This window comes from Streptomyces sp. CHD11 (genome assembly GCF_018638295.1).
Classification (GTDB): domain Bacteria; phylum Actinomycetota; class Actinomycetes; order Streptomycetales; family Streptomycetaceae; genus Streptomyces.
Window position 1 is genome coordinate 1 of the sequence record NZ_JABTTS010000008.1, and the last position, 114765, is coordinate 114765.

A 114765-nucleotide genomic window follows, 5' to 3' on the forward strand; every position below is an offset into this window, starting at 1 on the left:
CCCCCCCCCGCCGCCCTTCCCCTCCCCCCCCCGGGGGCCCCCCCCCGCACCCCGCTCCTCGAACGCCGGAGGGGCTGAGATCAGCCCCTCCGGCGTTCGAGGAGCGGTCCGGGGGCAGCGCCCCGGGGGGGGCGAAAGCAAACAAGTGGCCATATGCGCCCTACCGCGCCGCCCCCGGCGGTGGCAGTCTGCCGCCCATGAGCGCGACGAAATGGTTCCCGCGCACGGCGCGCAGCCGCCGCCGGCGAGCACTGGCCGTCACCTTCGCCGTGACCGCCATCGCAGGAGTCACAGCATGCGAGGGCGGCGGAATCGGCTCCGCGGCCGTCGCCTTCACGACCGACGAGGCCGTGACCGACGAGCTCAACCGCCGGAAGGCCGACGTCCGGTGGCTCAGCTGCAACGCGTCGTTCGGCGACAAGGGCGGAGCCACGCCGGCCCAGGACACCGTCGCCGCCGTCGACTGCCAGGGCGAGACCCAGGACGGCAAGGAGATCACCGTCACCGGACGGATCACCCACGCCGTCAACGGCGCCTGCGTACGCGGCAACATCACCGCGAAGGTGGACGGGAAGCAGGTGTTCCGCGTCGACGGGCTCGGTGACTGCGACGACAAGAGCCCGCCCCGCGTCGGCGAGCCCACACAGCGCGGCCCGGACCCCACCGTCACCGTGACCGTCACGACGACCGTGTGGTGCGAGGAGTACCCGTCGTGTCGCCCCGTCGAGGGCAAGTGATTCGGAACCCCTGTCCAGGAACGCCCGCGCCTGCATAGGGTGATCGGGTGACACAGCCCGCATCGGTCGCATCCGCCGCTTATCTCCGGTTCCCGCATCTGCACGGTGAGTTGGTCGCCTTCACCGCCGAGGACGACGTGTGGCTCGCCCCGCTCGACGGCGGCCGCGCCTGGCGGGTCAGTGCCGACAACGTGCCGGTGAACCATCCCCGCATCTCGCCCGACGGCACCACCGTCGCCTGGACCTCCAGCCGCGACGGCGCCCCCGAGGCGCACATCGCGCCGGTGGACGGCGGGCCCACCCGCCGGCTCACCCACTGGGGCAGCCTCAGGACGCAGGTGCGCGGCTGGACCGCCGACGGCCGGGTCCTCGCCATCAGCACCCACGGCCAGGCCAGCCTGCGCCGCACCTGGGCCCGTGCCGTCCCCCTCGACGGCGGCCCCGCCGACACCCTGCCGTACGGGCCCGTCGGCGACGTCGCCCGGGGCCCGCACACCGTGCTGCTGTCCGCGCCGATGGGCCGTGAGGCCGCATGGTGGAAGCGCTACCGGGGCGGTACCGCGGGCAAGCTGTGGATCGACCGCGAGGGCGACGGCGAGTTCGTACGGCTGCACCAGGACCTCGACGGGAACATCGAGTACCCGCTGTGGGCGGGGGACCGTATCGCGTTCCTCTCCGACCACGAGGGCACCGGAGCGCTGTACTCCTCCCTCGCCGACGGCTCCGACCTGCGCCGGCACACGCCGCTCGAGGGCTTCTACGCCCGGCACGCCGCCACCGACGGCACCCGGGTCGTCTACTCCAGCGCCGGTGAGCTGTGGATCCTGGACGACCTCGACGGGGCCGAGCCGCGCCGGCTCGACATCCGGCTCGGCGGGCAGCGCGTGGACCTCCAGCCGTTCCCGGTGAACGCGGCCCGCTGGTTCGGCACCGCCTCGCCCGACCACACCGCGCGCGGCAGTGCCGTCTGCGTCCGCGGCACCGTCCACTGGGTCACCCACCGCTCCGGCCCCGCCCGTGCCCTCGCCGCGACGCCGGGCGTACGGGCGCGGCGCCCGCGCACGTTCCGCGCCGACGGCGAGGAGTGGGTGGTGTGGGTGACCGACGCCGAGGGGGACGACGCCCTGGAGTTCGCCCCCGCCACCGGTCTCGCTCCCGGCGCGACCCCGCGCCGGATCGCCGCCGGCCGGCTCGGCCGGGTCGTGGACCTGGCCATGGCGCCGGACGGCAGCCGCGCCGCGATCGCCTCGCACGACGGACGTCTCCTCCTCGTCGAGCGGGAGACCGGCGAGGTCCGTGAGGTCGACCGCAGCGAGGACGGTGACGTCTCCGGGCTGGCGTTCTCACCCGACTCGACCTGGCTCGCCTGGTCCCACCCCGGCCCGCGCCCGCTCAGCCAGCTCCGCCTCGCCCACACCACCGACCTGTCGGTCACCGAGGCGACCCCGCTGCGCTTCCAGGACTACGCGCCCGCCTTCACCCTCGACGGCAGGCATCTCGCGTTCCTGTCGACCCGTTCCTTCGACCCGGTCTACGACGAGCACGTGTTCGACCTGGCCTTCGTGGAGGGCGTACGCCCGTATCTGATCACCCTCGCGGCGACGACCCCGTCGCCGTTCGGACCGCAGCGGCACGGCCGCCCCTTCGAGACACCGGACCGGGAGGAGACGCCCGACAGCGAGGGCACGCCCACCACCCGGATCGACCTCGACGGCCTGGCCGACCGCATCGTGCCGTTCCCGGTCGAGGCCGCCCGCTACACCAACCTGCGCGCGGCCAAGGACGGGGTGCTCTGGCTGCGGCACCCGGTGCGGGGCGTGCTCGGCTCGTCCCGGGCCACTCCGGACGACCCCGATCCCAAGACCGACCTGGAGCGCTACGACCTCGCCCAGCAGCGTCTGGAGCATCTGGCCGTGGACGCCGACCACTTCGAGGTCAGCGGTGACGGCAAGCGGGTGCTGCTGTGGACCGACGGGCGGCTGAAGGTCGTACCCAGCGACCGGCGCGCCTCGAGTGACGACGACAGCGACACCAACGTCACCGTCGACCTCGGACGGGTCCGCCAGTTCGTCGACCCGGCCGCCGAGTGGCGGCAGATGTTCGACGAGAACGGCCGCATCATGCGGGACAACTTCTGGCGTCCCGACATGAGCGGGGTGGACTGGGACGGCGTCCTGGACCGGTACCGGCCCGTGCTCGACCGGCTGGCCACGCACGACGATCTGGTGGACCTGCTGTGGGAGGTCCAGGGAGAGCTCGGCACCTCGCACGCGTATGTCACCCCGCGCGGCGGGTACGGCGGCGGGGGTGCGCGGCAGGGGCTGCTGGGGGCGGACATCTCCCGTCACGAGGACGGCAGTTGGCGGGTCGACCGGATCCTGCCCGCGGAGACCTCCGATCCGGACGCCCGCTCGCCGCTCGCCGCCCCCGGGGTCGCCGTGCGGGCCGGGGACGCGATCGTCGCCGTCGCCGGGCAGCCGGTCGACACGGTGACCGGGCCCGCGCCGTTGCTGGTGGGGACGGCGGGGAAGCCGGTCGAACTGACGGTCTCGCCCGCGGGCGGCGGCGAGCTGCGGCACGCGGTCGTCGTGCCGCTCGCCGACGAGGAGCCGCTGCGGTACCACGCGTGGGTCGCCGACCGCCGTGCCTATGTGCTCGAGAAGTCCGGGGGACGGCTGGGGTACATCCATGTGCCGGACATGCAGGCGCCCGGGTGGGCGCAGATCCACCGCGATCTGCGGGTGGAGGTGCTGCGCGAGGGCCTGATCGTGGATGTGCGGGAGAACCGGGGCGGGCACACCTCGCAACTGGTGGTGGAGAAGCTGGCGCGGCGGATCGTGGGGTGGGACCTGCCGCGCGGGATGCGGGCGGAGAGCTACCCGCGGGACGCGCCCCGGGGGCCCGTGGTCGCCGTGGCCAACGAGTTCTCCGGGTCGGACGGCGACATCGTGAACGCGGCGATCCGGGCGCTGGGGATCGGGCCCGTGGTCGGCACGCGGACGTGGGGTGGCGTGATCGGGATCGACAGCCGGTACCGGCTCGTCGACGGCACCCTGGTCACCCAGCCCAAGTACGCCTTCTGGCTGGAGGGTTACGGGTGGGGGGTGGAGAACCACGGCGTCGATCCGGACGTCGAGGTGGTGCAGCGGCCGCAGGACCACGCGGCGGGGCGGGACGTGCAGGTGGACGAGGCGGTACGGCTGGCGCTGGCCGCGCTGGAGGACGCGCCGGCGAAGGTGCCGCCGGGACTGTCGTGAGCCGGGGCCCCCGCAGCCCGCGAAACCCCCGCCGCCCCGGGGGGTGTCTCCCGGGCCTTCGCGGTACCGAGGGGGAGGCAGGGAGTGCCCGTGGTGGCCGGAGCGTGGATACCATGCCTGTGTCGGTGATCGCCGGGTGGAGGAGTGCACATGGCTGGTGAGCCTCAGGACGACTGTCTGTTCTGCAAGATCGTCGAAGGGAGCATTCCGGCGACGATCGTGCGGGAGACGGAGACGACCGTCGCGTTCCGTGACATCAACCCCCAGGCGCCCACCCATGTCCTGGTGATCCCCAAGGCACACCACCAGGACGCAGCAGCCCTCGCCGCCGAGGCGCCCGAGGTCGCCGCCGACGTGCTGCGCGAGACGCAGGCCGTCGCGGACGACGAGAAACTGGAGAGCTACCGCACCGTCTTCAACACCGGCAGCGGCGCCGGTCAGACCGTCTGGCACGCGCACGCCCACGTCCTGGGCGGCCGCGGCCTCGAATGGCCCCCCGGATAGATCAGCCGTGTCCGTACGAGAACTGGTGGTGCTCGGCACCGCCAGCCAGGTCCCCACCCGGCACCGCAACCACAACGGTTACCTGCTGCGCTGGGACGGCGAGGGCATCCTGTTCGACCCCGGCGAGGGCACCCAGCGCCAGATGCTGCGCGCCGGGGTCGCCGCCCACGACCTGAACCGGATCTGCGTCACCCACTTCCACGGCGACCACTCCCTCGGCCTCGCCGGGGTGATCCAGCGCGTCAACCTCGACCAGGTGCCGCACGAGATCACCGCCCACTACCCGCGCTCCGGCCGGCGCTTCTTCGAGCGCCTGCGGTACGCGACCGCCTACCGCGAGACCGTCACCCTCACCGAGGCCCCGGTCGACACGGACGGCGTGCTCGCCCGCACCCCCGGCTACACGCTGGAGGCGCGGAAACTGTCCCATCCCGTCGAGGCGTACGGCTACCGGCTGGTCGAGCCCGACGGCCGGCGCATGCTGCCCGAGCGGCTCGCCGCCCACGGCATCGAAGGGCCGGACATCGGCCGCATCCAGCGCGAGGGCACGCTGGGCGGGGTGTCGCTGGCGGAGGTCAGCGAGGTGCGGCGCGGACAGCGGTTCGCGTTCGTCATGGACACCCGGCTCTGCGACGGGGTGTACGCGCTCGCCGACGGCTGCGACCTGCTGGTCATCGAGTCGACCTTCCTCGACGAGGACGAGGACCTCGCCGCCGAGGTCGGCCATCTGACGGCCGGTCAGGCCGCGCGGGTGGCGCGGGAGGCGGGCGTACGGCATCTCGTCCTCACCCACTTCAGCCAGCGCTACTCCGACCCGGAGGAGTTCGCCCGGCAGGCGCGGGCGGCCGGGTACGAGGGCGAGCTGACCGTGGCGCGCGATCTGCAGCGGGTGGGGCTCCCGAAGCGCCGGTGAGACGGTCCGTGTGCTCCCCCGCGGCTGCGGGCAGTGCGGGGGACTTTCACCGTCTCTGCGGCACGACTGCCCGCGGTGTGCGGGGGCCGCTTCAGGCGGAGCCCGGTGCTCGGGTCGCCGCTGCTGTGTCGTAGGTGTGCCGGGCCGGGGCGGGGGTGCCGTCCAGGAGGATCTCGACCACCGCCTGCTGCGGGGCGCCGACCTCGGGCACGGCACCCGTCGGCGTCACCGTGGACGCCGCGACCAGTGCCTCCGCCGGATGGCCCCCGCGGCGGCGCACCGCGCCCGGCAGCAGGGGACGTCCGCCGGTGTGCAGGGCGACCGCCGTCATCGGCACCGCGACCAGCAGCAGCCCGGCGCCGAGCACCGCGCCCATCACCGGGAACCCGGCCTGCGCGGACAGCGCGCTGCCGGTCAACGGCCCCGCCGCCGTACCGAGCGCGGAGGCCGAGCCGACCAGTGCGGCCCACCGCCCCCGGGGGTCCAGCGAGGCGGCCAGTCCGATCAGGTACGAGAGCACCACCGGGTAGATCGTGTTCCAGGCGATCTCGCCCGCGGCGAAGCTGCTCAGCTCCGTGGCCGAGGCGCTGAGCGCGATGCAGCCGGCGATGACGACCGTGCCGCCGCCGATGGGCAGTGCGCGTCCCAGCCGTGGGCCCAGCGCGCCCGCGCCGAGGATGCCCAGCAGCCCGGCGCCCAGCGCCACCGCGAAGACGACGCCCACGGTCGGCTCGGACAGGTGCGCCTGACTCACCCCGATGCGTCCGCTGACACCCCACAGGGCGTTCTGCGCCAGCGACCACAGCAGCATGGCGCCGGCCAGGACGAGTCCCGAACGCCGGTAGGGCAGGCGGCCGGTGAGGGCCGGATCCGGCACGGCGGGTCCGGGGCCCCGGGTGCCGGCGGGCAGCCGGGAGGTCAGCGGCCACACGGCCAGCGCGGTGAGGGCGATGGCGGCGAGGGTGAGCCCGTGCCCCGGGAGGTGCGGCACCGTGAGGTACACCACGCCCGCGAGCGCGGAGACGCTGAGCAGTCCGAGGGTGGAGGCCCGGTGCGGGTCCTGTTCGGCGGCGATCCGCGTCGCGGCGACGGTCGTGGCCGTACCGGAGCCGAAGCCGCCGATCACCGCACCGGCGACGACGGCGGGCAGGGCGCTGGTCAGGGCGGCCCCGCCGTAGCCGATGACGGCCAGGGCGAGTCCCAGCCGGGCCAGGGTCCGTGCTCCGGTCCGTTCCACCCGGGAGGCCAGCAGGAAACCGGCGGCGGCGGAGCTCAGCAGCAGCGCGCTGCCGATGGCTCCGGCCTGGGTGGGGGAGAGGCCGAGCCCGCGTTCCAGGCGGCCGACGGTGGTCGGCAGCAGGTAGGGGGCGAGGTACCCGGCCGTGAAAAGGGCGACGAGGGGCCAGGGAGTGGTGCGAGGGGCGAACACGGGCGTTCCCGGGGCATGCGAAGGGGAGGGTGCGAAACGCAAGGAAAAGCAAGGGAAAGGGGGAGCGGCGACCGTCGACCGACAGGAACGCGCGGGCAATTTGTATCAAGCCGGAGGACGGCAACGGGAGGGCGCCAGATGTGATCTATGTCACTCGTGCGTTTGATTCCCCCGGAGTCTGGGCAGCAGCATCCGCTACCGCCAGTGAACAGCCCCGCCACCTGCGGGAACAGCGGCTTCCACCTTCATCCGGATCTCCCGCATCACGGCGACGATCCGCTCCTCCCGCTCCGGCGTCAGCCGGGCCACCGGCACCGAGCAGCTGATGGCGTCCTGCGCGGGGGAGTCGTACCGCAGCGCGAAGCCGAAGCCGGCGATCCCGGGCACCCCCTCCTCGCGGTCGACCGAGTGGCCGCGCCCGCGCACCCCGGCCAGATCGGCCGCCAGCGACTCCCGGGACGTGTGGGTGCGGGGGGTCGCCGCCTCGTACGGCCCCTCGGTCAGTTCCGCGTCCGGCCGTTCGGCCAGCAGCGCCTTGCCGAGCGCGCCCATGTGCGCCGGGAGCCGCCGCCCCACCCGGCTGATGGTCCGCAGGTACTCGTGCGACTCGCGCGTCGCGAGGTACACCACGTCGCGCCCGTCCAGCCGGCCCAGGTGGACCGTCTCGCCCAGAGTCGTGGACGCCTCGTCGAGATACGGGCGCACGGCCCGCACCCGCGGGTCCGAGTCGAGGTAACTCGTGCCGGTGAGCAGGGCGTGGATGCCGATGCCGTACAGCGAGCCGGTGACGTCGGTGCGGACCCAGCCGCGGGCGACCAGGGTCTGCAGCAGCGCGTACATCGAACTGCGCGGCACCTCCAGCGCGTCCGCGAGTTCCTGGAGGCGGGCCGGCCGGTCACCGCGCGCGGCCAGCACTTCCAGCAGCTCCACCGTGCGCGCGGCGGACTTCACCTGGCGTACGCCCCCTGTCTCCGGCATGCGGCCGATCGTAGTCCGGGGCACGGTGCGGGTGCCTCGCCATTGACGGACCCTGTTCGCGTATCTAACCTGCATCTGTATACATGGATGTCATCTACATAGGGAGATGAGCGAGGGTGGACCTCGATACGGACACGCGTAACACGGCCGCCGTGGCGAGACGCCTCGAGGACGGGATGGCGAACGGGGTGCTGTCCTTCCCGCTCACCGCCTTCCACGCCGACGGGTCCCTCGACCCGGACGGATTCCGCGCCTACGTCGCGGACCGGATCGCCACCGCCCCCGGAGCCGTCTTCCCCGCCTGCGGCACCGGCGAGTTCTTCTCCCTGGACGAGGACGAGTACCGCCGGGTCGTCACCGTCACCGTCGAGGAGAGCGCCGGCCGGATCCCCGTCGTCGCCGGCATCGGCTACGGCTGGGCCCAGGCCACCCGGTTCGCGCGCATCGCCGAGGACGCCGGGGCCGACGCCCTCCTCGTCCTGCCGCACTACCTCGTCACCGCCCCGCAGGACGGACTCGTCGCCCAGCTGGAAGCCATCGCCGCCCGCACCCGGCTGCCCCTCGTCACCTACCAGCGCGGCCAGGTCACCTACACCGCCGACTCGCTCAGGCGGATCGCCGCCCTGCCCGGCGTCATCGGCCTCAAGGACGGCCACAGCGACCTCGACCGGCTGCAGCGACTGACCCTCGCCGCCCCCGGGGACTTCCTCTTCTTCAACGGCGCCGCCACCGCCGAGATCCAGGCCCGCGCCTACGCCACCGTCGGCGTCCCCGCCTACTCCTCCGCCGTCCACGCCTTCGCCCCCGAGATCGCGAACGCGTTCTTCACCGCCCTGCGCGCCGGCGACGAAGGCACGCTCGACACGCTGCTGCGCGGCTTCTACGTCCCCTTCGTCGAACTGCGCGACCGGGCGCCCGGATACGCGGTGTCGCTGGTCAAGGCCGCGGCCCGGCTGCGCGGACACTCCGTGGGCCCCGTACGCGCCCCGCTCACCGACCCCGCCGACCGCGACCTCGCCGACCTCAGGACCCTGCTCACCACCGGACTCGACCTCGTAGGAGCCGCCCTGTGACCACGCCGCCCGCGCCGACCACCCGTTCCCGCGACCTGACCGTGACGGAGGTCCGCCTCACGCCGATCCTGGTCGCCGACCCGCCGCTGCTGAACACGCAGGGCGTCCACCAGCCCTACACACCCCGCCTGATCGTCGAGGTGGTGACCGCCGACGGAACCACCGGACTGGGCGAGACCTACGGCGACGCCAAGTACCTGGAACTGGCCGAGCCCCTCGCCGGCCGGCTGGTCGGCCGCCGGGCCGACGACCTGAACCGGCTGTTCACCGAGGCCGACGACGTGGCCGTGGACGCCTCCCGGGTCTCCGGCCAGGTCGACGTGGGCGGACTGCGCGGCGTGCAGACCGCCGACAAACTGCGCCTGTCCGTGCTCTCCGCCCTCGAGGTCGCCTGCCTCGACGCCGTCGGCAAGAGCCTCGGACTGCCCGTGCACACACTGCTCGGCGGCAAGGTGCGCGACCGCGTCGACTTCAGCGCGTATCTCTTCTACAAGTGGGCCGACCACCCCGACGGCGTCACGGCGGAGAAGGACGACTGGGGCGCCGCCGTCGACCCGGCCGGTGTCGTCGAACAGGCCCGCCGGTTCACGGAGCGGTACGGATTCACCTCCTTCAAGCTCAAGGGCGGTGTCTTCGCGCCGGACGAGGAGATCGCGGCCGTCCGCGCCCTCGCCGCCGCGTTCCCCGGACACCCCCTGCGGCTCGACCCCAACGGCGCCTGGTCGGTGGAGACCTCCCTGAAGGTGGCCGCCGAACTCGGGGACGTCCTCGAGTATCTGGAGGACCCGACCCTCGGCACCCCCGGCATGGCCGAGGTCGCCGCCCGTACCGGCGTGCCGCTCGCCACCAACATGTGCGTGACGACGTTCGCCGAGATCAAGGAGGCGTTCACCCGCGACGCCGTGCAGGTGGTCCTCTCCGACCACCACTACTGGGGCGGACTGCGCAACACCCAGCAGCTCGCCGCCATCTGCCGCACCTTCGGCGTCGGCGTCTCCATGCACTCCAACACCCACCTGGGGATCAGCCTCGCCGCGATGACCCAGGTGGCGGCCACCGTGCCCAACCTGCACCACGCCTGCGACTCCCACTACCCCTGGCAGTCGGAGGACGTCCTCACCGAGCGGCTCACCTTCGAGGACGGCGCCGTGCGGGTCTCCGACGCTCCCGGTCTGGGCGTGGAGCTCGACCGCGACCGGCTGGCGTTCCTGCACCGGCGGTGGCTCGACGACGACGGATCGCTGCGGGACCGCGACGACGCGGCGGCCATGCGGATCGCCGACCCCGACTGGGTCACGCCCTCGGTGCCCCGCTGGTGACACCCCTCCCTGGGGACGACATGGAGTGACGGCCGTCACACTGTCGGCGGTGTGGTGCACACTGGCCTGATCCGCACCATGTCAGGGAGCGCACCGTGATGGCCGCCACCGGGAAGGCACGCACCGAGGGACCGGACCACCGCCCGGCCCCGCTCGACCCCCTCGCCCCCCTGCGCGCACCGGGCGACCCGCCCTGGGACGTGTACCTCACCGGCACGGTGTTCCTCGACATCGTCTTCACCGGGCTGGACTCCGCCCCGGTCCGCGGGACCGAGTCCTGGGCACGCGGGATGGGGTCCAGCCCCGGCGGTGTCGCCAACATGGCCACCGCCCTGGCCCGGCTCGGCCTGCGCACCTCCCTCGCGGCGGCCTTCGGCGACGACCACTACGGCGAGTACTGCTGGGACACGCTGGAGCAGGGCGAGGGCATCGACCTCTCGCTGTCCCGCACGGTGCCCGGCTGGCACTCGCCGGTCACCGTCTCCATGGCGTACGAGGGCGAGCGCACCATGGTCTCCCACGGCCACGAACCGCCGCCCGAGGAGCCGCCGGCCCACCCGTCGGCCACCACCACCCTCAAACGACGCCCTCCGGGCGCGGACCTGCCTCCGTGCCCGCCCCGTGCGCGTGCCGCCGTCGCCTCCCTCACACCCGGTCACGGTGCGCCCTGGATCGCGCAGGCCGCGCGGAAGGGGGCGAGGGTCTTCGGCGACGTCGGCTGGGACGACAGCGGGCGGTGGGATCTGGCCCGGCTGACCGACCTGCGGTACTGCGAGGCGTTCCTGCCGAACGCGGCGGAGGCGATGCGGTACACCCGCACGGACTGCCCGCGCGCCGCCGCGCACGCGCTGACCGAGCAGGTGCCGGTGGTGGTGGTCACCCTGGGCGCGGAGGGCGCGTACGCGGTGGACCGGCGTACGGGGGAGACGGCGTCGGTGCCGGCGATCGAGGTGGAGGCGATGGATCCGACGGGGGCGGGTGACGTCTTCGTCGCCGGGTTCGTCATGGGCAGCCTGGCGGGGTGGCCGCTGGCCGACCGGCTCGCCTTCGCGGGGCTGACGGCGGCGCTGTCCGTGCAGGAGTTCGGGGGGTCGCTGTCGGCGCCGGGGTGGACGGAGATCGGGGCGTGGTGGGACCGGGTCCAGTCCGCCGAGGGGCAGGACCCCTCGGCGCTGCGGCGGTACGAGTTCCTGGCGGGGCTGGTCTCGGGGGAGCTGGGGCGGCCGTGGCCGCTGCGGCGGGCGGTGCCCACGATCGGCTTCCGCCGGTCACCCTGAACCGGGGCCCGGGGAGGGGATCCGCCCCGGTCCCCCGCGAGGAGGCTTCCGCCCCCTGGACCCCGGCCTGCGCCCACCCCGTGCCCACCCCTCACCCGACTCGGTGGCTGGAGGGCGGGCCACGGGGGTGATGGCTCGGAGGCTGGAGAGCGGGCAACGGGGTGGCGGCTCAGTGGGCCGGAAAGGGGGATCGCGGTGTCCGTGCGTGCCGTGCTGACCTGGCTCGGTCGGCGGGGGAGACGAGGCGGGGTGAAAAGCCCTTCGGGCTTGTCACCCCTCCGTCGTACCCTGGAACCGTGAGGCCGCCCACAGTTGCGCGGCCGTGACGAGGAGGATCCGCAGGCCTTCAGAGCCGGCCCATGACTCAGACACCGACAGATCGCACCCCCGCGCAGGGACAGGCGAAAGTGCAGTTCACCGTCCCCGCCCAGCACCCCATGGTCACCGTGCTGGGGTCCGGGGACTCCCTCCTGCGCGTGATCGAGAAGGCCTTCCCGGGGGCCGACATACACGTCCGGGGCAATGAGATCAGCGCGGCCGGCGACGCGGCGGAGATCGCCCTCATTTCGCGCGTGTTCGACGAGATGATGCTGGTGCTCCGCACCGGGCAGCCGATGACGGAGGACGCAGTGGAACGCTCGATCGCCATGCTCAGGTCGAGCGGGGACGGGGAGAACCAAGGCCAGGAGACCCCGGCCCAGGTCCTCACGCAGAACATCCTGTCCTCGCGCGGCCGCACGATCCGTCCCAAGACGCTCAACCAGAAGCGCTACGTGGACGCGATCGACAAGCACACCGTCGTCTTCGGCATCGGCCCCGCGGGCACCGGCAAGACGTACCTGGCCATGGCCAAGGCGGTGCAGGCCCTGCAGTCCAAGCAGGTCAACCGCATCATCCTGACCCGGCCGGCCGTCGAGGCGGGCGAGCGGCTCGGATTCCTCCCGGGCACGCTCTACGAGAAGATCGACCCGTACCTGCGCCCGCTCTACGACGCCCTGCACGACATGCTCGACCCCGACTCGATTCCCCGCCTGATGGCGGCGGGCACGATCGAGGTCGCGCCGCTGGCCTACATGCGCGGCCGTACGCTCAACGACGCCTTCATCATTCTCGACGAGGCCCAGAACACCAGCCCCGAACAGATGAAGATGTTCCTCACCCGCCTCGGCTTCGACTCGAAGATCGTGATCACGGGTGACGTGACGCAGGTGGACCTGCCGAGCGGGACCAAGTCCGGGCTGCGGCAGGTGCAGGACATCCTGGAGGGCCTCGACGACGTCCACTTCTCCCGGCTGTCGTCAAGTGACGTCGTCCGGCACAAGCTGGTGGGCCGTATCGTCGACGCGTACGAGCAGTACGACAGCACGCACGGCACCGAGAACGGCACGCACAAGGGCGGCCGGGGCCGGTCCGGGCCCAAGGGGAAGTAGACCGAGCACCAGATGTCGATCGACGTCAACAACGAGTCCGGAACCGAGGTCGACGAGCAGGCGATCCTCGACATCGCCCGCTACGCGCTCGCGCGGATGCGCATCCACCCGCTCTCCGAGCTCTCGGTGATCGTGGTGGACGCCGGCGCCATGGAGCAGTTGCACATCCAGTGGATGGACCTGCCCGGGCCGACGGACGTCATGTCGTTCCCGATGGACGAGCTGCGGCCCCCGTCCAAGGACGACGACGAGCCCCCGCAGGGACTGCTCGGCGACATCGTGCTCTGCCCCGAGGTCGCCGCCCGGCAGGGCGAGGACGCGCCGACTCAGCACACCATGGACGAGGAGCTCCAGCTGCTCACCGTCCACGGTGTGCTGCACCTGCTGGGTTACGACCACGAGGAGCCGGACGAGAAGGCCGAGATGTTCGGTCTGCAGGCGGCCATCGTGGACGGCTGGCGTGCGGAGAAGGGCCTGACCGGCCCGTCCCCGGCCCCGACCGTCTCATGAGTCCGGCACTCGTGCTCGGCGCGATCGCCCTGGTCGTCGTCGCCTGGCTGGCCGCCTCCGCGGAGGCGGGCATCGCGCGCGTCTCCAGTTTCCGCGCCGAGGAGGCCGTCCGCTCCGGCCGCCGGGGCAGCGCCAGGCTCGCGCAGATCGCCGCCGACCCCACCCGCTACCTCAACGTGGCGCTGCTGGTCCGCATCACCTGCGAGATGGCCGCCGCCTCCCTGATCACCTACGGCTGTCTGCGGGAGTTCGACGGCACGGCCGAGGCGCTGCTGATCGCCATCGCGATCATGGTCCTCGTCTCGTTCGTCGCCGTCGGGGTCTCCCCGCGCACCATCGGCCGCCAGCATCCGCTGAACACGGCCACGGCCGCCGCGTACGTCCTGGTCCCGCTCGCGCGGATCATGGGCCCGATCCCGTCGCTGCTCATCCTCATCGGCAACGCGCTCACCCCCGGCAAGGGTTTCCGGCGCGGCCCCTTCGCCTCCGAGGCGGAGCTGCGCGCGATGGTCGACCTCGCGGAGAAGGAGTCGCTGATCGAGGACGAGGAGCGCCGCATGGTGCACTCGGTCTTCGAACTCGGCGACACCCTGGTGCGCGAGGTCATGGTGCCGCGCACCGATCTGGTGGTGATCGAGCGGTACAAGACCATCCGCCAGGGCCTCACCCTCGCCCTGCGCTCCGGCTTCTCCCGGATACCGGTGACCGGCGAGAACGAGGACGACATCGTCGGGATCGTCTACCTCAAGGATCTGGCCCGCAAGACCCACATCAGCCGGAACGCCGAGAATGAACTGGTGTCCACGGCGATGCGTCCGGCCTTCTTCGTGCCCGACACCAAGAACGCGGGTGATCTGCTGCGCGAGATGCAGAAGGAGCGCCGGCACGTCGCTGTCGCCGTCGACGAGTACGGCGGCACCGCGGGCATCGTCACCATCGAGGACATCCTCGAGGAGATCGTCGGCGAGATCACCGACGAGTACGACCGTGAGATTCCGCCGGTCGAGAAGCTGGGCGAGGACCGCTACCGGGTCACCGCCCGCCTCGACATCACCGATCTGGGTGAGCTGTACGGGCTGGAGGAGTACGACGACGAGGACGTGGAGACCGTCGGCGGCCTGCTCGCCAAGCACCTGGGCCGGGTGCCGATCGCGGGCGCCTCGTCCGTGGTGGCACTCCCCGACGACCGTGAGCTCCGGCTGACGGCGGAGGCGTCGGCCGGCCGCCGCAACAAGGTGGTCACGGTGCTGGTGGAACCGGTTGATCCGGAACCCCCGTCCCGCGACGGCGAGGAGGAGGCCGGACCGGAGTGACTCCGCAGCAGCTGCGCGCCCTGTGCCTTTCCTTCAACGCGGCGGAGGAGGACTTCCCCTTCAACCCGGAGACCTCGGTCTTCAGGGTACGGGGCAAGCTGTTCGCCCTGACCGACCTCGGCGCGGACCCCCTCAAGGTCAACCTCAAGTGCGCCCCGGAGGACGCGATCCGCCTCCGCGCCGAACACCCGGACCTGATCGTCCCGGGCTGGCACATGAACAAACGCCACTGGAACACGGTGACGGTCGACGGCACCCTCCCCGGCCGCCTGGTCAGGGAACTGGTCGAGGACTCGTACGACCTGGTCGTGGCGGGCCTCCCGCGCGCCGAGCGCCTCCGCCTCGACCGCCCCTGAGACCGCAGGCGGGCCCCCTTATCCTCGGATCATGACCGACACCGACACCACCGCCCTCGACCCCGAGGACCGCAAGATCGTCACCCTGGCCCGTTCCGTGCGGGCCCGCAACGGTGTGCCCGAGGGGGCCGCCGTGCGCGACGAGACCGGGCGGACGTACGCCGCCGGGACCGTGGCCCTGGACTCCCTGAAGCTGAGCGCCCTCCGGACGGCGGTGGCGATGGCGGTGGCGTCCGGCGCGACGTCGCTGGAGGCGGCGGCCGTGGTGACGGAGAGCGCGTCGGCGCCGGCCGAGGACCGCGCGGCCGTACGGGACCTTGGCGGTCCCGGCACGCCGGTGCTGGTGGCGGGCCCGGACGGGACGGTACGGGAGACGCTCACCGCGGGCTGACCCACTGGCCCCCATCATCCTGTTACCGCCGGTAAATAGGCCAGATTTCAACCTTGTCGCACACTGCCTCCCGCGCATCAATGGAATCGCCGGTTCCGACGAGACGTCGTCGGCCGGCGCGATGCAGCGGGTCCGGACCCCATCTGCCGATCAGTTCCCCCGACGGAGTTCCCCCCGGAACTCTCCCCACACGGAAAGGGAATCCCATGAGAGGCAAGCGATTCGGCACGGGTCTGTCCCTGGCCGCAGGCGCTCTCGCGGTCTGCGGACTGGCCTTCGCCCCCGCCGCGGCGGCCGTCGCCCCCGGGTCGGCGACCGTCAGCGCCGACTGCGGGACCTGGGGCGGCGGCGACGCCACCCTGACGGCGACACAGAGCGGCACGTCCGCGACCATCACCATCAACACCACCGCGGTCACGGCGCCCCTCGCGATCAGCCGGGACTCACTCGTCTCGGAGCTGAAGATGGTGAAGGGCGACGGCGGCACCACCGTCTTCAAGGGCACCAGGAACCCGGCCATGGCGACCGGCGACGCCCTCGAGGTCGGCCCCCTCACCGGCACGGTCGCCCCGGGCGACAGCCTGGAGGCCTACGGCGGCACCCTGAAGGTGACGGCCTTCGGCTTCATCACCATCACCTGCACGGCAACGGCCCCGCAGGCCCCGGGCCCGTTCGTCTTCGACTGATCCTTACCCACCCGTGGCGAGGCCACGTGCGAGGGGTTCCCGGAGGGCCACCACCCTCCGGGAACCCCGCGAGCACTCCCGTATACGCACCGGTAAGGAGCACGAACGGGGTCGAGTTCGCCGGTCCCATGTCCTGGACCGCCACGCACGGACCGGAGGCGATGGGGGTGAGCCGACCGGAGGCGTTCCGCCTCGGCTGCTGGGGGGTTCAGCGGTCGCAACGCCGCCAGGACGTGGCGGGTACCGGTAAGTGCCTTCCGGCGCGGGGGCATTGACTCCGACCGCCGTCGGTGCGGATGATCCGGGCCATGGTGACGACGAACCCGATGCCCCGTTTCCCGGACGGCTTCCTGTGGGGTGTGTCGACCTCGGCGCACCAGATCGAGGGGGCGGCGGACGAGCGCGGGCCGTCCGTGTGGGACGTGTTCTCCGCGGAGCCGGGGCGGGTACGGGACGGTGCCACGGCGGACGTCGCCTGCGACCACGTCCACCGTCACACCGAGGACGTGGCGTTGCTGGCCGGCCTGGGCGTGGACGCGTACCGCTTCTCCGTGTCCTGGCCGAGGATGCTGGCGAAGGGCGGCGCCGACTTCTACGACCGGCTGGTCGACGACCTGTGCGCGGCGGGCGTACGGCCGGTGGTGACGCTGTTCCACTGGGATCTGCCGGCCGGGCTCGACTGGCTGGAGCGGGACACGGCCGAGCGGTTCGCGGAACACGTGGCGGAGGCCGCCGGGCGGCTGGGTGACCGGGTGACGAAGTGGATCACGCTCAACGAGCCCGCCGAACACACCCTGCTGGGACATGCGCTGGGGGTGCACGCGCCCGGCCGCAACCTGCTCTTCGACGCGCTTCCGGTGGCCCATCACCAACTGCTCGCCCACGGACTCGCGGTACGGGTGCTGCGGGCGGCGGGAGCGGACGGCATCGGGATCGCGAACTCGCACGCGCCGACCTGGCCGGCCTCCGGGGACGAGGCGGACCTGGCGGCGGCCGCCTTCCACGACACCCTGCTGAACCGGATGTTCGCCGACCCGCTGCTCCTGGGGCGTTATCCGGAGGGCATCGGCGAGCTGATGCCGGGCGATGTGGAGGCCGACCTCGACGTCATCGCGGAGCCGCTGGACTGGTACGGGATCAACTACTACGCGCCGACGCGTGTGGGGGCGCCGCAGGGCACGGAGACCGACTTCGGCGGGGTCCGGATGCCGGCCGAACTCCCCTTCTCCGTGCGGGAGATCGAGGGCCACCCGGTGACGGACTTCGGCTGGCCGGTGGTCCCAGGGGCGTTGACGGAGGTCCTCACCACCTTCCGTACCCGCTACGGCGACCGCCTCCCCCCGGTGATCGTCACCGAGAACGGCTGCGCGTACGGGGGACTGGACGACCGGGACCGTATCTCCTACCTCGACGGTCACATCCGCGCTCTGCACCGGGCGGTGGAGGCGGGCGTGGACGTACGCGGCTACTTCGTCTGGTCCCTGATGGACAACTTCGAGTGGGCGGAGGGGTACGCCCGCCGCTTCGGGCTGGTGCACGTCGACTTCGACACGCTGGAGCGGACCCCGAAGGCGTCGTACGGCTGGTTCAGGGACCTGCTGCGCGAGCAGCGGCGGCGCGGCTGATCAGAAGCCGAGGCGCCGCAGCTGCTTCGGGTCGCGCTGCCAGTCCTTGGCGACCTTCACATGCAGGTCGAGGAAGACGGGAGTACCGAGGAGCGCCTCGATCTGCTTGCGGGACTTGATGCCGACGTCCTTCAGGCGCTTGCCCTTGGGGCCGATGACGATGCCCTTCTGGCTGGGGCGCTCGATGAACAGGTTGGCGTGGATGTCGAGGAGGGGTTTGTCGGCGGGGCGGTCCTCGCGCGGCAGCATCTCCTCCACGACCACGGCGATGGAGTGCGGGAGCTCGTCGCGGACGCCCTCCAGGGCCGCCTCGCGGATCAGCTCCGCGACCATGACCTGCTCGGGCTCGTCGGTGAGATCGCCCTCGGGGTAGAGGGCGGGGCCCTCCGGCATCAGGGGGATCAGGAGGTCGGCCAGCAGGTCGACCTGCTGGTTCGCGGTCGCCGAGACCGGGACGATCTCCGCCCAGGTGATGCCCAGCTCCTTGCCGAGCTGGTCCACGGCGATCAGCTGCTCGGCCAGCGCCTTGCCGTCCACCAGGTCGGTCTTGGTGACGATCGCGATCTTCGGGGCCTTCTTGATCCCGGCGAGTTCCTTGGCGATGAAGCGGTCGCCGGGGCCGAGCTTCTGGTCGGCGGGGATGCAGAAGCCGATCGCGTCGACCTCGGCCCATGTGGTGCGGACCACGTCGTTCAGCCGCTCGCCGAGCAGGGTGCGCGGCTTGTGCAGGCCCGGGGTGTCCACCAGGATCAGCTGCGCCTCCGGGCGGTGCACGATGCCGCGCACGGTGTGCCGGGTGGTCTGCGGGCGGTTCGAGGTGATCGCCACCTTCTGCCCGACCAGAGCGTTCGTGAGGGTGGACTTGCCCGCGTTGGGGCGGCCCACGAAGCAGGCGAAACCGGCCCTGTGGACGGCCTCGGCCGGCTGCTCGGATGACTGGGTACGAACACTCATGCCGCCCATTCTCCCTGATCCACGGAGGCCGACGAACCAGCGGTGGCGCCGGGCGGCGGCTCGCGCGGGCCCGGTGGACGGGCTCGTCGCCCGGCGTCAGCCGAAGGCCTTGACCGTGTTCCAGTCCACGCCCAGGACGACCTTCACCTGATTTCTAGCCAGGAAGCCCGGGGCTTCAGCCCCGGGAGGAATGGCTTCCTTGGTGTGCGACGTTGGAGTGGCTGCGGTCGCGGCGACGGCACAGACCTGAACTACGAAGTCGCGCTCTCGCACCCCGTGCCATATATCATCGGCGCTATGGACAGTGGGCGGTACTCGATCGAGATCGAGCCGGAGGTGCGGCTGTGACTGGAGAACATTCCCGCCCATCACTACAAGCAGGCCGAACGCGTCGCCGACCTGCTCGCCGAGCAGCCCACCACGCTCGACGAACCGCACTCCCGCCACCTGGGCGGCAAGCCCCGTGAGCTGCGCTTCCGCCTGGGCGATGCCCATCAGCGGATCACCTACTGGCTGGCGCCCGGCCGACGTGTCGTGCTGCTCACCGTGTTCCGCAAGACCAGGATGCGCGAGCAGGCCGAAGTGGACCGCGCCCACGCCGCACAGCGATTGTGCGAGGCAGAGCATGAAGCCGCCGCCGAGCACGACCTCTACAGCCGCAACCTCAAGGAGAACCGATGAACCACAGCGAATGGAGGACCCGTCGCCACCGCCAGCTGCTGGGCGAGCACCTGGACGCTGACCCCGAGTACGACCGGGTCTACGAAGAGGCCGGCCTGGCCATGACGTTGGGCAAGGCCGTCTACGACCGGCGTAAGCAGCTGGGACTGAGCGAGGCCGATCTCGCCGGGCGCATGCACGTCGGCGTCGATGACATCGAAGGCATCGAGACGGCCACCGAGCTGCCGCCCATCGCGGTCATCATGCGCCTGGCCCGCGCACTCGACCTCACAGTGGACGTGCACGTCGCCGGCGGAGACGAGCCCACCGTCACCATCGTCGCCCCAGCGGCCTGAGGCGGGGAGGAACCATGCAGGACCCGCCTTCCGCGCTCGGACGTGAGCTCGGGCAACTCGTCCACGACCGGCGCATCGAGCTCGGGCTGTCCCAGGCCGAGCTGGCCGAGCGGTGCGGGATGAAGCAGCCGCAGATCTCCCGCTTCGAAGGCGGTGGGACCGTGCCCACGCTTCCCCTCCTGCGCCGCCTGGCTCAGGCTCTCGGCGCCGACCTGACCATCAGCCTCACCCCGCACGACGAAGCCGCTTGACACGCATTCGGAATTCCTGGAATTCCCCAGGCGGTGTAGACCGCTGACGCTGACGTTGAAAGGGTGGGGTGACTGGGTTACGAGGGCTCCAGCGCCAGTCCGGTCTCGGCGATGAAGCCGTTGAGGACCTCGGGTCGACGTTGGATGCCGCGTAGCCGGTTCTTCACGAGCAGGAGTGAGGTCTTCGATCGCGCGGAAGCGCGCGGGTTCGCAGAATCATGGGCGGCGCATATGGCGAACCTGCGCGCCGATACCGGATTGGCGCAGCTGGCGCGGACGGGTTCGTCTGGGAGTCGACCACAAAGGTGGCCAAGAACTGTTGCAGAAACGGCTCACACGGCCGCACGGCACCGTGGCCTGCGGTCTTGTATCCGTGGCGGCGATGCAGCGACGTCCCGGTGGGATGCGATGCCGTGCCCTTTCCAGCTCGCGATCGTTAGGCCGTTCGGTCACAGTCGGTTCAGGTCTACGGGGGAAGGACGGGCGTGGAGGTCAAGGATGTGCACCATGCCTACCGGCAGCGCGCGGTCCTGCAAGGCGTTGATCTGAGGCTTCGGGCCGGGACACTGTGCGGGATCGTCGGGGAGAACGGCGCCGGCAAGTCCACCCTGCTGAAAATCCTTTCCGGTGAGCTGCGGCCCACGCGCGGCACGGTCCGTCACAACGGGCGGTTCGGCTACTGCCCGCAGCAGGTGGTCCTCAACGACGCGCTGACCGTCCGGCAGCACCTGACGTATTTCAAGACGGCCTACCGGCTGGCCGATGTGCGTTATGCCGAGGAGATCATGGAGATTCTGGGCTTCACCGGGTACGTCGATGAGCGGGTGGGGGTGCTGAGCGGTGGCACGCGGCAGAAGCTGAACGTGACGCTGGCGCTCATGCACGATCCGCAAGTGCTTCTTCTGGATGAGCCGTACCAGGGGTTCGACTGGGAGACCTATCAGCGGTTCTGGGATTTGGCCGGGCGGTTGCGGGATGCGGGGCGCTCGGTCCTGGTCGTCTCCCATCTGGCATATGACACGGAGCGTCTGGACGAGCTGTGGCGCCTGGACACCGGCGTGCTGCGCCAGGGCGAGGCGGTCGCCGCGTGAGGGATCACCTGACACACTTCGCTGTCGCCACCCGGTTCACGCTGATCGAGCACGGCCGCAACCAGTTCGCCATGGCCTTGGTGGTCGTGTTCATCCCGGTGTGGACGACCCTGGCCTTCGCGGTCATGCCTGACACTCCGGCCCGGATGCGGCTGCGTGCCACCGGGGAGGCGCTGGCCCCGCACGGCAATGAACTGACCTCGATCAGCGGTGCGCTCAACGCGGTCACGCTGATCACCGGTTTCATGATGTTCGCCGCCACGTTCTCCGGCAGCGGCTTCGACCGCCGACTGGCCATGGCCGGCTACCCGCGCGCCCACCTGGTTCTGGCCAAGGTCACCGCCCTGGCGCTGATCTCGGCCGCGGTCGCCGCCTACGCCACCGCCGTCGCCTGCCTGGTCTGGACACCCCGCCAGCCTCTCCTGCTCGCCGCCGCCCTGTTCTGCGCCGGACTCACCTACGGCGCGCTGGGCGTCGGCTTCGGCTGTCTGCTGCGCCGGGAAGTGGAGGGCATGTTCGCCATCTTGATGACCAGCATCATCGACCTCGCACTGCAAAACCCCATCTCCAGCTCCGGAGCCGACAGCCCGATCCTGCGCCTGCTGCCCTCCTACGGAGCCATGCAGGCCAGCACTACGGCCGGGTTCTCCACCAACCCCGTCCCCGGGCACCTGGCCATCCAGCTGCTGTGGTTCACCGGCGCCGCCCTCATCGGCCTCTTCGCCTTTCACCGCCGCACCCGCAATACCCTCCTCCGCCGCACCCGCACCCACCAGCCCTTCACCACCCCCGCCGCGGAACACGCCTGATCACCAGCCGCTCACACGCTGGAGAAAGGGCGCTCGTTCCCGGCGGCCACCCCCCTGGCCCACACCGGCCGTGCCCTGGGGGCCGGCGATCGTTGCGTAGTCGGGCCGTCCTGCGCCCGGACAAGAACCGACCTACCTCAAGGAGCCCTACCCGCCATGATCTTCTCGCGTGCCATCCAGCGTGCCGCTCTCACCACGGTGGTCCTGTCCGCCTCCGCCCTGACCGTGTCCGCCTCCGCGGCCACCGCGCCCACCTCGACGGTGACCGCGCCGGCCTCGGCAGTGACCGTGCCGGCCCTCGCGCAAGCGGCCGAGATGCCGCCCGCCTGCCAGTCAGCTCTGCTGGACACGCTGGAGAAGTTCCCGGTCGTGGATTACACGGTCCCCGAGAAGGTCCAGAACACCGCGCTGGTGGAGTTCCTCAACCTCAGCGACGCCGACCAGGCCGTCTTCACAGCGGCGGCATGCACCGCCTGGAACAACTGGGCCACCGCCAACGGCAAGGCCGTCGCCGACGACCTGGACACCCGCTACCGGGCCGCCGCCGCACCGGTGTGCAACAAGTTCGCCCGCTCCACCCTCGCCACGATCAAGAAGTACGCGCCCAACATCCCCGCCGAGACCCGGGAACTGGAAAGGGTCGCCAAGAAGGTGTGGGCGGCCACCATGCAGAAGCTGGAGACCCAGGCCACCAACGCCGACTGCAAGAGCACCTACAACACGGTGAAGGCCGGCTGGTAGAGACCATGTAGGTCGGGGTCAGCGAGCGCCGGTGGCGACAGGTTGAGCCACCCGTGGCAAGGGTGGGTGAACTCCTCGATGCAGACGGTCCGCGGAAGACCGCAGCGGTGTGGCCGGCCCTCTTCGATCGCGGGACGGGCGTAGTGGGATGACGTTGTCGGGGACAGGCTGGTCCTGGCTGTCGGATCGCCGGAGGATGAGAACGGCTGCCGCGGGGGCCATTTCCTCCGCTCGATGACTGCCTGCCGCCGACGCACCCACTCCGCCGCCCGGGCCAGAAGCCGGGAAAGCCAGCCTCCCCGGGCCACGCCGAACGCCCACGTCATCGGCAACGCGGACACCGAAGCACACTGAGGTCTCCATCCCCATGCGCACCACCACACAACTCACCACGGCAGACCGCAAGGCGGCCCTGCCCGCACAGCAACGGCGGCCCATTGCCCGGTCGCTTCCGAGTGAAGCCCCGGACCTGCGGGCCGCGTACCGGCTGTGCCGACGCACCACGCGCGTGCACGATACCGGGATCTACGCCCTCATCCGGCTGATGCCGGCCGTGCTGCGCCCGGCCGGCTGGGCGTTGTGGGCGGCGGCGAGCGTCCTGGACGACCTCGCCGACCAGCGGGACGCGCAGCCGGCCGAGCGTGAGGCCCGCGTCGAAGCGTGGACCCGAGCCCTGCAAGACGACCTGGCGGCCGGCACCAGCACCGATCCGGTCCGCCACGCCCTGGTGGACACCGCCCTGCGATGGCATCTGGACCTGTCCAGCCTGCAGGGCGCCATGACCAGCACACGCGACGACGCCCGCGGCCGGCGCTTCGCCGACTGGGACCAGTGGCGCGCTTGGTGCACCGAGGCAGTGGTGCCGTGGGTCGACCAGCTACGGCACCTGTTCGAGCAGGCCGGAGCGCCGATGACGCTCCGGCTGGACCGGCACAAGGACTACGCGCAGTTCGTCGACGGCGCCCGGCTCACCGACATCCTCACCGACCTGAGCACCGACCTCCCCCAAGGCGACCTGCTCCTGCCGCACGAAGCCCTGGTCGCCTTCCCCGGCGTGGAAGACGACCTGCGGCAAGGTCGTTGGAGCCCGGCCACAGCGGCGCTGATCGGGGAGATGACGGCCCTGGCCCGCCAGTGGCTGACCCAGCCCACAATGACCAGGGGCATGCACCCGGGCGCCTCCATCGTCCTCGACACAGCCGCCTGCCTGATGCGCGCCCAACTCGATGCCGTCGACGCCGCCGGCCCCGCCCTGCTCAAGCGCGCACCCCGGCCCACCCTGGTCGCCCGCGCCCGCATCCTCGCCCCCGCCCGCCTCCGCGCGCACCTGGCCTGGAGCCTGACCCCGCTGACCGCCCCCGGGCCCCGACGGCCCTCGGCCCTCCTGAGCGCTGTGAGCCCGGCAGCCGAGAGCACCGCCCTGCGGCCCCCGCTCCCGCACCCAGGCGGGGCCCGGCCCCCGCAGATCCCCGCCGACCGGATGCCCGCCCACGTGGCGGTCATCATGGACGGCAACGGTCGCTGGGCCAACCAGCGCGGCCTGCCCCGCCCAGACGGCCATCGAGCCGGCGGTCCCGCCGTCCACGAGATGATCTACGGCGCCCTCGAGATCGGCCTGCCCCACCTGACCCTGTACGCGTTCTCCACCGAGAACTGGAAACGCGACACCGACGAGATCACCACCATCCTGGACGCGATCCGACACGACCTCGACGAAGGCCCCCTGCGCGACCTCGACGTACGCCAGCGCTGGCTGGGCCACCCCGACAAACTCCCCGACGAACTCGTCCACGCCTTGCGACGCGAAGAGCACCGCACCCGCAACCGCACCGGCCTGACCCTGACCGTGTGCATCAACTACGGCGGCCGCGACGAGATCACCCGCACCGCTGCCGCCCTCGCCCAAGCAGTCCGCGCAGGCGACATCGACCCCCGGTTCATCGGCGAGGACGACTTCGCCCGCCACCTGCCCCACCCCGACATGCCCGACGTCGACCTGCTGTGGCGCACCGGAGGCGAACACCGCACCTCCAACTTCCTTCCCTGGCACGCCACCTACGCCGAACTGCACTTCACCCCCCGCTACTGGCCCGACGTCGACCGGCGTGATCTGTGGCAGGCCATCACCGCATACAGCCGACGCCAACGCCGCCACGGCGCCACACCCCTCACGACCACCCGCAGCACGGCCCAGGCCAGCCGGTAGCGGTCACTCCGTTCGTTTGACAGACCCCCGCCTGGCCATCGCTGAGCTGACACGGAAAGCCGCCGGAGCCCTTGGACACCAGAGCCGCTCTGCCGCCCTTGCGCCAGGCAGCGTGCCAGGCGTACGCCGACTTCCGCGACACCCGTAACCGGCGGGCCGCCTCCGGCGGCCGCACCCCCTGCTCGAACATCTCCGCGGCCTCGAAGCGCGCCGCTTCACGCTTCGCCCGCCCCGCAGCGGTCAGACCGCCGCCATCCGCGTACCTCATGACGAGGATGTAACACCACCAACGCCCGCTGTCACCCCACCCTTTCAACGTCAGCGGCAACGTCAGCGGACAAGGACGGTGCAAGGTGGCGGCTCATCGCCATCGGAGCTGGCCGTCTCGGTGATCCCACCACTGCTGAGCGCGGTGCTGAGAGTGTCGAGGCGTTGCGCTGGAGGCGGAGTCGGACGTGGGCGTAGACGGTGGCGGTGACGCCGATGTGGGCGTGACCCAACAACTCCTTGATCATGAGGATGTCGACGCCCTACGCCGACGTGGCAGAGGCGTACGGCGCGGAATATGCTGCCGAATACACTTCCCCATCGGGGCAGACCTATCGAGCGCACAACAAAGAGCTGGCCGTCGCGCCTCCCGGCACGGAGGATGTGTTTGACGAGTTCGACCACCATGGCGGATGTGCCGAGACCAAGTGTTTGATCAAGGCTTACATGGCCGAGGGGCCCGACGCGATACGTGGAGGGCATATGGATGTTGTCCACGTGGGTGACGACGATGACGGTAGGTGGGAGCACGGCGACGTGGGTCAGCCTTGTGGAAGGTGTTCTCGGCTGAAGAAGGGACTTTCCATTGGACCCTGAATCAACCGCACCCGATCATGGGTTGAGTCTCCCCGTCCAGGAAGCGCTCCTGGCTGCCGGATGGTGGCCAGGGAGGTGCTTGGACATCTCGGACACCGTTGAACGGCTCACTCTCTCCGGATATGTGATCCATGAGAAATTCGCCGACTTCATGAGGGAGTTCCGAGGTTTGGAAATTCAGCCGGTTTTGGCTGCTGGGCCGAATTTCATGAATGACGAACCCTATTGGGTCAGTCCGGATCGAGGGGTTCGATACCTGGACGAAGCGCTCCTGTTGGAGGGTTGTTCGGGGAAATTCACAACCCGGTGGGCTGGTGGCTGAGCAGCAGTCATGTCTTCATGGGTGCCAGCGGCAGAGTGCGGGCACACTTGGACGGCCTCGTCCGGGAGCTCGGCGAAACGCCCCTTGACGCTTTGGAGTTCGCTGTGCGGCCGACTCGACCGCTGGTCTGCCTTTGGTCCTCGCCGGGCCGAAGGCCGTGGCCCAAACGGCCCTGAGTTCCTCGCGCTCTTTGCCGGTGATCCGTTGGCGCTCGGCGGGCCGCTACCGCGGCTTCGCCTCGGGCCGGAGAGTGTGTCACGCCCCCTCCTTCAGCACCCTTCTGATCAGCGTGCGCTGCTCCTCCGTCAGTCCCGGGTCGGCGCAGTGCACCGTTCTGCCGTCCACCGTGATCCGGTAGCTGAAGCCGTCCGGTACCCCGGCCGGCGGGGTGGCCCGGCCTGCGGCCAGGGCCCGCTCGGCCAGGGTGTGCCATTCCGCCGCGTCGGGGCGGCCCGTGGTGTCCACCTCGGCCCGCCGTTCGATGCCCGCGAATCCGCCCGTGCGCCGTACCTGAATACGCATGGATCCGTGTCTAGTACGGAACTACAGCGTCCGCACCCCCACCCGCTCCCACGCCTTGGTCACCGCCTGGAGTTCGTCGCCGTCGCCGTAGCGGGCGCGGGCGGCCTTCAGCGTCAGTGTCGCGAAGTCGGTGAAGTGCGCGTCCTGTTGGAGGTCGCCGCCGGTCAGCACGTCGTACCAGACCTGGCCGGCCCGCTCCCAGGCGTGGCCGCCGAGGGTGGTGGCCGCCAGGTAGAAGGCGTGGTTGGGGATGCCGGAGTTGATGTGCACGCCGCCGTTGTCGCGGCCGGTGCGGACGTAGTCGTCCATCGTCGCGGGCTGCGGGTCCTTGCCGAGCACGTCGTCGTCGTACGCCGTGCCCGGTGCCTTCATGGAGCGCAGCGCCTTGCCCGTGACGTCCGGGGCGAGGAGCTCGGCGCCGATCAGCCAGTCGGCCTCGTCGGCGGTCTGGCCGAGCGTGTACTGCTTGATGAGCGCGCCGATGACGTCCGACACCGACTCGTTGAGCGCGCCCGGCTGTCCGTAGTAGGTCAGGTTGGCGGTGTACTGCGTGACGCCGTGGGCGAGTTCGTGGCCGATGACGTCGATGGCGTTGGTGAAGTCGAGGAAGATCTCGCCGTCCCCGTCGCCGAAGACCATCTGCTCGCCGTTCCAGAAGGCGTTGTTGTACTCCTCGTCGTAGTGCACGGTCGCGTCCAGCGGCAGTCCGTGGCCGTCGATGGAGTCGCGGGCGTACGCCTTCAGGAGGAGCTCGAACGTGGCGCCGAGGCCGGCGTAGGCGCGGTTGACGGTGGCGTCCTGGCCGGGGTCGTCGCCCTCGCCGCGGACCTTCGTCCCCGGCAGGTCGGTGCCGTTCCGGGCGTCGTACACGGTGCGGTGCGGCTTGCCGGGTTCGGCGTCGGCGAGCAGGGCGACGGCCGGGGCGCCGGCGACGGTGGTGAGGTGGCGCTGGGTGCGTTCGTAGGCGTCGCGCTGGATGGTGCGGCGCGCGCGTCCGGAGCGCGCGGGGTCGTCGGACTGCGCCAGCCGGTCGAGGACGTGCGGCGGGATGATCGTGCAGAATACGGGCTCGAAGCCCCCGTTCCTGGTCATGTCAGAACCATTGCACTCCGTCACTGACATGTCACCCCTTGCAACCGTGATGGATGAAATCCTCCGCCACTCCCCCTCCGGCCGCCGCGGGAAGTGGTATACGGCACTCTTTGTCCACTTCATCCCGGCGGTCCCGCATACTGATACGGACCCTCGCACGGCGGGTGACTCGGTTAGGCTGCGGAGCATCATGCGTTTCGGGCTGCTCCTCCTTAGCTGCCGCGGCGAGGGCCTGTACTAGAGGCCGACCCCCTCCCCGCGGAGTTCGGCGTTGCGCCGTCGGCCGTCCACCAGGACACCCCGCGGACCCCCGAGGAGCCCACGCACCATGGCAAACCGCCAGCAGCCCAGTTCCATGCCGATCCAGAAGTACGGCCGCTACGAGCAGGTCGACATCCCCGACCGCACCTGGCCGCACCAGCGGATCACCACCGCCCCCCGCTGGCTCTCCACCGACCTGCGCGACGGCAACCAGGCCCTGATCGACCCCATGTCGCCCGCCCGCAAGCGCGCCATGTTCGACCTGCTGGTGAAGATGGGCTACAAGGAGATCGAGGTCGGCTTCCCCGCCTCCGGCCAGACCGACTTCGACTTCGTACGGTCCATCATCGAGGACCCGGAGGCCATCCCGGAGGACGTCACCATCTCCGTGCTGACCCAGGCCCGCGAGGACCTGATCGAGCGCACGGTGGAGTCGCTGAAGGGCGCCAGGCGCGCCACCGTCCACCTGTACAACGCCACCGCGCCCGTCTTCCGCCGCGTGGTCTTCCGCGGCTCCCGGGACGACATCAGGCAGATCGCCGTCGACGGCACCCGGCTGGTCATGGAGTACGCCGAGAAGCTGCTGGGCCCGGAGACTGGTGGTACGGCGTTCGGCTACCAGTACAGCCCCGAGATCTTCACCGACACCGAGCTGGACTTCGCCCTGGAGGTCTGTGAGGCGGTGATGGACACGTACCAGCCCGGTCCCGGCCGCGAGATCATCCTCAACCTGCCCGCCACCGTCGAGCGTTCCACCCCCTCCACGCACGCCGACCGCTTCGAGTGGATGGGCCGCAACCTGTCCCGCCGCGAGCACGTCTGCCTGTCGGTCCATCCGCACAACGACCGCGGTACGGCGGTCGCGGCGGCCGAGCTGGCGGTCATGGCCGGTGCCGACCGCGTCGAGGGCTGTCTGTTCGGGCAGGGCGAGCGCACCGGCAACGTCGACCTGGTCACGCTGGGAATGAACCTGTTCTCCCAGGGCGTCGACCCGCAGATCGACTTCTCCGACATCGACGAGATCCGCCGTACGTGGGAGTACTGCAACCAGATGGACGTCCACCCGCGCCACCCGTACGTGGGCGACCTGGTCTACACGTCCTTCTCCGGCTCCCACCAGGACGCCATCAAGAAGGGCTTCGACGCGATGGAGGCCGACGCGAAGGCCAGGGGCGTCACCGTCGACGACATCGAGTGGGCGGTCCCGTACCTGCCGATCGACCCCAAGGACGTCGGCCGCTCCTACGAGGCGGTCATCCGCGTCAACTCGCAGTCCGGCAAGGGCGGTATCGCGTACGTCCTGAAGAACGACCACAAGCTGGACCTGCCGCGCCGGATGCAGATCGAGTTCTCGAAGATCATCCAGGCGAAGACGGACGCCGAGGGCGGCGAGATCACGCCGACCGCCATCTGGGACGTCTTCCAGGACGAGTACCTGCCCAACCCGGACAACGCCTGGGGCCGTATCCAGGTCGCCAACGGCCAGTCCACCACCGACCGTGACGGCGTGGACACCCTCACCGTCGAGGCCACCGTCGACGGTGAGCAGACCACCCTGACCGGCACCGGCAACGGACCCATCTCCGCCTTCTTCGACGCCCTGGCCGCCGTCGGCATCGACGTACGCCTGCTGGACTACCAGGAGCACACCATGAGCGAGGGGGCCTCCGCGCAGGCCGCCTCGTACATCGAGTGCGCGATCGGCGACAAGGTCCTGTGGGGGATCGGAATCGACGCGAACACCACGCGGGCCTCGCTGAAGGCGGTCGTCTCGGCCGTCAACCGCGCGGCGCGCTGAACAGCCGTTTCGAGGGGGCAGGGGGCTCCGTCCGCCGTTTCCGGCGGGCGGAGCCCCCGTCGTTTACCGGCCAATAGTCGTGGAGGTCACGGAAAGGTCTCGTCCTGGGTACTGACTCGGGCTCACCGATGTGGCTAACATCACGCAAGCGCGGCGATGGTGCTGTGGCGTTGACGGAGGTGCGACGTGCTGCCAGAACGGGGACCCAACGGCCATGCCGTTGCTGCCGGACTCTCGCGCCTGCTGGGCACCCGCACCGCGTGGACGGCCGTCGGCGACGGGGAGTTCTTCTGTCCCGGCTGCGGCGGCGACCGCAACTACCAGCGGCTCGCCGGACGCCGCCGCTTCACCCTGCTCGGGGTGCCCCTGCTGCCGCGCGGCGAGTCCGCGCCGACCGTCGAGTGCGCCGCCTGCCGCCGCCACTACGGCACCGACGTCCTGGACCACCCCACCACCACCCGCTTCGCCGCGATGCTCCGCGACGCCGTCCACACCGTCGCCCTCGCGGTACTGACCGCGGGCGGCATCTGCTCGCGCGCCTCCCTGGAGACGGCCGCCGGCGGAGTGCGCGCGGCCGGCTTCGACGACTGCACCGAGGACCAGCTGGCCACGCTCGTCGAGGCCCTGGAAGCGGACACCGGCCGCTTCACCGGTGAACCCTGCACGGCGGGCCTCGCCATCGAACTCCACGAGGCCCTGGACCCCCTCGCCCCCCACCTCGCCGCCCCCGGCCGCGAATCCATCCTCCTCCAGGGCGCCCGCATCGCCCTCGCCGACGGCCCCTACACCCCCGCCGAACGCGACGCCCTCGCCACGGTCGGCGCGGCCCTCACCATCTGCGCGACCGACGTGACCCGGCTGCTGGCGGCGGCCCGGACGGCGTCCTGACCGGACGACGGAACGCCGAGCGGCGGCTCAGCGGTCCCGCGCCAGCCGCAGGTGCATGATCTGACGGTCCTGGCCGGGGCCGAAGTAGTCGGGGCGCAGACCGTCGTCGGGCGGTTCGGGGCTGAAGCCCAGGGAGCGATAGAGCAGGATCGCGGCGTGGTTGCCGGGCTCCACGGTCAACCGGACCTGCTCGATCCCGTCCCCGCGCAGCCGGGCCAGGACCTCCGTCATCAGCTCCCGGCCCAGTCCGTGCCGACGGCGGTTCCGGGTCACGCACAGACCGAGGATCCAGCTGTCCCGGCTGAGCGCCGAGGTGGCGGCCAGCACGTATCCGCGCAGCCGGCCCTCGCCCTCGTCGAGGACCAGCAGGTGTTCCGCGTACATGTCGTACAGCTGGCGCAGCAGGAAGGCGGGATAGGCGACCTCCTGGAAGACCTCCTCGTCGAGCCGGCGCAGTTCCGGCAGGTCGGACTCCCGTGCCGCGCGCAGGGCCGGACTCCGGGACCCCGGAGACCCGGACGGGTCCGCGAAGTGCCCTTCGTGGTCCAGAGTGCGCTCCAGCGGTTCGGCGGTCATGCAACCCCCCAGTCGGGACGTGCGGACGTCAACGCGATGAGCACCGGCCCCTCACCCGGAAGGATTCAAGGCTCCCGGTGGCGGCCGGTGGCCCCTTCTGGCTAGAGTGACCTTCCAACTCAGCCCGTGCAAGGGCGAGTTCGGGTGTACGGAGGAGTGCTGACGTGCGCCTGGTGTGCGCCCGTTCTCTGCGGACTGGCGTGTTCCTGGCTGTCTCCGTGCGCCACATCGGCCTACCGTGCGAGAACCGGGGATGCCGTTTCGGCTGCCGACGTTCACAGGGACGCGCAGACAGGGCACACGGTCTTGTCCGACACTGAAATGGAACGCGGCAGGGTGATGATGGACCGGAACGCCGATGCCCCCTGGTCGAAGTTCGATCCAGAGGCCTATGTCGACCTCAACTACCGCACCCCGCTCGAGGTCGACCTGCTGATCGTGCGGCTGATGCGCGACTACTTCAGCGGCTGCTTCGCGAACGGCGTCCCTGACTCGGTGCGCGGAGTGGACGTCGGCGCCGGCGCGAACCTTTACCCGGCGCTGTCCATGCTGCCCTGGTGCGAGAAGGTCCTCCTGCTCGAGTACGCCCGCCCCAACGTCGAGTACCTGGAGAAGCAGGCGTCTCCCGCCGGGTACGACGTGGTGTGGGACCCCTTCTGGGACGTGTTCGGTGCCGACCCCGCCTACCGCCGGGTCGAGCCGAGGAGCCGGTTCGGCGAGATCGTCCGGGTGGAGCGGGGCAGCCTCCTCGATCTCGACGGACAGCGGCGCTGGGACATCGGGACGATGTTCTTCGTCGCCGACTCCATGTCCGAGTGCCCCGAGGAGTTCCAGCGGGGCATGACCTGCTTCATGGACGCACTGACCGAGGGCGCCCCGTTCGCCGCGGCGTTCATGAAGGAGTCGGTCGGCTACCGGATCGGTGACCAGCGTTACCCGGCCTACCGGGTGAACGAGCACCGGGTCCGGGAGAGCCTGACGGGCTTCGCCGACGGCCTGGAGATCCACGACCTGCACCACGTGGTGCGGCCGGGCCACGAGGGAATCATCCTCGCTCTGGGGCGGCGGAACTCGGCGGTTGCCGCCACGTAGGAACGGGGACCATGTCTGCACACGGGCAACCGGATCTGTGCGAGGGGTAGGGGGATGCAGATCAAGCCACGCCAGCATCTGCTGGACATCTGGCGGGCCGCGGCACGCCACTCGTTCGACGACGGCAAACTCCTCTGGGGGGACGGCGACGGACTGAGCAGTGTCGCGGACGCGGAGCGCTTGCTCTGTCTGCTGTACCCCGCCACGGAGATCCCCGCGTTCCGCCTGGACCAGCCCGACACCACCGAGCAGGACGTGCTGCGCGCGCTGGAACGGGTCGGCAGCCGGCTGGAGATCCCGCCGAACCTGATCGCCGCGCTGACCCAGTTCATGCGCACCTACACCGGACCCGACGACAGCCCCACCTTCGCCGGCGGACCGTACTTCAAACCCGTCGACACCTCCCAGGAACTCACCTACGAGCAGGGCAAGTTAGGTGTCGTCGACTCCTACTCCATGTCCGTCACGCTCTGCCTCGCCACCCTCGGGTTCCTCAAGGTCTACGAAACCAGCACCACCCGCCCCGACGTACGCAGAGCCCTCAGCGAGCTGCGGGACGCCACCAACGCCCGGCTGACCGCCGCGATGATCAGCCTGCTGCGCTCCTTCACCGTCAACGTCTTCGACGCCGAGTCCGAGCAGGGCCGCCGGCTGATCCAGGTCATCGGCCAGAACAGACACTCCGACCGGGCGGTGCTCCAGCAGTTCTCCCGGCGCTTCCGCCCGCTGCGCGCCACCATCATCGAAAGTCTCAGCCGAGGCATCCAGGTCGACGAGAGCATCCGGGACGAGACCCAGCTCTTCGAGTGCGGCTGGGCCTGGGGCGTGGTCAAGGACGCGCCGCGGATCACCGACCTGGACGTCCAGGTGGCCGGCCAGCCCGAGGGCATCGCCGACCGGCTGCCGTACGTGTACTTCACCGTGGTCGCCCTGGACGGTATCCAGGACCTCTTCTCCGACCGCACCCTCACCCTGGGCCTGCTCGACGCCGACCAGCAGAAACTCGCCGAGGCGCTCCGGCTGCGCTGGGAGCTCAGCCAGCAGTACTGGTCGGCCGTCGCCCGCTTCGGCAGCGACCGCTGGCCCCTGGAGGACCTCCCCTGGCAGACCACCGGACTGCGGCTGGAGTCGGAGTACTTCTCCCTGACCGTCGCGGCCATCCTCGTGCACGACCTGGTCCGCCGGAAGGCCACCGACGACGACCTCACCCGCACCGTCGCCATCATGGAACGCCTCGCCGACCGCGGCCGCGTCACCAGCCGGATGACGATGAACGACCCCGTCGTCCGGCTGCACGACCCGGGCGTGCTGATGCCCCTCGCCGGATCCGAACGCTCCGGATCGCTGCTCCAGTGGCGGATGACCGACTTCTCGGCCCAGCTGCTCAAGCGGACCGTCCAGCTCGCCGAACTCTCCCGCAGCATCGACGCCCAGGACCGGCTGCTGCGCCTCGCCGAGCAGACCTTCGAGCACCTGTGGAACCGGAGGATCGCGGACGGCGACGGCGCCGGCCTCTGGGACAACGTCCGGGCCGTCTACCCGGACGCCCACGGCATCACCCGCCGGCTGTCCTGGAGCGTCACCGAGCGGGTCACCGAGTGCCTGGTCGCCGCCCGCAACATGTACGAACAGCAGCCCATCCGCAGCACGGAACTCGCCGAGCTCGCCCGGGACCTGCTCAGCGAGGCCACGCACCTGTTCGGCAAGGAACAGCTGGAGGCCTCCGCCGCCGGCGACGGGAGCCGGGGCCGTGCCATGCGGAACATAGAGAGCCGCCTGGAGCACGCCCGCCGTCTGGTCGACGACCGGCCCGCCAGCGCGTTCGCGCTCGCCCTGCCCGTGCTCCAGGAACTCGACACCCTGGCCCAGGCCCGGGACGCCGCCGCGCAGGAGGGCTGAGCCGTGCTCGTCTTCGCCGCCTCCGACAAGGGAGGCACGGGCCGCTCGGTCACCAGCGCCAACCTCGCCTACCAGCGCGCCCTGACCGGCGACCATGTCGCCTACCTGGACTTCGACTTCGGATCACCGACCGCCGCCGCCGTCTTCGACGTCCCCAGCGCGATGCGGGGCACCGAGGAGCGGGGCCTGCACTCCTACCTCGAGGGCGAGGTCACCGAGCCGGCCGGCATCGACATCTGGCGGGACACCGAGCACCCCATGCTGCGGGCCCGGCAGAACCAGTCCGGCCGCCTGGTCCTCTACCCCGGCGACATCGGCGGCGGCGAGTTCGCCACGGGCGAGGAGGCCCTGGAGCGGTGCACCGACCTCCTCCTGCGGCTGCACGGCGAGTTCGACCTGGTCGTCGTCGACCTGAGCGCCGGCCGCAGCTACGCCGTCGACCTCGTCCTGGCGGCCACGGCCCACCCCCGGATGCGCCACGTCCCCTACCGCTGGCTCGTCTTCCACCGCTGGACCCACCAGCACGTCATCGCCGCCGCCGGTCTCGTCCACAAGGAGAACGGCATCGTCCGCGGCGGAGTCGAGCGCGGACACCGCAGGGAGACGCTGCAGGGCAACATCCGCTTCGTACGGGCCGCCGTGCCCGACCCCGAGTCGCCCCTGTTCTCGCAGATCTCGCACGCGCAGCAGACCTGGATGCAGGCCTGCGACAAGGCGCTGCGCCGGCTCGCCGCCGACCAGCGCATCGGCGACAGCGTGGTCCTCGGCACCGTACCGCTCGAGCCCATCCTGCAGTGGCGCGAACAGCTGATCACCGAGGACGACGTGCTCTCCACCCAGATCGCCAACAAGGAGACGCTGGAGGCGCTCGAGGAGATCGCCCGGCGGCTGACCGACGACTCCCACTGGGGGCGGCCATGACGGAAGCGGTGTTCCGCGAAACCACCGCCGAGCCGCGGACCCAGGCGGTGCCGCTGTCCCACCTCTCCCTGGAACTCGGCCACTTCTACATGGAGGACCTCGAGGCCGGCCCCGGCCGTCTGCGGCTCCACTTCGAGCGGGTACGTCCCTGGGTGGAGGCGGCGCGCACGGCCGCGGCCGACCTGGCCGGCGGCAAGCGCCCCCGGATCAGCACCTGTTTCCTCGTCGACGACTACTTCACCCGTTTCTCCAGCCCCGCCGAACTCGTCCCCCTGCTGCTGGCGGAGGCCGGTCGCGCCGGGCTGAGCGTCGACTACCTGGCCCGCGAGTCCGGCTGCGCGGTCAACGGCAAGGTGCCCGTCGCGGAGGCGGTGGCCGGCCGCATCGTCGAGGAACCGCCGCCCGGCAGTTACGGCAACCGGCCCCCCGCCGCACAGACCGGCTGGCTGGCCAACGGGCTGCGCAGCCCCGCCGCGCGCACCCCCCAGGCCATGCGGAGGGCCACCGCCTGGCAGCCGCCCACGGAGACCGCGGCCCGCCGGCACTCCGTCTTCCTGGACGTCGAGCTCTTCAGCGACACCCCCGACGGGCAGCGCGTCTGGTCCTGCCCCTTCCTGGCCGCCGTCTGGCAGCTCGCCCGCCTCGGGCTGCTGCGCCACCAGGGCGGAGCCGTCCTCGACCCGCACCCCCACACCGGCCCGGCGTTCCCCGACGACTGGGACGAACTGCCCGCGCTCGTCCAGCTCAACCCGCGCGCCGACCCGTTCACCGCCTACCGGACCTGCTCCGTACTGCCCAACCGCTTCCTGCCCGTCGAGCATGCCGTCCGGGTGATCCTCGACCAGATCGAGGTGGACGCGGAGGCCCTGCGCCAGGTCGGTGAACGGTCCGCCCGCGAGTCCGTGGCCGTGCCCGAGTCGGTGGCCGACCGCGTCTCCTACCTCTTCTACGCGGGGTCCTGACATGACGGGGGAGGAGACCGCACCGCGTGCCGTGCTCGCCTGCGGCGAGGTCCGGACCTGTCTGCTGCCCGCCGGGCAGGCGCTGGACAGCCGTGCCGCCGCCCAGTTGCTGCGGCTGCGCGCCGACGAGCGCGTCCTGGTCTCCGAACGCCCCAATCTCTACGGACGGTCCCCCGACACCCTCACCGGGGTCGACTGCCCCCTCCCCAGCTCCAACGGCTCCCGCGTCCGCGCGGTCGGCACGGTGGCCGCCCGGGCCGCGCTCACCGAGGGACGCGTGCTGCAGACCTCCGCGTACTTCCGTGTTCCCGCCACCGGCCCCGATCACCGCCGTTCCTGGGGCCACTACCTGGTACGGCCCGGAGTGGTCGAGCCGTTCGGCAAGCTGCCCCGCGAAGCGGTCGCCGAGGGCCTGCTCGACGGCGGGCGGCGCGGCGAACTCGACGTCGGGCTGATCGCCGGCGGACTGCAGACCCGGCTGCTGCGGCACCCGCTGCTCGACCAGCGGCCGCCCCTGAGATCCCGGCCCACCCGGCTGCGCTGGGTGGCCGTGCCCGCCCGGCAGGGCGACGGCCCGTCCATCGAGCGGTTCACCCTCGCCGCGGACGAGTTGCGCACCGTACTGCTGCGCGTCCCCGAGGGCGTCCGCAGCGCCGACGTCGCCGGGCTCTGCGACGACCTCGCCCTGCACGACTGGCTGCTGACGACCGTGGTCCGCATCCTCGACGGTATCCGCCTGGGACCCGGCGAACCCTGGCCGCGACCGGGCCCGCCCGGGGACCTTCCCGTCGTGGTCGGCGCACTGCGGCCCGCCGTGGACCACCTGCTGCACCTGTGGATGCCCCGGGCCCGGGTGTCCGGCGAACTCGCGCCCCTGTGGGCGGCGCTGGAGGAACGGCCAGGGTTCACCCGGCAGTGGCTCGCCCTCGTACAGCGCATCCGCGACCAGTTGGTGCTGCACGCGATCCCCCCGCCGTACCGGGAGGTGGAGCCGAGACCCTGACCCACCCGGCCGGAACACCCACAGCCGCGAGCGGACTCGACGGCACTCCACGCACTTCCCGCATCCCGAACCGACGAAGTTTCCCAACGGGGGGAGAAGCGAGATGAGCACGGCACAGGCACCTCAGCCCGAGGGCACGTCGAGCCCGACGGGCACGACGGGCACATCCGATCACCCGGACGACCGGAGGCCGCCCGGCCGTCCGGCTCCGCCCCGCGCCCCGCACACCCCCGACCGGCCACCGGCCGGCCCCGCCGCGGACACCACACCCAGGGGGACGCACCCGGCCCTCTGGTTCCGCGGACTGCTTCCCGGCCTCGTCGTCGGCCTGCCCGCCTGGGGCGCCGCCGCGTTACTGAGCCCGGAGGACGGTCTCGCACGGCAACTCGGCGCCGCAGGACTCGCCGCCGTCGCCGCGATCGCCCTCCAGTACATCCGCCCCGACCCCGACCGGACGGCGGAGGAACGGGCCCGGCGGGCGGAGAGCCTGCTGGCCGAGACCGCCGCCACCGTACGGGACGGACTGCGGCGCTACGACGATCTGCAGAGCGGCCTGACCCGGCACACCGAGGACATGAAGCAGATCGTCGAGGCCCGTCTGATCCCGCCCGCCCGTGTCGAGCCCCCGCCCCCGCAGGCCCTGGTCCGTATCGAATCGGTGCCCGACCTGGCCACCAACTTCGCCGAGGTCCTGGCGCCGGACCTGCCGATCCTCTCCACCTTCGTCCGCCTGGAGATGCAGCGGGTGATCGGTCAGATGACGGACCTCACCACCCTGACCGCGGAGTGCCCCGGGGAGAACCACGACTGGATGCTGTCCCTGACCCGTGCCGCGGAGAGCTCCATCTGCGCCACCAGCACCTCCGTCGACCGGGAGTTCTGGAACAGCGAGCCCGCGAGCCGCTATCTGCACGCCCAGAAGGAGGCGATCGACGAGCACGGGGTCCCGGTCCGGCGGCTGTTCCTGCTGGAGAGCGCGCGCGAACTGGACGACCGGCTGCTGCGGCTCTGCGAGGAGCAGGAGGTCCTGCACATCGAAGTGCGCGTGGCCGTCCTGCCGGAGCTGCCGCCGCACCTGCTGCGCGGCACCACCAACGACTTCATCGTCTACGACGAGGCGGTCTCCTTCGAGATCGACCAGGACCTGCGCGACGTCAACATCAGAACCCGGCTCATCGCCCGCCAGGACCACGTCCAGGACCGGATCAAACGCTTCCGGGAACTCTGGGAGGCCGGCATGAGCCTGCGCGAACTGGAAGTACGGGTCGACGACGAGGAGGACGGCACCTGGATGGTCGACCGGGCGTGACCCGTCGGCCCGGTCGAGCGGTTCCCGCGCAGCCCGTCCGTGCCGGTCGCCCCGGGGCCCCGGGTGCCTGTCGGACCGTGAGCGCGAGGCGCTGACGCCGGTCGCGCGCGGCCGCAGCGACACCGGGACCGCCCACGTTTCGGGACCGGGCCCGCCCCCCTCCGCGAAGACCCACGTGAGCCGGACCACGGGCAGCTCGGCGCGGCACCGGGGAGACCGTGAGCCGCCCGGCGGTTCACAGGGTGTGGTGCAGCCAGCGCTGGATGGTGGCGTTGATGCCGCCCGACAGGGCGCTCAGACTCTCGATGGCCTCGCGGTCCTCGGGACGCGGCGGGATGCCGGCGGCGGTCAGCGCGGCGTGGAGGTCCAGCCTGCGGCGGTCGCGCGGGTCGATCCCGGTGCCGGTGCCGAAGTGGGTGTCGAGGCGGTCGGCCGGGTTCGGCGGGGCCGGGTGCGGCGCGGCGAGCAGGTAGTCGTCCGCCGGCTGCCCCTCCGCCGGGGGCCACCAGGCGGCGTCCGTGCCGTCGCCGACGGCGTAGGGGTCGACGAAGGCGTGGTGCGGGCCGTACTCGAAAGCGGTCGCGGTCATGGCGGGCTCCTCACCGAAGGGTGTCGGTTCTGCACACCAGGAGGCGGGGCGCGGGCGGTCCGGTTGCGAAGGAGGCGAAACGTCACGCCAACGGCGTCATCGGCAGTTCATCGTCCGGTCGGACGAACGCCTCGTCTCCGGAGGCCGCGGGACCCGGACCCGCGCCCCCATTCCTAGCGGCAGTACGTGTCCCGGTGCGGGCGCTCGCCGGTGGCCAGGAAGCGGGAGACCGTGCGGTCGCCGCAGACGTTGCCGTCGGCGAGGTAGGAGTCGTGGCCGGTCGCGTTCACGGTCACCATCACGGCCCGCCGGCCGAGGGCCTCGCGCATCTTCAGCGCGCCGCCGAGGGGCGTGGCGACATCCCGTTCGTTCTGGACGAGGAGGACGTTGGACGGTCCCCGGCCGGTGATCCGGGTCGGGGCCTCGCGGGGCGGGTAGGGCCACGCGGCGCACGGCATCACGTTGCGGGGCATGCCGGCGGTGAGCGGGTACCTGGCCCGGCTCTCGGCGACGCCCTTCTCGTACACGGCGGCCGACCTGGGCCATTCCACGTCGTTGCAGAGCGTTCCGACGCCGACGGCGGTCACGTTCTGCGCCACCTCCTCCGGCGGCCCGGCCGGCGCGGGCGGTACGGTGCCCTCCCCGGCCGCCAGCATCAGCTTCGCGAGGGCCGGGTAACGGCCGGGCCGGTAGAGGCTGTCCAGCATGGTCTGGCGCAGGACGTTGCCGTTCAGCTCGTCCGGATCGGCGCCGGGCCAGGGGATCGGCTCGCGGTCGAGACGGGCGGCGAGCCGCAGGAACAGCGGGCGCACCCCGGCGGCCTTCTCCGCCACCCGGTCCGGGTTGTCGGGCGCCGACGCCCACGCGGCGAAGTGCGGGAACACGTCCTCGACGCCCTGCTCGTGCCCGGCGAGCCAGGCGCGGGCCACGCGTGCCGGGTCCGGGTTGTCGATGCTGTCCAGCACGATCCGGTCCGTCCGGTGCGGGAACATCTGGCTGTAGACCGCTCCGACGTACGTCCCGTACGAGACGCCCCACGCGGAGATCTTCCGCTCGCCCAGCGCGGCCCGGACGCGGTCGAGGTCGCGGGCGTTGTCACGGGTGCTGATGTGCCGGATCAGTGCGCCGCCGTTGCGTGCGCAGGTCCCCGCCATGCGTTCGGCGGTGGCCTGGTTCTCGTCGATGCTGCCGTCCGGGGCCGGCCAGGGGCGCAGCTTCGTCAGGGCCAGGTCACCGGGCTCCAGCGCGCAGTCGACGGCGGTGGACGGGGCGAGCCCGCGGGGCGCGAACCCGATCAGGTCGTACTGGTCGCGCACCTCCTGCGGCAGCTTCTGCCCCTTGCCGGAGGGGTCGCCGAGGCTGGAGCCGCCCGGTCCGCCCGGGATGAGGAACAGCGCGCCGCGCCGCGCCCGGCCGTCCTCGGCGGGGACGCGGGACAGCGCGAGGGAGATCTGCTCGCCGTCGGGATCGGCATGGTCCAGGGGGACCTGGAGGGTGGCGCACTGCTGACGGGGGTCGGGACCAGTGCCCTCGCAGGCCGACCAGGTGAGGGGCCGCGTGGTGTCCGTGGGGCCGGGTACGGCGTCGGCGGTCAGGGGCGGCAACAGTGCGACGAGGACGGCGGCGGGTACGGCGGTGAGGGCGAGGTTGCGTGTGATCGATGGCATGCGTACGAGCCTCACGGCATCGTCGCGATGCCCACATCCGGGCAACGCCCCTGTTTCAGCGGGGGTTTACCCCAGGGGGCCGTGCATGGTCCCCACCGTGCGGACGAACTCCGTCCAGGTGGCCGACCCGACAACGATCACCGGACCGCCGGCGCCCAGCTTGCTGTCCCGCACGGGGACGACGCCGGGGACTCCGTCGGCTACTTCGAGGCAGTTGCCTCCGTTGCCGTCGCTGTGCGTGCTCTTTCGCCAGCGGGCGGCGCCGGGGAAGTCGTAGGCGACTTCGACGCAGCTGCCGCCCTCGCCGTTGCTGTGGGTGCTCTTGCGCCAGCGTGCGTTGCTCAGGTCGTACTCGCGCATCGTCTGAAGTCCTCCGCCGCCGACTCGACCAGGGCCAGGGACGCCTCCGGCGACAGCGTGGCGACCCTGAGCAGATCGTATGCGCGCTGTGCCCGCTTCACCACGGTCGGGTCATCCACCAAGGTTCCCGAAAACGAGGTCTCTGTATAGGCGACCGGCGGGGCATCGTCGAACTCCATGAGCGTTAGCATCCCGCCCATCGACGGGTGTGCCCCCTCCGTGTACGGCAGCACTGTGACCATTACCTGGCGTTCGCGGAGCAGGCGCGCGATATGCGTCAACTGCCCGGCCATCGCCTCGTACCCCCCAACCGGCATGCGCAGCGCAGTTTCATGCAACACCACCCAATACTCGGGCCGTGTAGCGTCCGCGAGGATGTGCGTCCGTTCGAGGCGGGCCGCAACCTTCTCGTCGACATACTCGTCGGTGACGAACGGGTTGGCTGCCACGGTCACCGCGCGCGCATACATCGCCGTCTGCAAAAGGCCCGGCACCAGCGTCGGCGCGAACTCGCAGATCCTCGTGGCGAGTCTCTCCAACTCCACAACTCCTGCGAAGTAATCCGCGTACCGCCGGTCGTCGATCAGCTTCCTGCACAGCCGCTCGAAAATACCGTCGCTTCCCAGCGCCTCGTCGATCCGCTGGGCCACGTCCAATTGCGGTTTGCGGATGGCCTGTTCGAACTGGCCGATGTAGCCGCCCGAGACGAAGACCCTCGTCCCCAGCTCCACCTGCGTGAACCCGGCGTCCTCCCGGCGTCGCTTCAGCTCCGCTCCGAAGAACTCCCATGCCGCCTGGCGCGAACCGTTGGCCATTGATCAACCCCTTTGTGCAGCCACGAACTTGTAGGGCGCAAACCTCTTCCGAGTGTAGGCACTCAGCGTCACTCTTGGGATACGAAGAGTGAAAGCCGAAGGTGAGGGGAATCAAAGTGACGGCACAACACGCGGCGCACTGCGTCGAGGAAGCGGAGGAAGTGGTGGAGGATTTGCGGGCGGCACTCGCGAAGGCAGGAATTACCCTGCCGTCACTGGGTCTGGACCCGGTGAGTCTCGCGCGGGAGGCACCCTGTCCGCTGATCGAACTGGGACGGTGCTCGGTGGAGACCGCGCGGCGGATCGCGGCGGCGGTGCTGCGGTGAAACCGCCCGTCGGCGCGTACGTCGTGGACACCGGGACCGAGCGGATCGGCATCGTCATGGGGCATGAGGGGCCCTACGTCCAGCTGAGACCCTACGGCGGTGGCCGGGAGTGGGACGCCGACCCCCGCGTCGTCCGGCACGCGACCCCCGCCGAGCGGCTGCGCGCGGCGACGGCGTACGCCAATGCCCGCAGCCGCGGTGAGGTGCCCTGAGCGTAGGCGACAATGGGTGCCATGAGTCTGTTCCGCGACGACGGCATCGTGCTGCGCACCCAGAAGCTGGGTGAGGCGGACCGGATCATCACTCTGCTCACACGGGGTCACGGGCGGGTACGCGCTGTGGCGAGGGGGGTGCGCCGGACGAAGTCGAAGTTCGGCGCACGCCTCGAACCGTTCTCGCATGTGGACGTGCAGTTCTTCTCGAAGGGCAGCGAGCTGATCGGGCGCGGCCTGCCGCTGTGCACGCAGAGCGAGACGATCGCTCCGTACGGCGGCGGCATCGTGACGGACTACGCGCGCTACACCGCCGGGACGGCCATGCTGGAGACGGCCGAGCGGTTCACCGACCACGAGGGCGAGCCGGCGGTGCAGCAGTATCTGCTGCTGGTGGGCGCGCTGCGGACCCTGGCCAGGGGCGAGCACGCGCCGCATCTCGTGCTCGACGCGTTCCTGCTGCGCTCCCTCGCCGTCAACGGGTACGCGCCCAGCTTCACCGACTGCGCGCGGTGCGGGATGCCGGGGCCGAACCGGTTCTTCTCGGTCGCGTCGGGCGGTTCCGTCTGCCCCGACTGCCGGGTGCCGGGCAGCGTCGTACCCTCCCCGCAGGCCCTGGAACTCCTCTCGGCGCTGCTTACGGGAGACTGGGGGACCGCGGACGCGTGCGAGGCTCGGTACGTCCGGGAGGGGAGCGGGCTGGTGTCCGCGTACCTGCACTGGCATCTGGAGCGCGGGCTGCGCTCGCTGAGGTACGTCGAAAAGTAGGCACGAGGAGACGAGAGACACATGGCCGTACGCGGGTTCCTGGGGCGGCAGCGCCGGGAGTACAGGACACCGGAACCGCACCCGTCCGGCGCGCGGCCCCCGAGGATCCCCGGGGAACTGGTCCCGAAGCATGTGGCGATCGTCATGGACGGCAACGGTCGCTGGGCGAAGGAACGCGGTCTGCCGCGCACCGAGGGGCACAAGGTCGGCGCCGAGCGGGTGCTGGACGTGCTTCAGGGCGGGGTCGAGATGGGTGTGGGCGCCATCTCGCTGTACGCCTTCTCCACCGAGAACTGGAAGCGCTCGCCCGAAGAGGTGCGCTTCCTGATGAACTTCAACCGGGACTTCATCCGCAAGTCGCGCGATCAGCTGGACGAGCTGGGGATCCGCGTGCGGTGGGTCGGGCGGATGCCCAGACTGTGGAAGTCGGTGGCCAAGGAGCTGCAGATCGCCCAGGAGCAGACGAAGGACAACGACCGGCTGACCCTGTACTTCTGCATGAACTACGGCGGGCGTGCGGAGATCGCGGACGCCGCGCAGGCGCTGGCGGAGGATGTGCGGGCCGGGCGGCTCGATCCGTCGAAGGTCGACGAGAAGACGCTGCAGCGGTACATGTACTACCCGGACATGCCGGACGTGGACCTGTTCCTGCGGCCGAGCGGTGAGCAGCGGACGTCCAACTACCTGCTGTGGCAGAGCGCCTACGCGGAGATGGTCTTCCAGGACGTGCTGTGGCCGGACTTCGACCGGCGTGACCTGTGGCGGGCCTGTCTGGAATTCGCCTCCCGCGACCGGCGGTTCGGCGGCGCGATCCCGAACGAGGAGCTGCTGGCCATGGAGGGACGCCAGGAGTCCTGAGCGGGATGCGCGGGGCATCCGCGATGCCGGACGGCTGAACCAGCCGGGACTGTCACTCGTTGTCAGGGAACATCGTTCCCGAGTTCGATGAGAGGCATGATGAGCGGCTACAACCCACCTCCGGCATCCGGTGAGCCACGGCGCAGGCGCGGGAGAGTATTCGATGCGCTGGAGCGAGCACTGAAGCCCGGCAAAGCGGAGCAAGCGGAGGACCGTCGGTCCTTCTCAGGAAACCAGGCGGGAGAGAGCGGGGACCCCATGCCCTCCCGAGGCAGCCAGGAACGGGCCCGGCAGGAGTACCAGGACTGGCTGATGTCGCAGCCGGCCCTCACGCCGAAGCAGCTCGAAGAACACCACGTCGAGCAGAACAAGACGAACGTGCGCTTCTTCTCACTCCCGATCAGCGCGGCAGGACAGGAAGCCCTGTGGCAGCGGGCCGGCGGGCCGAAGGCGTCAGATTCTCAGACCGATCAGGGTGCTGCTCGGTCGACCGCCGGGTATGCCCAGTCTCAGCAGGGCAGGGCTGCCCAGCCGCAGAAAGCTGCCCAGCCGCAGAAAAAGAGGGGCGGCTCCGGCCGGTGACATCGCGGCCCCGCACGGGACCGGGGGAACGACGACGGGCGCTACGCCGCCGCGCACTCCGCGCAGGTGCCGAAGATCTCCACCGTGTGGGCCACGTTGACGAAGCCGTGCTCCGCCGCGATGGCTTCCGCCCACTTCTCCACCGCCGGGCCCTCCACCTCGACCGCCTTGCCGCAGCCGCGGCAGACCAGGTGGTGGTGATGGTCGCCGGTGGAGCAGCGGCGGTAGACGGACTCGCCGTCGGCGGTGCGCAGGACGTCGACCTCGCCGGCGTCGGCGAGGGACTGCAGGGTGCGGTAGACGGTGGTGAGCCCGACCGAGTCGCCCTTGTGCTTGAGCATGTCGTGGAGTTCCTGCGCGCTGCGGAACTCGTCGACCTCCTGAAGGCACGCTGCCACGGCTGCACGCTGCCGGGTCGAGCGGCCCTTCACGGGCGGTCCTGCGGTCGTCACGGGATTGCCTCCTCACATCCGGTCTCTGCCCGGGCCATTGTGCCAGCACGGGCGGAGAACGGTCAGGCGCCGGTCCCTTCGCCTGCTGCGCGACTGGCCGGAATCGCGCACTCCGCCGGATCGTCGCCCGGTCGGGCGGCGGCCGGCGCCCGGGCGCGGCGGCGGGCCAGCGGGGTGGCCAGCGCGGTCAGCGCGATGAACGCGGCGATGGTCAGCAGCACGATCGTCGCACCGGGCGGCACGTCCTGGTAGTACGAGGTGACCGTGCCGCCGATGGACGCGCTCACGCCGATCGCGACGGCGATGGCGAACGTGGCGGCGAAGCTGCGGGTGAGCTGCTGGGCCGCCGCCACCGGCACCACCATGAGCGCGCTCACCAGCAGCAGGCCGACCACCCGCATCGCGACGGTGACCGTGACGGCCGCCGTGACCGCCGTGAGCAGGTTCAGGAACCGCACCGGCAGGCCCGTCACCCGGGCGAACTCCTCGTCCTGGCTGACCGCGAAGAGCTGCCTGCGCAGACCGACGGTGATGAGGACCACGAAGGCGGCCAGCAGGCAGATCGCGGTGACGTCGGACTCGGAGACCGTGGACAGGGAGCCGAAGAGGTACGAGAGGAGGTTGCCGGTGGAGCCGCCGGGGGCGAGGTTGATGAGCATCACGCCGCCGGCCATGCCCCCGTAGAAGAGCATCGCGAGGGCGATGTCGCCGCGGGTCCTGGCGTACCAGCGGACCAGTTCCATGAGGACGGCGCCGAGGACGGCGACCAGGGCGGCCATCCACACCGGGGACCAGCTGAGCAGGAAGCCGAGGCCGACGCCGGTCATGGCGACATGGCCGATGCCGTCGCCCATGAGGGCCTGGCGGCGCTGGACCAGGTAGATGCCGACGGCGGGGGCGGTGATGCCGACCAGGACGGCGGCGAACAGCGCCCGCTGCATGAAGGCGTAGTCGAGGATCTCCATCAGCTGAGCAGTCCTGTGCAGATCGGTTCGGGGCCCGCGGGGGCGTGCGGGTGGACGTGGTCGTGGACGGGCTGGGGGTCCCCCCGCTCGAGCGAAGCCGAGAGTGGGGGAGTGCTGGCCGCGGCCTCCGGGGGCGGTCCGTCGTGCACCACGCAGCCGTCGCGCAGGACGACCGCCCGGTCGATCAGCGGCTCCAGCGGGCCCAGTTCGTGCAGCACGAGGAGGACCGTGGTGCCCCGGGCGACCTGGCCTCTCAGCGTCTCGGCGAGAACGTCCTGGCTGGCCAGGTCCACGCCCGCCATCGGCTCGTCCATGATCAGCAGTTCGGGGGTGGCGGCGAGCGCGCGGGCGATCAGGACCCGCTGGTGCTGGCCGCCGGAGAGCGCGTCCACCGAGTCCCTGGCGCGGTCCGCCATGCCGACCAGGTCCAGGGCGTGGCGTACGGCCTCACGGTCCGCCTTGCGGAAGAGGCCGAAGCGGGTGCGGGCGAGACGGCCGGAGGAGACCACCTCGGCGACCGTGGCGGGTACGCCGCCGGCGGCGGTGGTGCGCTGCGGGACGTAGCCCACGCGCGCCCAGTCGCGGAACCGGCGCCGCGGGGTGCCGAACAGGTCGATCTCGCCGGCGGTGAGCGGCACCTGGCCGATGATCCCGCGCACGGCGGTCGACTTGCCGGAGCCGTTGGCGCCGAGCAGGGCGACCACCTCACCGCGGCGCACGGTGAGGTCGATGCCGCGCAGCACGGGGCGCGAGCCCAGCTCGGCGCGGACGCCGCGCAGGGAGATGACGGGCTCGGTCATGCTGCCCACCTCCGAAGGGGCGGTCACGTGGCCCCCAGGGCCGTCTGCAGGGCCTTGAGGTTGGCTTCCATGACCTGGAAGTAGTCGTCGCCGCGGGAGTCGTCGGTGATGCCCTCGACGGGGTCGAGGACGTCGGTCCTCAGTCCGGTGTCGGCGGCGAGGGTCTTGGCGGTCCTGTCGCTGACCAGCGTCTCGTAGAAGACGGTGGTGACGCCGTCGGCCTTCGCGGTCTGCTGGAGTTCCTTCACGCGGGCGCCGCTGGGCTCCGACTCGGGGTCGAGGCCGCTGATGGACTCCTCGGTCAGCCCGTAGCGCTCGGCGAGGTGGCCGAAGGCGGCGTGGGTGGTGATGAAGACGTCGGTCCCGCGGTTCGCGAGGCCGGTCTCGAAGGTCTTGTCCAGGGTGTTCAGCTTGCCGACCAGGGCCTCGGTGTTCTTCTTGTAGTCGGCGGCGTGGTCGGGGTCGGCCTTCTGGAAGGCCTTGCCGACCCCCTCGGCGACCTCGGCGTACTTGACCGGGTCGAGCCAGACGTGGGGGTCCTGGCCTTCCTCGTGCTCGTGGTCGTGGCCGTGTTCCTCCTCGGCGGCGTGCTCCTCCGCGTGCTCCTCGGCGTGCTCGTCCGCGTGCTCCTCGGCGTGCTCGTCCGCGTGGGACTCCAGGGAGGTCAGACCGGCCGCGTCGATCTTCGTCTTCACCCCGGACTGGCCGATGGCCTCGTCGACGGTGGGCTGGAGGCCCTTGAGGAAGAGGGCCGCGTCGGACTCCTCGAGCTGCGCGGTCTGCTTGGCGCTGATCTCCAGGTCGTGCGGCTCCTGGCCGGGCTCGGTGAGACTGGTGACGCTGACGTGCTCGCCGCCGATCTGCTCGGCGAGGAAGGCCATCGGGTAGAACGACGCGACGACGTCGAACGTGTCGGTGCTGCCCGCGGCGGCGCTGTCGGAGGAGCAGGCGGTGAGGGTGCCGAGACCGAGGGCGGTGACCGCGGCCAGGGCGGCCGCGGATATGTGGTGTCGTCGTACGTTCATGACACCCATTTTCAACTAATATGGAAACCGTTGTCAACAACGCACGTGAGGCCATGTAAGGGGCACCGAATTGGTCGTGGGGCAGGGCGCGCCGGTAGCCTGAGTGCTTCGCTGGAAGCAATCTCGCTTCGTCGCCCGTCGTCGTAATGAAGAGAGCACCGTGGCCGCCGACAAGATCGACACCATCGTCAGCCTGAGCAAGCGCCGTGGCTTCGTTTTCCCCAGTAGTGAGATCTACGGTGGCACGAAGGCCGCCTGGGACTACGGACCGCTGGGTGTCGAGCTCAAGGAGAACCTGAAGCGCCAGTGGTGGCGCTACATGGTCACCTCCCGCGAGGACGTGGTCGGGATCGACTCGTCCGTGATCCTGGCCCCGGAGGTCTGGGTCGCCTCCGGTCACGTCGCGACCTTCACGGACCCGCTGACCGAATGCACCTCCTGTCACAAGCGGTTCCGCGCGGATCACCTGGAGGAGGCGTACGAGGAGAAGAAGGGCCACGCCCCCGCGGGCGGCCTGACCGACCTCAACTGCCCCAACTGCGGTAACAAGGGCACCTTCACCGAGCCCAAGCAGTTCTCGGGTCTGCTCTCCACCCACCTCGGCCCGACCCAGGACTCCGGCTCCGTCGCCTACCTGCGTCCCGAGACCGCCCAGGGCATCTTCACCAACTTCGCCCAGGTACAGACAACTTCGCGCCGCAAGCCGCCGTTCGGCATCGCGCAGATGGGCAAGTCCTTCCGCAACGAGATCACCCCCGGCAACTTCATCTTCCGCACCCGTGAGTTCGAGCAGATGGAGATGGAGTTCTTCGTCAAGCCGGGCGAGGACGAGAAGTGGCAGGAGTACTGGATGGAGCAGCGCTGGAACTGGTACACCGGTCTCGGTCTGCGCGAGGAGAACATGCGGTGGTACGACCACCCGCAGGAGAAGCTCTCCCACTACTCCAAGCGCACCGCCGACATCGAGTACCGCTTCCAGTTCGGCGGCAGCGAGTGGGGTGAGCTGGAGGGCGTCGCCAACCGCACCGACTACGACCTCGGCGCGCACTCCAAGGCCTCCGGCCAGGACCTCTCCTACTTCGACCAGGAGGCCGGCGAGCGCTGGACGCCGTACGTCATCGAGCCGGCGGCCGGTGTGGGCCGCGCCATGCTCGCCTTCCTCCTCGACGCCTACATCGAGGACGAGGCGCCCAACGCCAAGGGCAAGATGGAGAAGCGGACCGTGCTGCGGCTCGACCCGCGCCTCGCCCCGGTGAAGGTGGCCGTGCTCCCGCTGTCCCGTAACCCGGAGCTGTCGCCGAAGGCGAAGGGTCTGGCCCAGGCGCTGCGGCAGAACTGGAACATCGAGTTCGACGACGCCGGTGCGATCGGCCGCCGTTACCGCCGCCAGGACGAGATCGGCACGCCGTTCTGCGTCACGGTCGACTTCGACACGCTGGACGACAACGCGGTGACCGTGCGCGAGCGCGACACCATGAAGCAGGAGCGCGTGTCGCTGGACCAGATCGAGGGATACCTGGCCTCGCGGCTGATCGGCTGCTGACCCACGCGGCTCGCCGCCCAGGGGGCTCAGCCCTCTGGGCCCCCGGCCTTCGCCCACTCTCCACCCGACTCGGCCGGAGGGTGGGCGTTCCGGTGCCGGCGGCCGACGCGTTCACGCCGCGGTCGGGTCCACCGTGGCCTGGTGGGCCTCCGTCAGATGCTCCTCCGCCTTCAGCCACGGCAGGAACTGGGCGCCTCTGCGCCAGCCGCATGTCTCACATCTGATCGTGCGCTGTACGCCGGTGCGCCGGACGCGCACCGTGTGCTCCCGTCCGTGCAGGTCCCAGCGGCTGACCTTGCTGGTGTCGATCTGCGGCATGGTGCCTCCGGCAGTTCGCGTGTGGGTGGTTCCGTCCTTGTGCCCCGGTTCGGGGACGACAAGGAGTGTGCAGCAAGAGCAACATCAACAGGTGCTCCTGAGAAGGGAATTCCGCGACGGGACCGGTCGCGGTACGGTTTCGCCGCTGCTGTGGGGAGAGCGGGAAGGTGGCGGACCGGCGCTCCCGGAGGGTGCGTCGCCGTCCACGGTGACCGTGTCGCAGGACGCGGCCGGACGCTGGCACGTGTCCCTGTTGTGCGAAGACTCGACGGTTCAGCCGCTCCCGACCACCGATACAGCCGTCGGCATCGATGTCGGACTTGACCACCTGCTGACCCTCTCGACCGGGGAGAAGGCTTCCAACCCCCGGCACGAGCGCCGCGACCGCTCCTGCCTCGCCAAGGCCCAGCGGCAGCTTGCCCGCAAGGACAGGGGCGACGGCGCGAACCGGGCCGAGGCGCGCCGGAAGGTCGCCAAGATCTACGCCCGGATCACCGACCGGAGACGTGACCACCTGCACAAGCTCACGACTCGGCTCGTTCGTGAAAACCAAACGATCGTGATCGAGGACCTCACTGTCCGGAACATGGTGAAGAACGGAAGCCTGGCCCGCGCCATCAGCGATGCGGCCTGGTCACAGTTCCGGAGCATGTTGGAGTACAAGGCCCAGTGGTACGGCCGCGAAGTGATCGCGATCGACCGCTGGTTCCCCTCCTCCAAGCTGTGCTCCGCCTGCGGCACCTTGCGGGGCGAGATGCCGCTCAGTATCCGCACCTGGACGTGCGACAGCTGTGGTACGACTCACGACCGGGACGTCAACGCAGCGAAGAACATCCTGGCCGTCGGGCTGACGGCGTCTGTCTGTGGAGCCGGTGTAAGACCTCAACGGAGAACTCCGGGCGGGCAGTCGGCGATGAAGCAGAAACCCCTGCGGCGCGAGCCGTAGGAATCCCCTCCTGCGGGAGGGGGGAAGCCAAGCAGCAGATCGCGAGCCGCACATGTCGATAGTGCGGCTAACTAATGACTGTTGAACGATCATTGTATCGAGTGCCCCGCGGAGTGCGGGACAATGGGGGAATGCCCACGTCCTCGCCGACCGTCGACACCGTCCTGCCCATCGGCCCGCACGCGGTCCGGCCGCCCGTCGTGCTCGCCCCCATGGCCGGGATCACCAACGCGCCGTTCCGTACGCTGTGCCGTGAGTTCAGCGGCGGCAAGGGCCTGTTCGTCAGCGAGATGATCACCACCCGGGCGCTGGTCGAGCGCAACGAGAAGACCATGCAGCTGATCCGGTTCGACGCGACCGAGCAGCCGCGCTCCATCCAGCTGTACGGAGTCGACCCGGCGACCGTCGGCAAGGCCGTCCGCATGATCGCGGAGGAGGGCCTCGCCGACCACATCGACCTCAACTTCGGCTGCCCGGTCCCCAAGGTGACCCGCAAGGGCGGCGGCTCGGCCCTCCCGTACAAGCGGAACCTGCTGCGGTCCATCCTGCGCGAGGCGGTCAGCGGCGCCGGTGAGCTGCCGGTGACGATGAAGATGCGCAAGGGCATCGACGACGGCCACCTGACCTACCTGGACGCCGGCCGGATCGCCGTCGAGGAGGGCGTGACCGCCATCGCGCTGCACGGCCGCACCGCCGCCCAGCACTACGGCGGCACCGCCGACTGGGAGGCCATCGCCCGGCTGAAGGAGCATGTGCCGGAGATCCCGGTACTCGGCAACGGCGACATCTGGTCCGCCGGGGACGCGCTGCGGATGGTGCGCGAGACGGGCTGCGACGGGGTGGTCGTGGGCCGGGGCTGCCTCGGGCGGCCGTGGCTGTTCGCGGATCTGGTCGCGGCCTTCGAAGGGCGTGCCGACGCCCTGGCGCGGCCCACGCTCCGCGAGGTGGCCGATGTCATGGTCCGGCACGCCACGCTGCTCGGCGAGTGGATCGGTGACGAGTCCCGCGGTGTGATCGACTTCCGCAAGCACGTCGCCTGGTACCTGAAGGGGTTCGCGGTCGGCTCCGAGATGCGCAGGCGACTCGCGATCACCTCCTCCCTGGAGGCACTGCGGGCCGGGCTCGACGAGCTGGACCTGGACCAGCCCTGGCCCACCGGCGCCGACGGCCCCCGCGGCCGTACGTCCGGCAACAACCGGGTGGTGCTGCCGGACGGCTGGCTGAAGGACCCCTACGACTGCGCGGGTGTCGGCGCGGAAGCGGAACTCGACACCTCCGGCGGCTGATCAGTCCTTGTTCCCGGTGGCGTGCGGGACGGATCCGTACGCCCTCAGGAAGCGGTCGCGGAAGGCGTCCATCCTCCACACGGGCGCGTCCTTCGCCGGCCGGAGCCCTTCGGTCCAGTTCCAGTCCTCGATCTTCTCCAGCACCTCCGGGTCCTTGGCGACGACCGTCACCGGCACGTCCCGGTTGGCCCCGTGGCCGCTGACCCGGGCGATGGGCTGGTGGTCGCCGAGGAAGACCAGCACGGTGTCGTCGGTGCCGTAGCGCTCCAGCCACTGGGTGAGGGCGTCGACCGAGTACTGGACGGACTTGCCGTACTCCTTCTTGGACTCGGTGGCGTCGGCGATGACGTCGGACGAGTCCTTCCCCGCCTCCTCGACCGCGTCGAAGACCGAACCGTCGCCGAGGTCGTCCCAGTCGACCATGTCGGGCAGCGGCGCCCAGGGCTGGTGGCTGGAGGTGAGGATGATCTCCGACATCAGCGGCCGGTCGTGCTTCCTGCCGTGCTCCAGCCGCTGATACGCCTCCAGGGCGTACTGGTCCGGCATGGTCGACCAGCTGAACTTCGGTCCTCGGTAGCCCAGTTCGAAGGCGTCGTAGACCCTGTCGAGGCCGTACCACTTCGCCTCCGGCCAGGCCTTCTGCACACCGGGCATGATGCCGACGGTGTCCCAGGCACCGGTCTTCTGGAACGCCTTGGTGAGGGTGAGCCGGTCGCTGCTGGTGGCGGTGCGGTAGCGCTGCTGGTTGTCGATCCACAGGCCGGAGAGGGTGGTGGAGTGGCCGAGCCAGCTGCTGCCGCCGTACGTCGACGAGGTGAGCCAGCCGCTGCGCGCCTGGTAGCCGGCCCGCGCCAGCGCGGACGTGCGGGCGTCGAGGGTGTCGATGACCCCGGGGGCCATCAGCGGGTCCTCCAGGGCGCTGCGGCCGTAGCTCTCGATGAAGGCGAGGACGACGTCCTTGCCGCGCAGGTCCGGCACGAGCTGGTCGGGGGGAGTGGCCCCGAAGGAGTCGTTGCGCGCCTCCTTCGCGAACGCCGCCTCGTCGCGCAGGGTGGCCAGCACGCGCTCCGTCTGCCCCTGCGCCGTCTCGGCGGCCCGGTCGGCGGCGACCGGAAGTCCGGCGATCTGCACGCCGAGCGCGGTGCAGGTGATCCACACGGTGCCCGCGATCAGCGCGCCCTGGGTGGCGCGGCTCCGGTGCCGGGCCAGCAGGTTGCCCAGCCGGACGGCGGCCAGCGCCATGACGACGACGAGCAGCAGGACGAGCAGGACCGCGCCGACGGCCGCGGCGACGGCCGTCGCTCGGCCCATCGAGTCCTCGATGTAGGACTGGGCGTCGTCGAGCAGGCCCCAGTCCAGTACGAGGTTGAAGCCGCGGCCCAGATACTCGTAGAACCCGATGTCCAGCAGGTTCAGCACGGTCAGTACGCCGATGGCCGCCCCGTACAGCGCGGCCACGACGATGCGCGGCCGGCGGGGCAGGGCGAGCAGCAGGACGGCGCCGACGATCGCCTCGGCGGGGAGGCGCGTGAAGCCGCCCGGACGCAGGGCCGGAGCGTTGTTCGGCATCAGGAGCGCGCCGACGACCAGGAGGGCGGCGAGGACGTGGACGGTCCGCCGGAACGTGCGCGCGGCGGCGGGGTGCGCGTCGCGTGCCTCCCGCAGGCGCGAGAGGAGACGCGGGCGGCCGAGAGCGCGCAGGCGTGCGAGGACGCGTGTGAAGGCAGGCAACCCGGAGGTTCCTTCCGTACCGAGGCCAGGGAGAAGGCGGACCCGGCGTGGGGGTCCGGGTCCGCCACTGTTCCGTACGGGCGAACAGGCCCGCGCGTTCACCTGACCGGGGATTTTGCGGGGCGGACGCCCGCCGCCCCGGGCCGGGCGCACCGTATCGCGCACCGGTCCGGGCGTCCGTCGTCCCGGTCCGCATGGTGAAATCCGCCCGCGTGTGGCAGCGTGATTCTCACCACCCTTGATAAGGGTTGCGCTCAGATGAGCGAACGCTGGGCCGCTGCACTTCTCAAAGGTTGGCACTCAGTGCCACCCGCTGATCGTTCACCGAGCGAAAGCAAGCGGAGGGATTGCCGCTCATGTGAGCGCGAGGGAGCCCTGATGGTGGGGTGGTGTGTTCAAGAAGTGAAAACACCCGACCGTGACCGCTTGCCGCGCTGTGACTTTCAATCCGCTGGCGCACGGGTGGTTACAGGCGCATGACGCACAAGTGGACGTACCCAGAAGCCTTTGATCTGGGTACATTCCTCGCCGTCAGGGCAGCCACCGCGTCCTCGAGGAGTCGAGACCCGTGTCGGAAAACAAAGATCCCCATGTAGCTCAGCCGGGCACGAACGTTGAGGGCGTGAAGTTCGTCTACGACTTCACCGAGGGCAACAAGGACCTCAAGGATCTGCTCGGCGGCAAGGGCGCCAACCTCGCCGAGATGACCAACCTGGGCCTTCCCGTCCCTCCCGGCTTCACCATCACCACCGAGGCCTGCAAGACCTACCTCGACAGTGGCGAGGAGCCGGCGGCACTGCGTGACGAGGTGAGTGCGCACCTCGACGCCCTCGAGGCGAGGATGGGCAAGAAGCTCGGCCAGGCCGACGACCCCCTTCTCGTCTCGGTCCGCTCCGGGGCCAAGTTCTCCATGCCGGGCATGATGGACACCGTCCTCAACATCGGTCTGTCGGACAAGTCCGTGCAGGGCCTGGCCAGGCAGGCCGGCGACGACCGGTTCGCCTGGGACTCCTACCGGCGCCTCATCCAGATGTTCGGCAAGACCGTCCTCGGCGTCGACGGCGACCTGTTCGAGGACGCGCTGGAAGCGGCGAAGGCGGCCAAGAAGGTCACCGTCGACACCGAGCTGGAGGCCGCCGACCTCAAGAAGCTCGTCACCAAGTTCAAGAAGATCGTCAAGACCGAGTGCGGCCGGGACTTCCCCCAGGACCCGCGCGAGCAGATGGACCTCGCCATCAAGGCGGTCTTCGACTCCTGGAACGGCGACCGCGCCAAGCTCTACCGCCGCCAGGAGCGCATCCCGCACGACCTCGGCACCGCCGTCAACATCTGCTCCATGGTCTTCGGCAACCTCGGCCCGGACTCCGGCACCGGCGTCGCCTTCACCCGCGACCCCGCCTCGGGACACCAGGGCGTCTACGGCGACTACCTGCAGAACGCCCAGGGCGAGGACGTCGTCGCGGGCATCCGCAACACGGTCGCGCTGGCGGAGCTGGAGTCGATCGACAAGAAGTCCTACGACCAGCTGATGCAGATCATGGAGACGCTGGAGAACCACTACCTGGATCTCTGCGACATCGAGTTCACCATCGAGCGCGGCCGGCTGTGGATGCTCCAGACCCGCGTCGGCAAGCGCACCGCGGGCGCCGCCTTCCGCATCGCCACCCAGCTCGTCGACCAGGGCCTGATCGACGAGGCCGAGGCGCTCTGCCGGGTCAACGGCGCCCAGCTCGCCCAGCTGATGTTCCCCCGCTTCGACGACGAGTACGCCCGCGGCGGGGCAGGGGTCGAGAAGGTCGGACGCGGTATCGCCGCCTCCCCGGGCGCGGCCGTCGGCAAGGCCGTCTTCGACTCCTACACCGCGGTCAAGTGGTCCCGCTCCGGCGAGAAGGTCATCCTGATCCGCCGGGAGACCAACCCCGACGACCTCGACGGCATGATCGCGGCCGAGGGCATCCTCACCTCGCGCGGCGGCAAGACCTCCCACGCCGCCGTCGTCGCCCGCGGCATGGGCAAGACCTGCGTCTGCGGCGCCGAGGAGCTCGAGGTCGACACCAAGCGCCGCCGGATGACCGTCCCGGGCGGGCACGTGGTGGAGGAGGGCGACATCGTCTCCATCGACGGCTCCTCCGGCAAGGTCTACCTCGGCGAGGTGCCGGTCGTCCCGTCCCCCGTCGTGGAGTACTTCGAGGGCCGGATGCACCCGGGCGCCGACGACGCCGACGAACTCGTCGAGGCCGTGCACCGGATGATGGCCTTCGCCGACCGCAAGCGCCGGCTGCGGGTGCGCGCCAACGCCGACAACGCCGAGGACGCGCTGCGCGCCCGCCGGTTCGGCGCCCAGGGCATCGGCCTGTGCCGCACCGAGCACATGTTCCTCGGTGACCGCCGTGAACTGGTCGAACGCCTGATCCTCGCCGACACCGAGGCCGAGCGCGAGGAATCCCTCAAGGCCCTGCTGCCGCTTCAGAAGCGGGACTTCGTGGAGCTCTTCGAGGCGATGGACGGCCTCCCGGTCACCATCCGCCTCCTCGACCCCCCGCTGCACGAGTTCCTGCCCGACATCACCGAACTGTCGGTCCGTGTCGCCCTCGCCGAGTCCCGGCAGGAGCCGCACGAGAACGAACTGCGCCTGCTCCAGGCCGTGCACCGGCTGCACGAGCAGAACCCGATGCTGGGTCTGCGCGGTGTCCGCCTCGGTCTGGTCATCCCCGGCCTGTTCACCATGCAGGTACGGGCCATCGCGGAGGCGGCGGCCGAGCGCAGGAGCGCCAAGGCCGACCCGCGTGCGGAGATCATGATCCCGCTGGTCGGCACGGTCCAGGAGCTGGAGATCGTCCGCGAGGAGGCCGACCAGGTCATCGCGGAGGTCGAGAAGGCCACCGGCACCCGGCTGAAGCTCGCCATCGGCACGATGATCGAACTGCCGCGCGCCGCGCTGACCGCCGGCCAGATCGCCGAGGCGGCGGAGTTCTTCTCCTTCGGCACGAACGACCTCACCCAGACGGTCTGGGGCTTCTCCCGGGACGACGTGGAGGCCTCCTTCTTCACCGCGTACCTGGAGAAGGGCATCTTCGGGGTCTCGCCGTTCGAGACGATCGACCAGGACGGCGTCGGCTCCCTGGTGAAGCTGGCCGCCAGGGCCGGCCGCGAGACCCGCCCCGACCTCAAGCTCGGCGTCTGCGGCGAGCACGGCGGCGACCCGGAGTCCGTCCACTTCTTCCACGAGGTCGGCCTGGACTACGTCTCCTGCTCCCCGTTCCGCATCCCGGTCGCCCGGCTGGAGGCCGGCCGCGCGGCGGTCACCTCGGCGGGCAGCGACCACCGCTAGGAGCACGCGAAGCCCCGGAGCCGTTGCCTGTCACCCGACCACCCTCACCGATCGGCAGCGGCTCCGGATCACGAAAGAAGAGGACGGCACCCGTGCGGGGGTGCCGTCCTCTTCCGTGGATCCGCTCCACGGGAGACATCGCGCGCGTGGGCGAGCTCGGGGAGGGAACCGATGGACGACTCGCCCCGGTCCTGCCCGGCCTTCTGCACCAGGGCCAGGGACAGCCCCGCCGCGTCGGCGAGCCCCTGCTGGGTCAGGTCGGAGCCCCTGAGGTGCTTGATGCGCTTGCCGTTCGTCAGGTCGGCCCAGTTGCTCACGGTCACCCCAGTGCGTTTGCTCAGGCTGCTGTCCTTCGATGGTAGGTCCCGATGTAGTGTCCCGTGCCGGGACTTACGCAGCCGCCACGGCGGGGACTCACGGGGGACGCAGTGCCGTTCGGGATACGCAGGAGCACCATCGGGCCGTCGAGCGCCACGGGCGGGTACGCCGTCGACCCCTGGCGGTCGCTGCGGCGCACGGTCGGGGTGGTGCTGTTCGGGTGGGCCGCAGCGGCCGTCACCGCGGGGGTGTCCTATCTGGCGCTGCGGTGGGTGTGGGTGCCCATCGCGGTGGGGGTCCTGCTGTGCCTGGGGTTCGTCGTGCTGCTCGGGCTGCTGCACCGCGCGGCCTGGATCGCCCTGCTGTCGGTGCTGCCCGGCATCCTCATCCTCGTCGGCGCCGTCCAGTACGCGCCCGAGGCGGCGCTGGAGGTGCGTGGGGTGCGCGAGAGCGTGGTGGTCGTCGCGGACAGCGCGACCGGGAAGGGCAACAAGAACCACCGGCTCACGCTGCGGACGGCGGACGGTGAGGAACTGGCGGAGCGCTTCACCTACAACGGTTCCGGGGCTCCCCGGGTGGGCGAGCGGTTCGACGTCATCCGTGACCCGGACGGCGTGGTGCCCATGGAGCGGGCGGACCAGGTGGACGCCGCGGGGCGGCTCGGCAGCCTGATCGCGGGTCTGGGCGCGTGGACGCTGCTGGCGGTGCCGGCGGGATGGCGCGGGCATGTGCGCCGCCGGCAGGGCAGGACCGATTCCCCGCTGATGTCCCTCTGAGCGAGAGGGCCGGACGGCCGGCCCCCTCGCTCGGACGGACGGGCTCAGCGGTTGTCGCGCCGCCGGCGGGCCGCGATCATCACACCGCCGCCCAGCAGCACGACGGCCGCGCCGCCGGCCGCGATGTACGGGGTGGTGTCGCTGCCGCCGGTCTCCGCGAGGTCGGTGCCGGTCTGCTCCTCGGTGCCGGTGTCCTCCGCCTCCGTGCCGGTGTCGCCGGCGCTCTCCTCACGCGGCTCGAAACCGGCCGGCGGCTGATCGCAGCCGACGCCGTCGTTGTCGCGGTCGAGGTGCTTGCCGTAGTGGTCGTCGCCCTTGGCGATGTTGCTGTACCCGTTGTCGTATGCCTCGGTGCAGTTCTTGAACGGGTGGTTGCCGTCGTGGGCCACGGCGGTGGCCGGTACGGCGGCCAGGGCGAGGGCGGCGAGGACCGCGGCGGCGGAGGTACGGAACGGATTCATGGTGTGGAGCCCCCCAGATCGGGCGTATACGTGTGCTTCGTGCGAGAGGCCCGAAACTACTGGGGTGCCGATGGTGTGGCGGGAATATGAAGGTCCTGTGATGTGAACGTTACGTGATCACAGGGTGGCGCTCCGCTGTGACGCCCTGCCCCGCTACAGCGGCACCGCCACCGCCGTGAAGGTCGTCTCCGGTGTCTGGGGGCTGGTGAAGCGGGCGTTGACCAGGTAGAGGCGGTCGCGGAAGCGGGCGGCGGTGGCGGGGACGTCGAAGCGCGGGTCGGTGATCGAGCGGCGCAGGGCCGCGGTCGTGGCCCGGCCGTCCAGGTCGAACACGGTGACCAGGTTCAGCCGGTTCTGTACGACGTACAGTGTCCGGCCGACGCGGACCAGACCGTCGCCGTTGACCACGTCCGGCGCCCCGGCCAGGGCGACGCGGGTGGCGTGCCCGGTCCGCAGGCTCACGCGGTACAGCTCGCCCGCTGTGCTGTTGACCACGATCACCCCGCGGCCGTCGGGTGTGCTCACGATGCCGTTGGCGTTGATGACGTCCGGCACCTGTTCCCAGTCGCCGCCGAGCGGCAGCTCCCGCACCCGGCCGCCCCGGCCGCGCGGGACGCCGTACAGCACCGCGTCGCGGGAGTCGGTGAACCAGGCGCGGTCCCGGACGAGGGCGACGTCGTTGACGAACGGGTTGGCGCCGTCCGTGAGCCGGTACGTCCTTCGCAGCCTGCCGGTGCGGGCGTCCACGAGGCGGGCGGTGCCGCCTGCGCCGCCGGCCACGTACAACAGGCCGTCGTGGTCCAGCTTCAGTCCGATGGACACCAGGCCGGCGGTGCCCTGGTGGAGCACCCGGCTCGCGCCGGTGCGCAGGTCGGTGCGGAGGATCGCGCCGTCGGCGCGGGAGCCCATATAGGCGTACGGCGCGCGGCCGATGGCGATGCCCTCGGGCAGCCAGCCGTCCGGCAGCGGGAACTCGGCCGGCCAGGCGGGCCGGTGGCCGCCGGCCCGTGCCGTACCGGCGCCGGCCGCCACCGCGAACGCGGCGGCACCGCCGAGCACGGCACGCCGGGAGGGCGGGGAGACGGGGGAGGACTGTGGGTGCTTCCGGGTCATGGTTCGGGCCTCCGTGACGGATGGGGTGGGGCCTGAAACGGTCGGGGCAGCCCCGATGTAACCCGATGGACCCGCCCGCGGGCCTCAGGAGCCCGATGTCGACAGGAACTCGACAGGCCACGGGCGTGCCCGGCCTGAACGGCCGCCGCTTTCACGGAAATCTCCGGGCGCGGTGAACTTTCCCCGGGGGGCAGCCGTCGTATCCCCGGTGAGCCGCACCGGGAACCGACGGCCGGGTGGGTCGTCGGCCGGCTCGTGGCGCGGGCCTGTTCCAGGGGCCGTGCCGCGCCGCCTTTCCGGGGCCCTCCGGGGGCCGGAACGGACCCGGGTGGCTTGCCCGACGGCCTTCCCGCGGCCGGCGCACCGTGTGACCGCGCCGCGCGGCTCCGGGTCCCACAGCTCGTGGGTGCCGCGGCCGGTGCGTGCGCCGGCGGTCCGGGAAGGCGGGCGCCGGCCGGCGACCGTGGGGGCCCCGGCCGGCGCCACCCCCACTGTTCACCGGTGCCGTGCGGGGCTCACCCCACCTCGCGTCCCCCGCCCCCGGCGCCACCGCCCCCGGGCGTCCGGGACCGGATCCGCCGGGCGGCCGGGGCGGTCAGGCCGCCTTCACCTCGTATGCCGTCACCCGTACCGTCTCGTCGTCCAGGCACTGGCCCGACTCCAGATCGAAGCGCTGCTTGAGGAGCGGGGAGGCGACGAACGGGCGGCCCCGGTGGGTGCCGGTCAGGCCGCGGGAGAGGACCGCCGCGCCGGTGAAGGGGTCACGGTTGTCGATGGCGTAGAGGCGCCCGGTGCGGTCGGCGAAGACGGCGGCCTGGCGGCCGTCGGGGAGGAGGGCCGCCACTCCGCGGCCCGGAAGCAGCGCGCTGAGGTCGCAGACCGTGAACCAGTCGTCCGTCAGCCGGAGCCGGATCTTCAGGTCGGTGGTCTCCAGTACCGGGGTCATCGCGTGGCGGTTCCTTCCAGGATGTCGTCGGCAGGGCGCAGACCGATGTTCAGCAGGGGCAGGTCGGGCTTCATCTGGTCGCGCTCGGGGACGAAGGCGACCACCGGGTCGGGGGTGTCGGGCGCGTTCACGAAGGACACGAACCGGGCGAGCTTCTCCGGGTCGTCGATGGTCTCGGCCCACTCGTCGCGGTAGGCGGAGACATGGGCGGTCATCAGGGACTCCAGCTCGTCGCAGATGCCGAGCGAGTCGTGGACCACCACGTCCCGTACGTGGTCCAGACCGCCGGGGATCCGGTCCAGCCAGACGCTGGTGCGCTCCAGGCGGTCGGCGGTGCGGATGTAGAACATCAGGAACCGGTCGATGAGGCGGATCAGTTCGGCGTCGGAGAGATCCTGCGCGAGCAGGTCCGCGTGGCGCGGGGTGGCGCCGCCGTTGCCGCCGACGTAGAGGTTCCAGCCGTTCGCCGTGGCGATGACGCCGAAGTCCTTGGACCGGGCCTCCGCGCACTCGCGCTGGCAGCCGGAGACCGCCGACTTGAGCTTGTGCGGGGAGCGCAGCCCCCGGTAGCGCAGCTCCAGGTCGATCGCCATGCGGACGGAGTCCTGGACGCCGTACCGGCACCAGGTCTGTCCGACGCAGGACTTCACCGTGCGCAGCGACTTGCCGTAGGCGTGGCCGGACTCGAAGCCGGCGTCGACCAGGCGGGCCCAGATGAGCGGGAGCTGTTCGACGCGGGCGCCGAACATGTCGATCCGCTGACCACCGGTGATCTTCGTGTAGAGGCCGAAGTCGCGGGCGATCTCGCCGATGATGATCAGCTTCTCCGGTGCGATCTCCCCGCCGGGGATGCGCGGCACGACCGAGTACGAGCCGTTCTTCTGCAGGTTGGCCAGGAAGTGGTCGTTGGTGTCCTGGAGTGCCGCCTGTTCGCCGTCGAGGACATGGGTGCCGGCGCCGATCGCCGGGGCGAGGGAGGCGATGATGGAGCCGACCGTGGGCTTGCAGACCTCGCAGCCGTCCCCGCCCCGGGCGGCCTCGCGGCCGTGCCGGTCGAGCAGTTCCCGGTAGGAGGTGACGCGCAGGGCGAGGACGATCTCGTACAGTTCCTCGCGGGTCTGGGAGAAGCAGCCGCACAGGCCCTTGTCGACCTCGACGCCGCTCGCCTCCAGCTCGGCGTTGACCAGCTGGCCGAGCACTTTGACGCAACTGCCGCACGTCGTCCCGGCCTTGGTGCACTTCTTCACCTCGGGCACGGTGGTGCAGCTGTGCTCGGTGACCGCCTCGCGGATGGTGCCCTTGCGGACGTTGTTGCAGGAGCAGATGATCGCGTCGTCCGGCAGCGCGGACGGGCCGAGCTGGACGGGACCTCCCGCGCCGGCCGGCAGCACCAGCGACTCGGGCGAGACCGGCGGGACCGAGCCGGTGAAGGCCTTCAGGGTGCCGTACGCCTCGGCGTCGCCGATCAGGATGCCGCCGAGCAGCGTGCCGTCCCGGCCGATGACCAGCTTCTTGTACAGGCCGGCGCGGGAGTCGGAGTAGACGACGTCCAGGCAGTCCCCGGCGGTGCCGTGCGCGTCCCCGAAGGACGCCACGTCCACGCCGAGCAGCTTCAGCTTGGTCGACAGGTCCGCGCCGGTGAACGCCGACTCGTCCTCGGCGATGGTCGCCGCGGCCGTCTCCGCCTGCTCGTACCCCGGTGCGACCAGCCCGTACACCCGGCCGTCGGCGGCCAGCGCGCACTCGCCGATCGCGAACACGCGCGGGTCGCAGACGCTGCGGCACTGCTCGTCGACCGCGATGCCGCCGCGCTCGCCGACGGTGAGGCCCGCGTCCCGGGCGAGCTGGTCGCGGGGGCGGACGCCGGCGGAGAACACCACGAGGTCGGTGGCGAGTTCGGACCCGTCGGACAGCTTCATCCCGGTGACCGCGCCGTCCTCGCCGACCACGATCTCCTGGGTGCCCACCCCCGTGTGCACGCTCAGGCCCATGTCCTCGATGGTGCGCAGCAGCGCCGCGCCACCGCCCTCGTCGACCTGTACCGGCATCAGCCGCGGCGCGAACTCCACGATGTGGGAGGTCAGCCCGAGCCCCTTGAGCGCGCCGGCCGCCTCCAGGCCCAGCAGGCCGCCGCCGACCACCGCACCGGTCGTGGACCTCCCCGCGTACTCCTCGATGGCGAGCAGGTCCTCGATCGTGCGGTAGACGAAGCAGCCCTCGGCGTCCTTGTTCGGCACCGGAGGCACGAACGGGTAGGAGCCGGTGGCCAGGACCAGGACGTCGTAGCCCACGACCAGCCCCGAGCGGGCGGTCACCTCGCGTGCCGCACGGTCGATGGTCTCCGCCGGGTCGCCGACGCGCAGCTCGATCCCGTGGTCCTCGATGAGCCGCAGGTCCGTCAGCGACAGGTCCTCGGGGGTCTTCCCCGAGAAGTACGAGGTGAGCTGCACGCGGTCGTACGCCGGACGCGGCTCCTCGCACAGCACGACCACGCGGTGCGTGGCGGTCAGGCCGCGCTCGGCCAGCGCCTCGAGGAAACGCTGGCCGACCATGCCGTGGCCGACGAGCACGATGGTCGGTGTGTCCGTGGACATCAGGAGCCTCCGTCATTGGTGAGCAGGTGGAGCAGGGGCCCGCCGGCGGACGGGAGCGGCTCTGCTCCCTCCCAGGCGCGCGCGAGGGCGCCGACGGTGCCGAGTTCGCCGACCAGGACCCCGCCGACCAGGCGGTCGTCGCGGACGACGACCTTGCGGTAGGTGCCCCGGGTGGCATCGGTGAGCTGTACGACGTCGTCACCGGGCAGCGCCTCGGTCTCGCCGAACGCGGCGAGGTCGAAGGGGCCGAAGGGGCCGCCCGGCCCGGTGAGGGTGAGCCGGGTCAGGGAGCGGGTGCCGGTGTAGCGGGCGCCGGTGTCCCCGGCGAGCAGCGCGGCGAGCGCGTCGGCCTGTTCCAGCGCCGGGGCGGCGAGCCCGTACACCGTGCCGGCGTGCTGGACGCAGTCGCCGATCGCGTGGATGTACGGGTCGGAGGTACGCAGCTTGTCGTCGACGACGACGCCCTTGCCGACGTCGAGCCCCGCGGCCTGGGCGAGACCGACCCTCGGGTGCACCCCGCAGGCCAGCACCACGAGGTCGGCGTCGAGGGCGTACCCGTCGGCCATCTCCACCGAACGGACCGCGCCGCCGGCGCAGCGCACGTCCCGCACCCGGCACTCGGTGTGCACCTCGACACCGAGGCCGGTCAGATGCCGTCTGACCAGGCGGGAAGCGGCCGGGTCCAGCTGGCGTTCCATCAGCCGCTCGGACTGCTGGGCGAGGACGACCTGCGCACCGCGCACGGCGAGCGCGCGGGCCGCGGAGACCCCGAGGAGCCCGCCGCCGATCACCACCGCCCGCACCCCGGGCCGCACCGCCTTGGCCAGGCCCAGACAGTCGTCCATGGTGCGGAAGGCGTGCACGCCCTCGGGCAGCTCGTGCTCCTCGGCGGACGCGGTGAACAGTCCGCGCAGCGGCGGCAGCACCGGGTTGGAGCCGGTGGCCAGGACCAGCCGGCCGTATCCGGTCACCGAGCCGTCCGCGTGGACGACCGTGCGCGCCGAGCGGTCGATGCCGGTGATCCGGGCCCGGGTGAGCTCCGCAGGCGCCGGCAGGGCGATCACCTCGGGGCTGTAGCGTCCGGCCAGCACCTCGGCGAGCAGCACCCTGTTGTACGGACGGTGCTCCTCCTCGCCGATCAGCGTCACGGGCGTGCCGAGCTCTCCGAGCCGCCGGGCGAGCCGTACGCCCGCGAGGCCGGAGCCGATCACCACCACACGATCGTTCGAGGTCATGCCCCTGAGCGTGCGGTGTGGGTGTTACCCGGCAGCATCCCCGTTGTTTCCCGTGCGGAACGCTGCCCTCAGCGGGGGCGCGGGGCGGGTGTGAGGCTCCCGTGCGCCCGCCGGGGCGGCGGTGTGAGGTGCCGGCCCGCCGCCAACCTCAACAAACGCTCATCTTGATGGACGCAGCATCTATACGGTCCCTAAGGTCACGAGCATGCCCGACATCTCTCTGACCACGGTCGTTCTGCTCTGCCTGGCCGCCCTCGCCGCCGGCTGGATCGACGCCGTGGTCGGCGGCGGCGGACTGCTGCTCCTGCCGGCCCTGCTGCTCGGCCTGCCCGCGGGCACCCCCGCCGTGTACGCCCTGGGCACCAACAAGGCGGTCGCGATCGTAGGCACCACGGGCGCCGCCGTGACGTACGCCCGCAAGGCGCCGGTGGATGTCAGGAACGCGGTACGCATCGGGCTGGCGGCCCTCGCCGGATCGTCGGCCGGGGCCTTCCTCGCGGCCGGGATGAGCACCGAGGTCCTCAAACCGGTGATCATGGTGGTGCTGCTCGGCGTGGCCGCCTTCGTCATCCTGCGCCCCGCCTTCGGCACGGCCCCTTCCGCCGGCCCGGCCACCCGCCGCCAGATCCTCGCCGCGATCGGCCTGGCCGGCCTCGGCATCGGCTTCTACGACGGTCTCATCGGCCCCGGCACCGGTACGTTCCTCGTCCTGGCGCTCACCGCCGTGCTCCACCTCGACCTCGTCACCGCCTCCGCCACCGCCAAGATCGTCAACTGCTGCACCAACGCCGGCGCCCTCGCCATGTTCGCCTGGCAGGGCACGGTGTTGTGGCAGCTTGCGGCACTGATGGCGGTGTTCAACCTGGCGGGCGGCACGCTCGGCGCGCACACGGCCCTGAAGAAGGGCAGCGGTTTCGTCCGCGTCGTCCTGCTGACGGTCGTCTTCGCGCTGGTGGCGAATCTGGCGTACGAGCAGTGGCTGGCGTAGTAGGCGTGACGCGGGGGCGGTGTCCTCCGGGCGGCCCCCGGCTCCGATGCGGGCGCCGGGTCCGCCGGGGCTGCCGGGTCCGCCGGGCTGCTGGGCCCGCCGGGCCGCGGAGGCCCCGGGGCCCGGGGCCCGGGTGCGAGTGCGGCCGGTACGCCGGCTACCGGCTACCGGCTACCGGCTGCCGGTCAGGTGGGCGTAGACGACCACGTTGCCCTGGTAGCCGGTGGTCCGGGACCAGCCGCCGCCGCAGGTGATGACCCGCAGCTCCGGGCGGGACGCCGCGCCGTAGACCTTCGCGTCGGGGAAGTCCCGCGCGTCGTACACCTCGACGGCGTCCACCGTGAACACGGCGACCCCGCCGTCCCGCCGGTCCACCTCGATGGTGCTGCCCTTGCGCAGGGCGCCGAGGGAGTAGAAGACGGCGGGGCCCTCGGCGTTGTCGACATGGCCCGCGAGGATCGCGGTGCCCCGCTCGCCGGGGGTGGTGCCGGCCTCGTACCAGCCGGCGAGGTTCCCGGCGCCGGCGGGCGGCACGTCGAGGCTGCCGGTGGCCGTCAGACCGAGGCCGGTCAGAGGAGCGTCCACGCCGATCGCGGGGATGCGGACGCGCCCGGGGGGCGAGGGCGGCAGCGCGGGGGCCGGGGACCCGCCGGCGCTGTGGTCGTCGGCGCCGGTGTGTGCCTGGGCGGCGGAGGGCTGCGGCGGGGGGTGGGCCCCGGTCCCGTCCCGCAGCAGCCAGGCCCCCGCGCACAGGGCGAACACCGTGACGGCGGCTATCGCTGCGTTGGCCGGACCCCCGGCCCGGCGGAACCTGCGGCGCATCACGGACTGGCCTCATCTCGATTCGGCCCCGTTCCCCCTCCGGGCCGCGAGGGGCGTCGGACCCGGAGGGGGAGGGGACGTGCGGTACCGGCGGGGACGGGCAGCGGAGGGTGCCCGTCAGATCCCGTCGCCTCTCGCCCGGCGATGCAGGAGCCAGGTACCGCCCGCGGCGGCGACGGCGAGAGCCGCCACACCGGCCGCGGTCTGTACGGGGTCGGTGCCCAGAGCACCACCGACCCCCGTCTTCACACTTCCCCGGGGATGTGCCGGCTGGGCCTCGGGCGTCAGCGTGACCAACAGGTCACCGGCCACCCGGCGGCCGCTCCCGGCGCACGTCGCGACGATCTCGTAGGTCCCCGGCTGCGCGCTCGGCGGCACCTGGAACTGCCCGATCGCGTCCTGTTCGTGGGTGCTCGGCGCCAGGGTGAACCGGCCCGCGCCCACGGCGGAGGCGTCCCCCGCCGCCGTGCCCTCGCCGCCGCACTCCGCGGTGTTCACCGTGACCTGCGAGCCCGGCGCGGCCGACGACGGGTAGATCTCCAGGTTCCCGGCCGACGGGCCGTGCGACTCCACGGCGTGGGCGGGGGGCACGGCGAGCAGCCCCGCGGTGGCCACGGCGAGCGCGGCGCCGGTCAGACCGGTCAGACCAGTCATACCGGTGACGCCGGTCAGCAGCCGGGCGGTACGTCGCATCGATGCTCCCTCGGGCTCACGAAGGGGACCCGGCCCGCGGCACCCCCTGTGTGCCGCCGTCGGACGCGTCCCTGCTCTCCCGAGGTAAGTGCCGGCGGGCCGCCCCCGCTTCCTGAGGAGGCGTCAGGGCGGCGGCTGAACGGGTGTCACACACCGCGGGACGGCCCCCGCGCACGGCGCGTTTCAGCAGGTCAACGAGCCATGCGGAACAGGACCGCGGAAACTCCCGAAGGGCGGGCGGCGGGGCTGTGAACGGGTGACCGCGACGGTTGCGCCGGTGACGCCGTCAGAGCCGTACCGCCTCCAGCCGTACCGCGCACGCCTTGAACTCCGGCATCCTGGACGTCGGATCGAGGGCCGGGTTGGTGAGGGTGTTGGCGCGGCCCTCGCCCGCCCAGTGGAACGGCATGAAGACCGTGTCGGGGCGGATCGCGGTGGTGATCCGCGCCGGCGCCACCGCCCGCCCCCGCCGGGACACCACGGCCACCGGCTCGCCCTCGGCCGCGCCGAGCCGCTCCGCCAGCCGGGGGTGCAGCTCCACGAACGGGCCGGGCGCGGCGGCGTTCAGCTCCTCCACACGCCGGGTCTGGGCGCCGGACTGGTACTGCGCCACCACCCGCCCGGTGGTCAGCAGCACCGGGTACTCCTCGTCCGGCTCCTCGGCGACCGCCCGGTGCGTGACCGGCACGAACCGCGCCCGCCCGTCCTCGGTGGCGAACCGGTCGAGGAAGAGACGGGGGGTGCCGGGATGGACGCCGGCTCCCGGGTCCCCGGACGCCGGGCAGGGCCAGAAGACGCCGTTCTCCTCGGCCAGCCTCCGGTAGGTGATCCCGGAGTAGTCCGCGGGGCCGCCCGCGCTCGCCCGGCGCAGCTCCTCGAAGACCTCCTCGGGATCGGTCGGGAAGCCCTTCTCCAGGTTCCGCTCCCCGCCCAGCCGCGCGGCGAGCTCGTGCATGACCTCCAGGTCGCTGCGGACACCCGCCGGCGGGGTGATCGCGCGGCGGCGCAGCAGCACCCGCCCCTCCAGGTTCGTCGTCGTACCCGTCTCCTCCGCCCACTGCGTCACCGGCAGGACCACATCGGCGAGCGCGGCCGTCTCCGACAGCACCACGTCGCACACCGCGAGGAAGTCCAGGGAGCGGATCCGCTCCTCGATGTGCGCGGCGCGTGGTGCCGACACCACCGGGTTGGAGCCCATCAGCAGCAGCGAGCGGATGTCCGTTCCGAGCGCGTCCAGCAGTTCGTAGGCACTGCGTCCCGGCCCGGGAAGGGAATCCGGGTCCATGCCCCACACCTCCGCGACATGCGCCCGCGCGGCGGGGTCGGTCAGCTTGCGGTAGCCGGGCAACTGGTCGGCCTTCTGGCCGTGTTCCCGCCCGCCCTGCCCGTTGCCCTGCCCGGTGAGGCACCCGTACCCGGACAGCGGGCGGCCCGCCCGCCCCGTCGCCAGGCACAGGTTGATCCACGCGCTGACCGTGTCGGTGCCCTTGGACTGCTGCTCGGGCCCCCGCGCGGTGAGCACCATCGCCGCCTCCGGCTCGCAGAACAGCCGTACCGCCTCCCGCAGTTCGGGGACGGACACACCGGTGATCCGCTCCACGTACTCCGGCCAGTGGGCCATCGCGGCCGCCCGGGTCCCCTCCCAGCCGGCCGTGCGCTCCAGGACGTACGCCTCGTCGGTGCGCCCCTCGGCGACGATCAGGTGCAGCAGGCCCAGCGCCAGCGCGAGATCCGTGCCGGGGCGCGGCGCCAGGTGCAGATCGGCGTGCTCGGCGGTCTTGGTGCGGCGCGGGTCGACGACGATCAGTGTGCCGCCGTTCTCCTTCAGCTCGGTGAAGTACCGGAGCGACGGGGGCATGGTCTCCGCGGGGTTCGACCCGACCAGGACGACGCAGCCGGTCCTGGGGACGTCCTCCAGCGGGAACGGCAGTCCGCGGTCGAGCCCGAACGCCCTGCCGCCGGCAGCGGCCGCCGAGGACATGCAGAACCGCCCGTTGTAGTCGATCTGGGAGGTGCCCAGCACCACCCGGGCGAACTTCCCCAGGCTGTACGCCTTCTCGTTGGTCAGCCCGCCCCCGCCGAACACCCCGACCGCGTCCGCCCCGTACTCCGCACGCGTCCGGCCGAAGCCCTCGGCGACCCGCCCCAGCGCCTCCTCCCACGAGGCCGGCACCAGCGCGCCCTCCTCGGACCGCACCAGCGGCGAGGTCAGCCGCACGCTCGACGACAGCACCGCCGGCGCCGAACGCCCCTTCCCGCACAGCGCCCCCCGGTTCACCGGGAAGTCCGCGCGCTCACTCACCCCGACGGTGCTCCCGTCCGGGGACGGCGTCAGATTCATCCCGCACTGCAGCGCGCAGTAGGGGCAGTGCGTGGGCGTCACGGTGTCTCGCATACCGTCCAGGCTGCGTCCCCGGTGTTACGCACCGCACCGGCCCCTGTTACACACCCGGAACGGCGACCTCCCCGCCGCCGGGGACCCGCGGTGAGGCCGCGGCCGGCCCTCGCTCGGACGCCGACGAGCCGGACGCGGTCACCGCACAGGCGGGACATGTCGTCCGTATCGGAGGTCAGCACGACCACCGGCCCCGGTCGGCGCATTGCCATCTCGGCCACCGTGGCGTCGATCGCGTACTCGTGTCCGTGCAGACCGGCGGCCTTGAGCAGCTCCGCCGACGCCTTCGCTGCCCGCTCGGTCACCGGCTCCGCCTTGACGCGGGACAGTGCCCACCGCAGCCGGGCCGTGTTCACCCGTGCGTGGCTGACCGCCACGACGGTGTCGGCCCCGACGACGAGGTCCGCACCCATGTCATGGAAGACCTGGAACATCGCGAGGATCTCGCGGTCCTGTGCGATCCAGGAGGAGAGGCCCTCGGAGTCCAGGACGAGCGTCTCGACGTGCTCGTTCATGTCGCGCTCGTCGAGCCACCGGCATGCGTGCTGCCGAAGATCCGTGAGCGGGCCTGCGCCGGCTCCTCCCCGGTGAAGGCTCCGTGCTCCTCCTGATGACGCAGCAGATCGTCGCCGAGCAGCTGATGCCGCAGCTGACGCGCCACGGCTTCGGCGACGTAGCCGGAGACGTTGTCGGTGAGCTTCCTCAGCTCGGCGACCTGCTCCGTCGGGAGCGTCACCGTGATGCGAGTCGTGTCCGCCATGCAGCGAGCATGCCGCAGTATGCGGCCGTCAGTCCGGTGTTCCCGGGCCGCGGGCCCCGGCCAGTGCCCGCTCCACCCCCGGCTCCTCGGGGCCGAGGAAGCGGGGATCGGGCCGGAACACCGCGTCCGTCGCCGCCTTCCCCGCCGCGAGGACCTCCCGGACGCCCCCGTAGTACCAGGTGACGTTGTGCGGCTCGTCGACACCGACGCCGTACGAGGAGACCCCGGCCCTCTCGCACAGCGCCACCGCCCGCCGGATGTGGAAGCCCTGGCTGATCAGCACCGCGCGGTCCACGCCGAAGATCCTCTTCGCGCGGACGCAGGAGTCCCAGGTGTCGAAGCCCGCGTAATCGCTGACGATCCGCGCGTCGGGCACGCCGTGCCGGGTGAGGTACCCGCGCATCGCGTCCGGCTCGTCGTAGTCCTCGCGGCTGTTGTCGCCGGTGACCAGCACCACCTCGATCCGCCCCGCGCGGTACAGCTTCGCCGCCGCGTCCAGCCGGTGCGCGAGATACGGCGACGGCTCCCCGTCCCACAGGCCCGCGCCGAAGACCACGGCGACCTCGGTGCGCGGCACGTCGGCGGTGGTGCGCAGCCGTCCGTCCGTCGTCAGCCGCAGCCAGGTGGCCGGCAGCAGCGCCAGCACGCACACCGCCACGACCACCCGCACCAGCCGCCGCCGCCCCGCGCGGGTACGTGGCGGACGCGGGCGGCGCACTGCGAAACGGCGCATCGGACGGGCCCCTCCCGGTCGCTCCCCGACCCGGAGAGACGCCCCACCGGCCCCCGCGGTTCAGCCCCGGCCCTGTGACCTGCTTCACCCCCCTCAGGGCGACCGCAGGTCAACGGCCTCACACCGGCCGGGCCCGACCTCGTCGGCCGACGGAAAGCCCCCGTCACGCCCGCGCAACAGGAAGGCAACGTACCGCCGTCACGATCGCCGCATGACGGCGTACACCCCGCACCACCGCACCGCCCGGCCCGCCCTCGTGGTCGTGGCCCACGGCAGCCGCGACCCGCGCGCGCTGAGCACCGTACGTCAGCTCCTGGAAGGGGTGCGCGCCCTGCGCCCCGGCCTGCCCGTGCACCTGGGCCACATCGAGCTGAACGCGCCGCTGCTCCCCGACACCCTGGCCCGGCTGGACGCGCGCGGCACCCGGTCCGCCGTCCTGGTGCCGCTGCTGCTCAGCCGGGGCTACCACGTCAGGCGGGACATCCCCGAGATGGCCGCCGGGGCACGGCTGCACACGCGCGTCGCCGCACCCCTCGGCCCGCACCCCCTGCTCGTGGACGCCCTGCAGGCCCGCCTCACCGAGGCCGGCTGGCGCACCCCGGCGGACGCGGCGGCGCGCCGCGCGAGCGGGGTCGTCCTCGCCGCCGCCGGCTCCCGCGACCCGGACGCGAAGGCCGACACCGGCCGCACCGCCCGGCTGCTCGCCGAACGTCTCGGAGTCCCCGTCGTCCCCGCCTACGCCTCCGCCGCCGCACCCACCGTCCCCGACGCCCTGCGCGCCCTGGCGGACCGGGGCCGCACCCGTGCCGCCGTCGCCTCCTACTTCACCGCCCCCGGCCGCTTCGCCGCGGAGTGCGCGGCGGCGGCACCCTGGATCGCCTCCACCCCCCTCGCCACCCACCCCGCCGTCCCCCGTCTCCTCCTTCACCGCTACGACGAGGCCGTACGGACCCCGTCCACATCCCCGCTGGAGCTGGCCTCCGCCTCCTGACCACTCAGGGGCGCGGGGGTGTGGCGACCGCGGCTCCGCCGCGCGGGCGCAGGGGTCCGGGGGCGAAGCCCTCCGGGGACGGGTACGGGCGGCGGGGCGAGAACCCGAGGCACGCCCCACCGCGTCCCACCACGCCCCACCCTCGCCCCCGCTGTCACACCTGCCCCGTACTGTCATGACATGGAAGGCACCGCACCCCCCACCGCATACGACCTGACGTCAGTCGCCCGCTACGCCCCGGAACCGGACAAGCGCCCCGGCCGCACCGCCTTCCAACGCGACCGTGCCCGCGTCCTGCACTCCGCCTCCCTCCGCCGTCTCGCCGGCAAGACGCAGGTCGTCACCCCCGGCGGACCGCACCAGGTGTGGGACGCGAGCCCCCGCACCCGCCTCACCCACTCCCTCGAGTGCGCCCAGGTCGGCCGCGAGCTCGGCGCCGCCCTCGGCTGCGACCCCGATCTCGTCGAGGCCGCCTGCCTCTCCCACGACCTGGGCCATCCGCCCTTCGGCCACAACGGCGAACAGGCGCTGAACGAGTTCGCGCGGGACTGCGGCGGCTTCGAGGGCAACGCCCAGTCGCTGCGCCTGCTCACCCGTATCGAACCCAAGCGGTTCACCCCCGAGGGCTCCGTCGGCCTGAACCTCACCCGCGCCGCCCTCGACGCCGCCACCAAGTACCCCTGGCCCCGCGGCGCCCACCCCGCAGTCCCGGCCTCACCGAAGTTCGGGGTCTACGACGACGACCGCCCCGTCTTCGACTGGGTGCGCGAAGGGGCCCCCGGCACCCGGGTCTGCTTCGAGGCCCAGGTCATGGACTGGTCCGACGACGTGGCCTACTCGGTGCACGACGTGGAGGACGGCCTGCACGCCGGCCACATCGACCCGAACTGCCTGCACGCCGATCCGGAACGGGAAGCCGTCTTCGCCGTCGCCGTCGCCCGGTACGTCCCCGCGGACACCGACCCCGCCGAACTGGCGGAAGCCCTCGACCGCCTCCTCGACCAGGACTGGTGGCCGCACGGCTACGACGGCACCGCCGTCGCCCAGGCCCGGCTCAAGGACGCCACCAGCCAGCTCATCGGCCGCTTCTGCCTCGCCGCTGAGGGCGCCACCCGGAAGGCCTTCGGCACCGGGCGCCTCACCCGATACGGGGCCGAGCTGGTCGTGCCGCGCGGCACCCGCATGGAGTGCGCGGTCCTCAAGGCGGTCGCCGACCGCTACGTCATGCAGCGCGCCGAACAGGAACTGCTCCGCGCCGACCAGCGCGTCGTCGTACTCGAACTGGCCGAGGCGCTCACCGTCCGCGCGCCCGACGGACTGGACCCGCAGTTCCGCACCCTGTTCGACAAGGCCCCCGACGACCGGGCCCGCAAGCGGGTGATCGTGGACCAGATCGCGTCCCTCACGGACGACTCCGCCCGCTCCCTGCACGCCCTGCTCATGGGGCGGCCGTGAGCGGCACGGCCCCGGGCCGGCCGTGACCGGCGTGGCCTGATCGACGCGCTCCCCCTTACGGCATGATTTCGCGTGCGGGAGGCTCAAGGTGGCAACACCCTCAAGAGGAGGCATCACGTGGTCGACGCGGATCAGACTTTTGTCATCGTCGGAGGCGGACTGGCCGGCGCCAAGGCGGCCGAGACGCTGAGAACGGAGGGCTTCACCGGCCGCGTGATACTGATCTGCGACGAACGCGACCACCCGTACGAGCGTCCGCCCCTGTCCAAGGGGTACCTCCTCGGCAAGGAGGAACGCGACAGCGTCTTCGTCCACGAGCCCGCCTGGTACGCGCGTCACGACGTCGAACTGCACCTCGGCCAGACCGTCGACGCCATCGACCGTGCCGCGAGGACCGTCCGCTTCGGCGACGACGGCACCACCGTCCACTACGACAAGCTGCTGCTCGCCACCGGCGCCGAGCCGCGCCGCCTGGACGTCCCGGGCACGGATCTCGCCGGCGTCCACCATCTGCGGCGCCTCGCCCACTCCGAGCGCCTCAAGGGCGTGCTCTCCTCCCTCGGCCGGGACAACGGCCACCTGGTGATCGCCGGCGCGGGCTGGATCGGCCTGGAGATCGCGGCTGCGGCCCGTCAGTACGGCGCGGAGGTCACCGTCGTCCACCGGGGGCAGACCCCGCTGCACTCGGTCCTCGGCCCCGAACTCGGGCAGCTCTTCGCCGACCTGCACCACGAGCACGGAGTGCGCTTCCACTTCGGCGCCACGCTCACCGGGATCACCGGACAGGACGGCATGGTGCTCGCCGCCCGCACCGACGACGGCGAGGAACACCCGGCGCATGCCGTCCTCGCGGCGATCGGAGCGGCCCCGCGGGTCGCTCTCGCTGAGGCCGCGGGACTGGAGCTCGCCGACCCCGCGGCCGGCGGGGGCGTCCTCGTCGACGAGCGGCTGCGCACCTCCGACCCGGACGTCTACGCGGCCGGAGACGTGGCGTCCTTCCCGCACGGTGTCTTCGGCACGCGCCTGCGGGTGGAGCACTGGGCCAACGCGCTGAACGGCGGCCCGGCGGCGGCACGCTCGATGCTGGGCCGGGAGGAGCGCTACGACCGCGTCCCCTACTTCTTCAGCGACCAGTACGACCTGGGGATGGAGTACTCCGGGTGGGCGCCGCCCGGATCGTACGACCAGGTGGTCATCCGGGGCGACGCGGGCAAGCGGCAGTTCATCGCGTTCTGGGTGAAGGAGGGGCACGTCCTCGCGGGGATGAACGTGAACGTGTGGGATGTCACCGGACCGATCCAGGGGATGATCCGGTCCCGGCAGCCGGTGGACACGGAGGCGCTGGGGGACCCGCACGTGCCGCTGGAGAGCCTCGTGGCCCGGACGTCCTAGGGTCTTTCGTCCGGGTCGGGCCGGATCAGGGAGCGGGGTCCGGTGCCGTGCGCCGCAAGGCGGAGGAGGGCGGCGGAGCCCTGACAACCGGCGGCAACGCGGCGAGGCGCGGTGCCGGGGCCCGCGAGCCCGGCATGATCCGAACGAGAGGACCTGGGCGCCCGCCGGGTCCCGCCGCCGCGGGTGCGGTGCCGTCGTGGCTGGTCGCGCCCGCGCGGCGGAGCACCGCCGCACGCCCCGCGGCCGGTGCCGGGCACCGCGCGCCCCGGAGGTGTCACAGCGCACCCGTAGAATCCAGGTGTGGCTGGGCGGATCAATGATGAGGACGTGAAGGCGGTTCGGGACGCGGTCCCGATCGACGCCGTGGTGTCCGAGTACCTCCAGCTGCGCAGCGCGGGCGGCGGAAACCTCAAGGGTCTCTGCCCCTTCCACGACGAGAAGTCGCCGTCCTTCCAGGTCAGCCCGAGCAAGGGGTTCTTCCACTGCTTCGGCTGCCAGGAGGGCGGCGACACCATCACGTTCGTGATGAAGATCGACCACCTCTCCTTCTCGGAGGCGGTCGAGCGGCTCGCCGGACAGGCCGGCATCACCCTGCGCTACGAGGAGGGCGGGTACAACCCCACCCACCAGCGCGGCGAGCGCATCCGTCTGGTCGAGGCCCACAAGATCGCCGCGGAGTGGTACGCGGAACAGCTCGCGACCTCCCCCGAGGCGGACACCGGCCGGATCTTCCTCGCCGACCGCGGCTTCGACCAGGCCGCCGCCCTGCACTTCGGCGTCGGCTACAGCCCCCAGGGCTGGGACCACCTCACCCGCTTCCTGCGCGGCAAGGGCTTCAGCGACAAGGAACTCCTCCTCTCCGGACTCTCCCAGGAGGGCCGCCGGGGCCCCATCGACCGCTTCCGCGGCCGGCTGATGTGGCCCATCCGCGACATCGGCGGCGAAGTCGTCGGCTTCGGCGCCCGCAAGCTCTACGAGGCGGACAACGGCCCGAAGTACCTCAACACCCCCGATACCGCGATCTACAAGAAGTCCCAGGTCCTCTACGGCATCGACCTGGCGAAGAAGGACATCGCCAAGGCCTCCCGCGCGGTCGTCGTCGAGGGCTACACCGACGTCATGGCCTGCCACCTCGCGGGTGTCACCACCGCCATCGCCACCTGCGGCACCGCCTTCGGCGGCGACCACATCAAGATCCTGCGCCGGCTCCTCATGGACAACGGCAGCGCACGGGTGATCTTCACCTTCGACGGTGACGCGGCCGGCCAGAAGGCGGCCCTGCGCGCCTTCGAGGACGACCAGAAGTTCGCCGCCGAGACCTACATCGCCATCGCGCCCGACGGCATGGACCCCTGCGACCTGCGTCTCGCCAAGGGCGACGAGGCCGTGGCCGAGCTGGCCGAACCCCGCACCCCGCTCTTCGAGTTCGCCCTCCGTCAGGTCGTCCGCCGCTACGACCTGGAGACCCCGGCCGGCCGGGCCGGCGCCCTCGACGAGGCCGCGCCGATCGTCGCGCGCATCAAGAACAGCGGCGCCCAGCACGAGGTCGCCGTCCAGCTCGCCGGAATGCTCGGCATCCTCGACACCCAGTTCGTCGTCAAACGGGTCGCCCAGCTGGCCCGCTGGGCCCGCGACCGGGGCGGCAAGGGCCCCGCCGGCCCCGGCCGGCAGCAGCAGCGCGGCGGCGGTGGCGCCGGCCCGCAGGCGTACACGCCCGACGGGTCCGGCCCGCGCGGACCCGCCCTCAACCTCCGCAACCCCGTCTTCGCCACCGAACGCGAACTGCTCAAGCTCGCCCTCCAGTGCCCGGAACTGGTCTCCCCGGCCTTCGACGCGTACGGCGTCGACGAGTTCACCGCCCCGCCCTACGTGGCCGTGCGCCAGGCGATCCTGGACGCGGGCGGCGCCGAGCACGGCGTCCAGGACCCGCAGGAGTACCTGGTCCGGGTGCGCGAGGCCGCCCCCGACGACACCGTCCGCGCCATGGTCACCGAACTCGCGGTCGAGGCGATCATGCTGCACCGGGGAGTCAAGGAGGTCGACGAGACCTACGCGGGCGCCCAGCTGGTCACCGTCCGCCGCCGTGCCGTCGAGCGCCGCATCCGCGACATCACCGGCCGCCTCACCCGCCTCGGCGCCCACGGAGACCCGGCCGAACTGGCTTCCGTACAGAACGAGTTGTGGGTCCTCCAGCAGTACGACCAGACGCTGCGCGCGCACGGAGCGGCGGCGCTGTGAGGCCGGCCGGGGCGCCAGGGACCCGGCCGCGCTGATGCACCCGGTCACGCACCGGACGCAAAAAGTCACCGCACGCCCCTCGTGGGGACGATGTGTCGTACTCCACACTGGTGGCGGTGCCTGAGTCCTCGGAGCGCGGCCGATCCGTCACCGACGGGTCCCGGACATCCGCGGTTCCGCCCATCGTGTACGGGACGGACAGCGGCGAGGTCGCCGACTCCGCCCCCGAAGTACCGCTGCCCCACCCCCGGCAGCGATCATCCTGGAGGTCGCCCCCGTGCAGACCCAGACCCAGACCCTCACCCCGCCCGACGCGGACGTTCTCGTCGCCATGCCCGCGCAGGGCCGTGTCGCGCACCACCCCGGGAAGCCGCCCGAGCCCGCCGCATCGCCCGCCGGGCCGGCCGGAACGCCCGCCGGGCCGGCCGCGGCGTCACCCGAGCCCGACGATCCGGCGGAACCGCCCGCGCCCGTCCGCACCGAGAGCGGCAGTCCCTCCTCGGACCTGTTCCGCCAGTACCTGCGCGAGATCGGCCGCATCCCGCTGCTCACCGCCGCCGAGGAGGTCGAACTCGCCCGCCGGGTGGAAGCCGGGCTCTTCGCCGAGGACAGGCTGCGCCGCGCCCCCGACCTGGACAGCAGCCTGGCGCTCGACCTCGACCGGCTGGTCGTCATGGGCCGGATGGCCAAGCGGCGGCTGATCGAGGCGAACCTGCGGCTCGTCGTCTCCGTCGCCAAGCGGTACGTGGGCCGGGGGCTGACCATGCTCGACCTGGTCCAGGAGGGCAATCTGGGGCTGATCCGGGCGGTCGAGAAGTTCGACTACGCGCGCGGCTACAAGTTCTCCACCTACGCCACATGGTGGATCCGCCAGGCCATGTCCCGTGCGCTGGCCGACCAGGCCCGCACGATCCGGGTGCCCGTGCACGTGGTCGAACTGATCAACCGCGTGGTGCGGGTGCAGCGGCGGATGCTCCAGGAGCGCGGCTACGAGCCGACGCCGGGCGAGGTCGCCGCGCAGCTCGATCTGTCGCCCGAGCGGGTGGGGGAGGTGCTGCGGCTGGCGCAGGAGCCGGTGTCGCTGCACGCGCCGGTGGGGGAGGAGGACGACGTCGCGCTCGGTGACCTCATCGAGGACGGTGACGCCGCGAGTCCGGTGGAGTCGGCGGCGTTCCTGCTGCTGCGGGAGCATCTGGAGGCGGTGCTGTCGACGCTGGGGGAGCGGGAGCGGAAAGTGGTGCAGCTGCGCTACGGGCTGGTGGACGGGCGTCCGCGGACGCTGGAGGAGATCGGGCGGATCTTCGGTGTGACGCGGGAGCGTATACGGCAGATCGAGTCCAAGACGCTGAACAAGCTGCGCGATCATGCCTTCGCGGATCAGCTGCGGGGGTATCTGGACTGACCTCTCCTCGCCCCCGCCGCCCCTTCCCGTCCCGGACCTGGGGTCCGGGGGCAGCGATCCCGGGGACGACGGGTCAGTCGACCACGGCCACCGCCTCCGCGAACTGGGCCCTGTACAGGCGGGCGTACGCGCCGTCCGCCGCCAGCAGCGCCTCGTGCCCGCCCTGTTCCACGATCGCCCCGTCCTCCATGACCAGGATCGTGTCCGCGTCCCGAACCGTCGACAACCGGTGCGCGATCACGAACGACGTCCGTCCGTGCGCCAGCCGCGCCATCGCCTTCTGGATCAGCACCTCCGTGCGCGTGTCCACGGAACTCGTCGCCTCGTCCAGCACCAGAATCACCGGATCGGACAGGAACGCCCGCGCGATGGTGATCAGCTGCTTCTCACCCGCGCTGACACCCGACCCCTCGTCGTCGATCACGGTGTCGTACCCGTCGGGCAGCGTCCGCACGAACCGGTCGGCGTGCGCCGCCCGTGCCGCCTCCTCGATCTCCTCCCGGCCGACCTCGCGGGACGCCCCGTACGCGATGTTCTCCGCGATGGTGCCGCCGAACAGCCAGGTGTCCTGGAGTACCATGCCGATCCCGGCGCGCAGTTCGTCCCTGGACATCCGGGCGATGTCCACCCCGTCGAGCGTGATCCGCCCGCCGGACACCTCGTAGAACCGCATCAGCAGGTTGACCAGGGTCGTCTTGCCGGCGCCCGTCGGGCCGACGATGGCGACCGTGTGGCCGGGGTCCACCGTCAGCGACAGGTCCTCGATCAGCGGCTTCTCGGGGTCGTAGCGGAACGCCACCCGCTCCAGCGCCACCCGCCCGCGCAGCCGTTCCGGCTTCTCGGCCGCGACGGGGTCGGCCTCCTGCTCGCCGGCGTCCAGCAGTTCGAAGACCCGCTCGGCCGAGGCGACCCCCGACTGCACCAGGTTCGCCATCGACGCGACCTGCGTCAGGGGCATCGAGAACTGGCGGGAGTACTGGATGAACGCCTGCACGTCACCGATGGACAGCGCGCCCGAGGCGACCCGCAGCCCGCCGACGACCGCCACCAGCACATAGTTGATGTTCGACACGAAGAACATCAGCGGCTGCATGACGCCGCTGTTGAACTGCGCCTTGAACCCGGCCTCGTACAGCGCCTCGTTCTCCTCGGCGAAGCGCTTCGCCGACTCGTCCTGCCGTCCGAAGACCTTCACCAGGGTGTGTCCGGTGTACATCTCCTCGATGTGCGCGTTGAGCGTTCCGGTGGTCCGCCACTGCTGCACGAAGTGCGGCTGCGACCGCTTGCCCACCCGCGTGGCGACGACGAACGAGAGCGGCACCGTCACCAGCGCGACCAGCGCGAGGATCCACGAGACGTAGAACATCATCGCGAGCACACCGACGATGGTGAGCAGTGAGTTGATCAGCTGGCCCATCGACTGCTGAAGTGTCTGCCCGATGTTGTCGATGTCGTTGGTGGCGCGGCTGAGCACCTCACCGCGCTGCCGCTTGTCGAAGTACGACAGCGGCAGCCGCGACAGTTTCGTCTGCACGTCCTCGCGCATCCGGAACATGGTGCGGTTGACGGCCCGGTTCACCAGCCGGGTCGCCACGGCCATCAGCAGACCGGCGAGCAGGAACAACGCCAGCGCGAACAGCAGGACCTGGCCCACCTCCGTGAAGTCGATGCCCTCACCGGGGGTGAAGTCGGTGCTGCGGAGCATGTCGGCGGCATCTCCCTCGCCCCGCTCCCGCATGGAGTCGAGCACCTGCTCCTTGGTGGCGCCCTCCGGCAGGTCACGTCCGACGATGCCGGCGAAGATCAGGTCGGTGGCCGCACCGAGGATCTTCGGCCCGATCACGCTGAGACCCACGCTCAGTACGACACAGGCCAGCAGCCCGTAGGTCGTCAGGCGTTCCGGTCCGAACCGGGCGATCAGCCGTTTGCTCGACCCCGTGAAGTCGAGCGAGCGCTGGTCGGGGCCGCCCCCGGCCATCATCCGTCCTCCGGGCCCGGCCATCAGGCGGCCTCCGCTTCCGTCAGCTGGGAGAGCACGATCTCCCGGTAGGTCTCGTTGTCCGCCATCAGGTCGTGGTGCCGGCCGGTGCCGACGACCCGGCCCTCGTCCAGGACCACGATCCGGTCGGCTTCCCGGATGGTCGCCACCCGCTGGGCGACGATCACCACGGTCGCCTCGGCCGTCTCCCGCGCGAGGGCGGCCCGCAGGGCCGCGTCGGTGGCGTAGTCGAGTGCGGAGAAGGAGTCGTCGAAGAGGTAGATCTCCGGCCGCTGCACCAGCGTGCGGGCGATCGCCAGACGCTGGCGCTGACCGCCGGAGACGTTGGTCCCGCCCTGGGCGACGGGCGCGTCGAGGCCGCCTTCCAGCCGCTCCACGAAGTCCTTGCCCTGCGCCACCTCCAGCGCGTGCCACAGCTCCTCGTCGGTGGCGTCCGGATTGCCGTAGCGCAGGTTGGTCGCCACCGTGCCCGCGAACAGATACGGCCTCTGCGGCACCAGACCGACCGTCCTCGCCAGCAGCCGCGGCTCGATGTCCGCGACCGGCACCCCGTCGACCAGCACCTCGCCGTTGGTCGCGTCGACAAGCCGCGGTACCAGGCCGAGCAGGGTGGACTTGCCGCTGCCGGTGGAGCCGATCACGGCGGTCACCTCGCCGGGCCGTGCCTCCAGTGAGATCTCCCTCAGCACCGGCTCCTCGGCGCCCGGGTAGCGGAAGCCCGCGCCCCTGATCTCCAGGTGCCCGTGCCGGCGCAGCCCGGTGACGGGCGCGACGGGCGGCACCACACTGGAGGAGGTGTCCAGCACCTCGCGGATGCGCTCGGCGCACACCTCGGCGCGCGGCACCATCATGAACATGAAGGTGGCCATCATCACGGACATGACGATCTGCATCAGATAGGCGAGGAACGCCGTCAGATCGCCGATCTGCATGCCGCCGCTGTCGATGCGGTGCGCGCCGAACCACACCACCGCGACGGACGACAGGTTCACCACCGTCATGACCACCGGGAACATCAGCGCGAGCAGATTGCCCGTGCCCAGTGACACATCGGTCAGCTCGGTGTTCGACTTCCTGAACCGCCCCTGCTCGTACGTGTCCCGCACGAAGGCGCGGATCACCCGGTTGCCGGTGATCTGCTCACGCAGCACCCGGTTCACCGTGTCGAGCCGGTCCTGCATGGTCCGGAAAAGCGGACGCAGTTTCCGTACGATCAGCGTCACGCAGACCGCCAGCACCGGTACGACCCCGACCAGCACCCCGGACAGCGGCACGTCCAGGCCGAGCGCCATGACGATGCCGCCCACGCACATGATCGGCGCGGACACCATCAGGGTGAACGTCATCAGGGCCAGCATCTGCACCTGCTGGACGTCGTTCGTCGTACGGGTGATGAGTGAGGGGGCGCCGAAGTGGCCCACCTCACGCGCGGAGAACGACTGCACACGGTCGAAGACGGCGGCGCGCACGTCCCGCCCCAGGGCGGCGGCAGTCCGGGCGCCGTAGTACACGGCGCCCACGTTGCAGACGACCTGGACCAGCGAGATGCCGAGCATCAGGGCGCCGTGACTCAGGATGTAGCCGCTGTCACCCCGGACGACACCGTCGTCGATGATGTCCGCGTTGAGCGTGGGCAGGTAGAGCGAGGCGCAGGTCTGCAGGAACTGCAGCAGCACCAGGAGGGCGATGGGTCTCTTGTAGGGGGTGAGGTAGGTCCGCAGGAGTCGTATGAGCACGCTGGATCTCTCGGGTGGTCGGCGAGGGCGGTTCGGTTGCCCGTGGCCCCTATCGTCGAACACTCCGACCGCGTTACCTCAACCGATTCAATGCCCCCGCCCGGCTCCGCCGGGACCGGCCCCGCTCGCCCCGGCCCCGCTCGCCCCGGCCGGGAGGCCCCGCGGTCCCGGTCCTCATGGCCGGGAGGCCCCGACTTCGCGCCCGTGTGGCCCCATCGTTCTGCCCCGTCCGCTAGGACCGCAGCGGACGGGCCCCGCCCGCTAGGACCGGAACGCCCCCGGGTGGGTCTGTTCCCGTACCGTCACGTACTGCTGGCGCACCGCCTGACCCACTGCCAGGTCCTCGCCGGGGTCCAGGACCTGGGCCACGGGGCCCTGCCAGACGGGCGGGGTGCGCGGATCGAGGGTGCCCTGCGACACCCCGAGCGCCCACGCCGCCTGCCGCGCGGCGCCGATCGCCGCGTAGTCCGCCGGCTGCGGCACCACCACCTGCGCCCCGAACAGCGCCGGAGCCGCCGACTGCACGGCGGGGAGTTCGGCGGCCTGGCCCAGCAGGAAGACCCGCCGCACCTCCACGCCCCGGCCGCGCAGCACGTCCAGCGCGTCCGCGAGTCCGCACAGCATCCCCTCGAACGCGGCCCGCGCCAGGTGCTCCGCCTTCATCGACTCGCGGCGCAGCCCCGCCAGCGTCCCGGCGGTGTGCGGCAGGTTCGGGGTGCGCTCACCTTCCAGATAGGGGAGCAGCACCAGCCCGTGCGAACCCGGCGTCGACTTCATCGCCAGCTCGGACAGGCTCTCCAGATCGGGCAGGCCCAGCAGCTCCGCGGTCCCCCGCAGGGCGCGTACGGCGTTGAGGGTGGTGACGACGGGCAGGTGCATGCCGGTCGCGTCGGCCAGCGAGGTCATCATTCCGTACTGGTCGACGAGCGCCTCGGGGTGCACGGCCATCACGGATCCGGAGGCGCCGAGGGACACCACGGCGTCGCCGAGCCCGATCCCGAGCCCGAACGCCGCCGCCATCGTCTCGCCCGTCCCGGCGGAGATCAGCAGCCCCTCCGGCGTCGCACCGGCCGCGTCCGACGGGCCGATGACCTCGGGCAGCATCGCCTGGTGGCCGAGGGCCATCTCCACCAGGTCGGTCCGGTAACCGCCGGTGGCAGCCGCCCAGTAGCCGGTGCCGGACGCGCCGCCCCGGTCGGTGGTGCGCCGTACCGGGCGGCCGAGCAACTGCCACACCAGCCAGTCGTGTGCCTGCAGCAGTACGGCGGTGCGCGCGGCGTTCTCCGGTTCGCTGCGGGCCATCCAGCGCAGCTTGGTCACCGACTGCGCGGCCGTCGGCACACTGCCGACGGCCTGCGCCCAGGCCTCGCGGCCGCCGAGCGCGTCGATCAGATCGGCCGCGGCGACCTGGGCGCGTTTGTCCCCGCCGGTCATCGCGGGCCGCACGGTGTTGCCCTGCGAGTCCAGCGGCACCAGCGCGTTCGCCTGGGCGGACACACCGATCGCCTGCACGCCCTCCAGCAGCCCACCGCCCGCGGCCTCGCCCAGGGACAGCAGCCAGGCCTGCGGGTCGATGTCGGAATGACGGCCGCCGCCGTCCGGACCCTGCGCCCGATGCGGGGCATAGCCCTGCCTGACCACGGCTCCGGTGTCCGCGTCGCAGACGACGATACGAGTGAAATCGGGCGCACTGTCCAACCCGGCGACTATCCCCATGCGGCAATTTTGCCGCACTCCCCCTCCGGGATGTCGGCGCGGGCGCCGTTGGAGTGAGGCCGCGGTACCGCTTCTATGTGTTGCTGGTGCCCCAGTCGTCCTCCGCCGGGCCGTGGGCCGAGCGCTCACGGAGGGCGGAGACCCGCTGGGCGACCGAGTCGGGCATGCGGTCGCCGACCTTGTGACTCACCGCCTGGTAGGCCTTGTCCGCGAACTCGCGGCTCTGCCGGCCCGCGGTCTCCGCGGTGTTGCGGACCGCGGGGTTCTGTGTGAGCTGCTGCGCGGACCTCCTCAGCTGCTCATAACGCTCCCGCCCGGCTTTCGTGCCCAGCACGTAACCCAGGGCGGCTCCGGCGACGAACGTGAGCCGGTATCGCATGGCGGTCACCCTTCCCGTTGTTCAGATCTGCACAGGTATCCGGTACGGCGACAGCGCCGGGGAGTACCGATTGGCGGAGCACCCCCCTGCTTGCGCTAATGTATGTGTCGCAGCGAGCGCGCGCCCCCTGGCGGATACCCAGGTAGGTGCGTTCGATGCAACGAGGCATTCCTCCGTAGCTCAATTGGCAGAGCAGCCGGCTGTTAACCGGCAGGTTACTGGTTCGAGTCCAGTCGGAGGAGCTCAGTCCCCTGTAGCTCAATTGGCAGAGCAGCCGGCTGTTAACCGGCAGGTTACTGGTTCGAGTCCAGTCGGGGGAGCTCGCCGAACGAGGACCCCGCAGGGGTCCTTTTTCATGTCCGGGGGAACCGTGCGGGGCTCGGCGAAGTCTCCATGGTCACGAGGGCCGTAGCGCAGCCGACCATCCGAGGCAGGAGATCGTATGAGCGGCTATGCTGCGGCAGACGGCGCGCACACATGTACGCGACACGCCGCTATGGGGCGGTAGCTCAGCCGGTTAGAGCAGCGGACTCATAATCCGTCGGCCGTGGGTTCGAGTCCCACCCGCCCCACCATCCTCAGTGGTACGCAGAATCGTTTCTAGCCGTGAAACGCCGGAACGGAAGCTGCCACGCGAGACCGGCGCCCTCCGCTCACCCCCTCGGCCCAAGATCCGGGCTTCCTGGAGCCCGCAGGGCGTCCCGCGGAGATGGAACGTTTCCTCACCGCGCGTTTCCTCACCGCATCGGCACCGCACGGGCACGGAACGTGCCCGCGGCAGGTTTGCCGGTATGCCGCCAATGGGATGACAACGGGGAACGATTCGGTCGGGCGGCCGGGGGAGAGCCGCCCGTCCGGCGGGGGAGGCTCGGATGACCGCTCGGATGACCGCTGCACCCGAACCCGGCGGCGACCCGGTGCGGAGGAACAGTCAGGCGGCGCGCGCCCGCATCCGGTACAGCCGGCGCGACGCGCTTGCCAGGTTCCTCGGCACCCTGCGGTCCCACGGGCACCACGTCCACGCCGAGAGCGTCGCCGCCGCGATCGAGGCGTGGGACGAGCACGGCGGCGACCCGGCGGAGGAGAACTGCGACGCCGTCGGCGAGGTCGTGGCGGTCGCCCTGGCAGAACTCGGACACGACCGTGCCGCGCCGGAGAACCTGGAGGTCTGCCCCGTGGCCCGGCAGGCGATCAGCGCCACCGCGCGGGGATACGAGGACGGTTCGGCCCTCGCCCTGGTCTCCGACTCTCTCGTCGCCTTCGCGATGCTGTACGCACAGCATCTGGCGGACGCCAGAACCAAGGAGTCGGCTCTGGCCACCGCGCGCAGCGTCTTCCGCCGGTACTTCCGGGACGAAAGCGGCCTGGACGAGGACCTGCTCGCCGCGTCACTGCGGTTCAGCGCGCTGCACCAGCGGGTCCTGGGAGGGCCCGTGACGCCGTTCCCGGTGCTCACCGACCGCCAGCAGACCGACGCGGACTGGTACCTGACGCACTGCCTGCGCTTCGTGGTCGCCCACGAGTACGCACACGTCCTGCTCGGGCACGGTACGGCCGCCCCCGGAGTCTCCTCGTGCGCCGGAGATCCCGGGTGGGAGACCGAGGCCGACGAACTGGCTCTGCGCACGGTCCTGCACGCGTGGCGCCGCCATGGCCCGGGGACCCGTCTGCATGCCGGACTCGGTGCGCTCCTGGCGGTGGTGGTGGTGCACTTCTCGGAGCGGGCCCTGTTCATCCACCGCGGCACCACCCACCCGCCGGCCACCGAACGGCTGGACCGGCTCGTCCGGTCACTGCCGCCGCATGTCGCGCTGTTGGTCGGGCAGTACGGCAGCACGCTGATGGGACTGACCGACCGGGCGGCCCACTTCGGGGCGGGCGCCGCACCGGTGCCGTGGCAGCCGGTCCTGGACCACCCGAGAGTGCGGCGCCAGGGCATCTGGCTCGATCACCGGGACGACCTCGCGCGCTACGCGGAGATCCAGTCCCACGCGCCGCACGAACTGGTCGCCGCCCTGCGGGAAGGGGACGCCCGGCACGGCACCGCCGTCTCGGCCGGCGCCGAAGCCGTACTGGCCGGCCGGACCGGTGACGGCCTGCGGCTGTGGGGCCTGCCGCCGCGCCGGGTCGAGGAGATCACCGACCCCGCGCTCCCGCTGTCCTTCTGGGGACTGCTCGACGAGATCCACACGACGCTTCCCGCGGTGCCCCACCCGGCCGGCCGGCTGGACCCGGCCCTGCGTGCCGCCACCCTCGCCCAGTACGCGCTCATGGAGGAGATCCGCTGATGACCGCCGCCGACCCCGTTCAGCTCGACACGTACCTGGCGATGACCGACGCCGAACTCTACGAGGAGCTCGGCCTCAGCCTGCTCGGCTCCGGCCCCGGCATGACGCCCGACGACCGGCGTGAGGCCCGCGGCTTCGGGCGTGACTGGTTCGAGAACCAGTACGACCGCATCCGGAGCGGCATCTGTCTCCACCCGAAGCTCCAGAGGTACCGCAAGGACGGCTCCGACGTCATGGTCGACGCGGGCGCCATCTACGGCATCGCCTCGCAGGTGGTCTCCGATCCCGTCCAGGCGGCCATTGTCGGTGTGCTGGCGATGCGTATCGGACTGACGGTCTTCTGCGCCGGTGTCTCACCCGAGGATCCCGCTGCCGGGACGCCGGACTCCTGAGGGGTTCCCGGGACCGACGATCCCGGCCCCTTCACCACGGCCGGCCACTCCGCCCGGCCCCGGGGAGCGGACTCACCGTGTCCAAGCCGACGAAATTCATGAAACCGAGAGAAACCGTGCCGGTTCTCGATAACGTGACGACCCTTCCCGGACCGGGCGCCCCGGAGGGGGTGGCGCCCCAGGCCGTCGTCGCTGTTCGCGAACCGTCCGGGAAGGTACACGCGCACATGGGGTGCAGGGGGGGCGGTATGTCCATGGGCCATATCAGGGAACGACTCGACGCGGTGCTGCACAGGCGACGCGAGCACCTACCCGCGGTAGACGCGGAGATCGACCGGTGGCGCGGCGTTCTCCGACGGGTCACGGAACTGGGCGAGGCGACCGCGGCTGTGCGCCTGGCCGCGGAGCAGGACCCGGTGCACGCCGTCCTGGACTCACTGGACACGGCGGTGATGCGACGAGCGGCACAGGACTGCCTGGACGCTCTCGCGACGGTCCGCGGCAGGGTGAGCCGGGGCACCGTCAACCTCGGTGTGAGCGGGCGCGCCCGCAACGGCAAGAGCACGGTGCTGCAATCGCTGTCCGGGCTCGACGACCGGCAGATCCCGAGCGGCCGCGGCCAGCCCGTGACGGCCGTCCGCAGCCGCATCTACCACTCCGCCACCGACCGCGGCGCCCGGCTGACGATGCACACCGAGACATCGTTCATCGACGAGGTGATCGCTCCGTATCACGCGGAGCTCGGCATCCTGCCGACGCCGCGCGGGGTGCCGGAGTTCGCGGGTTACCGCTATCCCCGCGTCGCCGACGGCGCGAGCGGGCCCGACCAGCCCCGGCTGGCGCCGATCCTGGCCCGCCTGCGCGAGGCCCAGGAGGCACTCGGCTCCTACCGGCAGCACCTCACCGGTGAGGCCCGCACCGTGGACCTGGCGGACATCAGGGAGTGGGTGGCCTACCCGGACGCGGAGGCCGAGCCCGTGCGGCGGCCGTACCTCGCAGTCAGGGACGCGGCCATCACCTGCCCCTTCCCCCTGGAGGACGTCACCGCGCTGGGGCTCGTGGACATGCCGGGCCTCGGCGAACTGGTGCCGCAGGCCGAGGCGCACCACCTGGACGGCCTGCGCAACGATGTGGACTTCGTCATGGTCGTCAAGCGGCCCACGGACACCAACGCCATGTGGGCGGAGGAGGACGCCCGCGCCCTCCAGCTGATCGGCAGCGTCTGCACCGTCGCCGACATGCGGGACTTCACCCTGGTCCTGGTCAACACGGGCGACTGTCTGCCCGAGAACATCAAGGCACTCGACGACGACCTGCGTGAACGACTGAACGGGCCCGACGCCGAACGGGGTTACTGGGTGATCCTGGCGGACGGCGCCGACCGCGACACCGTGCGGGAGCAGGTGCTCCAGCCGGTCCTGGAACACCTGGCGTCCGCCCTGCCCCGCATGGACGAGGCGGTCTTCGCCGACGCGGTCGAGGTCTGCCGGGACCGCAGACGCCGCATCGAGGCGGAACTGGCCGCCTGGTCCGCCGCGCTGCGCACCGTGGCGGTGCCCACGTCCACCGAACAGACGATCGCCCGCGCCGAGGAACTGCGCGAAGAGGTGGCCGCCTCCGTCCAGGCCTGGGTCGACACCCTGCGCGTACGGGCCGAGGACGACTACGAGGACACCGAGTTCCTCGAGCGCGTCGGCGAGGTCCACCAGCATGTCCGCGCCTGGGTGCTGAGCGGATTCGGCGAAGGCGCCGAGGCGTGGCGGGAACGGGCACTCAAACGCTTCCGCGTCGACCGGGCGTCCCTGCCCTTCGCCTCCGCGGAACTCAACCGCGTACGCGTGGAGATGGCCCGCCGCTTCTCGGCCGTGGACGACCTCCTCATGCGACGACGCGACGAATACTGGGCCGGCCTGGCCGCGGCGCTCGGACCCAGGCTGCCCCTGGTCGTCGACGACGCGGCCGGCTTCGCGGCCCGGGGCCGGCCCCAGGACCTCCTGCCGGCCCTGGCCAGGGCCCTGCGGGAGGCACCCGACCCGTGCCCCGAACTGGCCGGGACGCTCGACTTCGCGCTGGACGTACGACTCGACTTCCGCACCCGGGTACTGCCCCGGCTGCGCCGTGCCCTCGGTGTGCTGCTCCCGGAACCGGACGACCCGTCCCGGGAGACCGGGCCCACCTCCCTGCTCGCCGTGCCACGGACGGAGGAGGGAGCCGAACTGCTGCTGGAAAGGGTCACCCAGCTGGCCCGGCAGGCCGCCTACGACGCCCAGTCGGTGCTGGCCCACGAACCGGAGACGGCGGCTCAGGCACTCTTCGCCTACGGCGAGCAGTTCGAGGACGCCTTCGTGCGGTCGCAGTCGTCCCAGGCCGAGTTCAGACGCCTGGTGGACGGGTTCCAGGACCGTATGTGGCCCGGGGGCGACAGGGGACCGCAGGCGGCGTCCGCCCAGGTGCGCAGCCTCCGGCGCCTGGTCACGGAGCTGCGCGAGCTGATCACCGGCACGGATACGCGCGCTGTCGCGACAGGGGGGAACGGACGTTGACGCTGTCGTTCAAGGCCTCGATGGTGGGGCCGTCCAGGGTGGGCAAGACGACCCTGCTCACCGCCATTCTGACCGAAACCGAGAGCATGCTCGCGGGCAGCGGCATCAGCCTCGCCATGGACGAGACGACAGAGAGGAGGGTCAGCAAGAACCGCAAGGATCTGCGCCGGGCCGTCGAGGCCCGTGAGTTCGACGCCGCCTCGCTCGGCGGCAGCCAGTCGATGGCCCTCTACGACCTGACCCTCCAGGCCGCCGGGGACAGCACGACCGGCATCCCCTTCAGCATTCTCGACTATCCCGGCAGGTGGCTCGACCCGGTCCGGCGTGCCGAGGCGCACGAGGCCAGGAAGAACTGGCCCGCGTGCGAGGCGCACATCACGGAGAGTCTCATGCTCCTGGTCCCCGTGGAGGCGGCCGTCCTGATGGAGGCGGTGACCCCGGCGCAGCGCGGAGCGGTGGCCGACCTGCTGGGCTTCGAGGACGTACAGGCCATGGCACGCAAATGGGCCCGCGCGCGCAACCTGCCAGAACACCGCGACGAGCCGGCCGTCCTGGTACTCGCCCCGCTGAAGTGCGAGAAGTACTTCGACGACAACGGCGGCAAGGGCCGGGACAGCGCACGACTGCGACAACTGGTCCGGGAGAAGTACAGGACGATCGTCGGCGTCGTGCAGGAGGAGACGAAGGACCGCAGTGTCCGGGTGATCTACGCCCCCATCGACACCTACGGATGCGTGGACCTGATGGAAGGGGAGTGGATCGACGCGCACGACGCCGACGGCGACGCCACTTTGGACTTCCGCGGCCACTACCGGTTCCGGGAGATCCCGCCCGAGGTCAGGCCCAAGGCGGCCGGCACCGTGATGCGGGAGCTGTGCCGGTGCGTCGTCTCCGGACAGGAGACCGCGGAGCAGCGGCGATCCGAGGCCGCGAGAGCGGACCACGAGGCGGCCCTGGAGCGCAGATCCGAGCGCAAGGGCTTCTGGGGCGCGGTGGAGTACTACGTCTCCGGCGAGGCGCTGGAGAACAGGAACACCAGGCGGGGCAGTCTGCAGGTCATGACGGAGTCACAGCGGCGCCGGCAGCAGTTGAGGACCGTGCTGGAGCGGATCGCCGGACAGTCCGCCGACGAGCGGGTGGAGGAGTGGTGAGCGGACCGGTGCGCGCCCATCTGATGACCCGGGGCACCCTGCGGGGCCACGACTACACGTTCCTCGGCGACTCCCCGGCCGAGCAGTGGTGGGACACCGTGGCGGGCTGGGTGTTCATGGAGAGCGAGGAACTGATCGTCCGACGGAACGGGGAGAGCGGCGCGGGGCTCGTGATCAGCGGCATTCCGTCGCGGCGCACCGACGTGCTCGGCACCCGGGTCCGGCACACCGTGGTGCTCGACGACGCGCAGCACGACCAGCGGCTCGCCATGTGGCTGGTGCGGTGCGGACTGGACGACACGGAGCGGCGACGGCTGGGCGAGGCCCTGGACGCCGCCTTCGAAGCCGACTTCGTCGACGCCCTGATGTCCGGCGCGGACGGCGACGCCGGGGCCGTCGGGTCACGGCTGCTCGACGCGCTCCGGCGAGCGGCCGGGGAGCAGGACGCGCCGGAGGAGGAAGAGGACCTCACGGGCTCGTGGGCGGGCCCGGTCCACGACGAGGAAGCCGGCAGGGCCTTCACCGCGCGGGTCCGGCACCTGCTGTCCGACGGGGCGTCCCCCGGATACGCCTTCACGACACACGCCCTCGGCACCCTCGACGGGGTACGGCGAGTGGCGTCGGAGTTGCCGGACGACGTGGCCGTCCTGCTTCACGACGGGAACCTGCGGGGGGTCGAACGGCTAAAAAAAGCGCCCGTCCCGGCACCGCGCCGGGACAGGGCCACCGTCGGCGGCAGGACTCGCACGCTCGCGCTGGCCTTGATCGGAGCGGCGATGACACTGGGCATCTGGTGGCTGATCCGGCAGCTGTGATGGCGTCGCTCGCGGAGTTCCTCGACAACGCGAAGGGGCGCTACACACTGGAGTACGCCCTTCCGGAGCGGCGGAATGCCGCGAAGCGGCCTTACCGGTTCGACGTGGAGATCCTTCTCCCCCTGGTCGAGGGCACCATGTGCCTGGAGTGGGGTCCGCGCTCCGTCGAAGGACGCGTGGTCCTGCTCGAGCGGCCCAGGAAGACGCAGCGGGACGAAGGGCGGCGCACGGGCGAGTTCGTGTTCACCGTGCAGGGCAGTTCGGAGGTGAGCCTCGACATCGAGGTGTCCTTCACCAATGGCTGGGGCGATGTGATGACCTCAGTACTCGAATTCGTCAGCCCGCACGAATCGGACGACCTGAGACGCCACCTCGCCCGTCTCCTCGTGCGGGCGGACGAGCAGGTCGAATCGGCCGGCGCCCTCTGCGACCGGCTCGCCGAGGCGGAGGAACCCGCCGGCCTGCTGGCGCACAGCGAGGCACTGTGGGCCCACGCCCGGCTGCTGCTCCTCATCGGCCGGGACGAGGCCGCGGCCGGACGCGCCGCGGAGGGAGCGGCGCAGGCCGCCCGCTCGGGTCTCCCGGCCGGTGAGCGTATGGCCCGGTCCGGTGAGGTGCTCGCTTCCGCCCTGAGATGGTCCGGGCGGACGGACGCCGCCGAGCGGGTCGGAAGGATCCTTCCGGTGCGTCCGCCGGCGGAAGGGGAGCCCGGCCGGCGCGACCCGGCCTGACCGGGAGGCGGCGGCGCGACGATGGGGCCCCGGCGGCTCAGCCGTGCTCCGCGTTGTCGCCGGACGGGTCGGTGGCGTCCGCCGGGTCGCGTTCGCCCTCGGCCTGGGAGGGGGTGGTGTGCGGGATGTCGGGGGTGGTCCACTCGGCGTCGTCCCGGTCGCCCTCGGCCTGGGAGGGAGTGTGTTCGGTCATCGTGCCGCCTCCTGATCGCGCGGGGTCGTGTCCGGCGGGTACCCCGGGCGGGCCGGGCTCACCGTGACGAGCGGCGGGACAGCGCCCGGGACAGGGCGGTGCGTATCTCCTCGGGCGGGGGAGTGCCCTCCGCCGCCGCACAGGAGGTGAGGGACTCCGCGACGTCGCGGAGTTTGGTGTTGGACAGCTGGGACGCCTCACGCAGGATGTGCCAGGCCTCGTCCGAGCTGCAGCCGTACGTCGCCATCAGAATGCCGCGGGCCTGGTCGATGACCGGACGGGAAGCTATCGCCTGCCGCAGCTGCTCGACCTCCTCCTGGAGCACGTGCAGCCGCTCCTCCCGTTCCCGCGCCACCGCCGAGGAGAGCGGCGACGCCGGGTCGCCGAGGGCGGGAGAACGCAGCGGGTCCGTGGTGTCGAGGCCGGCCAGCTCGAGGATGCGGCGCGGCTGCCCGTTCCACCGGGTGGCCGTGACCGGCACCGCCCGACGCCGGCTGTGGTCGCGCAGCACCTCCAGGAACTCCAGCCCCGCCGTGTCCATGAAGTACACACCACTCATGTCCAGATCGACCCGGGCGGTGCCGGTGGGCAGCTGGTCCAGCTTCTCGGACAGGGTCCTGGCGCTGCCGCGCACCAGCTCGCCGCGCGGGATGAGGAGTGCCCGGTCCGCGTCCATGCGACCGCCGATGACCAAGATGTCCTGCCTTCCCGGGAGAGGGCGTGATGCCGCGGAGGTCATGTCACCGCCTTGTCGGTACTCGGGGCGCGGCGCCGGGGTGCGTCCGGCCGCCACCGGCACCGGAGCGGTAGGCTGCGCACGGTCCCGGCTCCCTGTCGGTGCGCCTGCCCACCTGGCGGCGCACTACACGCCGTGTCGGGCAATGGCCGGGAACCGACGGGGATGTGCGGGTCCCGGGGAGGTGCGGGTCCCGGGGACGTGGGGAGACGGGTGTTGGGCAGTCGGCATCGGACGCCGCAGGGACCCGGAGGTCCGGGACCGTCCCTGACGGTGCGCCCCCTGGAGGGGTGCCGGGGGATCCGCGCGGCCGGAGAGATCGGTCTGGCCGCGCACCAGCTCTGGGAACGTGTCCTGGAGCAGGCCGTGCGCGAAGGAGAGGACGTGTACTACCTGGAACTGTCCGAGGTGACGTTCGTCGACGTCGCGGGCGCCGGCGCGCTCGCCACCGCCGCGGGGCGGCTCGGCGACGGACGTCGGCTCGTGCTGCGCCGGCCGCCGCCCGCGCTGCGCCGGGTGCTGGATACCTTCTGGCCCGGCCTGTCGACGATCGAGGTGTCGGAGTCATGAGGAGTACCGCGGACGCGCCCCCGGGAGTCGCCTCCGACCCCTTCGTCCACCCCGCCCTGTTCTACCGGGACGACCAGGAGTACCTGGACGGCACCGTCCCCTTCGTCCGCGAGGGACTGACGGCCGGCGAACCCGTGGCGGTCGCCGTGCCCGGTGAACGGCTGCGGCTGATCCGGGACGCGCTCGGCGCCGACGCGGAGCGGGTCCGGCTCCTGGACATGAGGGAGGCCGGACGCAACCCCGGCCGGATCATCCCCGGTGTGCTGCGGGCCTTCGCCGACGCCCGGCCGGCCGGGCACCGGGTGCGGATCATCGGCGAGCCCATCTGGGCGGGCCGCTCGGCGAGCGAGTACCCGGCCTGCGTCCAGCACGAGGCGCTGATCAACGCGGCCTTCCAGGGCCGCACGGCGACCATCCTCTGCCCGTACGACACCGTGCGGCTGCCCGCGCACGTCGTCGAGGACGCCCGTGCCACCCACCCCACCGTCATCGCCGGCGGCTCCCGCCGGGGGCGGCCCAGCGGGAGCTACGCCCCGGACACGGCCGTCGCCCGCTACAACGAACCGCTGCCCCTGGTGGCGGACGCCATGACCTTCCCCTTCACGGACGACTCGCTGCCCGCTGCCCGGTACGCCGCCACCGACGAGGGGCGGCGGCTCGGCCTCACCGGTGTCGCCCTGGAGGACCTGGCCCTCGCCACGGCCGAGCTGACCACCAACAGTGTGCTGCACGGCGGCGGGTCGGGCGTCCTGCGGGTCTGGGGCGAGGACGGCCGGGTGCTGTGCGAGGTGCGGGACCGCGGGCGCTTCACCGACCCGCTGGCCGGACGCCGGCCCGCCTCCCGTGACCAGCGCGGCGGGCGGGGGCTGCTGATGGTCAACCTGCTCGCCGACCTGGTACGGGTGCACACCGGCGACGAGGGCACCACGATCCGCTGCTGGTTCTCCGGCTGACGGCGGGCCCGCGTGGCTCAGGCCTTCAGCGGGTCCAGCACCATCGGCGCGATCCTGCCCTCGAGCATCGCGCCCAGCCCCTCCACCGCGCACAGTTCCGGCCGCTCCGCGATGTGCACCGGCATGCCCGTCGCCTGACGCAGCATCTGGTCCAGGCCGGGCAGCAGGGCGCTCCCGCCGACCATCATGATGCCGCGGTCGGCGAGGTCGGCGACCAGATCGGGCGGACAGTCCCGCAGCACCCTGCCGATGCCGTCGAGGACGGCGGTGAGGGGTGTCTGGATGGCCTGCCGCACGGCGGCCGTGTCGACCGTCACGCAACGGGCGAGGCCGGTGGCGACGTCCCGGCCGTGGATCTCCGTCGACTCCGGGCCCTGCGGGGTGAGCCCGTTGCCGGACAGGGTGAGCTGCAACGGCCGTACGGACTGGCTCGGCAGCATCAGCTCGTGCTGGTGGCGCAGGTGCTGCACGATCGCGTTGTCCACCGCCTCACCACCGACCGGAACACGTTCCGCCCGCACGATCGCCCCCAGCGAGAGCACGGCCACCTGGGTGGTCGCCGCACCGCACACCATGATCATGGTGGCCTCGGGCTGCTCCACCGGGAGGCCGCAGCCCACGGCCGCCGCGATCAGCGTGTCGACCAGTTCCACCCGGCGGGCGCCCAGACCGACCAGCGTCTCGATCGCGGCGCGCTGGGCGAGCGGATCGGCGTCGTGCGGGGTGCAGGCCGCAGCCCGCAGCCGCGGCTTGCGGCGCAGCGCGCGGCGGGTCCGGTCACCGATCAGCTGCCGCAGCATGCGCTGGGCCATCTCGATGTCGACGACCGTGCCCCCGGTCACGGGCCGCACCACGCGGATGTAGGCCGGTGTACGGCCCGTCATCTTCTCCGCGAACTCGCCCACCGCGATCAGCGCGCCCGTACGGGTGTTCACGGCGGCGACGGACGGCTGGTCGACGACGAGTCCGACGCCCTTGACGAACACCCGGGTGCGGGCCGCCCCCAGGTCGACGGCGAAGTGGCAGCGGCGCAGCTGCCCCAGACTTGCGGTCACGGCAGACCCTCCCGAGTGCGGCCCGGCGGCCCGCCGGGCGGCGGACCTCTCAGGCATCGTGCGCGCCGGCCGGGGGCGCCCGCCTTTCCTGGGGGGCCGGGTGGGGGGCCGCCGAACGGGGGGCGGGGCGGGCCGGGACCGTGCCGCCGCTCCCGGCCGTGTGCGCTTCCGGCTGTGCGCCGTTCGGCGGCTGTGCGCTGCCCCGGCCGTGAGGCGCGCGCGTCCGTGCGCGGAGACCTCCCGGTGCTCCGTGACCGCGGGCTCCCTCCGTCACGGAGAAGGGACGGGACGGCCCGCCTGTCCCACGATCCCTCTCACCACCCCCAGCTCCACCAGGTCCTGCGGACGGACGCGGAGCCGGTCCGCCGTCGTCTCCGCCTCCTGCGGGGGCCGTTTGAGGATGGCGGCCGCGAGCTCCGGGGCGATCACCGAGAAGTAGCTGTCCGGGGTGGCCCAGGTGTTACCGGGAGCCGCCAGGGCCAGGGCGCCGCCGGAGCCGCCCTCGCCGACGACCAGGGTGGTGACCGGCGTACGGGCGGAGGCCACGGCGCCGAACAGGTCGGCGATGGCCGGTCCCGCCCCCTGCCGTTCCGCCTCCGCGTCGTTGGCCGCGCCCGGCGTGTCCACCAGCGTCAGTACCGGGATGCCGAGCCGGTCGGCGAGCCGGACCAGCCGGGCGGCCGTGCGGTACCCGGCGGGCCGGGTCGCCGCCCCGGTCTGCGCCGCGTAGGCGACCGTGCGGCCCTCGTGCTCGCCGAAGCCGCAGACCATGCCGCCGGGGTCGGTGCCGCCGCAGCGGTCGCCGCCGATCGTCACCCGGGAGGTGAAGTAGGCGTCCAGGTAGGCGGTGGCGCGGGGGCGTTCGGGGGCGCGGGCGCGGCGTACCGCCTCCCAGCCGGTGGCCGGGAGGTCCCGCGCGCCCAGCGGGAGGGGCGGTGCGGCCGGGGTGGTGGAGGGGCGGGTCAGCAGTCGCAGCCAGTGGCCCAGGGTCTCCCGCAGCTCCTCCGGCCGTACCAGCGCGTCCGCCGCGCCCGCGGCCACCTGCGCCTCGGCTGTGTACGCCGCCGGGTCCGCGTCCACCGGCCGGACCCGGGAACCGGCGAAACCGACCTGGGCGCCGGGCAGCGCGAGGACGACGTCGGCGCCCGCCCCCAGCGTGGCCCAGCCGCCGCCGGTGGTCGGGTCCCGCACCACCGCGATCTGCGGCAGTCCTGCCTCCCGTGTGAGCGCCGACTCCCGGGCCAGCCGCTGCAGCTGGGTGAGCGCGAGCATGCCCTCCTGCATCCGGCTGCCGCCGGTGGCGACCAGCACCACCACCGGCAGCCGGTGCGCGCGGGCATGGACGTACGCCGCCTCCAGACGGTCGCCGGTGCGCTCGCCGAGGGAACCGCCGAGGAAGCCGAACTCGAAGGCGGCGACGACCGCCTCGGTGCCCCCGATCCGGGCCGTGCCGCAGATCACCGACTCCCGCTCGCCGGTGCGACCGGCGGCGCGGGTGTGGGCGGCGTCGTAACCGGGCCAGTGCAGCGGACCGTCCGGGACCGGCTCCCGTATGCGGGTGGGGAGTTCGGTGAAGTCGTCGGTGACGGCGGCCGCGGCCTCGCGGGCGGAGAGACGGTCAGCCACCGGTCAGCGCCCGCTTCATGATCTTGCCCATGTCGTTGCGGGGCAGGGCGTCGAGATGGTGGACGGTGCGCGGCCGTTTGTGCGGGGCGAGCCGCCCGGCGACATGCGCGGCCAACTCCTCCAGGCCGGGCGGCGACTGCGGATCCGCCGGCACCACCCACGCCACGATCCGCTCACCCAGATCGGCGTCCGGTTCCCCGGTCACCGCGGCCTCCCGCACCCCCGGATGCTCCAGCAGCGCGTTCTCGATCTCCCCCGCGCCGATCTTGAAACCACCGCTCTTGATCAGATCGGTGGCCTTGCGGCCGACGATCCGGACAGCGCCGTCGCCGTCGCGTACCGCCATGTCCCCGGTGCGGAACCAGCCGTCGGCGGTGAAGGCGGCGGCCGTGGCGTCCGGCAGGTTCAGGTAACCGGTGAACAGGTTCGGCCCGCGCACCTGGATCTCGCCGACCGTCTCACCGTCGTACGCCGCCACCGGTGACCCGTCCTCCTCCACCAGCCTCAGCTCCACGCCCGGCAGTGGCCCGCCCACCGTGCCGGCGCGGGCCTCGCCGTCCGAGCGGACGCCGGGCCGGGGATCCGGGGGTGTCCACCGGGACGAGCACAGCATCAGCGTCTCCGTCATGCCGTACCGCTCGATGACCCGCCGTCCGGTCGCCGCCGCGATCCGCTCGTGGTCGTGCGCGGGCAGCGCCGCGGACCCCGACACCAGCAGCCGTGCCCCGGCCAGCGCCTTGGCCAGTGCCGGCTCGGCGGGCAGCGCCTCCGCGATCCGGTGGTACATCGTCGGCACGCCGAACAGCATCGTCGCGCCGTCGTTCAGTTCGCGCGCCACGCCCCCGGTGGTGAAGGCGCCGAGGTGGCGCACGGAGCCGCCGCGGCGCAGCGGGCCGAGCGTGCCGAGGACCAGGCCGTGCACATGGAAGAGCGGGAGCCCGTGCACCAGGACGTCGTCACCGGTCCACCGCCAGGCGTCGGTGAGGGCGTCCAGCGTCGCGGCGATCGCGCGGCGGGGGAGGACGGCGCCCTTGGGCGGGCCGGTGGTGCCGGAGGTGTAGACGATCAGGGCGGGGTCCTCCTCGCCACGGGCGCGGTCGTCGGGAAGCGGGGCCCTCGCCGCCGGGTCCACGTGGACGCGGGGCAGACCGGCCAGGGGGCCGGGAAGCCGTGCGCCGGGCGCGGCGAGCACCAGGTCGGGGGCGCTGTCGGTCAGGATGTGGCCGAGTTCCTTCTCGCCCGACTTCGGGTTGAGCGGCACGACGGCCGGACCGGCGAGCAGCGCGCCCGTGACCGCGACCGCGGTCTCCAGGGACGGCGTGGCCCACACCGCGACCCGGCGAACCCGGGTCAGGCCCCCGGCCACCGCGCCGGCCGCTCCGGCGAGTTCCCCGTACGTCAGCGAGCGCTCGCCGAAGCGCAGGGCGGGGCGGTCGGCGGCCGGGCCGCCGGTCAGGGCGGGAAAGAGAGAGGACACGCGTCGTACTCCTTGACTCGCTGGTGCTCGGGCGGTCGGTACTGGGCGTACAGGCGTACAGGCGTACAGGCGTACAGGCGTACAGGCGTACAGGCGTACAGGCGTACAGGCGTACAGGCGTACCGGTCCGGTGCGGGCCGGTGCCCGGTCCGTCCAGGGTGACCTACCCCGATGCGGGGCGCGTCGCGCAGCCCGGCGCTCGCGGGGCGCCGGACCGCGTACCACCCCGCCGGCACGGTCCGGCGGGGTGGTGAGGTGTGGCGGTGGCGTCAGGCCGGGATCCGCTGTACGTCCGCCACCACGCAGCTCACGTTGTCCGGGCCGCCCGAGTCGTTCGCCGCGGTGATCAGGGTGTGGACCGCCTCGTCCGGGGTCGGGGCGGTGCTCAGCAGCTCCCTGATCGTGTCGTCGGTGACGACGGCCGGGAGGCCGTCGGAACAGAGGAGGTACCGGTCGCCCGGCCGGGCTTCGAGCTGCTCCGCCGCGTAGTAGCGGTACCCGGTGTGCGGGTCCACCCGGGCGGGGCGCAGCAGCTCCAGCTCGTCGTACAGACGCAGTGCCTTCGGGGACAGCCGGCATGCCCTCGCGAAGGCGCCGATCGTCAACATGTCCATCGTCCTTCCCCCTCTCGCACCGCGTTTCCGCGTTCCGGCATCGATGCTGGGGCTTCCCCGAAGGTGAAGGTCAAGCCCGGTCGTCCGCGGTGCGGCGGGAGGAGGATACGGAACGTGGCGCCTCGACGACATCGCGGGTCAGCGCGGTGTCGGCTACAGATCCCGGAGGGCAGGCGTTAGCCTGCTCGTCGATCATCTGTTCGCATAAGGAGTGAGGCGCTGTGCCCCGTATCGCGCTGGTGACCTGCGCACCCGGCCCCGACATCGCCGAGGACCGGGATCTTCCGGAGCTGGTCCGCGCGTTGCGGGAGGCCGGGGCCGAGGCGTCCGCCGAGGTGTGGGACGACGGCGGGGTGGACTGGGCGGGCTTCGACCTCGTGGTGATCCGCTCGGCCTGGGACTACAGCTGGCGGGCGGCGGAGTTCACCGCCTGGGCCGAGCGGTGCGCCGCGGTGACCCGGCTGGCCAATCCGGCGGAGGTGGTGCGGTGGAACACCGACAAGCGGTACCTCGGGGATCTCGCCGCCGCCGGGGTGCCGGTGGTGGACACCCGGTACCTCGCCCCCGGGGACGCCCCCGACCTTCCCGGCGACCACGAGTACGTCGTCAAGCCCACCTCCGGTGCCGGCGCCCGGCTCGCCGCCCGCTACGCCCCCGACGAGCGCGACATGGCCGTGCGGCACCTTCGGCACCTGCACGCCGAGGGGTTCACCGCGATGGTGCAGCCCTACGTGCGCGGTATCGACACCGCCGGCGAGCGGGCGCTGCAGTTCTTCGGCGGGAGTCTCCTGCACGCCAGTCGCAAGGGGCCCGTACTTGCCCCCGGTACCCCTTACGACCAGCGCAAGGTCGCCCATCCGGGGCTGACCGACTGGACCCCGGCCCTCGTCGAGGCCGCCGTCGCCCGCAAGGCGCTGGCCTCGGTGCCGGGCCGGCCCGAACTGCTGTACGCGCGGGTCGACCTGGTGGACGGGGAGGACGGTCTGCCCCGCGTGATGGAGCTGGAACTGGTCGAACCGAACCTGTTCCTGTGGCTGCACCCGGAGTCGGTGCCGCGCGTGGTCGGGGAGATCCTCAAGGCCACGGGTCGCTGACCGCCGTACGCTGCAGCAGCCCCCAGGTGAACTCGGCGACCACCTCGCGCGGGACACCGCTCGCGTCCGGCGCCGTGAAGACGAGCCCCCACCGGGTCGGGGCGGTGCCCTCCAGGGGGCGGGCGGGCGCGAAGGCGCGGGCGGCCTCGTCCACCGTGCAGGACCAGGGCGTGAGGTCCTCCACCGTGCGCAGGGGCGGCGCTTCGGCCTCCGGCGCGCGGACGAGCCACTCGTTCCACACCGCGCCGCCGCCCGCCGGGGTCAGCACCTCGAAGCGCAGGGAGGGCCAGAGCGGGAGCGGCCACCGCCACGCCTCGCAGTCCAGGTCGCCGATCCTGCGCGGGGTGCGGGACTCCGGCTCACCCAGCACCGACCGGTACCGGGAGAGGGCCGGGCGGGAGCGCGGTGAGCGGATCATGGCCTGCCAGCGCTTGTTCGCCTCGCGCATGTCCGCGAGGGAGGCGCCCAGCCGACGCCGGGCGTCCTCCACCGGGCCGGGGTTGTGATCGGCCATGCGGCGCAGCAGTACGAGCTGGAAGTCGGCCGGGGTGAACGGGCCGGCGGGGTTCTGTCCGGTGGGCACGGGCACCATCGTCGCCCACCGGGGGCGCCCGCCGTACCCGGAACGGGGTCACAGCAGGGCTCCGGCCGCACGTCCGCGCGAAGGCGACGACACAGCGCCGGAGATGACCGGGCAGGGAGTTCACCGCGTCCGTGAGTACGGGAGGGGCCGGGAGCCGGCGGATTCCGCGGGCTCCGCGGGGCTGCCCCCATTGCCGGTCCGAGCGGCCTTTGGGTAGCCTGCGTTCGTCATACCGATCGCCTGTTGAAATCTCGAACGAGATGTTCCAGGTGCCTGAGACACATGGAGAGGGGGCCGGTCGTGGGACGCCTCGTACCAGCCGTGACCCGGGCTCTCGACATTCTCGAGCTCTTCCTCGACGGGGACGGGACGCTTTCCGCCCCGGACATCGTGCGCAGACTCCAGCTGCCACGCACCACCGTCCACGAGCTGGTGACCACGCTCGCCGCCCGGAAGTACATCGTCCCGGTGGCCGGCCAGCCCGGACGCTACCGGCTCGGCGTACGCCCGTACCAGCTCGGCGCCCGCTACGCCGAACACCTCGACCTCGCCGCCGAGGGCCAGCAGGTCGCCCGCTCCGTCGCCGAGACCTGCGACGAGACGGTGCACGTGGCGATCCTGGAGGACACCGACGTCATCTACATCGCCAAGGTCGACTCCACCCACGCGGTGCGCATGGTGTCGGCGGCCGGCCGCAGGCTGCCCGCCCACTGCACCTCCGTCGGCAAGATGCTGCTGGCCTCCCTTCCCGAACCGGAGCTCACCGCGCGCCTGCCCGACGACGCCGAGCTGACGGCGATGACCCCCAACAGCATCACCGACCCGGCCGCGCTGCGCGAGACCCTCGCCGGGATCCGTGACCGGGGCGTCGCCGTGGAGAGCCGCGAGTCCAACCCGGACGTCTCCTGCGTCGCCGCGCCGGTGCGCGACCGCACGGGACAGGTGGTCGCCGCGCTGTCGATCTCCGTACCGATGATCCGCTGGAGTGACGAGCGGCTGGGCGAGCTGGAGCAGCTCGCCGTCAAGGGAGCCGCCGAACTGTCCGAGCGGCTGGGCCACAGGAGCATGGCATGACGAGCACATTCGACGTGGCGGTCCGCGCGGAGGCAGCCCTCGGAGAGGGGCCCACCTGGGACCCGGCCACCGGGCGCCTGCTGTGGATCGACATCCTCGGCTCCCGCGTCCACACCTACGACCCCGCCACCGGGCGGCGCGGCGTCCGCCGCACCGACCAGCACGTGGGCGCCGTCAAGCCCCGCGCGGGCGGCGGCCTCGTCCTCAACCTGCGGGACGGGATCGGCCTGATCGACCCCGACGACACCTTCCGCTGGCTGCACCGCGAGCCCGTCCCCGGCCGCCGCGGCAACGACGCCGCCGTCGCCCCCGACGGCAGTCTCCTCGCCGGCACGATGCGCTACGACGAGGCCCCGTGCGGCGGCACGCTGTCCCGGGTCGGCGGCGACGGCACGGTGAAGCTCCTGCTCGACGACGTGACGGTGAGCAACGGCACGGGGTGGAGCCCCGACGGACGGCTGATGTACTACATCGACACACCGACGCGGCGACTGGACGTCTTCGACGTGGGGGAGGCGGACGGCCGCATCAGCAACCGCCGCTCGGTCGCGGCCCTCGAGGACGGCGCGGGCTTTCCCGACGGGCTGTGCGTGGACGCCGACGGCTGCGTCTGGGTGGCGCTGTGGGACGGCGGCGCGGTCCGCCGGTACACGCCCGAGGGGAAGCTGGACCGGGAGATCCGGCTGCCTGTTCCCCGGGTCACGGCCTGCGCGTTCGGCGGCCCGTCGCTGACCGACCTCTACATCACCACGGCCCGCGTGGGCCTGACGTCCCCGCACCCCCTGGCGGGTGCTCTCCTGGTGGTCCCGGACGCGGGCCAGGGCGTCGCCCAGCCCCCGTTCGCCGGCTGAAGCGGTATCCCGCGGTCCTCGAACGCCGGAAGGGCTGAATTCAGGCCCCTCCGGCGTTCGAGGAGCCGGGGGTCCGGGGGCAGCGCCCCCGGGGACAGGACAGGGAAGGGGCGGAGGGGGCGGAGGAACCTCACACCCCCGTACGGTCCAGCGCCCGCAGCACCCCCCGCTCGCCCTCCGTCATCGGCGCCCCCGCCAGCGGAGGCAACGCGGACCCCGCGACAGCGGCCAGCACCGCCCCCGGCCGGAACATCCGCGCCGGCGGCGCACTCAGACTCGTGACGTCCCAGATCGCCGACGCCGCCGCATACGACCCCGTGGCCGCCCGCATCATCCGCCGGGTGTACGCCGTCAGCACCCGGTCGCCCGCGGTCGGCCGGCCGCCCCGCACCTCCGGATACAGCACATCCTGACTGACCGCCATCGACCACGCCGCGTCCGCCGACCGCGCCGCCCCCCGCACCACCCGCCGCGCCAGGCCGGGCGCACCCAGCCCTCCGCCGTGGCCCAGCTCACGGCTGAGCACCCGCGCCCCGAACGCCGCCACCGACATCCCGTGCCCGTACGCCGGATTGAACGTGGCCAGCGCGTCCCCGAGCACCACGAACCGCTCCGGCCAGCGCGGCAGCTCCTCCAGATACCGCCGTACGTTGCTGGTCGACCGGCTCAGATGCACATCGGTGAGCGGCTCCGCCCCGGAGATCAGCCGGCCCACGATCGGGTCGGGCAGCGCGAGCGCGTACCGCAGGAACCCCTCCGGGTCGGCCGGCGGCTCACCTCCGCGGGAACCGCCGCAGCTCACCAGCCAGCGGTTCCCCTCGATCGGCATGACCATCGCGCTGCGGGCCGGCCGCGACACATATGGGTTGGACTGCACGATCGTCAGCGGAAAGCGCTCCGCCCCCTCCGGCACCCGGTACACCCGTGAGGCGTTCACCAGCCCGGAGTCCACGGCCCGCTCCCGCACCCCGGTCAGCCCGAGCCCGCCCAGCCAGCTGACCACGCGGGTCCCCCGGCCGCTCGCGTCCACGACCAGATCCGCATCGAGGTCCGTATCCCCGCCGGGCGCGGCGATCCGCACCCCGCGGACCCGCCCCGCGGAACCCGTCAGCCCGATCACCGCCGCCCTGCGGATCTCCACCGGCGCCTGCTGCCTGACCGTCTCCCGCACCACCCAGTCCAGCAGCGCGCGGCTGCACGTCAGCATGACCGGGCCCGCGCGCCGCCACCGCCGCAGCCAGCCCTCGGGGGTGAGCGCCAGCATGCCCGAGCTGAGCGATATCTCGTGCGCGCCCGCGGTCAGCAGCCGGGCCCGCAGCCCCGCCTCCGGCAGCAGTTCCTCCATGGCGCTCATGCCGCCGGGCATCAGCAGATGGGCGTGCCTGCCCTGCGGCAGCCCCTTGCGGTGCTCGGGCCCGTCCGGCAGCTCGTCCCGGTCCAGCACGATCACCTCGTCCGCCCCCGCGGCGGACAGGGCGGCCGCGGCCAGCATGCCGGCCAGACCGGCACCGATGACGACAGCTCTACGCGACATGGGGCTCCTCGGGTTCGGTCATGGATCCGGTGGATTCGGCAAGGGAGGGCGCCGCCGCGCCGCCGGGCGCGGCGGCCGGCCGGTGCAGCGCCTGGGCCAGTTCCACCAGCCCGCCGGTGCCGGAGACCTCGGTGGCGTGCAGCCGGTAGGTGCCGGCGGTCTGGGGCGGTTCCTCGCGGGCGGCGGCCCGCCGTGCCGCGTCGGCGAGCAGGGCCGCCTCCGCGGCGAGCCGGGCCTCGTGCGGGGAGCGGCCCGCGCGCAGGGCGTGGTCCCGGACCCGTTCGCGCACCCGGTGGTCGAAGTACGGTGCCAGGGCGAGCAGCGCGTCGTGGATCGACACCTCGCGCCACTGCAGGCGTGCCCGGGGCAGCCGCCACCAGCCGGCCGGCGGTTTGGGCGCGGTGGACGCCGACTTCACCAGGGACCACAGCGGGGCCAGCCGCCGGTGGTCGCCCAGCGCCCGCCACTGGGCGACCGTGGACGGCAGCAGGTAACCCGCCGAACACAGCAGCGCGGCCAGCGAGGCCATCGGCGGGGCGAGGCTGGTGGAGAGGAAGTCGAGGTCGTGGCCCGTCCAACGCGCCACGACCGCTGTGTACTTGGTCGCCTGGAACCCCACCAGGTCCAGCAGGGCGCCGATGAGGATCAGCCGCAGCCCGGTGCGCAGCGGGCCCCCGACCTCGCGCCCCCACTTGACGCAGACGGCGCACATCACCAGCATCGCCACGCTGTGCCCGAGCAGGTAGAGCAGGATCATCTCCCGCATGAACGGCGTGTTGGCGTAGTAGGTGTCGAGGTCGGTGAGCCGCTCGGTGTCCGCGTCGGCGAGCAGGAAGAGGGCGACGATGGCGGCGACCAGCAGGGCGTAGGCGGTGATGACGCGCCAGACCCGGCGCCGCACCTGCTCCCGCGAACCACCCCGCCAGTTGATCAGCAGCACCAGCACGGAGCAGCTGTACGAGGAGAGCATGCCGTAGGTCAGCGGGGCCCCGAAGTTGGGGATGCCGGTGAACTCGTTGACGGTGGACAGGGTGGCCGGGGCGGCGCACACGAAGACCAGCGCCCCGAGGACGATCGCCACGCAGGTGGAGACGGTCAGCGGGTTCCGCATGGCTCTGCGCGGCCGGCGGAACAGCAGCGCGGAGGTCATCGCGAAGACGAAGGCCGCCAGATAGACGACGAGGCTCACGTCGGCCGACTCCTCTCGTAGCAGCCCTGGTTCATGACGTGCCCGCCGTCGTACCGGCCGTCGTGCCCGCCGTCGTGCCGGCCTTCGTACCGGCCGTCGTGCCCGCCGTCGTGCCCGCCGTCGTGCCCGCCGTCGTACCGGCCGTCGTGCCCGCCGTGGGGCCGCTGGGTGTGACGGGTGCCGCCGGGAGCGGGACGGTGCCGGCCAGCGCGTCGGCGATCCGGGCGAGCACGGCCGGATCGGGCACGCCGCCGGGGAGCCGTCCGGCGCCGCCGGCGGGCGGGCCCGGCCGGGCCGGGTCGGCCTCCCGCCGGACCGCCGCCGTGATCACCGCGGCCCACGCGGCGGCCTCCGCCCGCTCGGGATCCCCCGTCGCCGCCAGAGCGCCGGCGCGGGTCCGGCCGTACAGCTCCCGGTCGAAGTAGGCGTCCAGATGGCCGAGCGCGTTGTGGATGCTGGTCTGGCGCCACATCAGCCGGGTGGTGGGGGAGGCGAACCGGGGCCGGGGCAGCCGCAGGGTCCGACGGGTGAGGAGGTCCTCCAGCGCCCGCTCCAGCGGCTCGAGCCGGGCGTACGTCCGCCGGGCCCGCCACCCTTCGGCGACCCGCGGTGTCATCAGCGGCACCAGCACCCCGACCACGGTCAGCAGGGCGCCGAGTCCGGCGGCGGCCGGCGAGACGGTGGTGCCGAGCGCCGACCAGTCCCGCCCGGACCAGCGGGCGCCCACCGCGATCAGCTTGGCCACGCTGTATCCGGCCCCGCACAGCGTTCCGGTGCCGAGCAGGACCAGCCCCGCCCGCAGTCCGCCCCGTACCCCGCGTGCCCAGCGCAGCGCGGACACCGTGGTGACGGTCGTGGTGGTGAGGTGCGCCAGCAGGTACAGCACGATCATCTGGGCCATGAACGGCGTCGTCGCGTAGTAGGTGTCCAGGTCGGTACGGCGCTCCACCGGCGCGTCCCCGAGGGCGAAGGTCACCGCGATGCCGAGGACCACGAGGGTGTAGGCGACCATCCAGCGGCGGACGGTGCGGCGCACCCGGGGCCCTCCGCGCCAGTGCACGATCAGGACCTGGGAGGCGGCGCAGTACCCGGTGATCGCCGCGTAGGTGATGGGCGCCGCCAGGTTGGGCACGCCGCCGATCCGGTTGACGGCGCCGACCGTCGGCGGCGCCCCGAGGAAGAAGCACAGCCCCGCCAGTCCCAGCACCGCGCAGAGCGCCCGCAGATACGGATCACGCCCGTGCCGCAGCAGATCGGGGGCCTTCACCAGCAGCCCGAGCCAGAGCACCCCGCAGCTGACGTAGTTGACGAGGCCGCTCATCTCTTCGTCCCGCGGTAGTTGAGCGCGGCCCCGATGCGTCCCGCGAGGTCCTGGGGATTCCCGGAGCCGGCCTCGCCCCCGACGGCGTACCCGGAGCCGGTGGAGGCCTCCAGCCAGGTGCGCAGCCGACGGCCCATCAGCATGCCGAAGCGGTCCGCCTCCTGCTCCTCCGCCAGGCTGAAGTCGGTGCGCGCGGCGACCGGCCCGGGGTGCGTGCCGGTGTCCGGGCCCGCCTCGCGGCGGCTCATGTGCCACACCTCGTGGCAGAAGATCACGATCTGGTGCCACATGGCGGCGCGTTCGTCCACGATCACGTCGTCGTGGCTCTCACGCTCCAGCCACAGTCCGCTCGCGGTGTGCGGGGGGAACGCCGCCCGGTGGACGAGTACGTCGCGTCCCCGCCAGGCGCTGACGGACGCGACGAGTGCCTCGAACAGCACCTCGGGATCGGCCGGTATCGCCACCTCGATGGGGTCGATGAGGGCGTCAGCGAGGCGACGCATCTCCTTCCCTGTCCGCACCGCTGTCTCCCTGCTCCCCTGGGTGTCGCTCGGTCACCAGTGCAATATGCCAAGACGGGTGCCGTCCCGGCCAGTTCCACGTGTGGCACGGTCACTCGGTGACCGCCACGGTGTCGCCGGGTGCCACCGCGCGGGCGCGGATCTCCCGGATCAGGTCGGGGTGGCGCAGGGCCCGCGAGACGGCGCCGATCTCGTGGAGCAGTTCCGTCGTCCCGGGGCCGCCGGCGTCGCCGCCGTCCGCTCCGGGACCGGCCCCGACCGCGTCGAGGACCACCACGGCCGCGGCGCACGCCTTCGCCCGCTCGGGCGGCAGACCCAGGGACAGGGCGGCGGCATACGACCGTGCGCGCAGCCGCTCGTCGGTGCGGCGGGCGAGCGGCAGCAGTACATCGCGGATGAACGTCTCGCGCCGGGTCAGCCGCAGTTCGGGGCTGGCACGCAGGACGAACGGCAGGCCGGAGCCGTGCACATCCCGCATCAGCAGGTACAGCGGCCGCAGCCGGCGGTGGGCCAGCCGGATCCGCCAGCGCTCGTGCAGGTACTGGCCGGCGTGCGGCAGGATGAAGCCGACCGCGATCGACACGGCCGACAGACAGGCCAGCGCGGGGGCCACGTGCAGGCTGAGCCAGTCCAGGTCGTTCCCGGTCCAGCGGGCCCCCACGGCGGTCAGTTTGGCGGCGTCGAAGCCGAGGTTCAGCGCGTAGCCGATGCCCAGGAACTTCAGTCCCCAGCGCAGCCAGGCATCGAGTCCGTCGGTGCGGATCCAGTTCCAGATCAGCTTCGAGGTGATGAGGACGGCGGTGGTGTGCGCGAGGAGGTAGAGCAGGATCTCCTCGCGCATGAAGGGCGTGGTGGCGTAGTAGGTGTCCAGGTCCCGGGTCCGCTCGACCGGTACGTCGGCGAGGGCGAACAGCACCCACAGCGCGGCGATGACGCCCCCGTAGACGGAGACGACCCAGCGGGTGGCGCGGCGGGTGGAGGCGGAGTGCTCGGGCAGCCCGTCGCGCCAGGCGATGATCAGCAGCAGGCAGGACGCGCAGAAGGCGGTCAGCAGGGAGTACACCCAGGGCGCCGAGATGTTGGGCACGCCGGTCACCCGGTTGACCCAGGCGATGGTCGACGGCGCGACGAACACGAACACCGCGCAGGCGAGCAGCAGCAGTCCGCCGACCGCGCGCAGCAGCGGGTCCTTCCACAGCCTGATGATCGTGGGGAGTTTGATCGCCAGGGCGGCGGCCAGCACGCCGGCCGGGATCCACCAGAAGGACGTGTAGAACGTGCCGAGGGACGAGGCGGGCCCCATGGCCGCGTCCACGCGCCCCATCGCGTTACCTCCCTCTCATCACCCGCCGTAGCGAACGCCGTTCACGCCCGCGGACCGTGCCGAAGGCCGTTCGAGCCTACGCGGCGGGACGTGTCCGCGTCATGCGATGACGGGCGCGGAAGGTCCCGCCCCGAGTTCTTGCCCGAACCATTGACGCGCCATGAGCATCACACCTACGGTCCGGTTCGAAGTTACGAGCGGCATTCGAGATACCGAACAGAGTCTCGGGCAGTGGCTTGGGGTAATCATGAGCAGAGGGGGCAGGGTATGGGACGACCTGGCCTGAATCGCAGGCAACTCCTCGCCGGAGTAGGCGGGTTGACGGTCGCCGGAAGCTTCGGCTTTGCGGCGCTCGGGACGGGAGCCGACGCGCTCGCCTCCGGGGCGGACACCCGCGTGCGCTACTGGAACCTCTTCAGCGGCGGCGACGGATACAACATGATCGCGATGCTGGACTCCTTCCGCGCGGAGCATCCGGACACCGAGGTGAAGGACTCCACCCTCCAGTGGGGCAGCCCCTTCTACACCAAACTCGCCATGGCCGCCGCGGGCAACCGCGCCCCCGACCTCGGCGTCATGCACCTGGGCCGGGTCACCGGATTCTCACCCGGCCGTCTCCTCGACCCCTGGGACACCGACCTGCTCGCCAAGTACGGCGTGCGAGAAGCGGACTTCAACCCGGAACTGTGGAAACGCGGCGTGATCGACGGCAAGCTCTACGCGCTCCCGCTGGACATCCACGTCCAGCTCTGCTTCTACCGCAAGGACGTACTCGAGCGGGCCGGCCTGCTGGACCCCGACGGCCGCATGGTGCGAGTCACCTCCACCGACGAGTGGTTCGACGTGCTGAAGGAAGCCCGGAAGGCCACTGCGAAGGGTCTGCAGACGATCGGCCTGTGGCACAACGACCAGAACTTCCAGTGGTGGTTCTTCGTCGCCTTCTACACCCAGCTCGGCGGCACCTGGTTCAACGACGCCCAGACCGAGGTCACCTTCGACACCGGCAAGGCCACCCAGGTCCTCGAGTTCCTGCGCCGCCACATCACCGACGGACACGCCGACCCCGGCTTCGGCGGCGGCGCGGGTGCCGAACAGTTCGTCAACGGCGCCCCGTTCGCCTGGGAGGGCAACTGGTCGGTGCCCGTCTTCGACGGCGCGAAGCTCGACTACGGAGCCACCCCGCTGCCACCCGTCTTCGGCAGGCAGGCCACCCACGCCGAGTCCCACGCCTTCGTCCTCCCGCACCAGGCGGACCGGGGCGGTGCGGCCGACGAGGGCGCTCACCGGCTCGCCGCCCACGTCGTCCGGAACGCGCTCGCCTGGGCCGGCGGCGGCCACATTCCCGCCCACACGCCCACCCTGACCACGGACGCGTACCGCAAGCTCACCCCGCAGAGCGAGTACGTCTCGGCCATGGACCACCAGGCCACCGAACCCAAGGTGTGGTTCGCCGGCTCCACCGGCATCCTCGCCCAGCGCGTCGGCCCGCTCGTCGTCTCCTCCACGGTGGGCTCCGCCGCGCCGGACGCCGTCGCCCGCCGGATGGAGAGCACCCTCACCCGGCTCCTCGCCACCAAGAACCCCATGGACGGCCGCACGGCCGCGCAGGGAGGTGCGCTCGCATGACGACGACCAGCGCCGGGACCGCCATCCGCCCCGCCCGTGTGAAGACCGCCGCCGCCGGTGTCACCGTCCGCCGGGGGCAGGGCTTCCAGCACGGCGGGTGGTTCGTCGCCCCCTTCCTCGCCGTGTTCGCGCTCTTCGTGATCTGGCCCCTGCTCCGCGGCCTCTACCTCAGCTTCACCGACGCCAACATCTCCGGCGACGGCGCGAGCTTCGTCGGCCTCGACAACTACCGCGAGGCCCTCGACGACCCCCTCGTGTGGGACTCCTTCGGCCACAGCGCCTACTTCACACTGCTCGTCGTCCCCTGCATCACGGTCCTCGCCTTCCTCCTCGCCATGCTCGCCCACCACATCGAACGCGGGAAGTGGCTGTGGCGGTTGTGCTTCTTCATGCCGTTCCTGCTGCCGTCCACCGTCGCCGCCAACCTGTGGCAGTGGCTGTTCAACCCCGGCACCGGCATGATCAACCATGTCTTCGGCATCGGGACACCCTGGCTCACCGACAAGTCGTACGCCATGCTCGCCGTCGTCATCACCACCCTGTGGTGGACCGTCGGCTTCAGTTTCCTGCTGTACCTCGCTGCCCTGCAGGGCGTCCCCGCCCACCTCTACGAGGCCGCCAGGCTCGACGGCGCGAATGCCTGGCACCGCATGGTCCACATCACCCTGCCGATGCTGCGCAACATCACCGGCCTCGTCGTCGCCCTGCAGATCCTCGCCTCGCTCCAGGTCTTCGACCAGGCCGTCGTCATCCAGGACTTCGGCCCGGGACCCGAGGAATCGACCCGCACCTTCGTGCAGTACACCCTCGAACAGGGCTTCACCAGCTACCGCGTGGGCTACGCCTCCGCCATCTCCATCATCTTCTTCGTGATCATCGCGGCCGTCGCCCTCGCCCGGATGTGGCTGCTGCGCAACCGTGAGGAGGGCGGCCGATGACCACCGCCGCACAGCGGGTACCGGCGGCTACGCCCCGCCGGTCCTGGACCCCGAGCCAGATCGTGCTCACCCTCCTCGGCACCGCCGTCTCCGTGGTGTTCCTCGCGCCGTTCGCCTGGGCGCTGTTCACCTCGCTGAAGTCGGAGACCGAGGCCGTCGAGGTACCGCCGCACTGGCTCCCCCGGAACTGGACCGGCCAGGCGTGGACGGCCGTGCTCGAGAACGGCAACATCACCAACTGGTTCGTGAACTCACTGGTCGTCTCCGTATGCGTGACCGCCGTGGTGCTGGTCGTGGCCGCACTCGCCGGATACGGCTTCGCCCGCACCGAGTTCCGCGGCAAGAGCGTCCTGCTGGGCGTGGTCATGACCGGGCTGATGGTCTCGCCCGCCGTCCTCGGTGTCCCCCTGTTCACCACCGTCCAGCAGATGGGCATGGTCGACACCTACTGGGGCATGATCCTGCCCCAGTGCGCGCCCGCCGCGATGGTCTACATCCTCTACAAGTTCTTCCAGGGCATCCCGCGCGAACTGGAGGAGGCCGCCTTCATCGACGGCGCCGGCCGCTGGCGGGTCTTCCTCACGATCATCGTGCCGCTCTCCCGCCCCTCTCTCGCAGCCGTCGGCATCTTCACCTTCATCAGCTCGTGGAACAACTTCCTGTGGCCCTACATGGTCACCAACAACCCCGACCTGATGACCATGCCGAACGGCATCGCGACCGTCATGAACTCCTACGGCATCCAGTGGGCCCAGCTCATGGCCGGCGGCCTCATGGCGGGCCTGCCGCTGATCATCGTCTTCGTCTTCTTCCAGCGCCAGATCGTGGCGGGCGTCGCCCACACCGGCCTGGCAGGTCAGTGATTTCCGCCGAGCCCCCGAAAGGACCACATTGCGCACCGCCCGCTTCACCCTCGACCCCGCCTTCACCGTCGGCGAAGTCAACCCCCGGCTCTTCGGCTCGTTCGTGGAACACCTCGGCCGCTGCGTCTACACCGGCGTCTTCGAACCGGGCCACCCCACCGCGGACCCGGAGGGAATCCGCGGGGACGTCCTCGACCTCGTCAGGGAGCTCGGAGTCACCACCATCCGCTACCCCGGTGGCAACTTCGTCTCCGGTTACCGGTGGGAGGACTCGGTCGGCCCCGCCGAGAACCGTCCCCGCCGGCTCGACCTCGCCTGGCGCACCACGGAGTCCAACCGCTTCGGCCTCTCCGAGTACATCGCGTTCCTCAGGAAGATCGGTCCCCAGGCCGAACCCATGATGGCCGTCAACCTCGGCACCCGGGGAGTCGCCGAGGCCATTCAGCTCCAGGAGTACGCCAACCACCCCTCCGGCACCGCCCTGTCGGACCTGCGCGCCGAGCACGGCGACAAGGACCCCTTCGGGATCCGGCTCTGGTGCCTGGGCAACGAGCTGGACGGCCCCTGGCAGACCGGCCACAAGACCGCCGAGGAGTACGGCCGCGTCGCGGCCGAGACCGCGCGCGCCATGCGCCAGATCGACCCGGGCGTCGAACTCGTCGCCTGCGGCTCCTCCGGGCAGTCGATGGAGACCTTCGCCGCATGGGAGGCGACGGTCCTGAAGGAGACGTACGACTTCGTCGACCACATCTCCCTGCACGCCTACTACGAGCCGCACGACGGCGACGTCGACTCCTTCCTCGCCTCCGCCGTCGACATGGAGTCCTTCATCGAGAACGTGGTCGCCACGTGCGACCACGTCGGCGCCCTCCTCAAGTCCAAGAAGAAGATCAACCTCTCCTTCGACGAGTGGAACGTCTGGTACATGTCCCGTGCCGACGCCCAGGTCAGCGCCCTGGACTGGCCCGAGGCGCCACGCCTGCTCGAGGACAGCTACAGCGTCACCGACGCGGTCGTCCTCGGCTCGCTGCTCATCGCGCTGCTCCGGCACGCCGACCGCGTGACCGTCGCCTGTCTCGCCCAGCTGGTCAACGTGATCGCCCCGATCATGACCGAGCCGGGCGGCCCGGCCTGGCGGCAGACGACCTTCTTCCCGTTCGCCCAGGCGTCGAGGTACGGCCGCGGCGAGGTCCTCGACGTGCGGGTGGACTCGCCCACCTACCGGACGGAGAAGTACGGCGAGACCGATCTGCTGCACGCCACCGCCGTACGGGGGCAGGACGGCACGGTCACCGTCTTCGCGGTCAACCGCTGCCGCACCGGGGCGCTGCCCCTGGAGGTGGCGCTGGGCGGCCTCGGCCTCACCTCGGTCGTCGAGCACAGCGTCCTGGCCGACGCCGACCCCGGCGCCCGCAACACCCTCGCCGAGCCCGGGCGGGTCGTCCCGCACCCGGCCGAGGGCACGGTCCTGGAGGACGGGCGGCTCTCCGCCGTACTGGAGCCGCTGTCCTGGAACGTGATCCGGCTGGCGTGAACCGGGACGCCCCGCCGTGGAGGCGGCGGGCTCACCCTCCCGGTGAGTCCGCCGCCTCCACCGCCTTCACCGGGACTCCGCCCCGCGCCGCACCCAGCAGCGTCAGCCGTACCTCGCCCGGTCCCGAGGGCGTGGTCCCATCGGACAGCACGGCAAGGGCCAGGGTGTTGCGGCCCCGTGTGCGCAGGATTCCGTTCGGCAGGACGAAGGTGTGCCGCCCCTCCACATCGTTGAGGTACTGGCCCATGTTCCAGCCGTTGAGGAAGACCTGGACGCGGTAGGCGCGCTCCGGATCGTCCTTGAGGGTGAGCCCCACCGAGGCGTCCATGTCCGGCGCGATACCGAGCCGGAAGTCCGTGCGGTACCAGGTCACGCCCTGCCGCCGTTCGCCGCGCGGGAGGTCGGCGGTCCGCCACTCCCGGTCGTCGTGGTCCGGCAGGTGCCAGCCCTCGCGCTCCCCGTGCAGCCCGCCGTTGTTCAGGGGCCCGCGCACCCGGTCCGGTGCCGGGGCCCCCTGGATCCGCCACTCCACGCTCGGTGAGCCGCCCCCGAACCCGGCGGCCGTCAGCCCGCGCGCGGCCGTGTGGGCGTCCCGGGCCCGCCCGCCCCCGTCGTGCGCCATCGGCCGGACGAGTACGGACAGCACATGCCGTTCCCGCGTGCGCAGCCCCTCCGGCACGGCGAAGGCGGCCGTGGCCGTCCATGTCCCCTGCTCCGCCGCCTCCCCGTCCGGGGCCGGCATGCGATGGGTGCCGAGGGGACGTCCGTCCAGCCAGGCCATCAGCAGACCGTGCGCCCCCGTGCTGTAGGACAGGGACACCGAGGTGATGCCGCGGGTGTCGGTCAGCCGGCCCCGGTACCAGACGTCGCCGTAGTGGAAGCCGTAGTCGTCCGCGAAGAGGACCGGTCCGCCCCCGGGCACGGGCGTGACACTGTGCGACGACGTCCGGTCGGCGACCGTCCACCCCGAGTCGTCGAAGTCCCGCCGGGCCTCGGGATTTCCCTCACGCCGCCGCCAGCCGCCCAGTCCGGGCAGCTCCACACCCGGCGCGTCCGGCATCAGCCCGTCCATCACCAG

Annotated in this window: 104 protein-coding genes, 3 tRNA genes and 5 pseudogenes (1 of these 112 only partly in view); 65 read left to right on the top strand and 47 right to left on the bottom strand. The window is 71.8% G+C overall.

Going from position 1 to position 114765, the window contains the following annotated elements:
• Positions 1–197 precede the first annotated feature (197 nt).
• The 4 genes from HTV45_RS09790 (at position 198) to HTV45_RS09805 (ending at position 5411) form a co-directional block, all read left to right on the top strand.
• Positions 198–737 (top strand): hypothetical protein, encoded by a 540-nt coding sequence (locus tag HTV45_RS09790; RefSeq protein WP_215205289.1) that lies wholly within the window; start codon positions 198–200, stop codon positions 735–737.
• Between the two features lie 47 nt (positions 738–784).
• Complete coding sequence (locus HTV45_RS09795; RefSeq protein ID WP_215205290.1) at positions 785–3994, top strand: S41 family peptidase; 3210 nt, start codon at positions 785–787, stop codon at positions 3992–3994.
• 150 nt (positions 3995–4144) lie between these two features.
• Positions 4145–4498 carry a histidine triad nucleotide-binding protein gene (locus HTV45_RS09800; RefSeq protein WP_215205291.1) on the top strand — a complete coding sequence of 118 codons (354 nt, stop codon included), beginning with the start codon at positions 4145–4147 and terminating at the stop codon, positions 4496–4498.
• Between the two features lie 7 nt (positions 4499–4505).
• The gene (locus HTV45_RS09805) at positions 4506–5411 is read left to right on the top strand and encodes a ribonuclease Z (RefSeq protein ID WP_215205292.1); all 906 of its coding nucleotides are present in this window, start codon (positions 4506–4508) and stop codon (positions 5409–5411) included.
• 91 nt (positions 5412–5502) lie between these two features.
• On the opposite strand, the gene HTV45_RS09810 is transcribed toward HTV45_RS09805, so the two are convergent.
• Complete coding sequence (locus tag HTV45_RS09810) at positions 5503–6840, bottom strand: MFS transporter (protein ID WP_215205293.1); 1338 nt, start codon at positions 6838–6840, stop codon at positions 5503–5505.
• Positions 6841–7035: 195 nt separating this feature from the next.
• Positions 7036–7818: an IclR family transcriptional regulator gene (locus tag HTV45_RS09815; protein ID WP_215205294.1), complete on the bottom strand. Its 783-nt coding sequence runs from the start codon at positions 7816–7818 to the stop codon at positions 7036–7038.
• Between the two features lie 176 nt (positions 7819–7994).
• Here HTV45_RS09815 and HTV45_RS09820 point away from each other — a divergent pair, with 176 nt between their 5' ends.
• From HTV45_RS09820 to HTV45_RS09865, 10 genes are all read left to right on the top strand, one after another.
• Entirely contained in the window at positions 7995–8891 is an 897-nt protein-coding gene (locus HTV45_RS09820) for a 5-dehydro-4-deoxyglucarate dehydratase (RefSeq protein ID WP_251691868.1), read from the top strand.
• Complete coding sequence (locus tag HTV45_RS09825; protein ID WP_215205296.1) at positions 8888–10210, top strand: glucarate dehydratase family protein; 1323 nt, start codon at positions 8888–8890, stop codon at positions 10208–10210. Before HTV45_RS09820 ends, HTV45_RS09825 begins: the two co-directional genes overlap by 4 nt.
• A gap of 98 nt (positions 10211–10308) precedes the next feature.
• On the top strand, positions 10309–11487 hold the full coding sequence (locus HTV45_RS09830; protein WP_215205297.1) for a carbohydrate kinase family protein: 1179 nt from the start codon (positions 10309–10311) through the stop codon (positions 11485–11487).
• Between the two features lie 359 nt (positions 11488–11846).
• A complete protein-coding gene (locus HTV45_RS09835) occupies positions 11847–12917 on the top strand; it encodes a PhoH family protein (protein WP_215205298.1) in 1071 nt (356 codons plus the stop codon).
• A 12-nt stretch (positions 12918–12929) separates the two neighbouring features.
• On the top strand, positions 12930–13427 hold the full coding sequence (ybeY, locus tag HTV45_RS09840; protein WP_215205299.1) for an rRNA maturation RNase YbeY: 498 nt from the start codon (positions 12930–12932) through the stop codon (positions 13425–13427).
• Positions 13424–14740: a hemolysin family protein gene (locus HTV45_RS09845; RefSeq protein ID WP_215205300.1), complete on the top strand. Its 1317-nt coding sequence runs from the start codon at positions 13424–13426 to the stop codon at positions 14738–14740. Before ybeY ends, HTV45_RS09845 begins: the two co-directional genes overlap by 4 nt.
• Positions 14737–15096, top strand: a complete 360-nt coding sequence (locus HTV45_RS09850; protein ID WP_215205301.1) for an MmcQ/YjbR family DNA-binding protein — start codon at positions 14737–14739, stop codon at positions 15094–15096. Before HTV45_RS09845 ends, HTV45_RS09850 begins: the two co-directional genes overlap by 4 nt.
• Positions 15097–15127: 31 nt before the next feature.
• Positions 15128–15487: a cytidine deaminase gene (locus tag HTV45_RS09855; RefSeq protein ID WP_215205302.1), complete on the top strand. Its 360-nt coding sequence runs from the start codon at positions 15128–15130 to the stop codon at positions 15485–15487.
• Between the two features lie 206 nt (positions 15488–15693).
• The gene (locus tag HTV45_RS09860) at positions 15694–16173 is read left to right on the top strand and encodes a hypothetical protein (RefSeq protein ID WP_215205303.1); all 480 of its coding nucleotides are present in this window, start codon (positions 15694–15696) and stop codon (positions 16171–16173) included.
• Positions 16174–16481: 308 nt separating this feature from the next.
• Positions 16482–17798, top strand: coding sequence for a GH1 family beta-glucosidase (locus tag HTV45_RS09865; RefSeq protein ID WP_215205304.1), 1317 nt, complete (start codon positions 16482–16484; stop codon positions 17796–17798).
• Here HTV45_RS09865 and era read toward each other — a convergent pair whose 3' ends face one another.
• Positions 17799–18752, bottom strand: coding sequence for a GTPase Era (gene era / locus HTV45_RS09870; protein ID WP_215205305.1), 954 nt, complete (start codon positions 18750–18752; stop codon positions 17799–17801).
• 348 nt (positions 18753–19100) lie between these two features.
• Here era and HTV45_RS09875 point away from each other — a divergent pair, with 348 nt between their 5' ends.
• The 7 genes and pseudogenes from HTV45_RS09875 to uppS all read left to right on the top strand — a co-directional run bounded on the left by HTV45_RS09875 (position 19101) and on the right by uppS (position 24866).
• Positions 19101–19433, top strand: coding sequence for a type II toxin-antitoxin system RelE/ParE family toxin (locus tag HTV45_RS09875; protein WP_251691871.1), 333 nt, complete (start codon positions 19101–19103; stop codon positions 19431–19433).
• The gene (locus HTV45_RS09880) at positions 19430–19768 is read left to right on the top strand and encodes a helix-turn-helix domain-containing protein (protein ID WP_215205306.1); all 339 of its coding nucleotides are present in this window, start codon (positions 19430–19432) and stop codon (positions 19766–19768) included. Before HTV45_RS09875 ends, HTV45_RS09880 begins: the two co-directional genes overlap by 4 nt.
• 44 nt (positions 19769–19812) lie before the next feature.
• Positions 19813–20019: pseudogene (locus tag HTV45_RS09885) on the top strand (helix-turn-helix domain-containing protein); the annotation flags it as partial.
• A 485-nt stretch (positions 20020–20504) separates the two neighbouring features.
• A complete protein-coding gene (locus tag HTV45_RS09890) occupies positions 20505–21110 on the top strand; it encodes an ABC transporter ATP-binding protein (protein WP_215205308.1) in 606 nt (201 codons plus the stop codon).
• Positions 21107–21919, top strand: coding sequence for an ABC transporter permease (locus HTV45_RS09895; protein WP_215205309.1), 813 nt, complete (start codon positions 21107–21109; stop codon positions 21917–21919). The genes HTV45_RS09890 and HTV45_RS09895 overlap by 4 nt, the downstream gene beginning before the upstream one ends.
• Positions 21920–22075: 156 nt before the next feature.
• On the top strand, positions 22076–22660 hold the full coding sequence (locus tag HTV45_RS09900) for a hypothetical protein (protein ID WP_251691858.1): 585 nt from the start codon (positions 22076–22078) through the stop codon (positions 22658–22660).
• Positions 22661–23027: 367 nt separating this feature from the next.
• Complete coding sequence (uppS, locus tag HTV45_RS09905; protein ID WP_215205310.1) at positions 23028–24866, top strand: polyprenyl diphosphate synthase; 1839 nt, start codon at positions 23028–23030, stop codon at positions 24864–24866.
• Here uppS and HTV45_RS09910 read toward each other — a convergent pair.
• On the bottom strand, positions 24829–25134 hold the full coding sequence (locus HTV45_RS09910; protein ID WP_285899629.1) for a helix-turn-helix domain-containing protein: 306 nt from the start codon (positions 25132–25134) through the stop codon (positions 24829–24831). The genes uppS and HTV45_RS09910 overlap by 38 nt on opposite strands.
• A 251-nt stretch (positions 25135–25385) precedes the next feature.
• Between HTV45_RS09910 and HTV45_RS09915 the strand changes: the two genes are divergently transcribed.
• Together HTV45_RS09915 and HTV45_RS35205 are read left to right on the top strand one after the other, a co-directional pair.
• Positions 25386–25730, top strand: coding sequence for a hypothetical protein (locus HTV45_RS09915; protein ID WP_215205311.1), 345 nt, complete (start codon positions 25386–25388; stop codon positions 25728–25730).
• Between the two features lie 22 nt (positions 25731–25752).
• Positions 25753–26052, top strand: coding sequence for an SUKH-3 domain-containing protein (locus HTV45_RS35205; protein ID WP_215205312.1), 300 nt, complete (start codon positions 25753–25755; stop codon positions 26050–26052).
• Between the two features lie 255 nt (positions 26053–26307).
• On the opposite strand, the gene HTV45_RS09925 is transcribed toward HTV45_RS35205, so the two are convergent.
• Both HTV45_RS09925 and HTV45_RS09930 read right to left on the bottom strand, forming a co-directional pair.
• Positions 26308–26574: a protealysin inhibitor emfourin gene (locus tag HTV45_RS09925; protein WP_215205313.1), complete on the bottom strand. Its 267-nt coding sequence runs from the start codon at positions 26572–26574 to the stop codon at positions 26308–26310.
• Between the two features lie 21 nt (positions 26575–26595).
• Positions 26596–27666: a M4 family metallopeptidase gene (locus HTV45_RS09930; RefSeq protein WP_215205314.1), complete on the bottom strand. Its 1071-nt coding sequence runs from the start codon at positions 27664–27666 to the stop codon at positions 26596–26598.
• Positions 27667–27994: 328 nt separating this feature from the next.
• On the opposite strand from HTV45_RS09930, the gene leuA reads away from it, so the two are divergent.
• Both leuA and HTV45_RS09940 read left to right on the top strand, forming a co-directional pair.
• On the top strand, positions 27995–29725 hold the full coding sequence (gene leuA, locus HTV45_RS09935) for a 2-isopropylmalate synthase (RefSeq protein WP_215205315.1): 1731 nt from the start codon (positions 27995–27997) through the stop codon (positions 29723–29725).
• A gap of 186 nt (positions 29726–29911) precedes the next feature.
• Complete coding sequence (locus HTV45_RS09940; protein ID WP_215205316.1) at positions 29912–30613, top strand: TerB family tellurite resistance protein; 702 nt, start codon at positions 29912–29914, stop codon at positions 30611–30613.
• 27 nt (positions 30614–30640) lie between these two features.
• On the opposite strand, the gene HTV45_RS09945 is transcribed toward HTV45_RS09940, so the two are convergent.
• Positions 30641–31189 carry a GNAT family N-acetyltransferase gene (locus HTV45_RS09945; RefSeq protein WP_215205317.1) on the bottom strand — a complete coding sequence of 183 codons (549 nt, stop codon included), beginning with the start codon at positions 31187–31189 and terminating at the stop codon, positions 30641–30643.
• A 339-nt stretch (positions 31190–31528) separates the two neighbouring features.
• On the opposite strand from HTV45_RS09945, the gene HTV45_RS09950 reads away from it, so the two are divergent.
• From HTV45_RS09950 to HTV45_RS09975, 6 genes are all read left to right on the top strand, one after another.
• Positions 31529–32281, top strand: coding sequence for an SCO2525 family SAM-dependent methyltransferase (locus HTV45_RS09950; protein WP_215205450.1), 753 nt, complete (start codon positions 31529–31531; stop codon positions 32279–32281).
• Between the two features lie 54 nt (positions 32282–32335).
• Entirely contained in the window at positions 32336–34180 is a 1845-nt protein-coding gene (locus HTV45_RS09955; RefSeq protein WP_215205318.1) for an SCO2524 family protein, read from the top strand.
• A 3-nt stretch (positions 34181–34183) separates the two neighbouring features.
• Entirely contained in the window at positions 34184–35101 is a 918-nt protein-coding gene (locus HTV45_RS09960) for an SCO2523 family variant P-loop protein (protein WP_215205319.1), read from the top strand.
• Positions 35098–36063, top strand: coding sequence for an SCO2522 family protein (locus HTV45_RS09965; protein ID WP_215205320.1), 966 nt, complete (start codon positions 35098–35100; stop codon positions 36061–36063). Before HTV45_RS09960 ends, HTV45_RS09965 begins: the two co-directional genes overlap by 4 nt.
• 1 nt (position 36064) lies before the next feature.
• Positions 36065–37066 carry an SCO2521 family protein gene (locus HTV45_RS09970; protein WP_215205321.1) on the top strand — a complete coding sequence of 334 codons (1002 nt, stop codon included), beginning with the start codon at positions 36065–36067 and terminating at the stop codon, positions 37064–37066.
• Between the two features lie 103 nt (positions 37067–37169).
• The gene (locus HTV45_RS09975) at positions 37170–38375 is read left to right on the top strand and encodes a hypothetical protein (RefSeq protein WP_215205322.1); all 1206 of its coding nucleotides are present in this window, start codon (positions 37170–37172) and stop codon (positions 38373–38375) included.
• Between the two features lie 235 nt (positions 38376–38610).
• On the opposite strand, the gene HTV45_RS09980 is transcribed toward HTV45_RS09975, so the two are convergent.
• The 4 genes from HTV45_RS09980 to HTV45_RS09995 all read right to left on the bottom strand — a co-directional run bounded on the left by HTV45_RS09980 (position 38611) and on the right by HTV45_RS09995 (position 41806).
• Positions 38611–38964: a hypothetical protein gene (locus HTV45_RS09980; protein WP_215205323.1), complete on the bottom strand. Its 354-nt coding sequence runs from the start codon at positions 38962–38964 to the stop codon at positions 38611–38613.
• Positions 38965–39137: 173 nt separating this feature from the next.
• Positions 39138–40631, bottom strand: coding sequence for an alpha/beta hydrolase (locus tag HTV45_RS09985; protein WP_215205324.1), 1494 nt, complete (start codon positions 40629–40631; stop codon positions 39138–39140).
• Between the two features lie 66 nt (positions 40632–40697).
• On the bottom strand, positions 40698–40991 hold the full coding sequence (locus HTV45_RS09990) for a DUF397 domain-containing protein (RefSeq protein ID WP_215205325.1): 294 nt from the start codon (positions 40989–40991) through the stop codon (positions 40698–40700).
• Positions 40973–41806 (bottom strand): helix-turn-helix transcriptional regulator, encoded by an 834-nt coding sequence (locus HTV45_RS09995; protein WP_215205326.1) that lies wholly within the window; start codon positions 41804–41806, stop codon positions 40973–40975. Before HTV45_RS09995 ends, HTV45_RS09990 begins: the two co-directional genes overlap by 19 nt.
• Before the next feature lie 116 nt (positions 41807–41922).
• On the opposite strand from HTV45_RS09995, the gene HTV45_RS10000 reads away from it, so the two are divergent.
• The 5 genes from HTV45_RS10000 (at position 41923) to HTV45_RS10020 (ending at position 44552) form a co-directional block, all read left to right on the top strand.
• On the top strand, positions 41923–42132 hold the full coding sequence (locus tag HTV45_RS10000; protein ID WP_215205327.1) for a hypothetical protein: 210 nt from the start codon (positions 41923–41925) through the stop codon (positions 42130–42132).
• Positions 42129–42344: a hypothetical protein gene (locus tag HTV45_RS10005; RefSeq protein WP_215205328.1), complete on the top strand. Its 216-nt coding sequence runs from the start codon at positions 42129–42131 to the stop codon at positions 42342–42344. The genes HTV45_RS10000 and HTV45_RS10005 overlap by 4 nt, the downstream gene beginning before the upstream one ends.
• 21 nt (positions 42345–42365) lie before the next feature.
• Complete coding sequence (gene recO, locus HTV45_RS10010) at positions 42366–43112, top strand: DNA repair protein RecO (protein ID WP_215205329.1); 747 nt, start codon at positions 42366–42368, stop codon at positions 43110–43112.
• Between the two features lie 21 nt (positions 43113–43133).
• Positions 43134–43970: an isoprenyl transferase gene (locus HTV45_RS10015; RefSeq protein WP_215205330.1), complete on the top strand. Its 837-nt coding sequence runs from the start codon at positions 43134–43136 to the stop codon at positions 43968–43970.
• Positions 43971–44069: 99 nt separating this feature from the next.
• A complete protein-coding gene (locus tag HTV45_RS10020) occupies positions 44070–44552 on the top strand; it encodes a hypothetical protein (protein WP_215205331.1) in 483 nt (160 codons plus the stop codon).
• A gap of 41 nt (positions 44553–44593) precedes the next feature.
• On the opposite strand, the gene HTV45_RS10025 is transcribed toward HTV45_RS10020, so the two are convergent.
• From HTV45_RS10025 to HTV45_RS10040, 4 genes are all read right to left on the bottom strand, one after another.
• Positions 44594–45004, bottom strand: coding sequence for a Fur family transcriptional regulator (locus tag HTV45_RS10025; protein WP_215205332.1), 411 nt, complete (start codon positions 45002–45004; stop codon positions 44594–44596).
• Between the two features lie 62 nt (positions 45005–45066).
• A complete protein-coding gene (locus HTV45_RS10030) occupies positions 45067–45969 on the bottom strand; it encodes a metal ABC transporter permease (RefSeq protein ID WP_215205333.1) in 903 nt (300 codons plus the stop codon).
• Positions 45969–46769, bottom strand: a complete 801-nt coding sequence (locus tag HTV45_RS10035; RefSeq protein ID WP_215205334.1) for a metal ABC transporter ATP-binding protein — start codon at positions 46767–46769, stop codon at positions 45969–45971. Before HTV45_RS10035 ends, HTV45_RS10030 begins: the two co-directional genes overlap by 1 nt.
• 23 nt (positions 46770–46792) lie before the next feature.
• Positions 46793–47794: a metal ABC transporter substrate-binding protein gene (locus tag HTV45_RS10040; RefSeq protein ID WP_215205335.1), complete on the bottom strand. Its 1002-nt coding sequence runs from the start codon at positions 47792–47794 to the stop codon at positions 46793–46795.
• A gap of 160 nt (positions 47795–47954) precedes the next feature.
• Here HTV45_RS10040 and HTV45_RS10045 point away from each other — a divergent pair, with 160 nt between their 5' ends.
• Positions 47955–49337, top strand: coding sequence for a glycine--tRNA ligase (locus tag HTV45_RS10045; RefSeq protein ID WP_215205336.1), 1383 nt, complete (start codon positions 47955–47957; stop codon positions 49335–49337).
• Positions 49338–49448: 111 nt separating this feature from the next.
• Here the strand turns inward: HTV45_RS10045 and HTV45_RS10050 are convergent, their stop codons facing one another.
• The gene (locus HTV45_RS10050) at positions 49449–49655 is read right to left on the bottom strand and encodes a hypothetical protein (RefSeq protein WP_215205337.1); all 207 of its coding nucleotides are present in this window, start codon (positions 49653–49655) and stop codon (positions 49449–49451) included.
• 181 nt (positions 49656–49836) lie between these two features.
• Here HTV45_RS10050 and HTV45_RS10055 point away from each other — a divergent pair.
• Together HTV45_RS10055 and dusB are read left to right on the top strand one after the other, a co-directional pair.
• A pseudogene (locus HTV45_RS10055) lies at positions 49837–50601 on the top strand (RNA-guided endonuclease InsQ/TnpB family protein); the annotation flags it as partial.
• A 131-nt stretch (positions 50602–50732) separates the two neighbouring features.
• A complete protein-coding gene (gene dusB, locus HTV45_RS10060; protein WP_215205338.1) occupies positions 50733–51887 on the top strand; it encodes a tRNA dihydrouridine synthase DusB in 1155 nt (384 codons plus the stop codon).
• Here dusB and HTV45_RS10065 read toward each other — a convergent pair whose 3' ends face one another.
• Complete coding sequence (locus tag HTV45_RS10065) at positions 51888–53618, bottom strand: CDP-alcohol phosphatidyltransferase (RefSeq protein WP_215205339.1); 1731 nt, start codon at positions 53616–53618, stop codon at positions 51888–51890.
• A 622-nt stretch (positions 53619–54240) separates the two neighbouring features.
• Here HTV45_RS10065 and ppdK point away from each other — a divergent pair.
• Entirely contained in the window at positions 54241–56949 is a 2709-nt protein-coding gene (gene ppdK / locus HTV45_RS10070) for a pyruvate, phosphate dikinase (RefSeq protein WP_215205340.1), read from the top strand.
• A 68-nt stretch (positions 56950–57017) separates the two neighbouring features.
• On the opposite strand, the gene HTV45_RS10075 is transcribed toward ppdK, so the two are convergent.
• Positions 57018–57266, bottom strand: coding sequence for a hypothetical protein (locus tag HTV45_RS10075; protein ID WP_251691859.1), 249 nt, complete (start codon positions 57264–57266; stop codon positions 57018–57020).
• 111 nt (positions 57267–57377) lie between these two features.
• Between HTV45_RS10075 and HTV45_RS10080 the strand changes: the two genes are divergently transcribed.
• Positions 57378–58043, top strand: coding sequence for a hypothetical protein (locus tag HTV45_RS10080; protein ID WP_308309393.1), 666 nt, complete (start codon positions 57378–57380; stop codon positions 58041–58043).
• Positions 58044–58087: 44 nt separating this feature from the next.
• On the opposite strand, the gene HTV45_RS10085 is transcribed toward HTV45_RS10080, so the two are convergent.
• The 5 genes from HTV45_RS10085 to HTV45_RS10105 all read right to left on the bottom strand — a co-directional run bounded on the left by HTV45_RS10085 (position 58088) and on the right by HTV45_RS10105 (position 64392).
• Positions 58088–58504: an LAETG motif-containing sortase-dependent surface protein gene (locus HTV45_RS10085; RefSeq protein ID WP_215205341.1), complete on the bottom strand. Its 417-nt coding sequence runs from the start codon at positions 58502–58504 to the stop codon at positions 58088–58090.
• A 153-nt stretch (positions 58505–58657) separates the two neighbouring features.
• The gene (locus HTV45_RS10090) at positions 58658–59617 is read right to left on the bottom strand and encodes an SMP-30/gluconolactonase/LRE family protein (protein WP_215205342.1); all 960 of its coding nucleotides are present in this window, start codon (positions 59615–59617) and stop codon (positions 58658–58660) included.
• Positions 59618–60212: 595 nt separating this feature from the next.
• Positions 60213–60563: a nitrite reductase small subunit NirD gene (gene nirD, locus HTV45_RS10095; protein WP_215205343.1), complete on the bottom strand. Its 351-nt coding sequence runs from the start codon at positions 60561–60563 to the stop codon at positions 60213–60215.
• On the bottom strand, positions 60560–63157 hold the full coding sequence (gene nirB, locus HTV45_RS10100) for a nitrite reductase large subunit NirB (protein ID WP_215205344.1): 2598 nt from the start codon (positions 63155–63157) through the stop codon (positions 60560–60562). The genes nirD and nirB overlap by 4 nt, the downstream gene beginning before the upstream one ends.
• Positions 63157–64392, bottom strand: a complete 1236-nt coding sequence (locus tag HTV45_RS10105; RefSeq protein ID WP_215205345.1) for an NAD(P)/FAD-dependent oxidoreductase — start codon at positions 64390–64392, stop codon at positions 63157–63159. Before HTV45_RS10105 ends, nirB begins: the two co-directional genes overlap by 1 nt.
• 205 nt (positions 64393–64597) lie before the next feature.
• Between HTV45_RS10105 and HTV45_RS10110 the strand changes: the two genes are divergently transcribed.
• Positions 64598–65380, top strand: coding sequence for a TSUP family transporter (locus tag HTV45_RS10110; protein WP_215205346.1), 783 nt, complete (start codon positions 64598–64600; stop codon positions 65378–65380).
• A 171-nt stretch (positions 65381–65551) separates the two neighbouring features.
• On the opposite strand, the gene HTV45_RS10115 is transcribed toward HTV45_RS10110, so the two are convergent.
• The 6 genes and pseudogenes from HTV45_RS10115 to HTV45_RS10140 form a co-directional block, all read right to left on the bottom strand.
• On the bottom strand, positions 65552–66202 hold the full coding sequence (locus HTV45_RS10115) for a class F sortase (RefSeq protein WP_215205347.1): 651 nt from the start codon (positions 66200–66202) through the stop codon (positions 65552–65554).
• A 117-nt stretch (positions 66203–66319) separates the two neighbouring features.
• Positions 66320–66895 carry a hypothetical protein gene (locus HTV45_RS10120; protein WP_215205348.1) on the bottom strand — a complete coding sequence of 192 codons (576 nt, stop codon included), beginning with the start codon at positions 66893–66895 and terminating at the stop codon, positions 66320–66322.
• Between the two features lie 286 nt (positions 66896–67181).
• Complete coding sequence (locus HTV45_RS10125; protein WP_215205349.1) at positions 67182–69290, bottom strand: molybdopterin oxidoreductase family protein; 2109 nt, start codon at positions 69288–69290, stop codon at positions 67182–67184.
• Positions 69291–69406: 116 nt separating this feature from the next.
• A pseudogene (locus HTV45_RS10130) lies at positions 69407–69805 on the bottom strand (DNA-binding protein); the annotation flags it as partial.
• Positions 69802–70050, bottom strand: a complete 249-nt coding sequence (locus tag HTV45_RS10135; protein WP_215205350.1) for a hypothetical protein — start codon at positions 70048–70050, stop codon at positions 69802–69804. The gene HTV45_RS10135 and the pseudogene HTV45_RS10130, both read right to left, overlap by 4 nt.
• A 28-nt stretch (positions 70051–70078) precedes the next feature.
• Positions 70079–70783, bottom strand: coding sequence for a vancomycin high temperature exclusion protein (locus tag HTV45_RS10140; protein WP_215205351.1), 705 nt, complete (start codon positions 70781–70783; stop codon positions 70079–70081).
• 211 nt (positions 70784–70994) lie between these two features.
• On the opposite strand from HTV45_RS10140, the gene HTV45_RS10145 reads away from it, so the two are divergent.
• The 5 genes from HTV45_RS10145 to HTV45_RS10165 all read left to right on the top strand — a co-directional run bounded on the left by HTV45_RS10145 (position 70995) and on the right by HTV45_RS10165 (position 78261).
• Positions 70995–71774, top strand: a complete 780-nt coding sequence (locus tag HTV45_RS10145; RefSeq protein WP_215205352.1) for a sirohydrochlorin chelatase — start codon at positions 70995–70997, stop codon at positions 71772–71774.
• Positions 71775–71954: 180 nt separating this feature from the next.
• Positions 71955–73229: a deoxyguanosinetriphosphate triphosphohydrolase gene (locus tag HTV45_RS10150; RefSeq protein ID WP_215205353.1), complete on the top strand. Its 1275-nt coding sequence runs from the start codon at positions 71955–71957 to the stop codon at positions 73227–73229.
• Positions 73230–73346: 117 nt separating this feature from the next.
• The gene (locus tag HTV45_RS10155) at positions 73347–74621 is read left to right on the top strand and encodes an NAD(P)/FAD-dependent oxidoreductase (RefSeq protein ID WP_215205354.1); all 1275 of its coding nucleotides are present in this window, start codon (positions 73347–73349) and stop codon (positions 74619–74621) included.
• 300 nt (positions 74622–74921) lie between these two features.
• Positions 74922–76859: a DNA primase gene (dnaG, locus tag HTV45_RS10160; RefSeq protein WP_215205355.1), complete on the top strand. Its 1938-nt coding sequence runs from the start codon at positions 74922–74924 to the stop codon at positions 76857–76859.
• Between the two features lie 166 nt (positions 76860–77025).
• Entirely contained in the window at positions 77026–78261 is a 1236-nt protein-coding gene (locus HTV45_RS10165; RefSeq protein WP_215205452.1) for an RNA polymerase sigma factor, read from the top strand.
• 73 nt (positions 78262–78334) lie between these two features.
• Here HTV45_RS10165 and HTV45_RS10170 read toward each other — a convergent pair whose 3' ends face one another.
• The 4 genes from HTV45_RS10170 to HTV45_RS10185 form a co-directional block, all read right to left on the bottom strand.
• Entirely contained in the window at positions 78335–80263 is a 1929-nt protein-coding gene (locus HTV45_RS10170; protein WP_215205356.1) for an ABC transporter ATP-binding protein, read from the bottom strand.
• Complete coding sequence (locus HTV45_RS10175; protein ID WP_215205357.1) at positions 80263–81996, bottom strand: ABC transporter ATP-binding protein; 1734 nt, start codon at positions 81994–81996, stop codon at positions 80263–80265. The genes HTV45_RS10170 and HTV45_RS10175 overlap by 1 nt, the downstream gene beginning before the upstream one ends.
• A gap of 261 nt (positions 81997–82257) precedes the next feature.
• Entirely contained in the window at positions 82258–83712 is a 1455-nt protein-coding gene (locus tag HTV45_RS10180) for an FGGY family carbohydrate kinase (protein WP_215205358.1), read from the bottom strand.
• 73 nt (positions 83713–83785) lie between these two features.
• The gene (locus HTV45_RS10185; RefSeq protein ID WP_215205453.1) at positions 83786–84091 is read right to left on the bottom strand and encodes a YtxH domain-containing protein; all 306 of its coding nucleotides are present in this window, start codon (positions 84089–84091) and stop codon (positions 83786–83788) included.
• A gap of 169 nt (positions 84092–84260) precedes the next feature.
• On the opposite strand from HTV45_RS10185, the gene HTV45_RS10190 reads away from it, so the two are divergent.
• The 9 genes from HTV45_RS10190 to HTV45_RS10230 all read left to right on the top strand — a co-directional run bounded on the left by HTV45_RS10190 (position 84261) and on the right by HTV45_RS10230 (position 92011).
• Positions 84261–84333 (top strand) — tRNA-Asn (locus tag HTV45_RS10190).
• A gap of 5 nt (positions 84334–84338) precedes the next feature.
• Positions 84339–84411 (top strand) — tRNA-Asn (locus tag HTV45_RS10195).
• A gap of 178 nt (positions 84412–84589) precedes the next feature.
• Positions 84590–84666: transfer RNA gene (locus tag HTV45_RS10200), tRNA-Ile, on the top strand.
• 309 nt (positions 84667–84975) lie between these two features.
• Positions 84976–86379, top strand: a complete 1404-nt coding sequence (locus HTV45_RS10205) for a hypothetical protein (RefSeq protein ID WP_215205359.1) — start codon at positions 84976–84978, stop codon at positions 86377–86379.
• A complete protein-coding gene (locus HTV45_RS10210; RefSeq protein WP_215205360.1) occupies positions 86379–86771 on the top strand; it encodes a hypothetical protein in 393 nt (130 codons plus the stop codon). The genes HTV45_RS10205 and HTV45_RS10210 overlap by 1 nt, the downstream gene beginning before the upstream one ends.
• Before the next feature lie 248 nt (positions 86772–87019).
• Entirely contained in the window at positions 87020–89314 is a 2295-nt protein-coding gene (locus HTV45_RS10215) for a hypothetical protein (protein ID WP_215205361.1), read from the top strand.
• A complete protein-coding gene (locus tag HTV45_RS10220) occupies positions 89311–90465 on the top strand; it encodes a hypothetical protein (RefSeq protein WP_215205362.1) in 1155 nt (384 codons plus the stop codon). The genes HTV45_RS10215 and HTV45_RS10220 overlap by 4 nt, the downstream gene beginning before the upstream one ends.
• Positions 90462–91280 (top strand): hypothetical protein, encoded by an 819-nt coding sequence (locus HTV45_RS10225; RefSeq protein WP_215205363.1) that lies wholly within the window; start codon positions 90462–90464, stop codon positions 91278–91280. Before HTV45_RS10220 ends, HTV45_RS10225 begins: the two co-directional genes overlap by 4 nt.
• Positions 91259–92011: a hypothetical protein gene (locus HTV45_RS10230; protein WP_215205364.1), complete on the top strand. Its 753-nt coding sequence runs from the start codon at positions 91259–91261 to the stop codon at positions 92009–92011. Before HTV45_RS10225 ends, HTV45_RS10230 begins: the two co-directional genes overlap by 22 nt.
• 37 nt (positions 92012–92048) lie before the next feature.
• Here the strand turns inward: HTV45_RS10230 and HTV45_RS10235 are convergent, their stop codons facing one another.
• Positions 92049–92204 (bottom strand): hypothetical protein, encoded by a 156-nt coding sequence (locus HTV45_RS10235; protein WP_215205365.1) that lies wholly within the window; start codon positions 92202–92204, stop codon positions 92049–92051.
• Between the two features lie 58 nt (positions 92205–92262).
• The gene (locus tag HTV45_RS10240) at positions 92263–92880 is read right to left on the bottom strand and encodes an ANTAR domain-containing response regulator (protein WP_251691860.1); all 618 of its coding nucleotides are present in this window, start codon (positions 92878–92880) and stop codon (positions 92263–92265) included.
• A gap of 327 nt (positions 92881–93207) precedes the next feature.
• Between HTV45_RS10240 and HTV45_RS10245 the strand changes: the two genes are divergently transcribed.
• Positions 93208–93510 carry an STAS domain-containing protein gene (locus HTV45_RS10245; RefSeq protein WP_251691883.1) on the top strand — a complete coding sequence of 101 codons (303 nt, stop codon included), beginning with the start codon at positions 93208–93210 and terminating at the stop codon, positions 93508–93510.
• Positions 93507–94463 carry an anti-sigma factor RsbA family regulatory protein gene (locus HTV45_RS10250; protein ID WP_215205367.1) on the top strand — a complete coding sequence of 319 codons (957 nt, stop codon included), beginning with the start codon at positions 93507–93509 and terminating at the stop codon, positions 94461–94463. Before HTV45_RS10245 ends, HTV45_RS10250 begins: the two co-directional genes overlap by 4 nt.
• A 17-nt stretch (positions 94464–94480) precedes the next feature.
• Here the strand turns inward: HTV45_RS10250 and HTV45_RS10255 are convergent, their stop codons facing one another.
• The 5 genes and pseudogenes from HTV45_RS10255 to HTV45_RS35020 all read right to left on the bottom strand — a co-directional run.
• Positions 94481–95518 (bottom strand): rod shape-determining protein, encoded by a 1038-nt coding sequence (locus HTV45_RS10255; protein ID WP_215205368.1) that lies wholly within the window; start codon positions 95516–95518, stop codon positions 94481–94483.
• Positions 95519–95788: 270 nt separating this feature from the next.
• Complete coding sequence (locus HTV45_RS10260; RefSeq protein ID WP_215205369.1) at positions 95789–97144, bottom strand: carboxyl transferase domain-containing protein; 1356 nt, start codon at positions 97142–97144, stop codon at positions 95789–95791.
• On the bottom strand, positions 97137–98621 hold the full coding sequence (locus HTV45_RS10265) for an acyl-CoA synthetase (RefSeq protein ID WP_215205370.1): 1485 nt from the start codon (positions 98619–98621) through the stop codon (positions 97137–97139). The genes HTV45_RS10260 and HTV45_RS10265 overlap by 8 nt, the downstream gene beginning before the upstream one ends.
• A gap of 269 nt (positions 98622–98890) precedes the next feature.
• Positions 98891–99091, bottom strand: a pseudogene (locus HTV45_RS34805) (PP2C family serine/threonine-protein phosphatase); the annotation flags it as partial.
• A gap of 9 nt (positions 99092–99100) precedes the next feature.
• Positions 99101–99367, bottom strand: a pseudogene (locus HTV45_RS35020) (MerR family DNA-binding transcriptional regulator); the annotation flags it as partial.
• Between the two features lie 89 nt (positions 99368–99456).
• Between HTV45_RS35020 and HTV45_RS10280 the strand changes: the two are divergent.
• Positions 99457–100329: a RimK family alpha-L-glutamate ligase gene (locus HTV45_RS10280; protein WP_215205371.1), complete on the top strand. Its 873-nt coding sequence runs from the start codon at positions 99457–99459 to the stop codon at positions 100327–100329.
• Here the strand turns inward: HTV45_RS10280 and HTV45_RS10285 are convergent.
• Positions 100310–100921, bottom strand: a complete 612-nt coding sequence (locus HTV45_RS10285) for a hypothetical protein (protein ID WP_215205372.1) — start codon at positions 100919–100921, stop codon at positions 100310–100312. The two genes, HTV45_RS10280 and HTV45_RS10285, sit on opposite strands and share 20 nt — an antisense overlap.
• A gap of 291 nt (positions 100922–101212) precedes the next feature.
• Here HTV45_RS10285 and HTV45_RS10290 point away from each other — a divergent pair, with 291 nt between their 5' ends.
• Positions 101213–101986: an IclR family transcriptional regulator gene (locus HTV45_RS10290; protein WP_215205373.1), complete on the top strand. Its 774-nt coding sequence runs from the start codon at positions 101213–101215 to the stop codon at positions 101984–101986.
• Positions 101983–102837 (top strand): SMP-30/gluconolactonase/LRE family protein, encoded by an 855-nt coding sequence (locus tag HTV45_RS10295; protein WP_215205374.1) that lies wholly within the window; start codon positions 101983–101985, stop codon positions 102835–102837. Before HTV45_RS10290 ends, HTV45_RS10295 begins: the two co-directional genes overlap by 4 nt.
• A gap of 130 nt (positions 102838–102967) precedes the next feature.
• Here HTV45_RS10295 and HTV45_RS10300 read toward each other — a convergent pair whose 3' ends face one another.
• From HTV45_RS10300 to HTV45_RS10320, 5 genes are all read right to left on the bottom strand, one after another.
• On the bottom strand, positions 102968–104371 hold the full coding sequence (locus HTV45_RS10300) for an FAD-dependent monooxygenase (RefSeq protein ID WP_215205375.1): 1404 nt from the start codon (positions 104369–104371) through the stop codon (positions 102968–102970).
• Positions 104361–105560, bottom strand: a complete 1200-nt coding sequence (locus HTV45_RS10305; protein ID WP_215205376.1) for an MAB_1171c family putative transporter — start codon at positions 105558–105560, stop codon at positions 104361–104363. Before HTV45_RS10305 ends, HTV45_RS10300 begins: the two co-directional genes overlap by 11 nt.
• Before the next feature lie 31 nt (positions 105561–105591).
• On the bottom strand, positions 105592–106881 hold the full coding sequence (locus tag HTV45_RS10310; protein ID WP_251691863.1) for an MAB_1171c family putative transporter: 1290 nt from the start codon (positions 106879–106881) through the stop codon (positions 105592–105594).
• On the bottom strand, positions 106878–107384 hold the full coding sequence (locus tag HTV45_RS10315) for a toxin (RefSeq protein WP_215205377.1): 507 nt from the start codon (positions 107382–107384) through the stop codon (positions 106878–106880). Before HTV45_RS10315 ends, HTV45_RS10310 begins: the two co-directional genes overlap by 4 nt.
• Before the next feature lie 109 nt (positions 107385–107493).
• Positions 107494–108726 carry a DUF6545 domain-containing protein gene (locus HTV45_RS10320; RefSeq protein WP_215205378.1) on the bottom strand — a complete coding sequence of 411 codons (1233 nt, stop codon included), beginning with the start codon at positions 108724–108726 and terminating at the stop codon, positions 107494–107496.
• Positions 108727–108993: 267 nt separating this feature from the next.
• On the opposite strand from HTV45_RS10320, the gene HTV45_RS10325 reads away from it, so the two are divergent.
• Genes HTV45_RS10325 through HTV45_RS10340 form a run of 4 tightly spaced genes read left to right on the top strand, consistent with a single transcriptional unit; the run spans position 108994 to position 113687 of the window.
• Positions 108994–110352, top strand: coding sequence for an extracellular solute-binding protein (locus HTV45_RS10325; RefSeq protein WP_215205379.1), 1359 nt, complete (start codon positions 108994–108996; stop codon positions 110350–110352).
• Positions 110349–111290, top strand: a complete 942-nt coding sequence (locus tag HTV45_RS10330; RefSeq protein ID WP_215205380.1) for a carbohydrate ABC transporter permease — start codon at positions 110349–110351, stop codon at positions 111288–111290. Before HTV45_RS10325 ends, HTV45_RS10330 begins: the two co-directional genes overlap by 4 nt.
• Entirely contained in the window at positions 111287–112153 is an 867-nt protein-coding gene (locus tag HTV45_RS10335; RefSeq protein WP_215205381.1) for a carbohydrate ABC transporter permease, read from the top strand. The genes HTV45_RS10330 and HTV45_RS10335 overlap by 4 nt, the downstream gene beginning before the upstream one ends.
• A gap of 28 nt (positions 112154–112181) precedes the next feature.
• On the top strand, positions 112182–113687 hold the full coding sequence (locus HTV45_RS10340) for an alpha-N-arabinofuranosidase (protein WP_215205382.1): 1506 nt from the start codon (positions 112182–112184) through the stop codon (positions 113685–113687).
• Between the two features lie 31 nt (positions 113688–113718).
• On the opposite strand, the gene HTV45_RS10345 is transcribed toward HTV45_RS10340, so the two are convergent.
• A protein-coding gene (locus HTV45_RS10345) for a beta-galactosidase (RefSeq protein ID WP_215205383.1) crosses the window boundary here: on the bottom strand, positions 113719–114765 show its 3' end. The gene runs 1716 nt beyond the window's last position; 1047 of the gene's 2763 nt are visible here — the last part of the coding sequence; the start codon falls outside the window, past its right edge; the stop codon is at positions 113719–113721.

Bases quoted from the DNA above. Each gene is read 5' to 3' on its own strand.
- recO (WP_215205329.1), top strand. From the start codon at position 42,366: ATGAGTCTGTTCCGCGACGACGGCATCGTGCTGCGCACCCAGAAGCTG.
- HTV45_RS09880 (WP_215205306.1), top strand. From the start codon at position 19,430: ATGAACCACAGCGAATGGAGGACCCGTCGCCACCGCCAGCTGCTGGGC.
- ybeY (WP_215205299.1), top strand. From the start codon at position 12,930: ATGTCGATCGACGTCAACAACGAGTCCGGAACCGAGGTCGACGAGCAG.
- era (WP_215205305.1), bottom strand. From the start codon at position 18,752: ATGAGTGTTCGTACCCAGTCATCCGAGCAGCCGGCCGAGGCCGTCCAC.
- HTV45_RS09865 (WP_215205304.1), top strand. From the start codon at position 16,482: ATGGTGACGACGAACCCGATGCCCCGTTTCCCGGACGGCTTCCTGTGG.
- HTV45_RS09925 (WP_215205313.1), bottom strand. From the start codon at position 26,574: ATGCGTATTCAGGTACGGCGCACGGGCGGATTCGCGGGCATCGAACGG.
- HTV45_RS10140 (WP_215205351.1), bottom strand. From the start codon at position 70,783: ATGCGCCGTTTCGCAGTGCGCCGCCCGCGTCCGCCACGTACCCGCGCG.
- HTV45_RS10330 (WP_215205380.1), top strand. From the start codon at position 110,349: ATGACGACGACCAGCGCCGGGACCGCCATCCGCCCCGCCCGTGTGAAG.
- HTV45_RS10090 (WP_215205342.1), bottom strand. From the start codon at position 59,617: ATGACCCGGAAGCACCCACAGTCCTCCCCCGTCTCCCCGCCCTCCCGG.
- HTV45_RS10320 (WP_215205378.1), bottom strand. From the start codon at position 108,726: ATGGGGCGCGTGGACGCGGCCATGGGGCCCGCCTCGTCCCTCGGCACG.
- HTV45_RS10030 (WP_215205333.1), bottom strand. From the start codon at position 45,969: ATGGAGATCCTCGACTACGCCTTCATGCAGCGGGCGCTGTTCGCCGCC.
- uppS (WP_215205310.1), top strand. From the start codon at position 23,028: ATGCGCACCACCACACAACTCACCACGGCAGACCGCAAGGCGGCCCTG.
- HTV45_RS09950 (WP_215205450.1), top strand. From the start codon at position 31,529: ATGATGGACCGGAACGCCGATGCCCCCTGGTCGAAGTTCGATCCAGAG.
- nirB (WP_215205344.1), bottom strand. From the start codon at position 63,157: ATGTCCACGGACACACCGACCATCGTGCTCGTCGGCCACGGCATGGTC.
- HTV45_RS10120 (WP_215205348.1), bottom strand. From the start codon at position 66,895: ATGCGACGTACCGCCCGGCTGCTGACCGGCGTCACCGGTATGACTGGT.
- HTV45_RS10205 (WP_215205359.1), top strand. From the start codon at position 84,976: ATGACCGCTGCACCCGAACCCGGCGGCGACCCGGTGCGGAGGAACAGT.
- nirD (WP_215205343.1), bottom strand. From the start codon at position 60,563: ATGACCCCGGTACTGGAGACCACCGACCTGAAGATCCGGCTCCGGCTG.
- HTV45_RS09900 (WP_251691858.1), top strand. From the start codon at position 22,076: ATGATCTTCTCGCGTGCCATCCAGCGTGCCGCTCTCACCACGGTGGTC.
- HTV45_RS10015 (WP_215205330.1), top strand. From the start codon at position 43,134: ATGGCCGTACGCGGGTTCCTGGGGCGGCAGCGCCGGGAGTACAGGACA.
- HTV45_RS09975 (WP_215205322.1), top strand. From the start codon at position 37,170: ATGAGCACGGCACAGGCACCTCAGCCCGAGGGCACGTCGAGCCCGACG.
- HTV45_RS09930 (WP_215205314.1), bottom strand. From the start codon at position 27,666: ATGACCAGGAACGGGGGCTTCGAGCCCGTATTCTGCACGATCATCCCG.
- HTV45_RS10300 (WP_215205375.1), bottom strand. From the start codon at position 104,371: ATGTCGCGTAGAGCTGTCGTCATCGGTGCCGGTCTGGCCGGCATGCTG.
- HTV45_RS10325 (WP_215205379.1), top strand. From the start codon at position 108,994: ATGGGACGACCTGGCCTGAATCGCAGGCAACTCCTCGCCGGAGTAGGC.
- HTV45_RS10050 (WP_215205337.1), bottom strand. From the start codon at position 49,655: ATGCCGCAGATCGACACCAGCAAGGTCAGCCGCTGGGACCTGCACGGA.
- HTV45_RS10085 (WP_215205341.1), bottom strand. From the start codon at position 58,504: ATGAATCCGTTCCGTACCTCCGCCGCCGCGGTCCTCGCCGCCCTCGCC.
- HTV45_RS10315 (WP_215205377.1), bottom strand. From the start codon at position 107,384: ATGCGTCGCCTCGCTGACGCCCTCATCGACCCCATCGAGGTGGCGATA.
- dusB (WP_215205338.1), top strand. From the start codon at position 50,733: ATGCCCACGTCCTCGCCGACCGTCGACACCGTCCTGCCCATCGGCCCG.
- HTV45_RS10110 (WP_215205346.1), top strand. From the start codon at position 64,598: ATGCCCGACATCTCTCTGACCACGGTCGTTCTGCTCTGCCTGGCCGCC.
- HTV45_RS09980 (WP_215205323.1), bottom strand. From the start codon at position 38,964: ATGACCGCGACCGCTTTCGAGTACGGCCCGCACCACGCCTTCGTCGAC.
- HTV45_RS10285 (WP_215205372.1), bottom strand. From the start codon at position 100,921: ATGGTGCCCGTGCCCACCGGACAGAACCCCGCCGGCCCGTTCACCCCG.
- HTV45_RS10295 (WP_215205374.1), top strand. From the start codon at position 101,983: ATGACGAGCACATTCGACGTGGCGGTCCGCGCGGAGGCAGCCCTCGGA.
- HTV45_RS10180 (WP_215205358.1), bottom strand. From the start codon at position 83,712: ATGGGGATAGTCGCCGGGTTGGACAGTGCGCCCGATTTCACTCGTATC.
- HTV45_RS09985 (WP_215205324.1), bottom strand. From the start codon at position 40,631: ATGCCATCGATCACACGCAACCTCGCCCTCACCGCCGTACCCGCCGCC.
- leuA (WP_215205315.1), top strand. From the start codon at position 27,995: ATGGCAAACCGCCAGCAGCCCAGTTCCATGCCGATCCAGAAGTACGGC.
- HTV45_RS09790 (WP_215205289.1), top strand. From the start codon at position 198: ATGAGCGCGACGAAATGGTTCCCGCGCACGGCGCGCAGCCGCCGCCGG.
- HTV45_RS10240 (WP_251691860.1), bottom strand. From the start codon at position 92,880: ATGGACGCGGACCGGGCACTCCTCATCCCGCGCGGCGAGCTGGTGCGC.
- HTV45_RS10105 (WP_215205345.1), bottom strand. From the start codon at position 64,392: ATGACCTCGAACGATCGTGTGGTGGTGATCGGCTCCGGCCTCGCGGGC.
- HTV45_RS10210 (WP_215205360.1), top strand. From the start codon at position 86,379: ATGACCGCCGCCGACCCCGTTCAGCTCGACACGTACCTGGCGATGACC.
- HTV45_RS10035 (WP_215205334.1), bottom strand. From the start codon at position 46,769: ATGACCGAGCCCGTCATCTCCCTGCGCGGCGTCCGCGCCGAGCTGGGC.
- HTV45_RS10040 (WP_215205335.1), bottom strand. From the start codon at position 47,794: ATGAACGTACGACGACACCACATATCCGCGGCCGCCCTGGCCGCGGTC.
- HTV45_RS09820 (WP_251691868.1), top strand. From the start codon at position 7,995: ATGGCGAACGGGGTGCTGTCCTTCCCGCTCACCGCCTTCCACGCCGAC.
- HTV45_RS09945 (WP_215205317.1), bottom strand. From the start codon at position 31,189: ATGACCGCCGAACCGCTGGAGCGCACTCTGGACCACGAAGGGCACTTC.
- HTV45_RS09860 (WP_215205303.1), top strand. From the start codon at position 15,694: ATGAGAGGCAAGCGATTCGGCACGGGTCTGTCCCTGGCCGCAGGCGCT.
- HTV45_RS10335 (WP_215205381.1), top strand. From the start codon at position 111,287: ATGACCACCGCCGCACAGCGGGTACCGGCGGCTACGCCCCGCCGGTCC.
- HTV45_RS10125 (WP_215205349.1), bottom strand. From the start codon at position 69,290: ATGCGAGACACCGTGACGCCCACGCACTGCCCCTACTGCGCGCTGCAG.
- HTV45_RS09965 (WP_215205320.1), top strand. From the start codon at position 35,098: ATGACGGAAGCGGTGTTCCGCGAAACCACCGCCGAGCCGCGGACCCAG.
- HTV45_RS09915 (WP_215205311.1), top strand. From the start codon at position 25,386: ATGTCGACGCCCTACGCCGACGTGGCAGAGGCGTACGGCGCGGAATAT.
- HTV45_RS09855 (WP_215205302.1), top strand. From the start codon at position 15,128: ATGACCGACACCGACACCACCGCCCTCGACCCCGAGGACCGCAAGATC.
- HTV45_RS10115 (WP_215205347.1), bottom strand. From the start codon at position 66,202: ATGCGCCGCAGGTTCCGCCGGGCCGGGGGTCCGGCCAACGCAGCGATA.
- HTV45_RS10310 (WP_251691863.1), bottom strand. From the start codon at position 106,881: ATGAGCGGCCTCGTCAACTACGTCAGCTGCGGGGTGCTCTGGCTCGGG.
- HTV45_RS10250 (WP_215205367.1), top strand. From the start codon at position 93,507: ATGAGGAGTACCGCGGACGCGCCCCCGGGAGTCGCCTCCGACCCCTTC.
- HTV45_RS10235 (WP_215205365.1), bottom strand. From the start codon at position 92,204: ATGACCGAACACACTCCCTCCCAGGCCGAGGGCGACCGGGACGACGCC.
- HTV45_RS09835 (WP_215205298.1), top strand. From the start codon at position 11,847: ATGACTCAGACACCGACAGATCGCACCCCCGCGCAGGGACAGGCGAAA.
- HTV45_RS09910 (WP_285899629.1), bottom strand. From the start codon at position 25,134: ATGAGGTACGCGGATGGCGGCGGTCTGACCGCTGCGGGGCGGGCGAAG.
- HTV45_RS10215 (WP_215205361.1), top strand. From the start codon at position 87,020: ATGTCCATGGGCCATATCAGGGAACGACTCGACGCGGTGCTGCACAGG.
- HTV45_RS10170 (WP_215205356.1), bottom strand. From the start codon at position 80,263: ATGGCCGGGCCCGGAGGACGGATGATGGCCGGGGGCGGCCCCGACCAG.
- HTV45_RS09815 (WP_215205294.1), bottom strand. From the start codon at position 7,818: ATGCCGGAGACAGGGGGCGTACGCCAGGTGAAGTCCGCCGCGCGCACG.
- HTV45_RS09955 (WP_215205318.1), top strand. From the start codon at position 32,336: ATGCAGATCAAGCCACGCCAGCATCTGCTGGACATCTGGCGGGCCGCG.
- HTV45_RS10145 (WP_215205352.1), top strand. From the start codon at position 70,995: ATGACGGCGTACACCCCGCACCACCGCACCGCCCGGCCCGCCCTCGTG.
- HTV45_RS09800 (WP_215205291.1), top strand. From the start codon at position 4,145: ATGGCTGGTGAGCCTCAGGACGACTGTCTGTTCTGCAAGATCGTCGAA.
- HTV45_RS10185 (WP_215205453.1), bottom strand. From the start codon at position 84,091: ATGCGATACCGGCTCACGTTCGTCGCCGGAGCCGCCCTGGGTTACGTG.
- HTV45_RS09830 (WP_215205297.1), top strand. From the start codon at position 10,309: ATGGCCGCCACCGGGAAGGCACGCACCGAGGGACCGGACCACCGCCCG.
- HTV45_RS09845 (WP_215205300.1), top strand. From the start codon at position 13,424: ATGAGTCCGGCACTCGTGCTCGGCGCGATCGCCCTGGTCGTCGTCGCC.
- HTV45_RS10135 (WP_215205350.1), bottom strand. From the start codon at position 70,050: ATGGCGGACACGACTCGCATCACGGTGACGCTCCCGACGGAGCAGGTC.
- HTV45_RS09995 (WP_215205326.1), bottom strand. From the start codon at position 41,806: ATGGCCAACGGTTCGCGCCAGGCGGCATGGGAGTTCTTCGGAGCGGAG.
- HTV45_RS09990 (WP_215205325.1), bottom strand. From the start codon at position 40,991: ATGCGCGAGTACGACCTGAGCAACGCACGCTGGCGCAAGAGCACCCAC.
- HTV45_RS10150 (WP_215205353.1), top strand. From the start codon at position 71,955: ATGGAAGGCACCGCACCCCCCACCGCATACGACCTGACGTCAGTCGCC.
- HTV45_RS09970 (WP_215205321.1), top strand. From the start codon at position 36,065: ATGACGGGGGAGGAGACCGCACCGCGTGCCGTGCTCGCCTGCGGCGAG.
- HTV45_RS10020 (WP_215205331.1), top strand. From the start codon at position 44,070: ATGAGCGGCTACAACCCACCTCCGGCATCCGGTGAGCCACGGCGCAGG.